Consider the following 113,327-nt stretch of genomic DNA (forward strand, 5'->3'; position numbering starts at 1 on the left):
CCGCCTTTCCCTCTTGGTGGCCTCCCCGGTAACCACCCCCGCGGGCCCGCGCGCCGGCCCGGCCCCCTAGGGCCCCGGGGGGGCCGGCCGGCCGGCGGGGCCCCCCCGCGCCGCGGCGGACCTCAGCGGGCCGCCGGGGGAGCCGGGTCGACCGGCACCTGTTCGGGCAGGTCGGGGGAGGAGGCGGGCGGCATCGGCAGCGGCACCCCCGGGCCGGTCCTGCCGTTGCGCGAGGAGGCGAAGCGCCGCATGATCGGCCGTTCCACCAGCGAGTACAGCGCCCACGACAGGCCCAGCGTGATGCCGGCCAGCACGGCCATCATCCCGAAGGCCGCCGGGGTGCTCCAGCCCTGCATGTTGCCGAACCACTGGCGGACGTAGATCAGCACCAGGAAGTGCCACATGTAGAAGGCGTAGGACACCTCGCCGAGCCACACCATGACCTTGCTGCCGAGCCAGTTCGTCCGCCGCTCGGCGTCGCCGACGGCGCCGGCCGCGATGATCAGGCCGAGCGGGACGACGGAGACGGCCACGACGTCGAAGCCGATCGGGAACTGCGGCGCGACGGCGTACAGGACGATGCCCAGGGCGAGCGCCCCGCCGAGGCCCACCGGCAGCCGCCTGCCGGTCATGACGATCCTCGCCAGGATCATGCCGAACACGAACTCCAGCATCCGGACCGGCGGGAACTGCATGACGAACCACATCTCCAGCTCGGTCATGCCGAAGCCGGGGATGGGAGGCTGGGCCGGAAGCAGCTTGGCCACCAGCGGGACGGCGAAGATGGCCAGCACGGCCAGGCCCGCGTACCCCCACAGCCGCTCGGGCCTGATGCGTCCGATGTAGCGGGCCAGCAGCGGGAAGCACAGGTAGAACAGCGCCTCACACGACAGCGACCACGCGGGGGAGTTGAACGCCGTCCTGACGCTCAGGTTGGGGACGTAGGACTGCAGCAGCAGCGCGTGCAGCAGCGCCGTCCCGCCGTCGATGGCCTGCTTGCCCACCCAGCTCACCAGCACCAGCGCGGCGGCCAGCGTGATGATGTAGTTGGGGTAGATCTTCAGGAAGCGGCGGCGCAGGAAGGTCGCCGTGGTGTCGGAGGACCGCGCGGCGTAGGTCAGGACGAAGCCGCTGAGGATGAAGAAGTAGGAGACCGCCGCCCAGCCGCCCTGGATGACCACCGACATGTACGTGCCGGCGAACGCCGCGGAGGCGAACAGGCTCGCGCCGATGGCGTGGGTGAGGAAGACCATCCCCGCGGATATGAACCGCATTCCCGTCAGCGACGGAAGCCGGGACGGCAGGGCTACAGGACGGGAACCGACGGATTGCGATAACTCCACCATTAGACGCACCTTCTCAAGTTCTGGCCGGCTCAGGCTCGATCAGCGGGCGGCCCGGCGTGCCCTTTCGCGCGGTCGATCGGGGAGCCACCGTTCATCGATCGGCAGGACTTGACCATTGCATCCCCGCGTACGGCGCCGCATTTTCCAAATTGCGGTCTTGGCGCGCGGCGGCGCGGTTCCCGGCGCGTACGGGAAACGGGTCCGCGCAGGTCAGTGGCCCCGTTCCCGTGCCGGCCCGGCGGGGAGGGGGCGCACACCGCATTCCAGGAGATGCCCGCGCGGCGGGCGGCGGTGAACGCTGGGCTGCACGGCACGATTCCCCGTCAGCCATTCGAGATGAAGGACTGCGCGCCAATGGCAGTGGCCACGAATGTTACCGAGCACGGAGTCGTCCTCCCGTCCGAGACCGCCCTCACGCCGGCCGAGATGGTCGCGCGAGCCGAGGCCATCGCGGCCACGCTCGTCGACCGCCAGGCCGAGACCGAGGAGCGCACCTTCTACGCGCAGGACACCCACGAGGAGTTCCTCCGGGCCGGCTTCTACCGCATCCTCGTCCCGCGGCGCTACGGCGGCCTGGAGTACGGCATCGACACCTTCATGCGGGTGACGATGGCCCTCACCAGGGGATGCCCGTCCACCGGCTGGATGTACTGCCTGGGCCACGCCCACGCCCTGGTCGTCGCCTCGCTGTTCGAGGAGCGCGCGCAGTCGGAGATCTTCGCGGGCGGCGACTTCATCTGCCCGGCCACGGTCGCGCCGAGCGGCACGGCCGAGCGCACCCCCGGCGGCGACTGGGTGCTCAACGGCACCTGGGGCTACAACTCGGGCGCGCCGTACGCGACGCACTTCATCGGCCACACCCTGGTGTCCCCCGGCGAGGGCCTGCCGCCGTCGCCCATGATGTTCATCGCCGAGCGCAGCCAGTGGCGCCGCCTGTCCGACTGGGGCAAGCAGCTCGGGCTCAAGGGGAGCGGCTCGCACAGCATCACCATGGAGAACGGCGTCGTCCCCGGCCACTTCACGCTGGACACCCACGTCAGCCAGGTGGACGTGTCCAAGGGCACCCCGGGGCGCACGCTGCACGGCAACCCCGAGTACGGCGGCGGCCAGCTCAGCTTCATGGTCATCGAGGACGCCATCCTCGCCGTCGGCATGGCGCTCGGCGCGCTCGACGCCTTCGAGGACCTGATGCGCAGCCGCGTCGCCCTGTTCCCGCCGAACCTGCCCCGCACCCAGGACCCCGACTACCAGTTCTGGTACGGCCAGGCCGCCGGGATGATCGCCACCGGCGAGGCGGCCGTGCTGAACGCCGTCCAGCAGTGGCGGGAGATCTGCGCGCTCGGCCCCGCGGCGGTCACCAAGGAGGTGGAGATGCGCATCGCCGCCATCTGCCACCAGGTGGTGGACCTGTGCTGGCACGCGGTCGAGAACTACCTGTTCCCGACCGCCGGTTCCAGCGCCGTGCGGCACGGTGAGCGCATCGAGCGGGTGTGGCGGGACATGTCCATGTTCCACAGCCACGCCGGCTTCGCCGTCTTCCTGTCCACCATCGCCAAGCGCGAGCTGGCCAAGGCCCGCTTCGGCGTGGAGGACCACGCCCACGCCTGACCCGCGCACGGGTCCCCGCGACCCTGCCGGCCGTGCCCACCGACGACGCTGCGCACGGCCGGCAGAGAACGTCCATCCGCCCCGCACCGCCGGCGGAGAACCTCCATCCGCCGCGCACCGCCGGCGGAGAACACCTCGAGAGCACGTCCAAGAGCGCACAGCGGCGAAGACCCGCGTCCCCCGGCCTGCCGGTGGGGGACGCGGGTCTTCGCCGTGGGAGGACCGCCCGCCGCAGGACGGGCGGCCGCCGTGCTAGCGGCTCGGCTTGCGGGCCGAGACGATGACGTACCCGATCTGGTCCTTGCGCGGGGCGAAGAAGCCCAGGTGGCGGCGGGAGAACTCGGCCAGGGCCTCCTCGCCGAACTTGGCGGCGATCGAGTCCCGGTGGTCCATGGCGGCCTTGATGTACTTGCTCTTCTTGCCGAACACGCGCGGGCCGCACTGGGTGTACTCCTCGACCTCGAAGCCGGCCCGGCGCGCGTGCTCGATCCACTGCGCCAGCGTGGGCAGTTCGCGCAGCTTCAGCGTGCTCATGAACCGGCGCACCCGCGCGGGCTCGGAGTCGGACTCCAGGCTGAAGTCGGAGAAGGAGATGCGGCCGCCGGGGCGCAGCACCCGGAACAGCTCCGACAGCACCCGCCCGAGGTCGGGGGCGTTCTGCAGCGACTCCAGCGCCAGGACGGCGTCGAAGGACCCGTCGGGGTAGGCCAGCTGGGTGTAGTCGCCGTACTCGAAGGTCACCCGGTCGGTCACCCCGTTGGTGACGGCGCGCTCGTTGGCCTTGTCGATCTCGAAGGAGCTGACGGTGATGCCGGTGACGCGGGCGCCGTAGTTCCTGGCCAGGAAGACCGCCGTCTCGCCCGGCCCGCACCCGGCGTCCAGGACGCGCTCGCCCGGGCGCAGCCCGAGGGTCTCGGCCACCTTGCGGCTGATGCGGTGGACGGCGTCCTTCAGCGGCGCGTCGTCGTCGTTGTCGTACCAGTACCACATGTGCAACTGGCCGTCGCGCAGCTCGTCGCCGATGGGGGAGCGCTCGTCGTAATGGGTGCCGATGGCGGCCGAGTCGATCAGTTCCCTGGTCATCAATCCCTCATTCCAGACGATGGGCGGCCGGTGGCGGGGCACGCAGAAGGGCCGGGGCGGCCGGCGGCCCGAAGGGATGCCGTCCCGCGGCCGAGGGCGAATGCGGACGCGTTTTCCCAAGGCTCATGGTGACCGCGCGGAGCCCTTTCACGCATCTCCGCGGTTGCTGCCTGCGGGCGGCATCAGGGCAGCTCGGAAGGGGGGTCGGCGGTAAGCACGCTCGGAGAAGACTCCCCGCCGGGCCGGTGCGAAGATTTTCGTGGACGCAATTCTCGCCGGACCGGTACCGAGCCGTCCTGGCCGTGGAAATCGGCCACCCGGCGGTGCGCATCGAAAAGTGCACATTGGGCGCGGCCGGCGTACGCCGGCGATTCCAGCCGTGCGGCCGCCCATTCTCCCTTCGTGAAAGGACGCGCACATGAGTGTTGCCACCACGGGGCCCGCTGTCGCCGAACTGCTGACCGATTTCACCACCGCGGAGCCGGCGAGCCTGGAGGCGGACTTCCACCGGCTGGTCTCGGCGCTGTGGCACCGTGGGGAGGCGGGTGACCGCGCCCTGACGGCCGTTCCCGCGCTCGTGGCCGCGCTGGACGAGGCCGGCGACGACCGCAAGGGCCACCTGGCCGTCCTTCTCGGGCTGCTCGCCGAGGCCGAGTACCCGGCCATCGACGGCCCGCTCAACGCGGCCGTCCGCGAGGGCCTGGACCGCTACCTGGACCTGCTGGCCCGCACGGGCAAGGACCGGCCGCTGACGCTCGCCCTGCTGTACCTGGTGTCGCACTTCCCCGGCGACCGCGAGCGCATCCTCGCCGCCGTCGCGCCTCTGGAGCTGAGCCCCCCCGACCAGAGCCGGCTCGTGCGCGGCCTGGCCTCGCTCGACTACGACGACCCCGACATCGGCCGCATGTGGCCCTCCCCGTCGGTGTGGGACCTCAGCGCGGAGGACCTGGAGTTCCACCGGCAGCAGCTTCGCGCGCTCACCACGGCGCAGATCACCACGAACTGGGAGAACGACACCCGGATGCTGTGGGCCTACTCGGGCGCCATGGCGTATTGGGCCGTCCGTCACGGCATGCCGGTCGACCTCCCGCCGGCTCCCGGGACCGGTGAGGCGCCGGCCCCCGCCGCCGAGCTCGGCATCGAGACCTTCACCCAGTACGCGGACGTGCTGCGCTGCACCGCCTGCTCCGGCTCCGTCGAGTTCGACGGCGAGGTCGTCCGCTGCCCGGCGTGCGCGGTCCGCTACCCGATCGCCCTGGGCATCCTGGACCTGTCCGACGGCATCAGCGAGGCCACGGCGGACCTGCCGCACGAGGCGACCGCCAACCTGCTGGCCAAGCTCGCCGAGATGCCGAGCCTCGGGGTGTACTACGAGAAGGTGCTGCGCCCGGCCTACCTGCGCATCGCGGGGGCCAACTGGGGCGGCGCGGTGACCCCGCAGGTCGAGGACGACTACATCACCCGGCAGATCCGCCCGGTGGACGGCCCGGTGCTGGACCTCGCCTGCGGCGCCGGGCGGTGGACCACCGTGGTCGCCGCGGCCGTCGGCCAGGAGCGCCTGGTCGGCGTCGACATGGGACTGCCGATGCTCACCGTGATGCGCGGCAAGCTTCCCCAGGTGCCCGCGGTGCGGGGAAGCGCGCTGAACATCCCGTTCGCGGACGCCACCTTCGGCGCGGTGAACTGCTGGAACGCCCTGCAGGCGTTCCCCGACGACGCGGCGGACGCCATCGCGGAGGTCGGACGGGTGCTCAGGCCGGGCGGCACGTTCACGCTGATGACCTTCCTGTTCGACACCGACCCGATCGCCCGCCACTTCCAGGAGTCGCACTACTTCCCCAGCCGCCCCGAGGGCCAGTTGCTGTTCACCATGGAGGAGCTGGAGCGGTGGCTGGCCGACGCCGGCATGTCCATCGCCGACTCCTCGGGCCCCGGCAGCTTCGCCTTCATCACGGCCGTCCGCGGCTGACCGTTCCCGCCGGCCGCCCGCGGCCGACTCTGCATCATGGCCGTCCGCGGCCGGCCCTTCCGGCGGCCGCCCGCGGCCGGCTCTTCCCACGACCGAGCTGGAGGCAGGCGGCGATGACCACGGTGAGCGAGCGGGACACGGGCGTCTCCCTGCCCGGCGAGGCGTCCTACGAGGCCGCGACCCGGGTGTTCAACCTGGTCGCCCCCGCGCGGCCCGCCGCGGCGGTGACCGTGCGCACCCTCCAGGACGTCCGGGCCGCGCTGCGCTTCGCGGCGTCGGAGCGGATGCCGGTGCGGGTGCACACCACCGGGCACGCCTCGGCCACGGCACGCCCGATGGACGGCGCCCTGCTCATCCGGACCCGGATGGAGGGCGCCGTCGAGATCGACGCCTCGCGCCGGGTGGCCCGCATCCCCGCGGGGACGCTCTGGGGCGCGGTCGTCGAGGCGGCCTCCGCGCACGGCCTCACCCCGCCGCACGGCTCCTCGCCCGACGTGGGCGTCGTCGGCTACCTGCTGCGCGGCGGCATGAGCTTCTACAGCCGCAAGGTCGGTCTGGCGGTCAACAGCGTCCGCGCCGTCGAGCTCGTCACCGCCGACGGCGAGCGGCGCCGCGTGGACGACACCACCGACCCGGAGCTGTTCTGGGCGCTGCGCGGCGCGGGCGGCGGCTTCGGCGTCGTGACCGCCGTCGAGGTGGACCTGTTCCCGGTCGCCAAGGTGATCACCGGCGCCGCGTTCTGGCCGGCCGCCCACGCCTCCGCCCTGCTGCGCGCCTGGCGCCGGTGGACCGAGGACGCGCCGTGGGAGGTCGCCACCTCGGCGCGGGTGATGAACCTGCCGGCCCTGCCCGACGTCCCGCCGGTCCTGGCCGCCGGGCCGGTGCTGTGCGTGGACGGCGTGGTGCTCGCCGAGTCGGACGGGGACCTGGCCGTGGCCCGCGAGCAGGCGGAGGACCTGCTGGGCCCGCTGCGCGCCGTGGCCGCCCCCGTGCTCGACACCTGGGAGCTCACCGACCCGGCCGGCGTGCTGCAGGCGCACATGGACCCCTCCGACCCGGTCCCGATCGTCGGGGACCACATGCTGCTCGGCGAGATCGGCGACGAGGGCGCGGAGGAGCTGCTGCGGGTGCTCGGCCCGGGCTCCGGGTCGCCGCTGGTCGTCGCGGGCCTGCGTCAGCTCGGCGGCGCGTACGCGGTGCCCCCCGCGGCGGGCGGGGCGCTCGGCCACTTCGACGCCCGGTACGCCTACTCGGGCGCGGGGGTGCCCGACGGCGGGCTCACCCGTGAGGCGATCCTGGAGCACTGCGCCACCGTGCGGGCCGCCCTCGCCCCCTGGGACACCGGCCGCACCGCGCCCACGTTCGTCGAGCGGCTCGACCAGCCGCAGGGCCACCTGAGCGGCGACCAGGTGGCCACCGCCGACCGGGTCCGCCTCCGCGTCGACCCCGAGGGCCTGTTCCGCCACGACGCCCTCCCGGCGACCACCGCCCTGATCTGACGGCCGCCCCTGATCGGACGGCCGTCCCGGTCCGATGGCCGTGCAGGTCGTGGCGTCGGACCGGCTGGGGCTCGCGTTCACCGACGCCGGCCGTGGGCGGCGGTGACCTGCCGGTATCGTCGGTAACAGGCTCACCTGCGAGTGTCTCCGTCCCGGCCCGGCCGTCCGCCGCGAGAGGCGGTCCCGGGCGTGTCACCGCGCCCCGCGGGAAATACGGTACAGGGGTATGGTGTTGTCGTAGAGGAGAGCGAATCGGCTCATCGACGACAGGAGTGATCACGTTGACCACCACCACCTACACCGTCAAGGGCATGACCTGCGGCCACTGCGTCAGCTCGGTGAAGGAAGAGGTCGGCGAGGTGCCGGGCGTCACCGGCGTCGAGGTCGACCTGCCCACCGGCCTGGTCACGGTGCGAAGTGAGGAGCCCCTGGACGACGCCGCGGTCGCCGCCGCCGTCGAGGAGGCCGGCTACGCGGTCGTCAGCGGCTGAGGGGTCGACACCGGGCCCCGCCCGGACGAGGGGGAGTGCGATGGCTTCGATCACCGACCACGACCGGCCGGACGCCGGCGGCTCGGTCGAGCTCTCGATCGGCGGCATGACGTGCGCGTCGTGCGCCAACCGCATCGAGCGCAAGCTGAACAAGCTGGACGGCGTGACCGCGACGGTCAACTACGCCACCGAGAAGGCCAAGGTCACCTTCCCCGAGGGGCTGGAGGCCGCGGCCCTGATCGCCGAGGTCGAGAAGGCCGGGTACACCGCCGCGCTGCCCGCCCCGCCCAAGGTAGCGCGGCAGGCCGCCGAGACCGAGGAGCAGGCGGAGGCCGCGGAGCCGGCGCCGTTGCGTCAGCGGCTGGTCACGGCCGTGGTGCTGTCGGTCCCGGTCGTGGCGATGGCGATGATCCCGCCGCTGCAGTTCACCTACTGGCAGTGGATCTCGCTGACCCTCGCCGCCCCGGTCGTGGTGTACGCCGGGTGGCCGTTCCACAAGGCGGCCTGGACGAACCTGCGCCACGGCGCGGCGACCATGGACACGCTGGTCTCGCTCGGGACCATCGCCGCCCTCGGCTGGTCGCTGTGGGCGCTGTTGTTCGGCACCGCCGGCATGCCGGGGATGCGGCACCCGTTCGAACTGACCATCCAGCGCACCGACGGCTCGGGGAACATCTACCTGGAGGCCGCGGCGGGGGTGACGGCTTTCATCCTGGCCGGGCGCTACTTCGAGGCGCGCTCCAAGCGGCGGGCGGGAGCCGCCCTGCGCGCGCTGATGGAGCTGGGGGCCAAGGACGTGGCCCTGCTGCGCGACGGCGCCGAGGTGCGGGTGCCCGCCGACCGGCTCACCCCCGGCGACCGGTTCGTGGTGCGGCCGGGAGAGAAGATCGCCACCGACGGCGTGGTGGAGGAGGGCTCCTCGGCGGTGGACGCCTCCATGCTGACCGGCGAGTCGGTGCCGGTGGAGGTGCGTCCAGGCGACGCCGTCACCGGGGCGACCGTCAACGCCGGAGGCCGCCTGGTGGTCAGGGCCACCCGGGTCGGCGCCGACACCCGGCTCGCGCGCATGGCGCAGCTCGTGGAGCAGGCCCAGACCGGCAAGGCCGAGGTCCAGCGGCTGGCCGACCGCATCTCGGGCGTCTTCGTGCCCATCGTGATCGTGCTGGCGCTGGGCACGCTGGGATTCTGGCTGGGCTCCGGGGCCGGCGCGGGCGCCGCGTTCACCGCCGCCGTCGCCGTGCTGATCATCGCCTGCCCGTGCGCCCTGGGGCTGGCCACTCCCACCGCGCTGCTGGTCGGCACCGGGCGCGGCGCCCAGCTCGGCATCCTGATCAAGGGTCCGGAGGTGCTGGAGTCCACCCGGGCCGTCGACACCGTGGTGCTGGACAAGACCGGCACCGTCACGGAGGGTCGGATGACCCTCACCGAGGTGCACGTCGCCGACGGCGAGGACGAGGCCGAGGTGCTGCGCCTGGCGGGGTCGCTGGAGCACGCCTCCGAGCACCCGATCGCCCAGGCCGTCGCCCGCGGCGCGGCCGAGCGGGCCGGCGGGCTCCTCACCCCGGAGGACTTCGCCAACGTCGAGGGGCTCGGCGTGCAGGGGCTCGTGGACGGGCACGCGGTGCTGGTCGGCCGTCCCCGGCTGCTGGCCGAGTGGTCCCAGCACCTGCCCGCGGACCTCGAACGGGCCGCGCGCGACGCCGAGGCCGCCGGACGCACCGCGGTCGCCGTCGGCTGGGACGGGCGGGCCCGCGCGGTGCTGGTGGTGGCCGACGTGGTCAAGCCGACCAGCAAGGAGGCGATCGAGCGGCTTCGCGGCCTCGGGCTGACCCCGGTGCTGCTGACCGGCGACAACCAGGCGGTGGCCCGCTCGGTCGCGGGCGAGGTGGGCATCGAGGAGGTCATCGCCGAGGTGCTGCCCGCCGACAAGATGGAGGTGGTCAAGCGCCTGCAGTCCGAGGGCCGCACGGTCGCCATGGTCGGCGACGGCGTCAACGACGCCGCCGCGCTCGCCCAGGCCGACCTGGGCCTCGCCATGGGCACCGGCACCGACGCCGCCATCGAGGCCTCCGACCTGACGCTGGTCCGCGGCGACCTGCGGGTGGCGGCCGACGCCATCCGGCTGTCGCGGCGCACCCTGCGCGTCATCAAGGGCAACCTGTTCTGGGCCTTCGCCTACAACGTGGCCGCCCTGCCCCTGGCCGCGGCCGGCCTGCTCAACCCGATGATCGCCGGAGGGGCCATGGCCTTCTCGTCGGTCTTCGTCGTCTCCAACAGCCTGCGCCTGCGCCGGTTCCGGTGACCCGTCCCTGACCGTCCGCCCGCCCCGAGACGGCGGCGGCCCGCTCGCCCTGTGGCACGTGCCCGCCGGATCGTCCCGCACACGCGCGAGAAGGCGTCCCCCTGGGCAGGGGGACGCCTTCCGGCCGCCGGAGGGGGTGCCCCTCGCGGAGCGCGAGGGGGGCGCCGGCGTCAGGAGAGGCCGAGCTCGCGGGCGATCAGCATGCGCTGGACCTCGCTCGTCCCCTCGCCGATCTCCAGGATCTTGGCGTCGCGGTAGAACCGCGCGACGGGGAAGTCGTTCATGAAGCCGTAGCCGCCGAAGATCTGCGTCGCCTCGCGGGAGTTGTCCATGGCGGCGTTGGAGGCCACCAGCTTGGCGATCGACGCCTCCTTCTTGAACGGCTCGCCGCGCAGCAGCTTGGAGGCGGCCTGGTAGTAGGCCAGCCGGGCGGTGTGCGTGCGCGCCTCCATGTCGGCGATCTTGAACTGGATCGCCTGGTACTCGCCGATCTTGCGCCCGAACGCCTCGCGCTCGCGGACGTACCGGACGCACTCGTCCACGCACCCCTGCGCGAGCCCGACGCTGACCGCCGACAGGGCCAGCCTGCTCTCGTCCAGGATCGACAGGAACTGCGCGTACCCGCGGCCGCGCTCGCCGAGCAGGTTGTCGGCCGGCACCCGGCAGTCGGCGAAGGCCAGCTCGTGGGTGTCGGAGGCGCACCAGCCGACCTTGGAGTACTTCGGCGCCACGGTGAAGCCGGGAGTCCCGGAGGGCACGATGATCGCCGAGATCTCCTTGCGGCCGCCCTCCCGGGTGCCGGTGACCGCCGTGACGGTGACCAGCCGGGTGATGGAGGTGCCGGAGTTGGTGATGAACGACTTGCTGCCGTCGATCACCCAGTGGTCGCCGTCCAGCGTGGCCCGCGTGCGCGTCGCGCCGGCGTCGGTGCCGCCGCCCGGCTCGGTCAGCCCGAACGCGGCCAGCGCCTCGCCCGCGCACAGGGAGGGCAGCCAGCGCTCCTTCTGCTCGCGCGTGCCGAAGCGGTACAGCGGCATCGCGCCCAGCGACACCCCGGCCGACAGGGCGACGGCCACCGAGGAGTCGACGCGCGCCAGTTCCTCCAGCGCCACGCACAGGGCGAGGTAGTCGCCGCCGCCTCCGCCGTACTCCTCGGAGAAGGGCAGGCCGAACAGCCCCATCCGCGCCATCGTGGCGACCAGCGGGTAGGGGAACTCCTCGCGCTCGTAGTACCCCCCGATGACCGGGGCGACCTCCTCGTGGGCGAACTCCTCGACCGTCTTGCGCAAAGCTTCGTACTCGTCGTCCAACCGGAAGTCGATCACTGGTCTCCTCGCATGGTGGCACGGCGGCCAGGGTGGCGAAGGGCCAGGAGAGGGCCGCCGGGGCGGGGGGAGCCGAGGCGGCCCTCTCCGGCCCGGTCAGAGGGGGACGGAGGTGGTCAGGCCGCCGTCGACGACGATCTCCTGACCGGTGATGTAGGAGGCGCGGTAGGACAGCAGGAAGACCGCGGCGTCGGCGACGTCGGCCGCGGAGCCGAGCCGGCCGAGCGCCACGTGGCTGCGGCACTCCTCCTGCGCCTCCGGGGTGGTGGAGATCGCCTCGAACATCTCCGTCACGATGTAGCCGGGGCTCACGGCGTTCACCCGGATGCCGCGCACGCCGAGGTCGGGCGCGAGCGTGCGGGCGAGGTTGATCACCGCCGCCTTGGTGGCCGCGTAGACCGAGGTGAAGGCCAGACCGCGGTGGGTCAGCCAGGACCCGTTGATCACGATGGAGCCGCCGTCCCGCAGCAGGGGCAGCGACTTCTGGATGGTGAAGTAGACGCCCTTGAAGTTGACGCCGACCAGGCCGTCGAAGTCCTCCTCGGTGACGTCGGCGCTGCGGGAGAACCCGGCGACGCCGGCGTTGGCGAACACGCCGTCCAGGCCGCCGAAGCGCTCGCCGATCCGCGCCGCCAGGCGGTCGAGGTCGGCGGTGCGCGAGACGTCGGCGGGGACGGCCAGGACGCGGTCGCCCGCGTCGAGGTCCTTGACCGCGGACTCCAGCCGGTCCTCGCTGCGTCCGGCGAGCACGACATCGGCGCCCGCGTCGAGGAGCCGCTGCGCGGTGGCGAGGCCCATGCCGCTGCCGCCGCCGGTGATCAATACCGTCTTACCTGTGAACTCGGCCATGCGGTCAGGGTCACATCCGCGCCTCTTCCGGCACATCTCCAGAAATGCTTTTCACCGATTTCCTGCGGTTATCCGGTACTTCCAGGAGGGGTTCCCGGCGGGCGCCGCGCGGCTTCCGGGCAATGGTGCGATGAATTGAGGGCGGTTACGGCCCGGCGCGCCGAATTACCGGTGACCCGCCTTTCCCATCAGGAACTCCGGCACCGGTGCGCGGCGCAGCACAGCATTTCGGGAGATGCGACGCCGCGCGATCGGGCGTGACGATGTAGCGGTGCTGACCGGCGGATGGACCGTTTCCCCGCCGCAGGGTCAAGGAAGGAGCCTGCCGTGCCTCGTACCCGTGGCTAGCATCGCCATCGGCATGCCGTCACGAGCCGGGCGGATTCCCCTCCGTCACGGGCCGGGCGGAATCAGCGCCGGGCCGTACGCCCATTCCCGGCCTGCGGATCGGCCCCGGAATCCCGCGGCCTGGGCGACACCATAACGTTCTTCGACTCCCATCTCCGGCCGTCGCCGGCCCCATCACGCGCCGTAAAGGCGCGGTGGATTTCGTGGCGTGAATTCCACGGCCACGGCCGGCGGTTCGAGCGGCCGGAATGCCGGGACCTCGCGCCACCGGCAGCTCCCGCGGCCGCAGGCCGTGCGGGCGGCCGGCGCGGAACGCGGTCGGCGTGGGTGGTCACCAGGCAGAAAAGGGCCGGTACATCACCGGCCGGCCGACAGCCGTAACGACGATGCCGGATCAAATACGGAAATTCGAGGAGATGACCACGATGGGCAACGACGCCAATACCCGCGCGGTGGTGCTCGGCGGCAGCCTTGGGGGACTGTTCGCGGCACGAGTGCTCGCCGACGCCTACGACGAGGTCGTCGTAGTCGACCGCGACCTGCTGGTCGATGTGAAGGAGCCCCGGCGCGGGTGCCCGCAAGGACGCCACATCAGCGGCCTGCTGACCCGCGGCCAGCGCGCGATCGAGAGCATGTACCCGGGCATCACCGAGGAGCTGTTCGCCGACGGCGTGCCCAAGGGCGACCTGGCCGGCACCGTGCGCTGGTACGTCCGCGGCAAGCGGCTCAAGCAGCAGGCCGCCGACATGCTCTGCGTGGGCGCGAGCCGTCCGATGCTGGAGTTCCACGTCCGCCGGCGGACGCAGGCGCTGGGCAACGTCACGTTCCTCGAGCGGCACGACATCCTCGGCCTGGAGGCCACCCCCGACCGTCGCAAGATCGTCGGCGTGCGGGTGCAGAACCTCGACGGCGGCACGGGCGTCGAGGTCGTCGAGTCCGACCTGGTCGTCGACGCCAGCGGCCGCGGCTCCCGCACTCCGATCTGGCTGGAGGACCTCGGGTACCCCCGGGTCAAGGAGGACCGCAAGAAGATCGGCCTCGGCTACGTCACCCAGCACTACAAGCTGAACAACGACCCCTACAAGGGCGACCTGTCCATCAACGGCGTGGCCTACCCCGCCTCCCCCCGCGGCATCCTGTTCGCCAAGACCGACGGTGACCGGGCCGAGATGACCACCTACGGCATCCTCGGCGACCACCCGCCCACCGACCAGGAAGGGCTGTTCGAGTTCATCCGCTCGCTCGGCATCCCGGAGATCTACGACGCGATCGTCCAGGCGGAGCCGCTCGAGGAGCCCGTGCGGTTCGGCTTCCCGACGACCCTGCGCCGCCGCTACGAGGACATGGACCGCTTCCCCGACGGCCTGCTCGTCGTCGGCGACGCCGTCACCACCTTCAACCCGGTGTACGCGGGCGGGATGACCGTCGCCGCGCTGTCGGCGCTCACCATCCGCGAGCACCTGCACAGCGGCGCCACCCCGCAGCCGCTGGACTACTTCCGCGACCTCGCCCGCAACGTCATCGACCCACCGTGGCAGATGACCCACAACGTCGACCTCGGCTTCCCCGGCGTGGAGGGCGAGCGCCCGCTGAGCCTGAAGCTGGAGCAGGCGTTCATGGCGCTGGTGCAGACCGCCGCCTCCCGCGACAGCCGGGTCACCGCCGGGTACATGCGGGTCGCCGGCCAGGTGGAGCACCCCAAGACGCTCATGAAGCCGAAGTTCCTGCTCCGCGTGGTGCTGGCCGCGCTCGGCCTGTCGAAGACGCCCGGGCCGCTGGTCACCACCCGGGAGATCGCGAAGGTTCCGGGAGCCGGCAAGCGCAAGGTCACGACCTCCTGAAAGCACGGCGTCCCGCCCCCGGGACGACGCGATGGGACCGGCCGCCGGCGATCCGCGTACGGCGGCCGAACCTCGAAGGGAACACGAGTGACTGAGGCATCTCCCGCCCGCGGCCCGGGCGCCCGGCGGGCGGTGACGTCCCGGGCGCAGGACGGGGCGTGGTTCCTCGACCGGCTGGTCCCCGGCTCGCCCGCGCACCACGTGCACCGGGCCTACCGGGTGACCGGCGACCTCGACCTCGTGGCGCTGGAGGCGGCCTGGCGCGAGGTGGCGGCCCGGCACGACATCCTCAGGACGACCCTGGTGGACGAGGCCGGACGCCCCGCGCAGCACATCGCCGCCCGGCCCGCACCGGCCCTCACCCTCACCACCGTCGACCTGACCGCCTCCCTCCTCGGCTCGACCGGCTCCATCCCGGCTCCGCGAAGTGCCGTTTCCGTCCTTACGGGGGGCGCGGTCGCGACCGGGAGGAGCGCCGTGCTTCCGGTCGCCGCCGAGGCGGCGGCGCTGCGGTGGTGCGCCGGGCAGGTCGCCGCTCCGTTCGACCTCGCCGCCGGGCCCCTGGCCCGGCTCGCGGCCGCCCGGCTGGCGCCGGGAGAGTACGCCCTGGTCATGGTGCTGCACCGGGCGGTGGCCGACGACCGTTCCCTGACCCTGCTGGCCGAGGAGGTCTCGGCCTGCTACGCCGGCGCGGCGGCCGGCCGCCCGCCGGGTGCGGCGCTGCCCCCGCCCGGCCTCCAGTACGCCGACTTCGCCCGCAGGCAGCGCGAGCGCGAGTCCACCCCCGAGTTCGCCCGCCTGCGCGACGCCTGGATCTCCGCCCTCCGCGCCCCGGAGTCGCCTCTGGCGGGCCCGCCGCTGCCGGTGGACCGGCCGCGTCCCGCCGGGCCGTCCCCCGAGGGCGACTCCATCCGCTTCGACTGGGGCCCCGAGCTCGCCCGCGACCTGGCCGCGCTCGCCCGCGCCGAGGGGACGACGCCGTTCGCCGTGCTGCTCGCGGCGTCGCAGTGCCTGTTCGGCCGGTACGGGCGCGAGGACCGGCCCGTGCTCGCCGTCACGGCCGACGCGCGCCCGCCCGGCTACGAGCGGGTCGCCGGTCCCTGCACCGATCTCCTGGTGCTGCGCGGCGACCTGTCCGGAGCCCCGTCCTTCCGCGAGGTGCTCCGCAGGGCGGCGCGGCTGGCCCTGAAGGCGCACGAGCACCGTGAGGTGCCCTTCGACGAACTGGTCCGGGCGCTCAACCCGGAGCGGGACCCCTACCGCGTCCCTCTGACCGACGTCATGCTCGTCTGGCGCGAGCTGCCGGAGCCGGAGCTCGCGCTGGCCGGAGCGGCCGTCCGGTCCGTCGCGGTCGGCGGCGGCGCGGCCCGTGGCGACCTGGCCCTGGTCGTGGACCGCGCCTCGCCCTCGGTCCGCGGCTGCCTTGAGTACCGCGAGAGCCTGTTCGACCGGGCGTCCGCTCGCATGCTGCTCGGCCAGCTCCGCACGTTGCTGACCGCCGCGCTGCGCGAGCCGGACCTGCCGGCCGGCGCGCTGCCGCTGGAGGACCCCGCGCGGCTGGCCGCCGCGGTGCGCGACGCCGACCGCATCGCCGACGTGCAGCCCGCCCGCCCGGTCAACGACCTGTTCCACCGGCGGGCGCGGAGCCGGCCGGAGGCGGCGGCGGTGGCCTGGGACGGCGCCGAGGTCTCCTACCGGGAGATCGAGGAGCTGGCCGCGCCGCTCACCGCCGCGCTCCGGGCGGGCGGCGGTGTGGACGGGCTGCCGGTGGCGGTGCGGGTCCCGCAGGGCCCCCGCCAGGTGGCGGCGCTGCTCGGCGTGCTGGACGCGGGCGCGTACCTGGTGTGCCTGGGAACCGGCGACACCGGCGAACGCGGCAAGGCGGTCCTCGCCGACCTCGCCCCGGCCCGCCTGGTGCTGGACGGCGAGGCGGCCGACGGCGAACTGGCGGGCTGGTACCGGCGGGAGCTGGGCGGGCAGGTCGTCGACCTGGCCGCCCTGCCGGCGACGGCCGCTCCTTCCACCGCCCACGAGACTTCGACCGCCCACGAGACTTCCACCGCCACTTCCACGGCCTACGAGGCTTCCACCGCCACTTCCACGGCCCACGAGCGGCGGGCCTACGTCGCCTACACCTCGGGCTCGACCGGCAGGCCGAAGGGCATCCCGCAGTCGCACGCGGCGCTGGCGCGGTTCGTCACCTGGTTCGCGGCGGAGTTCCGCATCGGCCCCGGCGCGCGCGTCGCGCAGTGGGCCGCGCCCGGGTACGACGCGAGCCTGGTCGAGATCTTCGCGACGCTCGCGGCCGGCGCGACGCTGTGCCCCGTCCCCGACCGCACCCGGGCCAATCCCGACCGGATGGCCGGCTGGCTCGCCGCCGAACGCCTCACCCACTTCCAGACCGTCCCGAGCTTCGCCCGCCAGCTCCTCACCGCGGTCGCCGACCAGGGCGTGCAGGGGCTCCTCGGCGGGCTCGGTCACCTGCTGCTGGCGGGAGAGCCGCTGGCGGGAGAGGTGGTCGACCAGGTGCGCGCCACGCTGCCGTGGGTGCGGACGGTCAACCTGTACGGTCCGACCGAGACGATCCTGGCGACCTGGCACGAGGTCACCGGCCCGGTGCGCGGCGTCGCGCCGATCGGCCGGTCGATCCCCGGACGGCAGGTCCTGGTGCTGGACGACCAGGACCGGCCGTGCCCCGCGGGCGTCACCGGCCAGATCGTGATCCGCGGCCCGCACATCACCCCGGGGTACGTCGGCGCCGCGGCCGGTGAGCGGGCGCCGTTCCGGCCGCTCACCGGCTTCGACCCGGCCTGCCGCGGCTACCGGACCGGCGACCTCGGCCGCCGCCGGTGGGACGGGTCCCTGGAGTTCGGCGGGCGCGGCGACTTCCAGGTGAAGTTCAACGGCGTCCGCATGGAGCTGACCGACATCGAGGCCGCGCTGGCCGCGCATCCGTCGGTCGCGGAGTGCGCGGTCGTCGCGGTCGCCGACCGCACCGGCCTGGTGACCCGCCTGATCGGCTACGTCGTCCCCCGCCCGCCCCCGCCGGACCTCGGCGGGCCCGCTTCGGAGCGGCGGGAGGCGCCGGACGCCGGCGGCCCCCCGCCGCAAGGGCGGTCCGGGCCGGAGGTCTGGCGGGCGGCGCTGCGGCTCCGGTTCGGCAAGGCGATGCCGCCGGTGTCGTTCAAGACCCTCGACGCGCTGCCGCGCAACGTCGGCGGCAAGGTGGACCGGAACGCGCTGCCGCGCCCGGCCCCCTCCGCCGCCCGCCCCGGCGGGCCGCCACGCGGCCCCGTCGAGGCCGAGGTGGCCGCCGTCTGGTCGGAGTTGCTCGGCGGCCGGCGCGTCGAGGCGGACACGACCTTCTTCGCGGCAGGCGGGCATTCCCTGCTGATCCCGCGGCTGCTCGATCGGATTCGCGGGCGTTTCGGAACGGCGATCTCGGTCGCGCGATTCCTCGCCGATCCGACACCTGCCGGTCTGGCCGCCCTCGTCGAGGCGCGAGCCGTACCGAAAGAAGCTGTTATCCAAACCATGATGGGGTGAGCAACGTGACTCTGGTGGAAACCGAAGTGTCCGTCGACTTCGACGGCGAGAGCCTGGAAATCGCCGACGTCCGCCGGGTGGCCGAGGACTGGGCGTCCGTCACCATCGCCCCCGCGGCGCTGGCCAGGGCCGCGACCAGCCGCCGGATGTTCGAGGACACCATCCGGCAGGGCATTCCGGTCTACGGCGTGACCACCGGTTACGGCGAGATGATCTACATGCTGGTCGACACCTCCAAGGAGGTGGAGCTGCAGACCAACCTGGTGCGCAGCCACAGCGCCGGCGTGGGGCCGCTGTTCGCCGAGGACGAGGCCAGGGCCATCCTGTCCGCCCGGCTGAACGCCCTGGCCCGCGGGTACTCGGCCGTGCGGCCGGAGCTGCTCGAGCGCCTGGCGCTGTACCTCAACCTCGGCATCACCCCGGCCATCCCGGAGATCGGCTCGCTCGGCGCGAGCGGCGACCTGGCGACCCTGGCGCACATCGCGACCACGCTGATCGGCGAGGGCTACGTGCTGCGCGAGGGCAAGCGGGTCGAGACCGGGACGGTGCTGCGCGAGCACGGCATCGAGCCGCTGCAGCTCCGCTTCAAAGAAGGCCTGTCGATGATCAACGGCACCTCCGGCATGACCGGGCTGGGGTCGCTGGTCGTCGGCCGCGCCATCGAGCAGGTGCGCCAGGCCGAGATCGTCACGGCGCTCGTGGTGGAGACGCTGCGCGGCTCGACCAGCCCCTTCCAGGCCGAGGGCCACGACCTCGCCCGTCCCCACCAGGGCCAGATGGACAACGCCGCCAACATGCGGGCGCTGATCAAGGGCAGCGGCCTCACCCTGGAGCACGCCGAGCTGCGCCGTCAGGCCCAGGAGCAGCGCGCGGGCAAGGGCGTGGACCGCACCGAGGTCTACATCCAGAAGGCGTACACGCTCCGGGCGATCCCGCAGGTCGTCGGCGCGGTCCGCGACAGCCTGTACTACGCCGCCGAGAAGCTGCGCATCGAGCTGAACTCCTCCAACGACAACCCCCTGTTCTTCGAGGGCGTGGAGGAGATCTTCCACGGCGCCAACTTCCACGGCCAGCCGATCGCGTTCGCGATGGACTACGTCACCATCGCGCTCACCCAGCTCGGCGTGTTCTCCGAGCGGCGCACCAACCGGATGCTGAACCGGTACCTCAGCGACGGCCTGCCGGAGTTCCTGGTCAAGGGCGACCCGGGACTGAACAGCGGCTTCGCCGGAGCGCAGTACCCGGCGACGGCGCTGGTGGCCGAGAACAGGACCATCGGCCCGGCCAGCACCCAGAGCGTCCCGTCCAACGGCGACAACCAGGACGTCGTCAGCATGGGCCTCATCGCGGCGCGCAACGCCCGCAGGGTGCTGTCCAACAACAACCGCATCCTGGCCGTGGAGTTCCTCGCCGCGGCGCAGGCCGTGGACGTGTCGGGCAGGTTCGAGCAGCTCAGCCCGGCGGGCAAGGCCACCTACGGGCTGGTGCGCTCGCTGGTGCCGACCCTGGACGCCGACCGGTTCATGTCCGACGACATCGAACTGATCGCCGCCGCGATCTCCCGCGGGGAGTTCCTGGCGGCCGCCTCCAGCGCCAACGTCGAACTGCGCTGAGCCGCGAGGAACACAGCAATACAGAAGAACAGTGACAGGGCCCGGGGTGGATAGAGTTCATGGATATGGCCGTGCGACCATTCTCCTCCCCGGGCCGGACCGCCCGATGAATTCCTCTGCGCATTTCCGGAATTCCACGCGGGCTCCCGGCGCCGGCGTCGGCCCGCGCAGACCCGAAGGAGGACCTGGAGCATCATGACGATTTCTGCGCCACCGCAGGCGCCGGCCGGCACGGCGGAACGAATTCCGCTCTCCTTCAACCAGGAATTCCTCTGCAATTTCGACGTGGGCGACGAGGAGGGGCCGTTCGGTCCCAAGTACAACATCGTCTGCGGCTGGCGCCTCACCGGCGCCGTCGACGTCGAGACGCTGCAGGACGCCCTGGACGACGTGGTGACGCGCCACGAGTCGCTGCGCACGATCATCGTCCGGTCGGCCGAGACCCGCTACCAGGAGGTCCTGCCGCCGACCCCGGCCGCGCTGCTGGTGCGCGACTTCACCGGCGTCGCCCCCGGCGACCGCGAGCTGCGCGCCGAACAGCTGCTCATCGAGCTGGAGGCGGGCGCGTACGGCATCGGCGAGCTGCCTCTGCTGCGCGCCGTCATCGGCCGGTTCGCCGACGACGACGCGGTGCTCGTGCTGATCGCCCACCACACCGCCGCCGACGAGTGGTCCATGCGCCTGATCATGCGCGACCTCGTCGGCTGCTACGCCTCGCGCTCCGGTTACCAGGTCGAGCTGCCCGAGGTGTGCCAGTACGGGGAGTACGCGCGCTGGGAGCAGGAGAGCGCCGCCGGGGCCGCGTCCGCGGACAAGCGCGCGTTCTGGCGCGAGCGGCTGCGCGGCGCCCGCATCCTGGCCACGCCCACCGACCACCCGCGCTCGGCCGGGCTGCCCAAGGCCACCGCCTGGCACCGCTTCTGGATCCCCGCCGAGCTGACCTCCGGGGTGTTCGAGATTGGCCGCGGCATGCGCAGCTCGCCGTTCATGGTCCTGCTCGCCGCCTACGCCACGCTGCTGCGCAAGGAGACGGGCGTCACCGACATCGTCGTGCCGACCTTCACCTCCGGCCGCGCCCAGCCGCGCTTCATGGACACCGTCGGGTCCTTCTTCAACTTCGTCCCGCTCCGAATCGATCTGGACGGGTGTGACACCTTCCGCCAGGTCGTCGAGCGCACCCGGGCCACCTGCATCTCCGCCTACACCCACGACATCCCGTTCGCGCAGGTGCTGGAGGAGGCGCCGGAGCTGATGCTCCCCTCGATCGCCGACGACCGCGCCGTGTGCGCCTTCCAGGTCTTCCGGTCGCCGCTGGCCGGCCAGGAGGAGTCGGCCGGAGGTCTCGCCTACTCCGAGATCCGCCGGCGGCTGCTGTCCCAGCCCGTGGGCGGGGACATCCCCGACGGCGCGATGTGGCACCTGGAGATCGACTCCACGGGCGACATCGTCGGAACCCTCGGGTTCAACAGCAACCTGTTCGACAAGAGCACCATCACGCGCATGGCGTCGGAGTTCCACCAGGTGGTCGCGGACGCGGTCACCGCCCCCGACGCCCCGCTGCGGTGGGGCCCGCCACCGGGGGCCGTGACCGCCTGAGATCCGACCAACCAGCAAGCAGAGCCCGTCGAGCGATCGAGAAGCCTTGCCAGGCAAGCAGCGAGAGGACATCCAATGAGCACTGAGGGCACGGGGAAGTACACCGTCGAGGAGATCGAGAAGAAGGTCGAGGACATCTGGAGGTCGGTTCTCCAGGTGCCCGAGGGCCACGAGCGGGAGACCTTCTTCGAGCTGAACGGCGAGTCCATGGCCGCCAACCGGCTCGTGTCGCGCGTCGAGGGGGAGCTCGGCATCTTCATCGAGGTCGGCGACATCTTCGAGGAGGACCCCGACCTGGCCGGTTTCGTCCGCAGCGTCGTCGCGAAGGCCGGCGACCCCTCGCGGGTGTGACGTCAGTGGGCCGGTCATCGGCGGCGCCCGCGCGCGACCCGCGCGCGGGCGCGAGGACAACTCTCATCATGAAAGGTGGTCTGCGATGGCGGGCCTGACCCGGGTGCGACCCGACGCCGACCTCGGTGAGGTCGTCGAGATCCTGGAGCGCGACGGCGCGGTCATCGTCGAGGACTTCGTCGACGACGGCACGCTCGCCGCGCTGTGGGACGATTTCGGACCGGCCCTCGACGCGTGCGAGTACAGCCAGGACTGGTACAACGGCAAGCGGACCCGCCGCGTGTCGTCGTTGTTCGCGCGCACCGCGCACCTCACCCCCGTGGTGACCCAGCCCCTGTACCTCGGGGCCGCGCGGGCGATCATGCAGAAGCCGGTGCCGATGTGGGTCGGCAAGTCGCGGGTCGAGATGACCCCGACGATCCAGATCAGCGGCACCCAGCTCATCCAGCTGCACGCCGGGCAGGGCAAGCAGCCCCTGCACCGGGACGACGCGCTGCACCTGCGCCGCCACCCCGGGCCGACCAGCCGGGTGCAGCTCATGCTGGCCATGAGCGAGTTCACCGCGGCCAACGGCGGCACCATGGTGATCCCCGGCAGCCACCACTGGGACGACGAGCGCGCCCCCGAGGCCTCCGAGGCGCTCCCCACCGAGATGCCGGCCGGCTCGGGCCTGATCTGGCTGGGCGGCGTCTACCACGGCGGCGGCCGCAACGACACCGAGACCCCGCGCACCGGCATGACGATCGCGCTGGACCTGGGCAACCTGCGCCAGGAGGAGAACCAGTACCTCGCCGTGCCCAAGGAGTCCGTGCTGGCCTACCCGGAGGAGGTCCGGCGCCTGCTCGGCTACGACCGCTGCCCGCCCGGCCTCGGCTGGTACGAGATGGATGACCCCTATCTCGCCTTGGAGAGCGACGCCCGCCCCGGCGTCCCCCTCACCCCCGGCGTCCGCGTCTGACCGCCCCCGGCGTCCAGCACCCCCGAGACCGGCGAAGGCCCCGCCTCCGCCGGTCTTCCCATGCCCACCGGCCCGCGCGTGCTCCTGAGGTGCCCTCCCTCAACGTGGGCCGGCCGCGAGCGTGTCGCGAATCGCGTAGCGGTGCATCGTGACGCCCCGCTCGAACGAGCGCTGCTCGAGCAGGTCGAGCTCGACCGGCACGTCGTACTCGTCGAACAGCGGCCTGCCGAAGCCGAGGATCGCGGGATGGGTGAACAGCAGCAGCTCGTCGAGCAGCCTGGCGCGGAGCAGCTGTGTGGCGAGCGTCGCGCCACCCACACCGATGGTGCCGTCGGTCTCGGCACGCAGGGCGGCGAGCTGCTCGATCGCGTCGTCTCCACCGAAGACCCGGGTGTTGTGGTCGGCGCCGCGTCGGGTGCGCGAGACGAGCACCTTGGGCATGTCCGTCCAGATCTCGCCGTACTCACGCATGTAGTCCGGCAGCGACGCGTCATGACGCGCCTGCGGCCATGATTGCTCCATCGTCTCGTAGATGACCCGGCCCTGCACCATCGACGCGAGCCCCCGCGCCCGCGCGTTGAACTCCCGGTGCAGCTCCTCGCCGATGTGCAGCCACTCGCCCGCGCCGTCGTCCCCCGGAACCTGCTCGATCCGCAGGTCGAGGGACACGTTCATCCAGTATGTGAAGCGACCCATCGTCTCCCCTTCCGTATAGTGGTTGCAATCTGCAACTACTATAGGGGGGCAAACCACCTGTCAAGGAGGAGTCGTGGAACCACGGTCCGAGTGCCCGATCAACGCCGCCGTCGAGGTGCTCGGAGATCGCTGGTCGTTGATCGTTCTGCGCGACGTCATCTTCGGCGACCGCCGGTACTTCCGCGCGCTGCTCACCGGGTCGATCGAGGGCATCGCCTCCAACATCCTCGCCGACCGCCTCAAGCGGCTCATCGACGCGGGGATCCTCACCCGCGGCACCGCGGTCCGCGGACAGCGCGCGCGCTTCAGCCTCACCGAGGCCGGCATCCAGACGCTGCCGATCATCTACGCCCTCGGCAACTGGGGCCTCGACTGGACCAGCGGCGGCGCCGAGCTCCGAAGCCGGCAGCAGCTCATGCGGGACGGAGGCCCGGCGTTCGTCGAGGAGCTCATGGACGAGCTCCGCGTCCGCCACCTCGGCGCCCCGCCGAAGCCGCACGACGGCCCGGGCGCGTTCGAACGACTCGGCGCCGCCCACGCCGCCGAGCAGCAACAAGCCGATTGAACAGCCGGCGACTTCGCTGCTTCCGGCCGTATCGATCAAGATGAACCACGCGGCGCCGACCGGTGGTTTCGTCGTGTCGTCCGCTCACCCGTCGCAGGGCTTGGCAGCCGAGGCGGAGTCTCCCGTCGGCCGGGAGGCGGGAGCGTCGACCAGTTCCATCTCGATCGCAAGCACGCCGAGAGCTTCCTTCTCCGGACCATAGATGCGGCGGATGTTGGCGAGCTGTTGTTCCCGGGGACTGGTGGGATTGACCTTCTCGGGACCTTCGGCATCCAGCATCTCCTCGAAGGAAATGTAGCGGGCGACGCGTCGCACTTTGGTGAGGACGTCATCGCGGCCGCACACGAACCGGATGTAGTCGCCGGTGGTCAGGGTACGCAGGCTGGGGTACTGGACGCGGACTTCTATCGTCTTGCGGCCATCGGCGACAAGGTCGAAGTACCGGCGGTAGAGGTTCATCTCCCGGGCACGCATGCCCGTCTTCGTGCGCGGGCGTGCGGTCATGATCCTGTCTACTTCAGCGGTCGTGTAGGAACGGTAGAAATGCTTGGGGTCGGCGAGCATCTTGCCGACCAGCCAGACCATGGCGTCGACATAGGAGTCGAGATCGCCGGGCCATTCGGTGGCGTCCAGCATCCATGGATGGGTGCCCGGTGGCGGCGCCACCTTGCCCTCACGGATGAGGGACTTGGAGAGTTTGGCGCCGGTGTCGGTGAGAATCATCGGCGTGAACACGCGCGGCGGCGGAGGTGGCCCTGGTAGCTGGGCGAAGGCCTCGTCCACCAGTTGGCAGCCGTAGGCCCAGTCGCCGCCCTTGACCATGACCGACAAGGTGACGTGGTCGCGGGCGGCCAAGCGCTCCTTCACCAGGTTGCGGTAGAGAGTGGCCAGATCGAGGTAAGCGCTGGTGTCGGCGGTCATCGAGATCTCGTAGTCGCCGTGGTCGGTGCACACTGCGGCGAAGTCCGCCCTCCTGAGCCGGTTCGCAGCAGTCGGGTGCGTTCGGCTCGCTTTTCTGCCCAGCCGCAGGCCGGGCAGGGCAGCCGGATGTGAACCTGGCCATGGGAGGGCGCCAGAGGCCAGCGGATTTGGTCCAGCCTCCCGAGGGTGGCGAGGAACTCATGCCGGAAAGCGGGGCCGCCCTGCTGAGCAGAGTAGGTCTCGATCTCGTAGTCAACGCCGGTGGCGTCGGCGAGCGAGTCGAACATCGCCCGGTAGTACTTGCCGATCAGGTCGCCGACCCCGTCCGGGCCGAGGGCATGGAAGTAGGTTTGCTGGTAGGCGTGGTGTGTCTCTGGATCGAGCCGGACGTCGTACGGTGCGTTGTCCAACGCTCCGAACCGGACTACGGCGTCGACGTTGAAGGTGCGCTTGGTGGCTTTGGCCAGCAGGAACGCCGCGGTCTGGACCAGAGAGGTGCCCAGGTGCGGGGCGCCGTTGATCTGGGTGCCGACGTAGAAGGCGACGCGGTCGGGGTTGGCGGCCTGGAGCCGGGGCCGGACCATATCGACGCTGCGCAGCATCGCGTTGGCCAGCACGTTGTTCGGGCTGATGATCTCCACACTGTCGGCACGGCTGTTCATCGTGGTACCTCTCGATCAGGTCGCCGGCACAGGGATCTGGGCGAGGATGAAGTCGACACGCCGGCCAGGTTCGTCGGCGGGGACGAAGATGGGCCGGTATGCGGCGTCGTAGTAACCTTGAATGATCAGTTCGTGGACGCGTCGAATCTCGCGTTCCTTGGCCCACACGAGGTCGTCTTCGGAGTCGAAATCATCCAGCGGATCCAGGACGAACACCGCGTCGTAGCGGTAGACGCGAGAGGCTTCCTCCAATTCGGGGTAGGGGCCGAGACCGAAGAAGGCGTCCCATCCGTACCCGTCCGGGATGCCGCGGTTGTAGAACCGCAGTCCGAACTTGTGGTCGCAGTACTCGGCGATGAACGCCTCGAGCACATCTCGGGAGTAGGCGCGCCGGTCGCCCACCTGTAGATGCCGGCCAAGCCGATCACGGTGCTTGCGGTAGATCTCTCGGGCTGGTTCACCCTCCGTCGCGGGGATGCCTCGTCCGTGCAGTTCGGCGATGACCGCTTCCTTGCCGGCGGATGGCCCGCCTGTTACGACGTATCGGCGAGGTGGAGTATTCGGATCAAGAAGCTGCTCTGCTCTCATGATGTGATGACCTCCATCTAGGAACCGCTTGCGTGGCCGCACAATGCTCGCCGCCATACGGCGGCGAGCGCGGCACCGCCGGCGGCTGCGCCCAACCTCGCGGTGAAGTCGGCAAGACCTCCCACGGGGTCGGCGATTTCGGTGAGAAGCAGCTCTTGGGCAGGAGTGATCGGGGGTACCCACCCCGCGAAGGCGGCGACCTCCTTAAGGCTCGAATCGGTCGCCGCGTGTAGCAGGACGTCGCCGTAGGCCGCCCGGTATCTGGCAGCCGCGGTCAGAACCAAACCGTGCCGCCACAGGGCCGTCACGGCCGCCGCTTCTGTCTCGGCCGCAGAGGCTTCCATGCTGACCAGACGGGCTACCGTGAGCAGCTCAGCCCGCAGCAGGTACATCGCCCCCCATAGCGCGGCGAGGGCGTGCTGATGCTCGGCCGCCTCCCACGCGAACACGTCCGCCGGAAGCACGGGCGGCCCCGAGGCGGCGTGCAACTCGGGAGGTGTGGCGTGCCGGGCGGTGAACTCCTCGCTGTCACGGCGCAGCTGCCAAGCCACCAGCCTCGCCACCTTTGGTTCGATCCGCTTGCGGAAGTGATGCACCTCGTACTGGGCGGCTGCCGCCGCCGCCTGGCGGCGGGCCGTCAACGTCGCCCCCGATGTTTTGGCCTCCGCCCCGAACAGAAGCCGGGCCGCGAGGGCCAGCTCCGCGTTCTCGAACCGGTCAAGCTGTTCCCGTAGCAGCCCGTCCAACGCCCGTACTCGGCTGGCGGAGTCCTCCGGACGCAGCGCCCGCGCCTTCACCCCCCGTAGACCTAGTAGGGCTGGGCCGCACAGATCCGGCCGGACCGGCAACCCGCCACGCAACAGGGTCCGGATCTCGTCCGGCAGCGCGTCTGTGGGCGAGCCGCCTGCTTCTCCGCTCACGGGATCAGTATGGCAGCCGTACCCAGTAAACGCCCAGTATCATGCCCTGAAAATGACCAGAGGCTTGACGGATCCATCCTGATCCGCCGGCCTGGAACTCCGGTGACCGCAGAGATGGGCGCTGCTTGGACGGTCGACGTGCTCGACCACGCTCTTCGTGAAGAGACGCCGCGCATCGGGCTCTGGCTGGACACGTCGGAGCACACGCCGGACCAGACGGTCTCAGCGATTCTCGACGGCCTCCTCGCCGCCCAGGTGGAAGCGAACTGACCTAGGTGAACGTGTGGTCCGGCGTCCACCGGCGCCCGACCACCGGGCCGTGACCGTATTCCCAACCGACGATCACCCCGGCTAGGCTGGGCGTCGCTGCTATCTGCACTCACCGGACTGGATGTTCAGGGCGGGATGGCCAACGGAGCGACATACGGCAGGCCGATCGGTCGCGACGCTGAGCTCGGCCTCCTCGAGAGCGCCGTGTCCGGAGCCGCCGACGGAGCGCTACGGGCCGTGGCGGTGCGTGGCGACCCGGGAATGGGCAAGACCCGGCTGCTCGCCGAACTGGCCGACATGGCCCGGGCCCGTGGGTTCGCCGTCCATCACGGCCAGGCGACCGAGTTCGAGCGTGACGTGCCATTCGGTGTCTACATCGCCGCGTTCGAACCCCAGCCGGGTGATCCGCGCCGGGACGCGCAGGGTGCGCTGACCGAGTTGCTGCTGGACGCCACCGGACCGTCCGAGGCGCGGCGCGCGGGGCTCGACCGCTACCGGCTCTTCCAGCGCGCGCGCCGGCTCATCGAGGACCAGGGGGCCGCCGGCCCGGTCGCCATCGTGCTCGACGACCTGCACTGGGCCGACCGGTCCTCCGTGGAGCTGACCGAGTATCTGCTGCGCCGCCCGCCGCGGGCGCCGTTGCTGCTGGCCACCGCCTACCGCACGGCGCAGGCGCCCGCGGGCATCGGGCGGGCCCTGGCCCAGCTCGGCGACGCGACCGTCCACATCAGCCTGGCCCCGCTGGGCGAGGCCGACGTGGCGGCCCTGTTACCGGGGGCCGACCGCGGCCGGCGGCGACTGCTGTACCGCACGACCCGCGGAAACCCGCTTTACCTCCAGGTGCTCGCCGACGCCGGGGTGGAGACGCTCACCGCGCTCGCGGAGGCCGGGGACGCGGCGACCGGCGCACCCGAGCGGGCACTGCTGGACGTGCTCAGCACCGAACTGACCGCCCTGACGCCCGATGTCCGGCAGGTGGCCTGCGCGGCGGCGGTGGCCGGTGAACCGATCTCCCTGGACCTGGTCGCCTCCATCACCGAACTGCCTGAGGCCGCCTTCGACCAGGCCATCGACCACCTGGTCGGCGTGGGCACGGTGGTGGAGGCCGACGCCTGTCTCCGCTTCCGCCACCCGCTGGTCCGGGCCGCGGCGTACTGGATGGCCGGCGCGGCCTGGCGCTCGCGCGCGCATGAGCGGGCGGCGGAGCATCTGCGCACCAACGGCGGCCCGCTGCAGCTGCTGGCCCACCACACCGCGCGATCGGCCAGACACGGCGACGTGCAGGCGGTGCGGACGCTGGAGGCGGCGGCCAGGGCGGCTCTGGACGCCGCTCCGTCCACCGCCGTCCGGCTGTTGCGCACGGCGATCCGGTTGCTGCCGGATGAGGCGGACCTGGCCTTGTGGCGGGTCCAGCTGCAATGGGCACTGGGCCGCGCCTTGGGGGTGACCGGCGAACTGGCGGCCAGCAGGCAGATCCTGCAGGAGGTGATACGGGCGCCGGGGCCGCTGCGTATCGCCGCGGTGAGCTTCTCCTCGATGGTCTATCGCCTGCTCGGCGACTTCGACGAGGCCAAGGCACTGCTCACCACCGAGCTGACCCGGCCGCACGCGCCCGACCGGTCGACCAGCCTGGCCCAGGTCGGGCTGGCCGCGGTCGAGTTGATGGGCCGTGAGCCGGCGAAGGCCCGGCGCACGGCCGCCGAGGCGATCCGGTCCCTGAAGGACGCGGACGACAAGGCGCTGGAAGCGGCCGCCGGCACCATCCAGGCGCTGGCCGGCCTGCGCGAGGGCCGCGTGGCACACAGCCGCGGCGAGACCGACCGGGCGGCGTGGCTGACCGACGCCATGACCGACGACGTGCTCGCCCCGCACCTGGAGTTCGTCGCGCCGCTGGCGTGGGTCGAGCTCCACCTGGGGCGCTACGACGACGCCTTGCGGCATCTGCGCCGCGGGCTGGACATCGCCTACCGTGCCGGGCGTAGCCACAGCGTGCCGTACCTGCTCATCGTCGTGTCCGCGCTGCACGAGCGGCAGGGCCGGCTGCCCGAGGCGGTGACCGCCGCCGAGGAGGCCCGCGAGGCGTCCCGGCTGATCCACAGCCGGGAGACCCTGGCCATGTCCAGCATCCTGCTCCTGCGTCCGCTGTTGTGGCGGGACGGACCGCGGGCCGCCCTGGAACACGCCGAACGGATCTCCGGGACCCGGCCCCGGTCGGGGTGGTGGTCAGGGCTGGCGACCCTCGACCTCGCCCTCGTCCACGCCGAGGCCGGGCGGCCCGACCGGGCCATGGCCGCGTTGACCGGGCAGGAGCCGGCCGACGAACCGACCACGACGTACTGCCTGGCTCTCCAGGCGGTGACCACGGCCGCCGCCGGCGGCGCCGGGTCCGAGGCCGACTCGCTCGCGGAAAGCGCCGTTCTCCGGGCGACGCGGTCCGGTCTGCCGCATCAGCTGGGGTTCGCGCACCGGGCACGGGCGAAGGTGCTCATGCTCGCCGGGCGGTCGAAGGAGGCGGCCGTGCACGCGGCACGGGGCGCCGACCAGTTCGCCGCCGCCGGAGCCCCGGTCGAGGAGGGGCTCACGCGGCAACTCGCCGCCGAGCTGTACGCCGCCCTGGGCGCGGCCGGGAAGGTCCAGCACGAGATAGGCCGGGCCAAATCCCTGTACGCCGCCGCCGGGGCGACCTGGCTGTCGGCCTCGCTGGCGCGCGACGAACGCAGGCTGGCCGCCCGGGCGCCCCGGGGGCGGCGCCGGCCGGCCGGTCCGCTGTCCACGCTCACCACCCGGGAGCGGCAGATCGCCGACCTCGCGGTGGACGGACTGACCAACCAGCAGATCGCGGAGCGGCTGTACCTGAGCCCCAAGACGGTGGAGGCCCACCTCTCGCGCACCTTCGCCAAGCTCGGCGTCCAGTCGCGCGTCACGCTCACCCAGCACCTGACGGCGGACGCCCGGTTCAGGGCCGAACGAGCCGCCGCCGGCCCGGACGCCGGGCCGATGTAGGGGGGTGCGGTAGGGAACCGCCCGATGCTAGCGACGGCCGCCGTGAAGCATGCTGCTGCGGCAAGCCACGCGATCATCGAGCGAGGTTCACATGTCACCCTCCCGTGTCCCGAGACGTACCCGGGTGTACGTCGTACTGGCGACGTTGTCCGCCGCCCTGGGGCTGCTCCTGCCGGCCACTGTGGCCAGCGCCGATCCGATACCGCTGCCGACCCGAGGTCCGTTGCCGACGCTCTCGCCGCTGCCGTCCGGCGTTCCGTTCCCGACGCGCCCGCCGCTGCCGGTCCCGCTGCCGTGCCCGCCGACCTGTGTCGATCTGGGGCCGGATCCGTACGACGCGGTCGTCTACGGCGACAGCTACACCAGCGGCGAGGGCGCGAGCCACGACCACACGTACGTGACGAAGTCCGACGGCAGCGAGGACTGGACCCACAAGTCCGGTCTCGCCCCCTTCGCCGTGGCCTGGACGGCCCTGGAGATGAACCGCTACCCCTTGTACAGGCCGACTCTCACCTCGGACACGATGCGAACGACGTTCGGGCGCGACCGGCTCTTCTTCAACGCCTCGTCCGGCGCGTGGATCAAACACCTCAACGAGCCGCAGATGGAGAAGGGCGGAACGGTCGTCCGTAATCCGCCACAGGCCCAGGACGTCCCGACCATGGCGAAGATCGCCTACTTCGGGCTGGGCGGCAACGACGCCGGTTTCGCCGACCTGGTCAGCACCGCGGCCGAGGCGTACCTGAACCCGGCCACCGGCCGTTTCGGAGTGTTCACCTGGCAGACCGACCAGGAGCAGGCGGTCGCCCTCGAGGTGAGCCGGCTGCAGTCGCGGATCACCCCCCTGCCGGACAAGATCGCCCAGGGACTGGAGACCGTCCGGGAGACCCACCCGGTGGCGGAGATCGTCGTGGCGCTCTACCCGCTTCCGGTCAAGGAGTCGGGCAACACCGGCATGGAGGAGATCACCGGCCACACCATGGACCTGATGTATCCCTTCGCGGCCAAGGTGAACCAGGCCATCCGGGACGGGGTGGCGCAGTTCCAGGCGAGCCATCCGAACACCCAGGTCCACATCTTCGACCCGAACACGGCAGGGCCGAACGGCACCAGCGTGGTCGCGGGACATGAGCTCGGCCGTCCCGACACCTACTTCCAGGGCCTCGTGCGCCGCCCGGACGTGCTGTGGAGCGGCAAGATCTTCAAGTCGTTCCAGGAGAGCTTCCACCCGAACGAGCTCGGTTCGGTGGCCATCGGCAAGGCGCTCGCGACCTTCCTGGCGGCCAGGATGCCGGCACTCTTCCCGCAGGGGCCGAACTTCGACCGCGTGACCATCAACCCGCAGCCGCTGGCCGACGCGACGCCGGATGAGATCCAGTCGGTCGGGCAATGGGCCTACACCAACTCCGCGCAGGTCTGCGAGGAGACCGACATCGACAGCGTGTGCCGCGCCATCACCCCGACCGGCATCGTCCTGTCGACCGACCTCTGGTTCGACCCCCGCAAGGTCCTCCCGTACCCCCTGCCCGGCGAGCCGGTTCCGGGCGGCTCTGACACCGGTTCCCCCGGCGGCGGTGGCGGCGGCGGGTCGACGTGGATCCCGGCCGAGTACATTCCCAAGGACCCGTGCGACATCTTCCGGCCGGTCCGCTATCAGTTCTACACGGGGGTGCAGGTCAGGGGCGGACCGGTGCAGACCGCGACGGCCATCGACACCCTCATCTTCGCTCCCAAGAAGCCCAAGTGCGTCCCAGGCGTGGGGCTGATCTTCGAGTAACCGCCGTCTCGTCACGGCCACGTGCCACCGCCCCGGCGGAAACCCGCCGGGGCGGTGGTCTCAGTGGCGAATGGGGTGGGCGGTCAGGGGTTGAGGGTGGTGCCGTTGCCTATGCGGCGGAGGTGGTCGAAGGAGGACAGGTCGGGGACCGTCCAGCCGTCCAGGTCGTACTCGCTGAGGCACTGGTCGACGAAGGCCTTGTAGCCGTCGACCTCGCCGCCCACCAGCTGGGCGTTCAGCAGCTCGACGCGGGTGTTCTCGTGGTTGCCGGCGTAGTTGCGCTCGTACAGTTCGTGCCGGCCGCCGAACTCGGTGCCGATGGCGTCCCAGAGCAGCTTCATGACCTTGATGCGCTCGACCGCGTCGCTGCCGTCCGACCCGCGGATGTACTTGTCCAGGTAGGGCCGGATGTCGGGGTTCTTGAAGTCCTCGGAGCTGGAGTTGATGTAGATCAGCCCGCTGGCGATGTCCTGCTGGATGATCTCCTTGATCCGCGGGTAGCCGGTCTGCATGAACCAGCGGTAGGCCAGCCCGTACGCCGGGTTGGGCAGCAGGGCGCCGTCCTTCCACTCCACCGGGTTGCGCGCCGCGGCGTCGGAGAAGGCCCAGAACAGGTTGCGCCACGCCAGGACCTCGCCGATGCGGGTCTGCACGCCGCGGAAGTCCTTGGTGCCGGTCATCTCGGTGGCCTTGATGAGCAGCCCGGCGATGAACTCCAGCTTCACGGCCAGCCGGGTGCAGCCGTGGAAGGTGAAGCGCTCGAAGAAGCCGGAGCGGCCGGTGAACAGCAGCGCCTTGCCCAGGTTGCCGTAGACGAAGACGTTCTCCCAGGGGATGAGCACCTTGTCCAGGACGAGGATGGTGTCGTTCTCGTCCAGCCGCGAGGAGAGCGGGTAGTCGAACGGCGTGCCCATCACCGTGGCGGCGGTGGAGTAGGACGGCCGGCAGATGAGCTTCATGCCCTTCGCGCCCATGGGAATGGTGGCGACGAGCGCGAACTTCTTGTCCTTGATGGGCAGCCCGTAGTGGGCGATGAAGTTGTAGTGGGTGAGCGCCGAGCCGGTGGCCACGACCTTGGCCCCGCTGACCACGAGCCCCGCGTCGGTCTCCTTCTCGACGTGCACGAAGACGTCGGCGACCTCGTCCGGCGGGCGGTTGCGGTCGACCGGCGGGTGGACGATCGCGTGGTTCCAGTACAGGACCTTCTCCTGCGACTCCTTGTACCAGCGCCGGGCGTTGTCGGAGAACGGCTCGTAGAAGTCGGCGTTGGCGCCGAGCGTGCCGAGGAAGGACGCCTTGTAGTCGGGGCTGCGCCCCATCCAGCCGTAGCTCATGCGCGCCCACTCGGCGATGGCCCGCTGGTCGGCGACCAGGTCCTCGACGCTGTGCGGCGTGGTGAAGAACCGGTGGGTGTAGCCGTCGCTGCCGGTGTCGGTCGGCTTGGTCAGGATGGCCTGTTTGTCGGGGTCGTGCAGCGCGTCGTACAACCGCGCCGTCATCCTGATGGGGTTGTGGAACGCCGGGTGCGCGGTGACGTCCTTCACCCGCTCGCCGTACAGGTAGATCTCCCGGTCGTCGCGCAGGCTCTCGATGTACTCCTCGCCGGTCAACGGGCGCGTCTTGGGCCGCTCCGCGGCCACGCCGGCCTCAGGGGCGGCCGTGTCGGCGGCTGCCGGACTTCTTTCCTCTACGTGCACCTCAACTCCTCGATGAATCGGTAGCCGTCGAGCCGGCCGTCCAGGGGAGGTGCCTGGAGGAAGCACGCCCCGAATGGACACGCCCGAAGAAAAGTCCGCTTGTCGCACGCGTGCCGGCGGTCGGGCCGGGGCCGTGCTCGCCGGTGAAACGTTCCGCTCGGCGCCGGTGACGGGCGGGCACACCGGAAGCCTGTCGCGGAGCTTAATATTCACATCCGCCATTCCCGCGGCACATCTCTCACATTGCGGTCTCCGGCCTGCGGAATAGGGCTTTCGCATTCCAGAAGATGCGTGGCAGGAAGGCCGGTGCGACCGTCGGATGGTGAGCATCGGCGGCCGGCGATCCGGCCACGTGCGAATTCCGGGCCTTCCGGCGCGCCTGCCGGCGCCGCCTTTTCTCGCCGGTCTTTTCTAGGAGGATATGGTGCTGACGACCGAGGTTCCGACGCGGGACCAGCTCGTCCAACGCGCGTCCGAACTCGTGCCGCTCCTTCGCGGGCACGCGGCCTGGAACGAGGACAACCGCCGCGTCCACGAGGAGTCCATCCAGGCCCTGGCGGACGCCGGCGTCTTCAAGATGCGGGTCCCCGTCCGCTACGGCGGCTACGAGTCCGACACCCGTACGCTGATCGACGTCGCCACCGAGCTCGGCAGGGCCGACGGCTCCACCTCCTGGGTCGCGTCGGTGTACTGGATCCCGACGTGGATGGCCAGCATGTTCCCCGAGCCCGTCCTGGACGAGGTGTTCTCCACCCCGGACGTGCGCATCTGCGGGACGCTGAGCCCGACCGGCATGGCGGCGAAGGTCGACGGCGGCGTCATCGTCAACGGCAAGTGGGGCTTCATCAGCGGCGCCCTGCACGCCCACTACCAGGTCATCGTCGCGATCCAGATCGGCGGGGAGGGCGAGCCCATGCCGGTCGCCATCGTCGTGCCGATGTCGGACCTGACGATCGTCGACGACTGGCACACCTCGGGCCTGAAGGGCACCGGCAGCGTCACCACGATCGCCCAGGACCTGTTCATCCCCGACGCCCGCGTGCTGCCGCTGCCGCTGGTGCTGCAGGGCCAGGCCGCCTCGCCGGCCGTCCAGGGCCGCCCGATCTACAGCTCGCCGCTGCTCCCGGTCGCCTCGGCGTCCTCGGTCGGCACCCTGATCGGGCTCGCCAAGGCGGCCAAGGACACCTTCCTCGAGCGGCTGCCCGGACGCAAGATCACCTACACCGGGTACGACAGCCAGGCCGAGGCGCCGCTGACCCACCTGCAGGTGGCCGAGGCCGTCAACAAGATCGACCAGGCGGAGTTCCACGCCCACCGGCTGTCGGGACTGGTCGACTCCAAGGGCGCCCAGGGCGCGGAGTGGACGATCGAGGAGCGGGCGCGGGCCCGCGGCGACATGGGCGCGGTGGTCAAGCTGGCCAAGGAGGCGGTGGACATCTTCGCCTCGGCGAGCGGCGGCTCGTCCATCTACAGCATCGTGCCGATCCAGCGCATCGCCCGCGACACCCACGCCGCGAACCTGCACGCCCTGATGCACCCGAACACCAACGCCGAGCTGTACGGGCGGATCCTCTGCGGTCTCGAGCCCAACACGCTCTACATCTGACGGCAGAGACGACCAAAGGATCTCGACATGGCCCCCACCAGCACCGCCACCGCCGCCCCCGCCGTGACCGACAAGGACAAGGCCGCCGTCGTCTCGGTCCCGAGCCGCATCGTCGCGGCGTGGGCGAGCCACAACGCCAAGGCCTTCGCCGAGGTGTTCACCCCCGACGGCACCATGATCCTTCCCGGGGCGTTCAGCAAGGGCACCGCGGACATCGAGGCGTACATGACCGCCGCCTTCGCCGGCCCGTACAAGGGCACCCAGGTCACCGGCCTTCCCATCGACATGCGGTTCCTGAACGCCGACACCGCCCTGGTGATCACCCAGGGCGGCGTGCTCGCCGCGGGTGAGAACAAGGTGCACCCCGACCGCGCCGTCCGCGCCACCTGGGTCGTCGCCCGGCACGAGGGGCAGTGGAAGCTCGCCGCCTACCAGAACAGCCCCCTCGAGTCCGCCTGAGGCGGACACGGGGAGCCGCCGGGCCGTGCCCGGCGCGCGCGGTGCGACCGCGGGCGCCGGCCGGCCCCTTCGGCGTTCCCCTCCGCCCACGGCGCGAGCCCGTGGTCTTCCCGGGCCCCCTTCTCCGACGGCCTCCCGGGCGGCTTTCCGCGCGGGCGCCGGGCGGCTCTTCTTCCACGTTGCTTGATACGCGGCAGCGCGTTGACGTGCGCTTCGCCGGCCATGTTCCATGGGAGTCGTGTCAGCACCTTGTGTGCGGTCCGCGGCACGAGCCGGGGTGCTTGATGCCGGGAAAGCCCGGCGTCGCGGCTCGGCCAGTGGCACGACCTCTCCGCCGGCGGCGTCCGGCCGTGGGCCGAGGGGCCCCAATGGGGTCTTCGGCGGTCCGCAGATCCGTCGCGAGGAGTTGACGATGGCGCCCACATCTGACAGTGCGCGATCGGCGATCTCGGCGTCACCGCCGGTGCGCGCTGAGGAGACCGCCGAGTGCCTGGGCGGGGAGGTGCACCTCGCCTACGCCCACCGTCCCGAGTCCGGCGTGCTGGCCGTCGCCGCGCACTTCTCGGCCGAGACCGCGCGCGGGAGGGCGCGGGTGCGGGCCGCGGCTTTGGACGCGCTGCACCGGCTGCCGGACGGCGTGGCCGTGCCCTGCCCGCCGGACGACCACAGGGAGCTGTGCCTGTCGGACTTCATGCCGGACCCGCCCTCCGGCCGCCACTCGCGCGTCGCGGGCATCGGCCTGCTCAGCCACGAACGGTACGTGCTCCCGGCCGAGGTCGTGTGGATGGGCGAGCGGGACTGCCGGGTGGAGCCCACGGCGGTGGGCGTCATCGGCGAGAAGGGCGTCTCCGGCGCGATCGCCGACCTGCTGGCGCACGACATGGTCACCCGCTGGTGGGCGAGCCCGCGCATGCCGCTGCTGCGCGTCTCCCAGCACCTGGCGACGATGATCCCCGGGGAGGCGGCCGAGGCCGCGGCCGCGCTGGGGCTGCGGGTGTCGGCGTTCGCGCTGCCCGGCCCGGACTTCCAGATCGCCGTCGTCGGCGTGAGCGGGGAGGGCACGACGATCGCCACGGCCGCCGCGCGCACGATCGGCGAGGCGGTCGCCGAGGCGTTCCTGCGGGCGCTTGCCGCGCGGGCCCAGCCGTGGGACAGCCTGTCCATCGCCGACTCGCTGCGCCGGCTGACCGTCTGGCACCGCGAGGTGGACTACCTGGCCTACCTGGAGTGGTCGGCGCTGGACGCCGACGGCTCGGTGATGGACCGGCCGATGCCGGGGGACGGGGAGTCGGGCTGGGCCGACATCGCCTGCCGCCGGTTCGGGCACGAGCCGATCGTGGTCACGCTCGGCGACACCGGCGAGGCGGTGAAGGTGGTGTGCCCCGGCGCGGCCTGCTATCGCACGGTGCCCCCGGGCACCACCTTGCCCTGCCCGGTGCCCTAGCCGCCGCCCATCACCCTGCCCATGCCTTGGCCGCGAGGCGCCACCTTGCCCTGCCCGGTGCCCTGGCCGTCGGACGCCGATTCGCTTCGCGTGCCGGGGGAGAGGCCGCCGCGGTCGTGGACCAGGCGCCACAGGAACCGGCCGAACCTCTCGCGCTCGTCGGGAGTGAACGGGGCCAGGAAGGTGTCAAGGGCGTTCAGCATGGCCGGGCCGAGCTTGTAGCGCAGCAGCGCCTGCCCCTCGCCGGTCAGGCCGATGGCGTACTTGCGCCGGTCGTCGGGGTTGCGCGCGCGCTGGACCAGGCCGAGGCGCTCCAGCCCGTCCACGACGCTGACCATGGTGGTGCGGTCGATGCCGTGGGTGCGGGCGAGCTGCTGCTGGGACTGCGGCCCCACGGAGTCGATGGCGGTGAGCACGATGACGTCCTTGGCGCGCAGCCCGAACGGCTCCACCGCGGCTTCCAGCAACTCGGCGAACAGCTCGCCGGCCTTGGCGAGCAGGATGCCGGTGTCCCCGGAGGAGAATTCCGGCAGGGGGACGTCGGAGTTCGGGGAATCAACGCTCACAGACGTGCCTTCCGTGGTCACCTGTCACGAAAAGTGCGGCATGCCGCATATTAAGCACGGCTCCGTCTGGCACGAGTGTCACACGCTGCGATGGGCAGCGCAACCGACGGTCAGAAATCCAATCGTCAGCAAAGCTGATTGACAGTGAAGCTGATTGTCTGCGACCATACTTGTTAGCGTGAAGGGCGCGGAAGGGCCACGACCAGGATTCCACCTCATTGGTTGCGAGGGAGGTCCTCATGTCCGGACGGCGACCCGTACCCGACGTCGGCACCACGTGGGATGCGATATGTGACATCTGGGACGAGGTCCGGGAAATCGTATTGACGTGGGAACACGTGAGGGCGGCCGAGGAGCCGGCTGGCTGATCGCCCGCCGCTGGAGGGTTGAGGCCATGGGCGGGAACGCGCACGAGTCCGCGCCGACGGCGCGGGTCCTGGCCGAGTCCACCGGCTGGCTGCTCAACGACGTGGCGCGCGAGGTCACGCTGCGGCTGGAGGAGGCCCTGAAGGGCGACGACCTCCGCTGGCGCGACTACGGGGTGCTCGTCGTGCTGGAGTCGGCCGGGCCCATGTCGCAGCAGGAGATCGGCCGGCGGCTCGCCGTCGACCGCTCGACGATGGTGCACATCATCGACCTGCTGGAGCAGCGCGGGCTGGTGGCGCGCGGGCGCGACCGGGTCGACCGGCGCGCCTACGCCATCGAGCTGACCGGCGCCGGCCGCGCGCTTCTGGTGGACGTCCTGCACCCGCTGACCGCCGAGGTCCACGAGCGGGTGCTGGGCCCCCTGACACCCGAGGAGCGGTCCGTCCTGACCCGTATTCTCGGCCGCGTCGCCCGAGGCGCCGATGAGAGCAATTTGCGAGAATAACGGACCATCTACACCTCTGATAGTTTGTAATTGCACATATCTGTGGAGCCGGGCAAGGGTCGTAGGTCCTGATCCCCCCTGGACGAGGTACATGGCCAGGAGGCGAGCCATGGACATTTCCGTCATCGGTGTTCCCGCGGAAGCATTGGAGATCTACCGGTACTTTCTGCGGCACCGTGGCGAGGGCATCGGTTCGATCAGGCAGGCCCTCGACCTCGATCCCGACACCATCGAGGCCGCCGTCGACACCCTTGACCGGCTGTCCCTGCTCGACCTGACCGACCACCACCGCGTCATGGCCACCGAGCCGCGCATCGGCATCGAGCGCCTTGTCGAGCAGCGCCTCAACGAGCTCAACTCCGAGATCCGCCGCGTACTCGGCGCGCGGGACGCCATCTCCTCCCTCGTGGAGGACCAGCAGCACGGCGAGAACGCCGGCTCCATGCTGGACATCGAACGCGTCGAGGGCCTGGACCGCGTGCGCCAGCGGCTCGACGACCTGGGGTTCTTCTCCTACAAGGAGACCCTGTGCCTGCACCCGGGCGGGCCGCTGTCCCGGGGCGCCATCGAGACGGCGCTGCCGCTGGACACCCGCTCGCTGCGCCGCGGGCTCGCGGTGAAGGCCGTCTACCACCCCAAGGCGCTGGACGACCAGGACATGGTGGCCTACCTGCGGGAGCTGGTGAGCCTGGGCGGCCAGGTCCACATCACCGAAGACCCCTTCGACCGCATGCTGATCTTCGACCGCAGCGTCGCCGTGGTGCCCATCCACCCCAAAGAGAGCGCCCGCGGCGCGCTGCTGGTGAAGGAACCCGGACTGGTGTCGCAGCTGGTGACCTATTTCGACGGCGTCTGGGACGCCGCCACCGACTTCCGGGAGTTCACCGAGCCGAGCACCGAGGGCCCTCGCCTTTCCGAGCTGGAACGGAAAGTCCTCACGGTCATGGCGACCGCCGACAAGGACGAGATCGCGGCGCGGGAAATCGACGTCTCCGTCCGCACATATCGCCGTTATGTCGCCGATCTCATGGCACGGCTCGGCGCGGTCAATCGTTTCCAGGCCGCATTGCGCGCCAAAGAAGAAGGCTGGATCTGACGGCGCCGGCGCCCCCGCACACTCGGAGATGACAGGGGGTACTTACACCCTTTTGACTGGTGTGGATCAGAGGAGATGGTCTGATGCTGGTTTGCGTTACCGGAGGCACGGGATTCGTCGGCGCCCATTCGGTCGCCGCGCTGGTCCGCGGCGGCCACCGCGTCCGCATGCTGGTCCGCGACCCCGCCAAGACCGCCCCCGCCCTGGCCCCCCTCGACCTCGGCCCGACCGACGTCGAGACCGTCACCGGCGACGTCACCGACGAGGACTCCGTGGCTCGGGCGGTGCGCGGCGCGGACGCCGTGCTGCACGCCGCGTCGGTGTACTCCTTCGACAGCAGGGACCACGCGCGGATGCGGCAGGTCAACGAGCGCGGCACGCATGTCGTGCTGGACGCCGCGCGACGTGCGGGCTCGGGCCTGACCGTCCACGTGTCCAGCGTCGTCGCGCTGTTCCCCGCTCCCGGCCGCGTCGTGGACGAGGCGTCTCCCGTCGGCCACCCCCGCGAGACCTACATGGCGGGCAAGGCGGCGGCCGAGAGGATCGCCCGCCGGCACCAGGCCGAGGGCGCGCCGGTCGTCATCACCTACCCGCCCGCGCTGCTCGGGCCGCACGACCCCAAGATGGGCGACCAGGTGTCGCGCCTGCGGGCGGTCCTGCGCGGGCTGACGCCCCTGTGGCCGCTCGGCGGGTTCCCGGTGGGCGACGTCCGCGACACCGCGGCGCTGCACGCCGCCCTGGTCACCGCCCCCGGCCGGGCGCTGACGGCGGCCCGGCACTTCGGCCCGGGGGAGTACCTGACCACGCGGCGGTACCTGGAGGTGCTGCGCGAGGTCACCGGGCGCGCGCTGCCGGCGGCGTTCCTGCCCGCCCGGGCGATGCTGCCGGTGGGCGCGCTCGCCGGCCTGCTCCAGCGGGTGTGGCCGTGGCACATCCCCGCCGAGTACGGGGCCATCTACACCTGCGCCTGCGCCACGAGGGTGGCCGACCACGCCGGCACGTTCGGCGTGCGCCCCCGGGCGATCGCCGAGACGGTCGGCGACACGGTGCGCTGGTTGCACGAGAACGGCCGCCTGTCGGCCCGCCAGGCGGGAATCCAACGGCCGAGCCTGACGTCCGCGGGCGCGCGATGATGGGAGAGGGCGCCATGACCGAGCAGATCGCGACGAGCCCGGACCTGCACCGTCCGGCACCGGAGCCGCTGACCGCCGTCGAGATCGACTTCGTCCCGGTGGCCGTGCCCCGGCGTCCCGGCCCGCAGGCCCGGCCCGGGGCGCAGGGCCGGCCGGCCGAGCAGCCGCAAGCGGCGCCGCCCGCGCCGGAGCGGTCGATGGAGGCGCTGCGCGAACGGCACCGCGGGCTGCGCTCGGACATCGTCGCGGGCCGCCGCGATGGCGTGGAGCGCCAGCACCGCCTGGGCAAGGGCACCGCCCGCGAGCGCATCGCGATGCTGCTGGACGAGGGCTCGTTCGTCGAGCTGGACATGTACCGCCGGCACCAGGCACACGGCCTGCGGATGGAGGAGAGCCGGCCCTACACCGACGGCGTGGTCACCGGATCCGGCACGATCGACGGCCGCCGGGTGTTCGTCTACGCCCAGGACTTCACGATCATGGGCGGGTCGCTCGGCGCCGCCCACGCGGCGAAGATCCACAAGGTGATGGACCTTGCCATCTCCACCGGCTCCCCGATCATCGGCCTGATCGACAGCGGCGGGGCGCGCATCCAGGAGGGCGTGGTCTCGCTCAGCGGGTACGGCGGCATCTTCCAGCGCAGCGTCCAGGCGTCCGGGGTGATCCCGCAGATCAGCGTGGTCCTCGGGCCGTGCGCGGGCGGGGCCGCCTACACCGTGGCGCTGGCCGACTTCGCCTTCATGGTGCGCGACACCGCGCAGCTGTACCTCACCGGGCCCGACGTGGTCGCGGCCGTGACCGGCAAGCGGTACACCCACGCCGAGCTCGGCGGGGCCGACGTGCACGGCAAGAAGTCCGGCGTGGCCACCTTCGTGCACGACGACGAGGAGAGCTGCCTGGACGAGGTGCGCTACCTGGTCTCGCTGCTGCCGGGCAACAACCTGGAGTTCCCGCCCAGCGCGCCCCCCTGCGACGCGACCACCGACACCCGCCCCCGCCTCGCCGAGATCGTCCCGGTCGAGCCGAACAAGCCCTACGACATGCGGCTGATCGTCTCCGAGCTGGTGGACGACGGCGAGTACCTGGAGATCCACGAAGGCTGGGCGCAGAACGTCATCTGCGTGCTGGCCCGCATCGACGGCGCGGTGGTCGGCATCGTCGGCAACCAGCCCATGGTGCTCGCCGGCGTGCTCGACGTCGCCGCCTCGCAGAAGGCCGCGCGCTTCGTCCGCTTCTGCGATGCCTTCGGCATCCCGCTGGTGTCCCTGATCGACGTGCCGGGCTTCCTGCCCGGGGCCGACCAGGAGTACGAGGGGATCATCCGGCACGGCGCCAAGCTGCTGTACGCCTACTGCGAGGCGACCGTGCCGCGCATCCACGTCGTCGTGCGCAAGGCCTACGGCGGTGCGTACATCGTGATGGACTCGCGCACCATCGGCACCGACCTGTCGCTGGCCTGGCCGACCAACGAGATCGCCGTCATGGGCGCCGAGGGCGCCGTCAACATCATCTTCCGCAAGGAGCTGGCCGCCGCCGCCGACCCCGCGAGCCTTCGGGCCGAGCTGGTCGCCGAGTACGCCGAACAGCTCATGCACCCGCACTACGCGGCCGAGCGCGGCCTGGTCGACGACGTCATCGACCCGGTGGAGACCCGCGCCGCGGTGGCCAGAGGCCTTGCGATGCTGCGCGACAAGCGCAAGCCCGCGCCGCAGCGCAAACACGGCAACGTGCCGTTGTGAAAGCACGCTGAAGCGGCTTTCGGCGGGCTTTCCGCCGAAGACAGCAAATACGAAGAAGAACCGCCCGGCATCCGCCCGGAACAATTGACTTCGGCGATTCCCGGTATTCGCGCCCCCGCGCGGCCGGGAAAGCGCCCGTACGCGCCGGATCCTCTTCCCGCCGCGCACGGGTAAACGGTCAACTTTCCGGGAACGAGGTTTGCGCATGGCGACCGAGGCAGTTTCCGCGGCACCCGTCAAGGTGTCGGCGCTGAACAGCCGCCACCACCGGCTCTGGCTCAACATCTTCATGTTCATCGTGGTGGCGCACTGGGCCGAGCACATCGCCCAGGCGATCCAGCTGTGGGTGCTCGGCTGGCCCCCCAAGCAGGCGCTCGGCGTCATCGGGTCGCTGTACCCCCCGGCCTTCACCTCCGAGTGGATGCACTACGGCTACGCGCTGGTCATGCTCATCGGCCTCATCGCGCTGCGGAAGGGCTTCACCGGCAGGGCTCGCACGTGGTGGAACATCTCGCTCGGCATCCAGGTGTGGCACCACTTCGAGCACCTGCTCCTGCTGGTCCAGGCGCAGACCGGATGGCACCTGGCGGGCCGGCCCGTGCCCACCAGCATCCTGCAGCTCTTCGCGCCCCGCGTTGAGCTCCACCTGTTCTACAACGCGATCGTCTTCATCCCCATGGTCGTGGCCATGGTCCGCCACCTGCGCCCGTCCCCGTCCGAGCGCGCCGAGATGGTGTGCACCTGCGCGGCGCGCGCATGACGGACGGTTCCGGCGCGAAGCAGGGACGCTCCCCGGTCTTCACCGTGGCGCTGACGCTCGTGGGGGCGTTCCTGCTGTACCTCGCCGTCCCCAACATCGGCCCGGTCGTCCGCGCGGCCCGGGCCGACGGCGTTCCCGGCGTGTTCACCGCCGAGACCCTGTCGTGCATCCAGCACCCCGGCCACGAGAGCTGCTCGTGGACCGGGGAGTTCCGCTCCGACGACGGCGCCGTCCAGCGCTCCGAGGTCGTCCTCTACGGCGCCGACCGGGAGTCCCTGCGGCCCGGGGAGCGCGCCCGCGCGGTCGACACCGGGCGGGCGGGCCGGGTCTACGGGCCGGGCGGGTCCCGCGAGTGGGTCTTCACCGCCCTGCTCCTGCTCGCCGGCCTGGCGATCGTCCTGTTCCCGTACGCCCGTCCGCTGCGGCGGCTGCTGCGGCCCCCGGCCCCGCGGGCGGTGCCCGTGGGCGGCGGCCCCGGCCGGTGACCCACCCGCCGGCGCCGCTGCCCCTCCCGCCGGCGTCCTCAGGGCTCTCACGGCCGTCCGCACCGATCGAGCTGGCGTCGTCGCCGGGCTCACCGGCGCCCTCACCTTCCGGTCCGGCGTCGTCATCGTCCGGGCCGGGGTCGTCATCGCCGCCGCTGCCGCTGCCGCCCCTGCCGGGACGGGAGCCGGCCGTCCCGCACGTGATGATCGTGGGCGACTCCATCAGCCAGGGTCGCGAGGGCGACCGCACCTGGCGCTACCGGCTGTGGCGGACCCTGGTCGACCAGGGGACCGCCGTGCGCTTCGTCGGGCCGTGGAAGGGCACCTGGGTGCCCTCCGCGGTCTGGCCGGCCGAAGCCCCCGCCCAGCCCGCCCGTCCGGACAGCGGCCGAGCCCATCCGGACGACGGCCCCGCCCGCCGGGGTGACGGGCCCGCCCGTCCGGGCGGCCCGGACGACCCGGCGTACGCGGGCTCCTACCGGCGGGGCGTCCATTTCCCGGCGTGCCGCCACTACGCGAGCTGGGGCCGGCTGCTGCACGAGGCCAAGGACAACATCGAGGACGCGGTCGCCGCCCACGGACCGGGCTGGCTGATGGTCGCGCTGGGCTTCAACGACCTGGCGTGGGGCGTCTCGGGCCCAGGCCGGCTGCTCGCCGACATGGAGACCTTCGTCCTGCGCGCCCGCGCGGCCGATCCCGCTGTTCAGTTCTTGATCGGAAATGTCGTGCACCGCACGCCGCTGAGCGGCCTGCCCGATCTGGCCCGCGACACCGACTCCTACAACCGGGAGCTGCCGGGGCTGCTCGCCGCGCTGTCGACGGACCGGTCGAGGGCGGTGCCGGTCGATCTGGCCGGCGTCTACGACCCCCACCGCGACTCCTACGACGGCGTCCATCCGAACGACTCGGGTGAGGCGAGGATAGCCGCGGCGTTCACCGCCGCCTTCGCCCCCGCGCTCGTGCATGCGGGGGGCGGCGTCTCCGGCCGGGTCCCCGCGCTCGGCTGAGGAGGCCGGGCCGGCCGTCGTGCCGCGCTGATCTGCTGGGCCGGCGCCTTGCGGCCGGGTTGTGCGGCCGGCTTACGCGGTCGCCTCGGGGGCCGGACGCGCCGGGCGGCGGTGGAGGTCACACGCGCTCGGCGGCGATGGAGGTCAGCAGCGAGACGAGCCGGTCAGGGGCCGACACCATCGGCCAGTGGCCGGTGTCGAGGGTGTGGAAGGTCCAGTTGGGCACAGCCCGCATGGCGGCGACGTCCTCGGAGACGCGCCCGTCGAAGTGCTCCTTGGAGCAGACGATGTAGCTCGCCCGCTGGTGCTCCAGCGGGCGGGTCAGGACGGCGGGCTCCGAGAGGGTGTGCCCGGGGTGGCCGACGAAGCGCTCGACCAGCCACTGCGCCTGGCGGGTGGACAGATCTTGCCCCTCGGCGACGATCGTGACGTCCGGGATCGGCCAGCGGCCGCTGTTCTCGGCGATCAGCCGCAGCTCCCCGGCGCGCACGCGCTCGGGGAAGGCGTGCAGCATCGACTTGCCGTCGTGCGGCAGGAATCCCTCGACGAACACCGTGCGGCTCACGCGCTCGGGCGCGCGGTCGGCCACCTGGCCGGCGACGATGCCCGAGTAGCTGTGCCCGACCACGACGACGTCGCGCAGATCGTGTTTCTCCATCAGGGTGAGCACGTCGTCGACGTGGGTGGCGAGGCCGACGGTGGAAACGTCGGCCTCGGGGTCGACCAATCCGGAAAGTGTGATCGCATGGACGTCATGGCCGAGCGCGCGCAGCCCGCGGGTCACCGGCTCCCAGATCCACGCGCCCGTCCACGGACCGGGAATCAGGATAATTGGATTTTTCACGGCAGGTCAGCTTCCTCTCCTTTACGGCTGGACTGCCTGAACGGTACGGAATTCGGACCTGGCGGGGCTTTTAGTATGCGGGCCGGGGCGACATGAATATCCGTAGTTATTGAACAGTCTCGTGCCGGATGGCGTCAACGGTGGTCAGGCGGCCACGGGGACCGCGGCGGACGGGCGAAGGGCGGCGGCGTCCCACTCGGACACCTTGATCGGCTGCGCGTCACCGAGGACGGCGACCACACCGGCGTAACCGTCACCGGGATAGATCGTGCGCATTTGCACCGTGTGCGGGGGAATGTCCAGCGGCCAGCTCAACAGCGCGGGCTCCTGCGACGGCGCGCTCACCTCGACCTTGTGCGGCGAGATCCGCAGGCCGTGGCCGGTGGCCTTGAGCACCGCCTCCTTGCACACCCACATACGGGCGAATCCGGCCTGCTGATGACGGTCGGGAAGGGTCTTCAGCACTTCCTGCTCGTCACGCGACAGCGCGCATCCCACCAGCTCGCTGACCGGGGCGGTCGGCACCTGCTCGACATCGACGCCCACGGGCCCGGCGGTGGTCAGGGCCACCGCGACGCGGTTGCCCGAGTGGGAGATCGAGGCGTGCAGCCCGTCGTCGGTCAGGATGTAGGGGCGGCCGTGCGGCTTGTCACAGCTCATGCAGCGCCGCTCGATGGGCACCCGCTCGGGCGCGATGTCGAGCTGGGCGCCGGCGGCGGTGCGCAGCAGCCAGGCGGCGGTCACGAACCTCTGGCGGTCCTGCTCGCGCCGGTAGGCGGCGGCCCGCTTCAGCTCGGTGCCGTTCAGCACGCCGACCATGGACTCGAGCGCGTAGTCCTGCGGGTCGGCCCACCAGATCTGGCAGTCGACGGTCCGGAGAGCGATGGCGTTCATAAGCGTGTCCTCCTCGGGTTAGGGGCGGCCGTTGGTCAGGGTCCGGCAGGTCACCAGTTCCCAGTCGCTTACTTCGGGGTTGGTCAGGATCTGCGTCACCTCGGCGCGGATCTGCGCGTCGGTGGTCTCCTCATCGGTCTGCACGCGGATGGCGATGTCGCCGGTGACGTTCTTGAGGTCCTTCCGCCATTTCCTCGGGAGCAGGGCCAGGATTCTGATTCCGTCGACCGGCGAGTTCGGAAGCGGATCGCCGGCGGTCCTGCGGATGGTCAATTCGACGAGCATGTGGTCACCTCAGTCCCAGGTCGTGCCCGGCGTGACCGGCGCATGGCCCGGCGCGGCCCGGGTGAACGACATTTCGAATTCGGCCCGGCCGTTGTTCTCGCTTCGCATTTCGATCCCTTTTCTGTCGGCTGTGTGTTTTCTTCTCGCACAACCAACTCTGCGGGATCGGCGTCCGCCGGAACAGAAGAAGCGAAGTCAGCAAGCTGCAGGGTGGTTGCAGCTTCCTGCCACCCTTCCCGCGGTCCCGCGGACGGTCCCTCGCGCGGCAGGGTGGGCGGCCCGGCGCGGGGAACGGCGAACGCCGGTGACCGCGCAGGTCACCGGCGTTCGGGAAGGAAGGGAGGCCGTGGAGTGATCAGCCGGAGTCGGCGTCGAAGTGGAGTTCGGAGGTGACGCGGTAGCGGTCGCCGCGGTAGATGGAGCGGACGAACTCCACGATGCGCCCGTTGACGTCCTTGGTGGTGCGTTCCACCCCGAGGGCCGGGAAATGCTGCGGGACGTGCAGCAGCTCCGCCTCGGTCTCGTCGGTGACCGTCGCCTCGATCGTCTGCACCGCGCTGCGCACGTCCACGGCGAACCGCTCGCGCAGCAGCCGGTAGAACGATCCCGACTCCATGTCGGCGGGCAGCAGGCCCTCCACCAGGGCGTGGGGGAGCTGGATGCGCTCGATGGCCATCGGCTCCTCGTCCACGATGCGCAGGCGCACGACGCGCAGGACGGGGGCGGCGGGGGAGAGCCGCAGGCGGGTGGCGAGCTGCGGGCCGGCGGGGATCAGGCCGAACTCCAGGATGCGGCTGAGCCAGTGCCCCTCGGCCGGCGGGGCGTAGAACGAGCCGCCGGGGGTCGACGACAGGGCCTGGGTGACGCGGTGCGGCCCGGTGAAGGTGCCCCTGCCGTGCTCGCGCACCAGGATGCCGGACCTCACCAGGTCGTCGATGGCCGCGCGCAGCGTGGGACGGGAGACCTCCAGCTCCTTGCACAGGTCGCGCTCGGAGGGGATCGCCTCGCCAGGCTGCTTGTCGGCGACGAAGTCCAGCAGGAAGTCGCGCACGCGATCGCGCTTCAGGCCGCCCCGCATGTTGAGACTCACGGCAGCGACCTTACCAGCGACTTACCAGTCTCAGCCATCGAACGGCGCAAGATTGCCACCAGGCTGGGTCTTGACGGGCCAACTGGTTAATACCACTCTATCCACATCGGGCGGATCGCTTACCAATAACTGACCAATGGAGATCCCCGTGAGGAATCGCCTCTTCGTCGTGACGGGAGCGCTGGCGCTGGCCGCCGGGCTTACCGCGTGCGGCTCCACCTCCCCGTCCACCGGCTCTCCGGGCTCCGCGAACTCCGCCGGAACGGCCGCCGCTCCCGTCCGGCTCACCGTCTGGGTGATGCGCGACAGCTTCTCCGACGCGGTGCTCGACCGCTTCACCTCCGACTTCGAGCGGACCAGCCCCGGCGTCACCCTGGACATCCAGATCCAGGAGTGGGACGGCATCGGGCAGAAGGTCACCAGCGGCCTGGCCAGCAACGACGCCCCGGACGTGATCGAGGTGGGCAACACCCAGGTCGCGGAGTACGCCGCGAGCGGCGGTGTGAAGGACCTGACCGGCAAGATCGCCGACCTCGGCGGCTCCGACTGGCTTCCCGGCCTCGCCGAGCCGGGGAAGATCGACGGGCATCAGTACGGCATTCCCTGGTACGCCGCGAACCGGGTGGTCATTTACAACAAGGACCTGTTCGCCAAGGCGGGCGTCACCGCGCCGCCCAAGACCCGCGAGGAGTGGCTGGAGGTCACCGCCAAGCTCGACAAGGGCGGCGACCAGGGCATCTACCTCGCCGGGCAGAACTGGTACACCTTGGCGGGGTTCATCTGGGACGAGGGAGGCGACCTCGCGGTCAAGGAGGGCGACGCCTGGAAGGGCGCCCTGGACACCCCGCAGGCCATGGCGGGCATGAATTTCTACAAGCGGCTCCAGGCCCTCGGCGAGGGGCCCAAGGACTCCGACGAGGCCAAGCCTCCGCAGATCGACGTGTTCGCCAAGGGCGACGTCGCCCAGCTCATCGCCACCCCCGGCGCGGCCGTCGCCATCGAGAAGGCCAACCCCGAGCTGGCGGGCAAGATGGGCTTCTTCCCGATCCCCGGCAAGACGCCCGACCGGCCGGGCGCGGTGTTCACCGGCGGCTCCGACCTGATCATCCCCGAGGCGTCGCAGCACGGTGACCTCGCCTACCAGGTGGTCAAGGCCCTGGCCGGCGAGCGGTTCCAGGTCGACATGGCCAAGGAGATGAAGTACGTGCCGAACCGGGTGTCGCTGGGCGGGGCCCTGGCCGGCGACGAGGCCACCGCCGCGATGGCCGCGGGCGCCGCGAACGGCCACGCGACGCCGAACTCGGCCAACTGGGCGGCGGTCGAGGCCAAGAACGTGATCAAGGAGTACATGACCAAGGCGCTCACCGGTGCCGACACCGCGGCCCCGGCCGCCGCCGCGTCCCAGACGATCACCACGATCCTCAACACCAAGTCGTGAACCTCGACGCCCCCCGCCCCGCGGCGGTCCCGTCCGCCGGCGCGCCCGGCCCGACTGCGCACCCCTCCGTTTCCCTGCCCTCAGACGCAGGTCGTCCCCGGACGGCGGACGCGCCCCCCGAGCGGCGAGCGGACGCGGTACCCGGGCGGGCAAGGTCCGGGGGCGGGTCGCGGGCGCTCGGCGAGAGCGGCCTCCGGTCGGACGCCGGCCGCTCGGAGATGGCCGCCCGGCACGGCTCGCGAACGGGGGCCGGGGGCCGGTGGCGAGCCGGGCGGGTGTCAGGTCGCGGCGGAGACGGGCGGGGGGCGCGGTCGCGACCTGGCCGCCGCCGGATCGCCGGACTGGTGCCCTACCTCCTGGTCGCCCCGACGGTCGGCGGAGCCGCCTTCCTGCTGCTCTACCCATTGCTGCGCAGTGTCGTCATCTCGCTTCAGCACTTCAGAACAGGCGAGTTGATCCGTGGCGGAGCGGCGTTCGTCGGGCTGGCGAACTACCAGGAAGTGCTCACCGGCGAGGAGTTCTGGGCGGTGGTGAGCCGCACCTTCGCCTGGACCGCGGTGAACGTGGTGCTCATCATGGTCATCTCGACGCTCACCGCCCTGATGACCGCCCGGCTCGGCCGGCGCATGCGGCTGGCCGTCATGGGGGGCCTGGTGCTCACCTGGGCCACCCCCGTCCTGGCCGCCACGACGGTCTTCCAGTGGCTGTTCCAGTCACGGCTGGGCGTGGTGAACTGGCTGCTGGTCAAGCTCGGCCTGACCGGCTTCCAGGACTACACCTGGTTCGCCGGCGGCGCCTCGAGCTTCGCCATCCTGGTCATGCTCGTCGTCTGGCAGTCGGTGCCGTTCGCCGCCCTCACCCTCTACGCGGGCCTGACGACGATCCCCGGCGAGCTGGAGGAGTCGGCCAGGATCGACGGGGCCACCGGCGCGCAGGTCTTCCGGCACGTCACCCTGCCCATCCTGCGTCCCCTGTTCGGGCTGATCACCTCCCTGGAGGTGATCTGGGTGTTCAAGTGCTTCGCCCAGATCTGGGCGATCAGCCGGGGCGGCCCGGACGGCGCCACCACGACCCTGCCGGTCTACGCCTTCCAGGTCGCCCAGTCGCTCCACAAGTACGACCTCGGCTCGGCGATATCCACCCTGACCGTGCTGATCCTGATCGCCGTCCTGATCCTCCACCTGCGGCGCATGCTGCGCCACGAAGGAGAGACCCCATGACCACCGTGAACAGCGCGCGGACGCGGGGGAGGGGGAGGCGGCTCGCGCGGCGGGTGCCGCTCAACCTGGCCGCCCTCGCCGTGATCGCCGTCTCGGTGTTCCCCGTGTACTGGATGGCGGTCACGGCGTTCACCCCGACCGCCGACATCCAGTCGGAGACGCCGAGCTTCTGGCCCGCCCACCCCACGCTCGACCACTTCGCGAGCGCCGTCAACGCGGACGGCTTCGCGCTGTTCTGGCGCAACAGCCTGGCCGTGACCGTCTCCTCCGTGCTGCTGTCCCTGGTCGTCGCGCTGCTGGCGGCCTTCGCGGTCGCCCGGATGCGCTGGCGCGGCAGGCGGGCGTTCATCCTCATGGTCTTCATCGCCCAGATGGCCCCATGGGAGGCGCTGCTGATCTCGATGTTCGTCATCGCCCGCGACACCGGCATGCTCGACCGGCTGTCCATGCTGTCCCTGATCTACTTCATGCTCACGCTGCCGTTCACGATCGTCACCCTGCGCGGCTTCCTCGCGGCGATCCCGCCGGAGCTGGAGGAGGCCGCCATGACCGACGGGGCCGGCCGCGCGGCCGCCTTCCGGCGGGTGGTGCTGCCGCTGCTCGCCCCGGGCCTGATGTCCACCTCGCTGTTCGGCTTCATCACCGCCTGGAACGAGTTCGCCTTCGCCAACGCCTTGATCATCAAGGACCAGGACGACCGGACGCTACCGGTGTGGCTGTCGTCCTTCAGCAACGTCTTCGGCACCGACTGGGGAGCCACGATGGCCGCCGCGGGGCTGTTCATGCTGCCCGTGCTGCTGGTCTTCCTCGTGCTCCAGCGCAGGGTCACCTCCGGCATCATCGCCGGCGCCGTCAAGGGCTGACCCACCCGCCCGGCGGCCCCCGCTGCGGTCACCCGCACCCACCCCGGCCGCGGGAAATCGTGCACACCACCCCGTGCGCCATCCGTCTTCCCCGTCCACCCGGTCCACCCCGTCCGCCAGCGCGCCCGCGCCTGCGAAAGGAACAGACAACGTGATCATTCCCCGGCCGCGGGAACTGGCCTTCCTGGGGGGCTCCGTCGCGTTCCACCCCGACCTCGTGCGGCACGCCCCGCCGGACGCGTCGCTCGGAGATGAGGGCTACCGGCTGGACGTGGGGCCGTCGGGCATCCGGGTCACCCCCGGCGGCAGGGCCGGCCGCTTCTACGGGTTGCAGACCCTGGCCCAGTTCGGCGCCGCAGTGCCGTACGGGACGATCGAGGACCGGCCGCTATTCGGCTGGCGCGGCGTCATGCTCGACGTGGCCCGGCACTTCATGCCCAAGACGTTCCTGCTGCGCCTGATCGACCTGCTCGCCGAGCACAAGCTGAACATCCTGCACCTGCACCTGACCGACGACCAGGGCTGGCGCCTGGAGATCGAGCGCTATCCGCGGCTGACCGAGGTCGGCGGCCGGCGCGGGGGCGGCCCGGCCCCGTCCGGGGACGAGCCGCGGTTCTACACGCGCGAGGACGTCCGCGAGATCGTCGCCTACGCCGCCGAGCGGTTCGTCACGATCGTCCCCGAGATCGAGATGCCCGGCCACGCGCAGGCCGCGATCGCCGCCTACCCCGAGCTGGGCAACCATCCGTCCCGGCGGCTGGAGGTCTGGTCCGGCTGGGGGATCAGCGAGCACGTGCTCAACCTGGAGGAGTCCACCGTCGCCTTCTGCCAGAACGTCCTGGACGAGGTCATGGACCTGTTCCCCGGCCCGTACGTCCACGTCGGCGGTGACGAGTGCCCGCCCGGCGAGTGGGAGCGCAGCCCCCGCGCGCTGCGACGCCTGTCCGAACTGGGGCTGGCCGGCCCGTCCGAGGCGTGCCGGTGGTTCGTCGGGCGGATGGCGGAGCACCTGGCGCGGCACGGGCGCAGGACGATCTGCTGGGACGAGCCGGACCGCGAGCCCACCCCGGGCACCACCGTCATGGTGTGGCGCGAGGAGGACGCGCTGCCGGACAGGAGCGACATCATCCTCGCCCCGCACACGCGCACCTATCTGGACTACTACTCCTCCGACGCCCCCGGCCAGCCTCCCGCGCAGCCCGGCGTCGTCACGCTGGCCGACGCCTACGGGTTCACCCCCGACCCCGGGGTGCGCGGGGTGCAGTGCCAACTGTGGACCGAGTACATGCCCACGCCCGAGCAGGTGGAGTACATGGCCTTTCCCCGGCTGTGCGCGTTCGCGGAGGTCGCGTGGGGGTCGCCCGGCGACTACCCCGACTTCCTGCGGCGCCTGGACCCCCACCTCGCCCGCCTGGCCGCCCGCGGCGTCCGCGTGGGACCCCTCATCCCCTGACGTCTCCGACCCCGTTCCCGCGACCCGACATCCCCTCTCCTCCCGTGAACCGTTCCTCCTCCACCCCCCACCCAGGAAAGGAACACCGATGTCCGTGACCTCAAGGCCGCCGGGGAAGTCACTCCTCGGCGGACTCGTGTCCGCCGTGCTCGCGGCCGCCATCGGAGTGAGCGCCGCCGCGCCGGCGGGCGCCGCACAGTCGCTGCGGCTGCAGTACAAGACCAGCGCCACAGGCGCCACCGCAGACCAGGTGGAACCGTGGTTCGATCTGGTCAACGACGGCTCCTCGGCCGTGCCGCTCTCCGGAGTGAAGATCCGCTACTACTTCAGGGCCGACTCGGCGTCCCAGCAGTACCGTTTCGCCTGCTCCTGGGCGACGGTGTCCTGCTCGACGGTCACCGGCGCCTTCGGCGCCATCAGCCCCGGCACGGCCACCGCCGACCGCTACCTGGAGGTCGGCTTCACCTCCGGCACCCTCGCGGCCGGGGCTCACACCGGTGACCTGCAGCTTCGCTTCTACCGGTCCGATTGGCAGCGCATCACCCAGAGCGACGACTACTCCTTCGGTCCCGCCCGCACCTCCTACGGCGACTGGACCAAGGTCACCGTGTACCAGAACGGCGCCCTGGTGTGGGGCACCGCCCCGGCCGGCGGCGGTCCCTCGCCCACGCCGACTCCCACCGTCACCCCGCCGCCCGGCGGCAACGCCGGCGTGGTGTTCGACGACTTCACCTACACCAACGCGGACGACCCCGCCATCACCGCCCACCACTGGACCGTCCGCACCAACTCCGGCGGCCCCGGAGTCCCGGGCGCGAGCTGGCCGAAGAGCAACGTGAGCTTCCCGTCCGTCGCCACCGGCAACCAGGCGATGCAGCTCAGAGCCGCCACCGACGGCACCGGCGCGGGCACCCAGCAGGCGGAGTTCCTGCACCAGCGCAAGTTCCTCGAAGGCACCTACGCCGCGCGGGTGAAGTTCTCCGACGCGCCCGTCAGCGGGCCGGACGGCGACAACATCGTGGAGACGTTCTTCACGATCACCCCGCTCGCCGCCGACCTCGATCCCGACTACAGCGAGCAGGACTTCGAGTACCTGCCCAACGGCGGCTGGGGCGAGTCCGGCAACATCATGTACACCACCTCGTGGGAGACCTACCGCAACGAGCCCTGGCTCGCGGTCAACGTCCACAACGAGGTGCGCGCCAGCTATGACGGATGGCACAACCTGGTCCTGCAGGTCTCCGGCGGGAAGATCAGGTACTACATCGATGGAGCGCTGTTCGCCGAGCACGGTGACATCTACTACCCCGAGACCGTGCAGTCGGTGAACTTCAACCTGTGGTTCATCAGCGGCGGCCTGGTAGGCAGCTCGACGCCGCGCTCCTACGTCCAGCAGGTCGACTGGTTCTACCACGCGAAGAACGAGGTCGTGGCCCCGGACGAGGTGGTGAACCGGGTCAACGGCTACCGGTCCGCCTCGACCCGCTGGGTGGACACCGTCCCGTCCCCGTGACCTGACCGGGTACGGCCCGCGCCCCACCGGCGCGGGCCGTACCCCCCGGAAGCGGTCCGCAACGCCCTTTGCCGGGCAGCCGCCCGCGACGTTCTCGGGTCGTCCGCGCCGGTGAGCGGCAGGCCCGCGCCTCTGGGGCGGCCGGCCATGCCTCCGGTGCGGCGGCCGTCCCAGGTGAGCGGAGGCCGTGGCAGGAGGGGCACCATGCCGGTGGAGGCGGCGGGCTGATAGAACGGAGACGCCCCGCACCGCCCGGCCCGGAGGAGGTGGACCCCTTGCGGCAGCTCAGCGCCCTCGACGCGCAGTTCCTCGCCTTCGAGACCGACACCAACGTCGCCAACGTGGCCGGCCTGTCGATCCTGGAAGGGCCGATCAGCCGGGAGGAACTGCTGGGCCTGGTCGAGGAGCGGTCGGAGCTGGTCCCGCCGCTGCGGCAGCGCATCATGCGGGTGCCGTTCAACCTCGACCACCCCTACTGGGTGCAGGACGACACGCTCGACCTGGACTACCACGTGCGCGAGCTGGCCCTGCCCGCCCCCGGCAGCGACCGGCAGCTCGCCGCGCAGGTGGCCCGGCTGCACGCCCGGCGCCTGGACCGGCGGCACCCGTTGTGGGAGATGTACCTCATCCACGGCCTCAAGGGCGGCCGCACCGCGCTGTACACCAAGCTGCACCACGCCGCGATCGACGGCATGGGCGGGGCGGACGTGCTGGCCGCCTTCATGGACCTGGAGCCCAACCCCAGGCCCCGCCCCCGCCCGGCCCCGGCCGAGCCCGAGCTCGCGCCCGAGACGGCGCAGATGCTGCTCAGGACCGCCGCCCGGCTGGCCGCCAACCCGGCCCACCTGCTGAGGTTCCTCGCCGAGGCGGCGCCCTACCTGGACGAGATCCCGCTCATCTCCCGGATCCCCGGCGCGGGCACCGTGTCGCGGGTCACCCGCCGGCTGGCCCGCGAGCTCGGCATCAGCGACGGGCAGGTGGTCCCCGAACTACCCAAGCTGGTCGTGCCGCGCACGCCGTTCAACGGCCCGGTCTCCGCGCACCGCCGCTTCGCCTTCGTGGAACTGCCCCTCGACGAGGTGAAGAAGGTCAAGAACGCCTTCGGCGTCACGGTCAACGACGTCGTGATGACGCTGGCCGCCACGGCGGTGCGGCGCTGGCTGATCGCCCATGACGCGCTGCCGGAGGACCCGCTGGTCGCCGGCGTGCCGTTCTCGCTGCGCGGCGTCGAGGGCACCGAGCCGGGCAACCAGGTCACCCTCATGATCACCTCGCTGGACACGCACATCGACGACCCGCGCGAGCGGCTGTTCGCCGTGCGCGACTCCATGCAGCGCATCAAGGACCGCTTCAGCCTGTCACCGGCGCGCTGGCTGCGCCATCTGAGCGAGAGCATGCCCGCCGCCCTCACCGGCCTGGCCGAACGCGCCGCCTTCGGCCTGGCCGCGCAGACCTCGCCGCCGGTCAACCTGCTGATCTCCAACGTCCCCGGCCCGCAGATCCCGCTGTACATATGCGGGCGGCGTCTGCTCGCCCAGTACCCGGTCTCCGTGGTGACCGACGCCAGCGGCGGCCTCAACATCACCGCCCTGTCCTACAACGGCCAGGTAGCCATCGGCATCATCGCCGACCGCACCATGGTCCCCGACATCTGGAAACTCCCCACCCACCTCCGAGAATCCCTCGACGAACTCATGTCCCTCACCTGAAATCCCGCTGCGGCGGGCCGGCTCAGTTCTGGGTCGTCGGGCGGATGACGATCTCGCCGATCTCCACCTCGCGCGGCTGTTCGATGGCGAAGGCGACGGCGCGGGCGACGGCTTCCGGCGCGATGGCGTACTGGTTCATGTTGCGGAGGATCTCCTCACGGACCTCGGGGTCGTCGATGGAGCCGGGGAGTTCCGTACGCACGTAGCCCGGCGAGACCGCCGTCGTCCGCAGCACACCATCGGTCGACTCCTGCCGCAGCCCTTCCAGGAGGGTACGCACGGCGTTCTTGGTCGCGGCGTAGACCGCCATCGTGGGCGTGATCTTAAGCCCGGCGGTCGACACCGTGGTCACCAGGTGGCCCTGCCCCTGCTCGCGGAAGATCGGCAGCGCGGCGGCGATGCCGTACAGCACGCCGCGCAGGTTGACATCGATCATCGCCGACCAACCGGCCACGTCGAGGTCGGCCACGGGGCCGATCTTGCTGATGCCGGCGTTGCCCACCAGCACGTCGAGCCGCCCGAACTCCGTCACGGCCAGTCCGACGAGCCGTTCGAGGTCCGCGCGGTCGGTGACGTCCACGGGGCAGGTGACGGCGAGGCCGCCGCGGTCGCGGATCTGCCGGGCGATCTCGTTGAGCCGTTCCGTCCGCCGCGCGCCGAGCACGACGGCGGCGCCCCGCTCGGCGAGCAGGCGCGCGGTGGCCTCGCCGATCCCGCTGCTCGCCCCGGTGATGGCCACGACCTTGCCCTCGATGGCTGACATGGGATCTCCTCCACAGTAAAATGGACACGTGTCCGCTTGGGTCTGCTCCCACCGTACCGGACATGTGTCCACTTAGTTCGACCCGCCCTGCAGAGGACCGATGAACGAACCCCGCCGCCGAGCCGACGCCACCGAGAACCGCGTACGGATCCTCCAGGCCGCACGAGAGGTCATCGCGAACGCGGACGAGGTGAGGCTCAACGAGATCGCCAAGCGGGCGGGCGTCGGCCAGGGCACCCTCTACCGCCATTTCCCGACCCGTGAGGCCCTGCTCGCCGAGGTCTACCGCAACGACGTGGACGCCCTCGTGTCCGACGCGCCCGCACTGCTCGCCGAGCATGCGCCGCTGCCCGCTCTGGCCCGCTGGCTGGACCGGGTGGCCGAGTACGCGAAGGTCAAGCGCGGGGTGTTCGCGGCCGTCGAGGTGGGGGTGTGGCGGGATCTGTCCGCGCACAGCCTCGGCCCTATCGGGGAGGCGCTGACCCTGCTTCTCGACGCGGGCAAAGCCGATGACGTCATCCGCCCCGACGTGGACGCCCGCGACGTGATCCTCCTCATCGGCTACCTGACCCGCCTGGAGCCCGAGGAGTGGGACGCCCGCGCCCACCACCTCCTGGAGGTCATCCTCAACGGCCTGCGCCCTCACACCTGAACGGCTTCACCGCAAAGGTCCTGTCCGATCGCGGTGCGAGCGACCTCGATGCGAAGCCACGTCACAGGCCGGGTATGCAGGGTTCGGCGTCTTGTTTGACCTAGAGAGTGATGCGGTCGACGCGTACGGCGCGGTCGCCGGGGAGGACGATGGGGTCGGCCACTTCGACCACGCGGCCGCTCGCGAGCATCTGGCGGGTGATGGCGAACACCGGTATGCCGGAGCCGATGCCGAGCACCTCGGCTTCCTCGGGGGTCGGCATGCGGACCGCCGTCTCTTCCACGATGTCGTCGACGTCGATCCCGAGCGTACGCAACTGCGCGATGTTGCCGCCCGGCCAAGGCTCGTTGTCCGGGTTGGCGACCGGCGTCGCCTCGACATCGGACGCCAGGAGGCAGGTCCGGGAAATCTGCGAGGGGACGTCGGCGGCGTAGAACACAAAGCGGCGTTCCAGGACTCGGGCGCCTACTTCGACATTGAACAGGGTGGCCAGGCGCTCGTCGGCCGAGATCCAGCGGAACGCCTTGTCGAGCCGATACTGGGTCCACGTGATGCCCTGGTCCTGGGTGAAGCTCGTCCGTGGCACGGTCTGCGCGCCGGCGTCGGCCAGGTAACGCTCCATGGAGACGCGCCGAACCGGCGGCCGCTCGCGCACGAAGGTGCCCGACCCGCGACGGGATTCGACCAGGCCCTCATTGCGCAGCAGGTCCAGCGCACGCCTGATGAGGATCTCTGAGACGTCGTGCTCTTCGGCCAAGACGCGATGCGCGGGTAGGCGGGCGCCCGGCGCGAGGTCGCCGTTGCGTATCCGTTGACGCAGGTGATCAGCGATTCGCAGGTAGGCGTGCTCGGTCACATGCCGTCCTAGTTTCGAGATTGGCTTGACAGGAGCGTACACGGGCGGGCAACTTCGTATACGAGCTGTGCTGTCATGTATACGTTCTGTAGTCGGCTGGAGTGTCGATGACCGTCCCCTGCGATCCGACGCATCACGTCCGACCTGCTCACGCCTTGGGTGATGAGCGTGGTGCGCGCCTCGAGCCGATTTCGGCGACGCGCGAGAACGCCTGGAGTCTGGAGGCGGGTCCAGGGTCCGTGGCCCAAGCGCGGGCCCTCGTCCGAGATGCCGTGGTCGGGTGGGGTCTGTCCGAGCTCGCGGACGAGGCGGTGCTCATCGTCAGCGAGCTGTGCACCAACGCGGTCCGGCACGGTCGCCCTCCGGTCACCCTTGTGCTGCGCGCCTCTGGCCGGTGCCTCGGGGGAGAGGTCGCCGACCGCGGAGAGAGCTTCGCCATTCCTCGACCTCGGGCGAGTGACGAAGACGAGGCTGGCCGGGGGTTGCAGATCGTTGAGCACCTGACCGACGAATGGGGAGTGGATTCCGGCGTGCATGGCGTCGGCAAAGCCGTGTGGTGGAGGAAGTGTCGCTGATCGCGAACGGCCTGCACGCCGCGTTGCCCAAAGCGCCATGGTCTCCGATGGTGGGGGAGTCCCGCCGGCCCGCGAGAGGCCCTCGGTGAACTCGTGGCAACGGTCGTGCGGCTGACCTCCGCGAGACTGCCGGTTTGCTAAGAGGAACATGGTTCCGTATGTTGGGTAGCGGAACGTGGATCCGTTTGTTGGCGATGCCAGGACGGGTGCCCCGTGGTCTGGCCGTTTGTGGCCTTTCGTGTCGCCTTTTCAGGAGAAACACCCATGAACCAGCTCGATGGAGTCGTCATCTCGGTGCGTCCGGTGGTGCTGCCCGCCCCCGGCCGTGGGGAGGATCTGCAGGTGCGGGTGTCGGCCCCGGTGGCCGGCGGTGACCTGCCCGTCATCGTGTTCTCGCACGGGTTCGGCCAGTCGATGGACGGCTATGCTCCGCTGGTCGACTTCTGGGCCGCTCGCGGGTTCGTGGTCGTCCAGCCCACCCACCTCGACTCGCGGACGCTGGACCTCACGCCGGACGACCCTCGCCACCCGGAGATCTGGCGGTTCCGGGTGCGGGACCTGACGTGCGTCCTTGATCACCTGGACCTCGTCGAGGCCTCGGTCCCCGGCCTCGCGGGGCGGATCGACCGCGGCCGCATCGCGGTCGCCGGGCACTCCTGGGGCGCGCAGACGGCGAGCATGCTGCTGGGCGCGCGGGTCCTGGACGCCGAGGGCGTGCCCGGCGAGGACATGTCCGACCCCCGGATCAGGGCCGGTGTGCTGCTCGCCGTGCCGGGGACGGGCGGCGCCGACCTGACGCCGTTCGCCGCCGAGCACTTCTCCTTCATGAACCCGGACTTCACCCGGATGACACCGCCGGCCCTGGTGGTCGCGGGGGACAAGGACCAGTCCGCCCTGAGCGTCCGGGGCCCGGAGTGGTTCACCGACGCCTACTACCTGAGCCCGGGCGCCAAGAGCCTGCTCACCCTGTACGGGGCGGAGCACTCGCTGGGCGGAGTCGCCGGCCACGCCGTCACGGAGACGACGGACGAGAGCCCCGAACGGGTCGCGCTGATCCGGCGGCTCACGTCGGCCTTCCTGCGCAGCGCGCTCTACCCGGCGGACGACGGCTGGTCCGTGGCGAGCGCCGAGCCGGCGCGGAGCACCGATTCCGTGGGCCGTGTCGAATCCAAGTGACGTTCCGGGAAGCTCGCCGCCGTCGTCGGACGACGGGCAGCAGGCCTCCTGCCATCAGAGAGGATCCACGGCACCATGCCCAGTTTCGGGATCATGACCGCCCCCATGCAGGTCGGCTACCACGACGTCCTTCGGGTCTGGCGGGAGGCGGACGCCATTCCCGAGATCGAGCACGCGTGGTTGTTCGACCACCTCCTGCCGATCGCCGGCGAGCTGAACGGACCGGCGTACGAGGGCTGGACGCTGCTGTCGGCGCTCGCCGCCCAGACCCGGCGGCTGCGTCTCGGACTGCTCGTCACCAGCAACCGGTTCCGGCCGCCCGCGATGCTGGCCAAGATCGCCGCGACGGTCGACGTCGTCTCCGGCGGGCGGCTCGACTTCGGCATCGGCGCGGGCTCACGTCCGGACCACCCGCTGGCCCGCCGGGAGTACGAGGCGCACGGCCTGCCCTTCCACGACTTCGCCCACTCTGTGGGCAGCCTCGCCGAGGCGTGCACCGTCATCCGGCGGATGTGGACCGCGACCGAGCCGTTCGACTTCGACGGCGCCTATGTCCGGCTCACCGGCGCCTTCTGCAACCCCAAGCCGGTCCAGCGGCCCGGTCCGCCGATCGTGATCGGCGGACGCTCGTCCGCGACGCTGCGCGTGGCCGCCGAGCACGCCGACGTGTGGAACATCCCCGGCGGAGACGCCAGAGACATCGACGAGGTCGCCGGCCGCAGCGCCCTGCTGGACCGCTACTGCGCCGAGATCGGCCGCGACCCCGCCTCCATCACCCGGTCGATCCACCTGCCGGTCTCCTACGACCGGCCCGCGACGACTCGGGAGGCGATCGGCGAGGCGGTCGCCGCCGGCTTCCAGCACGTCGTCCTCGGCCTGTCCGCCCCTTACCCCGCCGGCGTCGCACGGTGGGTCGCCGACGAGCTCGTCAGAGCACGGTGAGCCGGAGGGACCGGTGAGCCGCCCATGGGGAGCGGGTCACTGCCCATCCTGGCCATTCCCGCGCCGCAGAGGCATCGGCGCGGGAACCGCCGGTGTGGTCAGGTCGTCCGGGGGGAGGACAGCAGTGCCATGCGGGCGGCGCCTATGAGGCCGGCGTCCCGGGCGAGGGCGGCGGGGGTGACGCGGAGGCGGCGGACGAAGTCGAGGCTGGTGCGTTCGGCGACGGCGCGGCTGAGCGGGGCGAACAGGACCTCGCCGGCCGCGGCGACGCCGCCGCCCACGACGACCTGGTCCAGGTCGCAGACCGTGGCGACCGCGACGATGGCGGTGGCCAGCGCCCCGGCCGCCCGGTCGAAGGCGGCCAGGGGTACGGCCTCACCCTGGCCCGCCGCCTGCGCCAGCTCGCGGGCGTCGGCGCCGCGCCAGCCGTTCTCGCGGGCCCAGCGCACCATCGACGGGCCGCTCGCGATCGTCTCGACGCAGCCGGTCCCGCCGCACGGGCAGGGCGCGCCGGCGGGGTCCACCACGATGTGCCCGATGTGTCCGGCGTTCCCGGTCGGCCCGGTGTAGGGGCGTCCGTCCAGCACCAGGCCGCCGCCGATGCCGGTGGAGACGACGATGCCGAGCATGGCCCTGGATTCGCGCCCCGCGCCGCGCCAGTGCTCGCCGGCGGCCGCCGCGACGGCGTCGCCGAACAGGTGGCACGGCGCCCCGGGCACGGCGTCGGAGACCCGGGCCAGCAGCGGGAAGTGCCGCCAGGCGGGGATGTTCACCGGGCTCACCGTGCCCGCCTGCGGGTCAAGCGGGCCGGCGGAGGCCACGCCCACGGCCACGGGCGGCACCTCGCCGGCGACCTCGCGCAGCAGCCCGATCAGGGCGTCGCTCACCACTCCGGGGTGGCCGGGCGGCGCGGCCGGGGTCGGCACCTCGCGGCCGCGCAGCACCGTCCCGTCCTTGCCGACCAGGGCCGCGGCCAGCTTGGTGCCGCCGATGTCGGCGGCCAGCACGTACGAAGTCATGGGCTCCTCGTCGTTCAGCAGGTCGGGCGAAGGGCGCCTGGCACGGGCCCGGAAGGCGAAGGACGGCACCGCCGGCCCGGCGCGACCGGCGCGGTGACGTCAAGCGATGAGTGTGTCACGGGGTCAGGAGCGCGCCCAGGCGGGGGGCGTAGGTGGCGTGGAAGACCAGGGAGGCGGCGCCGATCGCCGCGGCGTCGGCGGCGATGGGGGAGGTGACCACCTGTACCTGGTGCAGCCGCCGGGCCAGCGGCCGGGTGGCCACGGCGGCCGCGATGGCCTGGTGGTAGATGTGGCCGATGTCGTGCATGGCGGGTCCGCCGAGCACGAGCAGGTCGATGTCCAGCACGTTGACCAGGCTCACCGCGGCGGCGGCGAGCCGCTCGCCCACCTCGCGGATGACGCTCAGCGCGAGCGCATCGCCCGCCGCGGCGGCGGCGCAGATGGCGGCGTGGTCGGGGGCAGGGAGGACCGGAGACCCTTCACGATCCGCGACGGCCGGGGCGTGGGCGTTCTCACGAGCTGGGGCGGAGGCGTCGCCATGGGGCGGGGCAAGGCCGTTCTCAGGGGCGGCGCTCTCAGTGACCTCGGCAAGGATGCTCTGTTCGCCTTGGGCGAGGCGGGTGCGGACGGTGGCCTCGATGGCGCCGGGGCAGCATAAGGCCTCGATGCAGCCGCGGTTGCCGCAGTAGCAGTCGGGCCCGTCGGGCATCACCGTGATGTGGCCGAACTCGGCGGCGTTCAGCGAGCTGCCGCGGTAGATCTGGTTGTCCAGGAACAGGCCGCCGCCGATGCCGGTGCCGAGGTACAGGTAGGCGAAGCTCGGGGTCGAGCGGGCCGAGCCGGCCCACCGCTCGCCGATGGCGGCCGCCGCGGCGTCGTTGTCGAAGGTCACCGGGAAGCCGGTGTGCTCTTCCAGCAGCCGCCTGATGGGCACGTGGTCCCAGCCGGTCAGACGGGGCGGGAAGTTCATCACGCCGTCGGCGTCCAGCGGGCCCGGGCAGGCCAGGCCGATGCCGAGCACCTTGTCGTCGGGCACCCCCGCGCGGCTCAGCATGTCGCGGGCCGTGCGGGCCATCTGACGGATCACCGTGTCGGGCGCGAGGCCGGGGGGCACGGCCTCGCGCCGCATGGTGACCGGCTGACCGGCCAGGTCGGCGAGGACGTAGGACAGCTCGCCGGGGTCGAAGTGGATGCCGACGGCGTACCCGGCGCCCGGGTCCACCCGCAGGATGGTGCGCGGTTTGCCGCCGCTGGAGGGCAGCGAGCCGTCCTCGACGACCAGCCCGTCCTCCAGCAGCCTGCGCACGATGACCGAGACGGTCTGCGCGGTCAGCCCGCTGCGCTCGGCGATCTGGACGCGGCTGATGCCGTCGGAGACCTGGATCGCCTCCAGGACGACGGCGCGGTTGTAGCTGCCCACCCTCGGCAGGTTGGTGCCCATCTGCATGCGCTGCTCCTGGCGTCCTGGATCTCTTCCGGGCAATATCGCACAGACCGTTGACTTAGTAAATCAAAAAGATTTAACTACTCGTCACCCAGGGAAACACGGCCGAAACACGTGTCGACCGGACGCTCCTGGCGCGGGGATCGGGGTCCCGCGCCCGCGACCTCATGGTCGGCCGCCAGGCCGGAGAAGGAGTCCGATGAGACGAGCGATGGTTGCCTCGACACTGGCGGTCGTGGTCGCCGCCACGGCCGGTGCGTGCGGCGGCGGTGACAAGGCCGGCGGCCAGGGCGCGAACGGGGCCAAGGAGATCGAGGTCCTGTACAAGATGGAACCCACCTGGCCCTACATGGACAAGGTGCTCAAGCAGGCCAAGGCCGACTACGAGGCCGCGCACAAGGGCGTGACGATCAAGCTGACCGCGGTGCAGGGCAACAACGAGGTGTACTACACCAAGCTCGCCCTGCTGAACCGCTCGGCCGACTCCGCGCCCGACGTCTACCTGCACGACACCTTCCAGGTCAACGCCGACGTCGCCGCAGGGAAGCTGGCCCCGCTCGACGACTACCTGAAGTCGTGGCCCGACTGGAGCACCCAGTACTCCGAGGCGGTCCAGCAGGCCGCCAAGGGCCCCGACGGCAAGATCTACGGGGTGCCGATCAGCACCGACACCCGCGGCCTGTGGTACAGCAAGGACGTGTTCGCCAAGGCGGGCCTGCCGGTGCCGTGGGAGCCCAAGACCTGGGCGGACGTGCTGAGCGCGGCCCGCGCCATCAAGCAGAAGGCGCCGGAGGCGATCCCGTTCAGCATGTACTCGACCAAGCCGCACGGCGAGGCCGCCACGATGCAGGGCTTCGAGATGCTGCTCTACGGCACCCCCGGCGGCACCCTGTACGACGACACGCAGAAGAAGTGGGTGGCCACCGGCAAGGGCATCACCGACTCGCTCGGCTTCATCAACACGATCTACCGGGAGAACCTCGGCCCGAAGCAGGCCGACGCGTTCAGCACCAAGCTGTACGACAAGGTCACCATGGAGTGGTTCCCGAACGCCAAGCTCGGCATCGACCTGGACGGCGCGTGGGTGTCCTCGGCGTGGAAGCCGACCGGCAGCAAGCCGTGGCCGCAGTGGACCGAGAAGATCGGCTGGACGCCCATGCCGACGCAGAACGGCGAGGCCCCCGGCGCGGTGAGCATGTCCGGCGGCTGGGTCATGGCGATGAGCTCCTACGCCAAGGAGAAGAAGGACGCCTTCGACTTCATCAGCGTGGTGACCGACAAGAAGAACACGCTGACCTACTCGGTGGGCTCCGGTGACCTCGCCCCCCGCAAGGACGTCGCCGCCGACCCCTCCTACACGGCCGGCAACCCCGCGGTGAAGTTCTGGACCGATCTCGCCTCCGTCACCCACTACCGCCCGGCGTACGAGGTGTACCCGAAGGTCTCGGCCGAGGTTCAGAAGGCCATGGAGGCCATGACCACCGGCTCCAAGACCCCGGAGGCCGCGGCCAAGGAGTACGCCGACGCGCTGCCCGCCGTCGTCGGCGGACCCGACAAGGTGCTCGCCGGCTCATGACCGCCGCCACCGTGACCTCGTCACGGCCGCCCGGCTCCCTCGAACGGAGGGAGCCGGACCGGCCGGCCGGCGGGAACCTTCGCCGGCTGCTCCCGCTGCTGCCCGCGCTGCTGCTGCTGGTGGTCTTCATGGCCGGGCCCATCCTGTGGAGCGTCTACATCGCCTTCACCAACGAGACGCTGACCGGCGCCGCGTCGGTGAACTCGCGGTTCGTCGGCTTCGCCAACTTCGTGAAGATGTTCGGCGACGAGGACTTCCGCAACTCCTTCCTGCTCACCTTCATCTTCGTGATCGGCTCGGCCGTCGTCGGGCAGAACACCCTCGGCCTGATCATCGCGCTGCTCCAGCGGGGGCGCGGCCGGGCCGTGCGCAGCGTGGTGAACGGCGTGGTGATCGCGGCCTGGGTGGTGCCCGAGGTGGTCGCCGCGGCGTGCTGGTACTCCTTCCTGTCGGAGGAGGGCACGCTGAACGAGCTGCTCGGCGTCCTCGGGCTCTCGCAGGACTGGCTGTTCACGGCGCCGATGATCGCGATCATCCTGGCCAACATCTGGCGGGGCACGGCGTTCTCGATGCTGGTGTACTCCGCGGCGCTGTCGGACGTCCCCGCCGACCTGCTGGAGGCCGCCGCGGTGGACGGGGCGAGCAACTGGAGCAGGCTGGTGCACATCACCCTGCCGCTGATCCGCCGCTCGATCATGTCCAACCTCATGCTCATCACGCTGCAGACGCTGGCGAGCTTCGGCCTGATCTACGCCCTCACGGGCGGCGGACCGGGGACGGCCAGCCAGACGACGCCGCTGTACATGTACGAGCAGGCCTTCCGCTACTTCGAGATCGGGTACGGCAGCGCGATGGCCCTGGTCATGCTCGTCATCGGCGCGGTGTTCTCCCTGGTGTACCTGCGCCTGATCAAGGCGGACGCGTGATGGCGCCCCGCGTGTTCGATCAGGACCCTAGGGTGATCGTCGGCAGCGCCCACGAGCGGGACCGCCGGATGCCGGCCGCCCGCGCGTTGCCCGTCGCCGGCACGCGAGCCGGGGAGGCGCGCCCATGACCCGCGTGGCCGCCCGCACCGCGGCGCTGCTGTCGCTCCTGGTGATCACCCTCGCCTTCGTCGGCCCGTTCCTGTGGGTGCTGCTCGCCTCGGTGCAGCCGGAGGCGAACCTCACCGCCGAGCCGAGCCTGGAGTTCTCGCTGCGGAACTTCTCCGAGGTGCTGACCTGGGAGACCATCTACCTGCCGGTGCTCAACTCGATCGTCATCTCCGGCGCCACCGCGCTGCTGACCGTGCTGGTCTCGGGCCTGGCGGCCTATCCGCTCTCGCGGTACAAGCTGCGCTTCAAGCGGCACTTCATGCTGACGCTGCTGTTCACCACCGGCCTGCCGGTCACGGCGATCATGGTCCCGGTGTACAGCATGTTCTTCCGGTTCAACCTGTACGGGTCGGTCCCCGCCATGGTGCTGTTCCTGACGGCCAGCGCGCTGCCGTTCGCCATCTGGATGATGAAGAACTTCATGGACAGCGTGCCGATCAGCCTGGAGGAGGCCGCCTGGGTCGACGGGGCCGGGTGGGTGCAGTCGCTCGCCCGCGTCGTCGGGCCTCTCATGGCCCCCGGCGTCGCGGTCGTGGCGATCTTCGTGTTCGTCGGCCAGTGGGGGAACTTCTTCGTTCCCTTCGTCCTGCTGGACACCCCGGAGAAGCAGCCGGCGGCCGTGACGATCTACACCTTCTTCTCGCAGTACGGCCAGGTCGCCTACGGGCAGCTCGCCGCGTTCTCGATCATCTACACCGCTCCGGCCGTCGTCCTCTACGTCGCCGTGAACAAGTATCTCGCCGGTTCGTTCAGCTTCGCCGGATCAGTGAAGGGTTGACCCTTGCGTATCACCAGCGTCGAATCCACCGAGCTCTTCGTCGAGGCCGGACAGGTCGTCCGCGTCCACGTCGACGGACCACCGGGTGAGATCGAGGTCCGCGTCACCGGGCCCGGCGTCGCCGGCGGCGCCCGCACGGCGGGCCGTCCGGCCGAGGTGGCGGTGTCCGCGGACGCCGCGCCCGGCACGCGCGTCCCGATCGAGGTCACGGTCTCCGGCGCGGCCGGCGATGTCGCGGCCGGTGATTTTGCGGACGGTGACGTCCTCGCCGGGGACGGGCCCGGCGGGGGCGCCGTCGCGACGGGCGAGCTGGTGGTGGCCGAGTCCGGCTGGACGGTGTGGATGGTGCCGCACTTCCACTATGACCCGGTCTGGTGGAACACCCAGGCCGCCTACACCACCTCCTGGGACCAGGCGGGCCCGGTCTCCCAGGAGTTCCGGTGGGACGGGCAGAAGGCCGGGTTCGACCTGATGCGCGAGTACCTGGACACCGCGCGCCGCGACCCGGACTTCAAGTTCGTGCTGGCCGAGGTCGACTACCTCAAGCCCTACTGGGACGCCCACCCCGAGGACCGCGGGCACCTGCGCCGGCTGCTCGCCGAGGGCCGCGTCGAGCTGATGGGCGGAACCTACAACGAGCCCAACACCAACCTCACCTCGGCCGAGTCGACGATCCGCAACATCGTCTACGGCGTGGGCTTCCAGCGCGACGTCGTCGGAGGTGACCCGGCCACGGCCTGGCAGCTCGACGTGTTCGGCCACGACCCGCAGTTCCCCGGCCTGATCGCCGAGGCCGGGCTCACCTCCAGCTCCTGGGCGCGCGGGCCGTACCACCAGTGGGGGCCGATGCTCACCGGCCGCGACCGCGAGCGCGACGGCTGGGGTGACCCGGACACCATGCAGTTCCCCGCCGAGTTCGAGTGGGTGTCGCCGTCCGGCAAGGGCGTGCTCACCCATTACATGCCCGCGCACTACAGCGCCGGGTGGTGGATGGACTCGGCCGCCGACCTCGCCGCCGCCGAGGAGGCGGTGTACGAGCTGTTCGTCCGGTTGAGGAAGGTCGCGGCCACGCGGAACCTGCTGCTGCCCATCGGCAGCGACTACACCCCGCCCAACAAGTGGGTGACCGCGATCCACCGCGACTGGAACGCCCGATATGTCTCGCCGAGGTTCGTCGTCGGGCTGCCCAAGGAGTTCTTCGCCGCCGTCCGCGACTCGCTGACCGAGGTCTCGCCGCAGACCCGGGACATGAACCCGGTCTACACCGGCAAGGACGTCTCCTTCATCGACACCAAGCAGGCCCAGCGCGCGGCCGAGTCGCTGGTCGGCGACGCCGAGAAGTTCGCCACGCTCGCCGCCGCGACCACCGGGGCCCGCTACCCGCACGCCGCCCTGGACAAGGCGTGGCGGCAGCTCGTCTACGGCGCCCACCATGACGCGATCACCGGCTCGGAGTCCGACCAGGTGTACCTGGACCTGCTCACCGGCTGGCGCGAGGCCCACGACCTGGGCCGCGACGTGCTCGCCGCCTCGCTCGGCGAGCTGACCGCCCGCGTGGACACCCGCGGCGAGGGCACGGCCGTGGTCGTGTGGAATCCCTCGTCCTGGCCGCGCACCGACCTGGTCCGCGTACGGCTCGCGCTGCCCGCGCCGGGCGCGCACGGCGTCCGCGTCACCGACCCCGAGACCGGTGAGCTGCCGGTCCTGCTGGAGAACCCCGAGCGGCACGAGGACGGCAGCCTGCTGGCCGTCGACGTCGTCGTGCTCGTCCGCGACGTGCCCTCACTCGGCTGCCGTACCCTGCGGGCAGAGCCTGTCGCCGAGGCCGCCCCGGCCGGCTGGGCCGCCCGCGAGGGCGCCGCCATCGCCAACGGCTTCCACCTGGTCGAGGTGGACCCGGCTCGCGGCGGCTGCGTGTCGCGGCTCTACGACGTCGCCCGCGACCGCGAGCTGCTCCAGCCCGGCAGGGTCGGCAACGAGCTGGTCGTCCACGACGAGTACTCCGCGCATCCCGAGTTCCACGAGGGCCCCTGGCACCTGGTGCCCAAGGGCACCGCCACCGGCTCGGCCGAAAGTCCGGCGACGTCGGTCCTCGTCGAGACGTGCGCCCTGGCCGAGCGCGTCACCGTCACCGGCCGCGTGGGCCCCGCCGCCTACACCCAGGTGATCACCCTGTGGCACGGCCTGGACCGCGTCGACTGCGTCACCCACCTGGACGAGTGGGAGGGCGCCGACCAGCTCGTCCGGCTGCGCTGGCCCGCCCGCGTGCCCGGCGCGCTGCCGGTCAGCGAGGTCGGCGACGCCGTGGTCGGCCGCGGCTTCGGCCTCATCGACGTCGACTCCGGCGAGCACCCCTGGACGCTGGACAACCCCGCGGGCGGCTGGTTCGCGCTGTCCTCCACCGCCCGGGTCGCGCTGCGCGGCGAGGACGGCGCCATGGTCGGCGAGCGGGCCATCGGCATCGCCGAGATCATCGGCGGTGAGCCGCGCGAGGTGGCCGTGGCGCTGGTCCGCAAGGGCGTCACCGCCACCTGCTCCCGTGCCACCGGCCCCCGCTACGGCGACCTCGGCGTCGATTCCAACCTTCCCGACGTCCGCGTCGCGCTCGGCACACCGGAGGAGAACCCGTTCGTCGCGCGGGTTCTGGAGGCCGCCGCCCCCGGGTACGCCGAGTTGCTGCGCCGGCGGCTGGCCGCCGGCGGGCGGGCGCGCGTCTGGGTCCCCGCGGCCGAGCCGCTGGAGAAGGTCTGGGTGCCGAGCGCCGACCTCACCGGCCCGCGCGCGCTCCCGGTGCTCATCGTCGCCGGCGACGGCGCGGCCGAGGAGCTCGCCGCCGACCTGGACGACGCGGTCATCGAGGTCACCCAGCCCGCCGAGCTGACCGTCCTCACCGAGCCGGCGCTGGACGACTACACCATCGGCGTGGTCAACCGCGGCATCCCCGGCTTCGCCGTCGACGCGAGCGGCGCGCTGCACCTGTCGCTGCTGCGCTCGTGCACCGGCTGGCCGTCCGGGGTGTGGATCGACCCGCCGCGGCGCACCGCCCCCGACGGGACGAACTTCCAGCTCCAGCACTGGACGCACTCCTTCGAGTACTCGCTGGTCACCGGGGCGGGCGACTGGCGCAGGGCAGGGCTGGTCGGCCGGGGCCACGACGTCAACCATCCGCTGGCCGCCCTCCCCGCCCCCGCGCACGACGGCGAACTGCCCGCGACGACGTCGCTGCTGTCGGTCGAGCCGGCCGGCAAGGTCGTGCTCGCGGCCCTGAAGGCGGCCGGCAACCCGCTGGCCTCCGGACGCCCGGCGGGCGGGCGGCCCGAGGGCGTCACCCTGCGCCTGTACGAGGCGGAGGGCGACCACGTCACCGCGCGCGTGACCACCGCCCTGCCCCTGGCGGACGTCCACCGCGCCGACCTGCTCGAACGTCCTTCGGCCGAGCTGGACCCGGCCGCCTTCCCTCTGGCGCCGATGGAGATCGCCACCCTCACCGCCCCGCTCGCCGCGGGAGACGCCGCCGGGAAGGCCGCCGGGGGGCCGGGCGTCGCGCTCGGGCCGGAGGCGGAGCCGTACCAGCCCGTCTACACCCGCTACTGGCTCGACAACACCGGCCCCGCGCCGGTCGGCAACGTGCCCGTGGCGGTCCACCTCGCCGCGGCCGGGGCGGCGGTCGCGGGGCCGGTCGAGCTGGAGGTGTCGGTCGCCTCGGGGCTGACCGAGGGCGAGGCGTCCGGCGTCGTCACCCTCGTCGCCCCCGAAGGGTGGGCCTGCGAGCCGGCCGAGCGGCCGTACGCGCTGCCGCCCGGCGGGCACGCCGCCTTCACCGTGCGGGTGTCGCCTCCGGGCGACGCCGAGCCGGGCGAGTACTGGCTGCGCGCCCGCGTCGCCCACGGCGGGCAGGAGTACCAGGACGTGGCCCGGCTGCGCGTCGGCGAGGCCGAGGACGCCGCGCTCGAGGTGACGCTGGAGACGCCGGTCGTGCGGCTGGTCCCCGGCGGCGCCGGCGCGGCCGAGGTGGTCGTGCGCTCCGCGGCCCGGACGGAGGTGTCGGCGCGGGCCCAGCTCATCAGCCCCTGGCACACCTTCGAGCTGGTCCCCGAGTGGAACACCGGCGTGGTCGTCCCCGCCCGCGGCGAGGCGCGGGTCCGCTTCGACCTCCAAGCCCCGCCCGGCGCGCGCCCCGGCCACTGGTGGGCCGTCGTCAAGATCGCCTGCGCCGGCCGGCTCCACTACACCGAGGCCGTGCGCGTCGAGGTCGAGGCGTAGTGGGCGGCGCCGGCACGGCCCACGCGGCGACGGTCGCCGCGCGGGTGGGGGAGCGGGTCGTCCCGGTCGCGCACGTCGACGCGCGCGAGGCCGAACTGCGCGCGGGGCCGCTGGCCTCGCGCCTGCCGCGCCCGCACGGCGCCGAGGGACGCAACCTGCGCCGCTGGCTGGTCCAGGTGCTGGTCACCGAGGCGCTGATCGAGCAGGAGGCCGCCGCGCTCGGCGTTGCCGAGGCCGGCGACGGCCCGGGGACCCGGTCCGCGCCCGCGCCCGCGCTGACGCTGTCGGCCGCGCTGCGCACCGGGGGCGTGGTCGCGGCCGTGACGGTCGCGATGCCGCTCGCGCGGGCGCTGCGCGACGCGGTCACCGCCGGGGTACGGGCGCCGGAGGAGGAGGTCCGCGGCTACTACGAGCGCAACCTCGACCGCTTCACCGTCCCCGAGACGCGCCACGTCAGCCGGGTGGAGGGCGGGCGCGTGTCGCCGTTCGGCCCGGTGCGGCGCGGCGAGCTGGCGGGGCCGCTGGAGCTCGCGATCTTCTCCGCGCGGGAGGGCGAGACCGTCGGCCCGGTCGACGGTCCCGGCGGGCCGTGGACGCTGCGGGTGGACCGCGTCGAGCCGGGCGGGCGGCGGCCGTACGGGGCGGTCAGGCGGGCCCTCGCGGCCGAGCTGACCGCGGTCGCGGCCGAGCGGTTCTTCGCCGAATGGCTGGAGCGCCGTTACGCGGAGAAGGTCCGCCTGCACCCCGGCTACGAGCACCCCGCAGACCCCCGCCACCCCGACGCCACCCACCACCACTGACGGTGGGTCGGTCAGGACGGTGGGTCGGTCAGGACGGTGGGTCGGTCAGGGCGATGGGTCGGTCAGGACGGTGGGTCGGTCAGGGCGATGGGTCGGTCAGGACGGTGGCGCGGAAGTCCTCGCGGGCGTTCGAACGCGGGAACGGCCGATCGGGCACCGGGACGCCGAGGAACGCGCACAGCGGCTCCCAGCCCTGCTCCACGCGGAAGTCCAGCAGGCGTCCGGCGGGCACCGTGCGCCGGACGTCCTCGTTGTGCCGCTCGTAACACCCGATGACGTGGTCGCGGTCGTCGATGCGCCCCTCGAAGGAGCGGCCGATCAGGCCGGCCTCCCGGAAGTCGGCGAGCTGGTCGGCCGCCTCGAACGCGCGGAACCGCTCGGCCGTCTCGGGGAAGGCCCCGTTGATGGCCGCGAACACGGTGGTGCGCATCGACTCGTACCAGTCGCCGGCGTCCCTGGTGGTGAGAATCACCTTGGCCCGCGGGTACGCCTCGGCCAGCTCGCGCCAGAACGTCACGCCCGGCCAGTCGGCGGTGGCCGCGTACCCCTCCAGCGGCACGCGCCAGGCCCCGGGCCGGCCGTGCGCCGCCGCGGCCCAGTGACGCAGGTGCTCAGGGTGGGCGAACACCTCGGTGAAGTGGTAGCACGGCCCGAAGCCGAGCGCGCACAGCGCCGTTCTCAGCGTCATTGTGCCCGTCCGGCCGAAACCGGCGCCGATGACTCGCAACATGGAAACCCCCCGATCACGACAGCAGAGCCCGGAGCCTTCCGGCAAGCCGAGCGCGCCGGTCATAGCGTGTCTTGGAGGGATAGCGAATGATGTGACCGTTTCTTGGGGGGGCGGCGGGCTGGATCATGGATTCGAGGGGTCGTACAGTTCCGGCATGATGTCTACCCGCTTTGCGGTGTCTGGGATGGTATGCACCATCGATCACCTGGCGTCCGGGGCGGGGCTGGCCGCGCTCGACCGGGGCGGCTCGGCGGCGGACGCCGCGATCGCGGCCAACGCCGTGCTCGCCGTCACGGCCCCGCACGCCTGCGGGCTCGGCGGCGACCTGTTCGCCCTCGTCCACGACGGCGACGGCGCGCCCGAGGCGCTGAACGCCTCCGGCCGCGCCGGGTCGGGCGCCGACCCCGTGCGGCTGCGCGCCGAGGGGCATGACCGGATGCCGTTCCAGCACGACATCCGATCGGTCCCGGTGCCCGGCTGCGCCGACGGCTGGCTCGCCCTGCACGCCCGCTACGGGCGGCTGCCGTTCGCCGACCTGCTCGCTCCCGCCGCCCGGTACGCCGAGGAGGGCTTCCCCGCATCGCCGGCGCTCGCCCCGGCGGCGGGCGTGCTGCCGGGCGTCGGCGGCCCGCTGGAGCCGGGCGACCTGGTCCGGCGGCCCGGCGTCGCCCGGGCGCTGCGGGCGCTGGCCGACGGCGGGCGGGACGGCTTCTACCTCGGCGAGTTCGGCCGGGGTCTGCTCGCCCTCGGCCGCGACGGCGCGGTGGGCGGGTCGGCCGCGGGGGAGTACACCGAGGACGATCTGGCCCGGGTGAACGCCGGCTGGGTGGAGCCGCTGCGCGCCCGGGCCTACGGGCACGACGTGTGGACCGTCCCGCCGAACTCCCAGGGCTATCTGGTGCTGCTGGCGCTGGCCATCGCCGACGGGCTCGACCTGCCCGCCGACCCGGCCGACCCCCTGTGGGCCCACCTGCTCGCCGAGGCGGCCAGGGCCGCCGGGCACGACCGTCCCGACGTGCTGTTCGAGGGCGCGCCGATGGAGGAGGTGCTGGCCTCGGCGGACGCGCGGCGCGCGGGCATCGACTCCGGCCGCCGGGCGCGGCTGCGCGACCTGGTCGCGCCGGGCGACACCACCTATCTGTGCGCCGTGGACGCCGACGGCATGGGCGTCTCGCTCATCCAGTCGAACGCCGCGGGCTTCGGCAGCATGCTCTTCGAGCCGGCGACCGGGATCAACCTGCACAACCGGGGCCTCGGCTTCTCCCTGGTCCCCGGCCACCCGGCCGAGTACGGTCCCGGGCGCCGCCCGCCGCACACCCTCGCCCCCGTCCTGGTCACCCGGCCGGACGGCTCGTTGCGCACCGTCGCGGGGACGATGGGAGGCGACTCTCAGCCGCAGATCCTGCTGCAGGTGCTCACCCGCCTGCTGGCCGCCGGGCAGGCGCCCGGAGAGGCCGTCGCCGCCCCTCGGTGGCGGCTCGGGCCCGGCCTCACCGGCTTCGACGCCTGGAGCGCGCCGGACGAGGCGTCCCTGGACGTCGAGGAGGGCGGGCCCTGGTCGCGGGGGCTGCGCGAGCGCGGTCACGAGGTGCGGCCGCTGCCCTACGGCGGGTCCTTCGGGCACGCGCACCTGATCGACGTGCGCCCGGACGGTGTGCTCGCCGGCGCCGCCGACCCTCGCGCCCTCATCTCCAGCGTCGCCGCCCGCTGAAGGCATGCCGGTCACCGCCGTCCGCTGAGCGCGGCGCGATCGCCGCCGCCCGCTGACGGCATCGCAGTGCCCGGCGTCGGCTGACCGGCATCGGGGTCGCCCGCCGGGCCCCGGGACGGCGCGGAGGGCGGCCACGCCGCGCCGCCCCCGGCGGCGGAGGCTCGCGGAAGCGTCCGAGAATTTCTCGGCCGGCGGGGAATGACCGATGGCGGATCGCGGTTACATGAATCGTGACCGGTGTGTCCGGTGTCCCCGGGCCTCACCTATTGCCTTCGCGGATTACCGTTCGGCTGGAGCCGCGTTGAGCCTTTCGCCGAGAGGCGACCCGCACACCGGTTCGCATTCGTGAGAAGACCCCGCCGGGCGACCGGCGGGGTCTTCTTCGTCTCGCCGGTCCTCCCGAAGGCCCCGGGTCAGCCCAGCGACACCAGGCGGGCGCCGCCGTCGGCCTCGATCACGGTGCCGGTGATGTTGCGGTTGGTGGCCGCCAGCACGACGGCCTCGGCCACGTCGTCGGCCGTGGCGATCCGTCCGGTCGGCAGCGCCCGCGCGGACTGCGCGAAGTAGGCCTCCCGCGCGTCGTCGGGCAGGGCGCTCCACCAGGGGGTGTCGACCAGTCCGGGCGAGACCGCGTTGACCCGGATCGGCGCCAGCTCCACGGCCAGCGGCTTGACCAGGGCCTCGACGGCCCCGTTGACGGCGGCGAGGCCCGCGGTGCCCGGGATGGCGGCGCGGGCCGAGATCGCGCCGATCAGGGTGATCGACCCGGTGGGCGCCAGGCGGGGCAGGACGGCCTGCACCGTGGTGAGGTGCCCGAAGAGCTTGGCGTCGAAGGCCCGGCGCAGCGCCGGCAGGTCCAGCTCGGCGATCGGCCCGGCCCCCTCGCCGCCGCTGAGGCTCACGACCAGCCAGTCGATGGCGCCGACGGCCTCGGCCACGGCGCCGATCTCGCCCGCGTCGCCGCCGTCGGCGCGGTGGCGGACCAGCTCGGGATCGCTCGCCGCGACCGCGTCCAGCCTCGCCTTGTCGCGCCCGGCGACGTGCACCCGGGCGCCCATGGCGCGCAGCCGCCGGGCGGTGGCCAGGCCGATGCCCGACGTGCCGCCGACGACCAGCGCGGTGTGCTCGCTCATGATGACCCCTTATTTCGAACCGTTGCGTCTCGTTATCTACGCTAACATCGGTTCACGATGAACGACAATCCCGGTCCCGACCACGCCGCAGGCCGCGCCAGGCCGGGTCGCAAGCGCAGCGAGGACAGCCGGCGCGCGATCCTGGCGGCCGCGTTCCAGATCTTCACTGAGGCCGGGTACGCCGGCCTGACCGTCGAGGGCATCGCCGCGCGGGCCGGCTGCGGCAAGCAGACGATCTACCGCTGGTGGAAGACCAAGGCCGACGTGCTGTTCGACGCCCTCGCCCAGAAAAGCGAACTGCACATCCCGCTCACCGACACCGGCACCTACGAGGGCGACCTGCGGGCCTTTCTCGCCGCGACCTTCGCCCTGGGCGACACGCCGCAGGTCAGGGACATGCTGTGCGCTCTGATGGCCGAGGCGCAGATCGACCCGGAGTTCGGCGAGCGGTTCCGCACCGCGTTCCTCCAGCGCCGCCGCGACGCGCTCGGCGTCGTGCTCGGCCGCGCCCGCGCCCGCGGCGAGCCCGGCCCGGTGCCGGGGCTGTCGACGAGCACGATCATGGACATCGTCTTCGGGACGCTCTGGTACCGCGTTTTGGCCACCCGCGAGCCGCTCGACCAGGCGCTCGTCGAGGAACTGCTCGCCGTACTCGCGCCTTCACGCGACTGAGAGACGCACGTCGAGGCGTGCGGCGCGGAGGATGCCGGCCTCGGATCGATGCGGGTCGGGACTCGTCCGGTGGTGGTGACCGGTGTCCGCGCCGCGTTTGGCCTGGCCGGTGGTGCTGGGTAGCGTGGAGGCCGACGCCGCACCAGCGGCGTCCCGGACGAGGGCGTGTCGTACCCGGACTGCGAAGACGACCGTGTCGAAGGGCTCGGTCATCATGTCGTGGTTGGTGCTGGTCGTCTCAGGTGTGCTGGAAGCGGTGTGGGCCGTGGCGCTCGGCAGGTCCGCCGGCTTCACCCGTCCGCTCCCCTCGTCGGTCTTCGCCGTCGCCCTGGTGCTCAGCATGATCGGCTTGGGCTACGCGCTGCGCACCGTTCCGGTCGGCACCGGCTACGCGATCTGGGTGGGCATCGGCGCCGCGGGTACGGCGATCTTCGGGATGCTCTTCCTCGGTGAGCCGGCGAACGGGATGCGGGTGCTGTCCTTGCTGCTCGTGCTCGCCGGGGTCGTCGGTCTCAAGCTCTTCCACTGACGAGCCGGGGTGTGCGCCCGATGATCTCCACCGGCGCCGCGAACGGCGCCGGGACCGCTCAGGGCCGGAAGCCGTCGATCGCCAGTTCGAGGAGGCGGCCGGCCCGGGCGGCCCCATCCGGGGTGTCGGGGGTGCGCCACAGGCAGCTCAGGAGCAGGAGAACGTCGTCGGGATCGAGGCCCGGGCGGACCTCGCCGGCGCGTTCGCACGCGACGAGCAGGCGCCCGATGGCGGCGGCGACGGGGGCGTGCGTCTCGCCGATGGCCTTCTGCGCGGCGTCGCTGTGCAGCGCGTCGCCGAGGCCGTGCTTGACGCGGACGTAGGTGGTCAGGGTGGTGAACCAGTGCCGCAACGCGTCCAGCGGCGCGCGGGTCGCCAGGATCTCCGGCACGGACCGGATGAGGCGGTCCACGTCGTGCTGGTAGACCGCGAGGATCAGCGCCTCACGGGTCGGGAAGTGCCGGTAGAGCGTGCCCGGGCCGATGCCCGCCCGCTTGGCGATCGAGTTGAGCGAGGCGTCGGGGGACTCGGTGAGCGCGTCGTGGGCGACCTTGAGGATCACCTCCCGGTTCTTCAACGCGTCGGAGCGCTGTGGCGCGGCGTCGGGCATGGGTTCTCCTGGCGTGCGGGGGCCGGCGGATTGCAATACGGAGAGTTCTCCGTTAACGTCGCCGGAGTCAGGCGGAGAGTTCTCCGTTTGTTCTCGTTCCCTATTGTAGGAGCTCCCCCGTGCGTTACATCAAGCTCGGCCGCACCGGCCTGGACGTCTCCCCGGTCGCCATCGGCGCCATGACCTACGGCCAGCCCGACCGCGGTCACCCCGTCTGGTCGCTCGACGAGGAGGCCGCCCGCCCTCTGATCCGGCACGCGCTGGAGGCGGGCGTCAACTTCTTCGACACCGCCAACATGTACTCCTACGGCTCGAGCGAGGAGATCCTCGGCCGCGCCCTGAAGGACTACGCCGACCGCGACGACGTCGTCATCACCACCAAGGTCCGCCACGTCATGCGCCCCGGCCGCCCCAACGGCGGCGGCCTGTCCCGCAAGGCGATCATGACCGAGATCGAGAACAGCCTGCGCCGCCTGGGCACCGATCACGTCGACGTCTACATGATCCACCGCCTCGACGGCGAAACACCCCTGGAAGAGACCCTGGAGGCCCTGCACGACGTCGTGAAGTCCGGCAAGGCCCGCTACCTCGGCGCCTCCTCCATGCACGCCTGGCAGTTCGCCAAGGCCCTCCACCTCCAGGAGCGCCACGGCTGGGCCCGGTTCGTCACCATGCAGAACCACTACAACCTCCTCGCCCGGGAGGAGGAACGGGAAATGCTCCCGCTGTGCGCCGACGAGGGGGTCGCCACCATGGTGTGGAGCCCTCTGGCCCGCGGCCGGCTCGCGCGCCCCGCCGACCAGGCGCACACCACCGACCGCGCCGCCACCGACGGCTCCTACGCCGACATGCTCTACACCAAGGCCAACGCCGACAGCGACCGGCGGATCCTCGACGAGGTCGGCGTCATCGCCGATGCCCGCGGCGTCACCCGTGCCCAGGTCGCCCTCGCCTGGCTGCGCCGCAACCCCGTCGTCGCGGCCCCCGTCGTCGGCGCCCGTACCATCGGGCAGATCGACGACGCCGTCGCCTCCCTCGACCTGGACCTCACCGACGAGGAGGCCCGCCGTCTGGAATCCCCCTACACCCCCCGCTCCGACCTCCAGGGCGTCTCCGACGCGCGCGAACTCGAACGCATCAAGGCCCGCACCCCCGGCTTCGCCAACCTCTGAAGTACGCCGAGGCCCGTGAAACGGGGCGCTTCTGACGGTTCGAAGGTGGCGGAGCCGGAGCGTGGCGGGACGCGGCCGATGGTGTTGCCGCGGCGTGGCGGCTCTCAGGCGGAAGCCCGGGCCGGTCGTCTCCGAGAGGACGATCAGGACCCGTTGCCCGGGGCCTCGCTGTCGAGGTGGCTCATCTGGGCCGTGGCGTACCGGTCGCCGGCGGCGGCTCCGGCGGGGACGGCCCGCTCGATGTCCGCGAGATCCTGCGGGGTCAGCGCCAGGTCGGAGGCGGCCAGCGACTCCGCCAGCCGGTCGCGGCGGCGGGCGCCGACGAGCGGGATGATGTCCTCGCCCTGGGCGGCGACCCAGGCCAGGGCGAGCTGCGCGACGCTGGCCCCCTTGGCCTCGGCGACGCGGCGCAGCGCCTCCACCAGGTCGAGGTTGCGCTGGAGGTTCTCCTGCTGGAAGCGCGGGCTCATGCCGCGGAAGTCGCCCGCGCCGAGCGCCCGGCCGGGGCTCCAGTGCCCGCTCAGCAGCCCCCTGGACAGCACGCCGTAGGCGGTGACGCCGATGCCGAGCTCGCGCGCGGCCGGCAGGATGTCCCGTTCGATGCCCCGCGACAGCAGGGAGTACTCGATCTGCAGGTCGGAGATCGGGTGTACGGCATGGGCGCGCCGCAGGGTCTCGGCGCCCACCTCCGACAGGCCGATGTGCCGCACATGACCCGCCTTCACCATCTCGGCGATGGCTCCGACCGTCTCCTCGACGGGGACGCTCGGGTCGAGCCGGGCGGGACGGTAGACGTCGACGTGGTCGGTGCCGAGGCGGCGCAGGGTGTAGGCCAGGAAGTTCTTCACGGCCTGCGGGCGGCCGTCGTTGCCGCCCCAGCCGCCGTCGGGGTCGCGCAGGGCGCCGAACTTGACGCTGATGACGACCTGCTCGCGGGCCCGCCCCTTGAGCGCGTCGCGGAGCAGCATCTCGTTGTGCCCCATGCCGTAGAAGTCGCCGGTGTCCATCAGGGTGATGCCGGCGTCGAGCGCGGCGTGGATGGTGGCGATCGACTCGGCCTCGTCGGCCGGCCCGTACAGGTCGGACATGCCCATCAGTCCGAGGCCCAGCTCGGAGACGGCCGGTCCGGTGGTGCCGAGAGTGCGCGTACGCATTGCGGTGTCCAATCGTCCGCTTCTTTCCGTTGCTAACGGAGTAAAGGTATCACTGCTAACTTAGCGGCGCTACCGGTGGTCTGTTAACTTTGTTTTATGTCCGTCGAGACGCCGAGCACCCGAGAGCGCATCCTGCGCGCCGCCGCCGACCTGCTGACCCAAGGGGGCAGGGAGGCGGTCTCCACCCGCGCGGTCGGCGCCGCCGCCGGCGTCCAGGCGCCCACGCTGTACCGCCTGTTCGGCGACAAGGACGGGCTGCTGGCGGCCGTCGCCTCCTACGGCTTCGAGGAGTACCTTTCGGCCAAGCGGGCCCAGGGACGCTCCGGCGACCCCGTCGCCGACCTGCGCCGTGGCTGGGACCTGCATGTGGACTTCGGGCTCTCCCGGCCCGCCTTCTACGTGCTGATGTACGGCGACGCGCGGCCGGGGGCCGGCTCCCCGGCCGCGCGCGAGTCCGAGAGGATCCTCGCCGGGCTGATCGGGCGCATCGCCGCCGCCGGGCGGCTGCGGCTCCCGGTGGACCGGGCGGCGCGGATGGTCCACGCGGCCAGCGTCGGCGTCACGCTCGCCCTGATCGCCACCGACCCCGGCGCGCGCGACCCCGAGCTGTCCATCCTCACCAGGGAGGCCGTCCTGGGCGCGATCACCACCGACCCGCCGGGCGACGGCGGCGGGGCCGGAGTCGCCGGCCGGGCCGTGGCGCTGCAGGCGGCCCTCGCCCCGGACGACCCCCGGCTCACTCCCGGCGAGCGGACCCTGCTCGCCGAATGGCTCGACCGCCTGTCACGCTGACCCGGCCCGCCGTCACCGCGCGCTGGTCAGCCGATGAGAGCCGATGAGAGCCGATGAGAGAAGTGAGATGACCGAGGACACGAGTATCAAGGCGCGACTGAAGGGGGATCTCCGTCATCGGTTGCGTCCGATGTCCGGTCGAGATCCACGGGAGCGCGGGCGTGCCTCGACTCCGTTGGAACTGTTGTACGACCTGACGTACGTCATCGCGTTCGCCGCGGCGGCCGAGCAGGTCGCCCACCACGTGGCCGACGGCCACATCGGTCCGTCGATCGGCGCCTACCTGTTCGCGATCTTCTCGGTGAGCTGGGCCTGGATGAACTTCACGTGGTTCGCCTCCGCGTACGGCAACGACGACGCGCTGTTCAGGGTCGCGACCATCGTGCAGATGGTCGGGGTCGTCATCCTGATCTTCGGGTTGCCGCCGAGCTTCTCGGCAGCCGTGGAGGGGCACAGCCCGAACAACGCGCTGATGGTGATCGGTTACATCGTGATGCGGGTGCCGCTCATCGCGATGTGGCTCAGGGCCGCGAGGCAGGACCCGGATCATCGTCGGGTGGCGATCGGCTACGCGGTGATGATCGTGATCGCGCAGACGGGGTGGGTGCTGACGGCGGTCGTCGCCCTGCCCCTGAGCGTGACGATCGCGGCGCTCATCGTGCTCGCGATCGCCGAGATGGCGGCCCCCGTCGTCGTCGAGGGCAAGCTGGGCAGGGCGCCCTGGAACGCCGGCCACATCGCCGAGCGGTTCAGCCTGCTGACCATCATCACCGTCGGTGAGGTCGTGGCCGCCACCACCGCGGCGGTCGAAGCCCTGGTCGACGAGAGGGGGTGGTCCCTCGCCGCCGTGGTGATCGCGTCGTCCGGGCTCGTCATGGCGGCGACGCTGTGGTGGGCCTACTTCCTCATCCCCTCCAGAACGATCCTGGAGAAGTGGCCGGAGCGTACCTTCGCCTGGCGGTACGCCCATCTGCCGATCTTCGGTGGCATCGCGGCGATCGGGGCGGGGCTCCGCGTGGCGGCCGGAGCGGTGCGAGAAGAGAACCTGTCGGTGTCGCAGATCGCCCTCGCGCTCGCCGTTCCGGTGGGAGCGGTGATTTTGATGGTCTTCGTGATGTGGAGCGTCTTGATGCGCTCCTTGGACCTGTCCCACGTTCCGCTGCTGCTGACCGCCTTGGCTCCCGTGGTGGCGGCGGTCGCCGTCGGTCTGAGAGCGGGTTCGGGTGGAACCATCGACGTGACGCGGGCGCCGGACCTGACGGCCCTGGTCTCGGTGGTCGCGCTCGTCGCACTCGGTCTGGTCGTCGAGGTGGTCGGTCACGAGATGGTCGGCTACAGGCACACCGTGCGCGTCGTGGAACAAGCGAGCGCGACAGGGGACGCCCAGAGGGTCGGTTGACCCGCGGAGCCGGTGGTGGCTTTTGCCGAAGGCGCACCGCCCGCTCGTGCCGGCTCCGCGGAGCTTCCCCGCCGCCCTCTCCGATCTCGGCGTGAGGCGGCGACCCGGCCCTCCGCTGCCGCGGAGGGCCGTCCGAAGTGACCCGTCCGCTAACGCGCCGATCCGTCCGACGCGCGTTCCGCCGCGGTGACGGCGTTGCGGAAGAGCATCGCGACGGTGGTGGGGCCCACGCCGCCCACCCGGGGCGTGATCGCGCCCGCGACGCGCTCGCAGGACTCGTCCACGTCGGGCAGCAGCCGGCGCCCGGCGTACCGGACGCCGCCGCCGATCACCACCGAACCTGGCCTGACGTGCTCGGGGGTGATGATGCCCGGCACGCCCGCCGCCGCGATCAGGATGTCGGCGCGCAGGGTGTAGCGCGGCCAGTCGGGCACCCCGGTGTGCACGACGGTGACGGCGGCGTTCGCGGTCGGGCGCTTCTGGGCGAGCAGCATGGCGAGGGGCCGGCCGAGGGTGGCGCCGCGGCCGAGGATGACGACCTCCTTGCCGGCGACCGGGACGCCGTAGTGGGCCAGCAGCGCCTCGATGCCGGCGGGAGTGCAGGGAAGCGGCCCCGGAATGCCGAGCGCCAGGCGCCCCATGTTGAGCGGGTGCATGCCGTCGACGTCCTTGTCGGGGTCCATCGACTGCAGGGCGCGGTCGTAGTCGAGGTGCCCCGGCACGGGGTGCTGCACCAGGAGCCCGTGGACGGCCGGGTCGGCGCTGAAGGCGGCGATGGCGGCGTGCAGGTCGGCCTGGGTCGCGGTCGCCGGCAGGTGCTCGTGCGGCGAGGTGAAGCCGAGCTCGGCGGCCTGCCGCTGCTTGATGCGGATGTACCCGGCACTGGCGTCGTCGTCGCCGACCAGGATCGTGGCCAGCGCCGGGGTCACGCCCCGGTCTCTCAGCGCGGACACCCGCCCGGCGACGTCGGCGAGGATCGCCTCCGCCACCGGTCCGCCCGCCAGGATGCGCGCTGACCCCTCCGGCGACGCGGAAACTGCGGCGGAGCCGGCGGGCACGGAGGACGCCGACGCGGAAGAAGCGGAAGCAGCGGACGCGGAAGAAGAGGGAACGGATGAACCGGAGGGCGGGGGGCGGTGGCCAGGGGTGGCGTGGTCATGGGCGGACGGGGACATGGTCGCTCCTCGCCGTGGGCGCCCAGGCGGTCGACTCCCACGAGCAGGCTCCCCGATGGTCGTTGCCATCCCCTTGCCGCCAGTCGCGCGGCTTACAGCATGCCCGATCCGCGCGCCGCCATGCCAGCCGTCCCCGCCGGGCCGCCGCGAAACGCGGGCTCACCCGCCGCTCAGGAACGGCCGGGGCGGACGGAGTCGTCGCCGCGCGTGCTCTTCCACCACTCGCCCTGCACCAGGGCGTACGACACCGAGACCATGGTGAGCAGGATGCCGCAGAGGAACAGCCACCAGAGCTGGGCGATCCCCGCGTAGAGACTGAGGGCCAGGAAGGCTATGAACGCGCACACGGCGACGATCAGCCTGATGTTCAGTCGTCGGTCCATGTCCGCCCCCTACCCCCTGACCGCGGCTCAACCAGGGTCCGCCGCCCACCGGCGCCCACCGGCCACGGCCGGTCATCCACGACAGGATGCGCGAGACCTCCGGGGCCGACGACGCGCACAGGCGGGTTTGGCCCTGGAGGAGCCCCGGGTAGGGGCCCACGCGTAATCGTCGTCACGCCGGCACAGGGCGCGGGTGAGCCGCGCGCCGTTCCCGCCCCCACCCGCGCCGGCGTTCGCTTGACTTCAAGCGCTTGAGGTATCCGAGGCTTCTTCCATGGCAGTCACCGCGCGCTCCGGGAACCGTTCGTGGTTCACGATCCAGGACGTCTCCCGACGCAGCGGGCTGAGCGAGCCCACGCTGCGGTACTACGAGAAGATCGGCCTGATCGGCCCGGTTCCCCGTGACCCGAGCAGCGGCCACCGGCGCTACGACGCCGGCAGCCTCGAGACGATCGAGGCCCTGTCCTGCCTGCGCTCGACGGGCGTCGGCGTCGAGGACATGCGCGCCTACCTCTCCCATCTCGCCCGCGAGGACGAGGCGGCCACCGAGATGCGTGATCTGTTCCTGCGGCACGCCGAGCGCGTCGCGGACGAGATCGAGCGCATGCGGGTGCGCCTGCGGTACCTGCGGCACAAAGCCGAGTTGTGGGACGCGCGGAGCCGTGGTGACGCCGAAGCGGAGTCCCGGGCGATCGCCGAGATCGTGCGGGCCATCGGAGAATTCTGAGCACCGAGGAGCACCACAATGAACACCGCCCCCTCCGGCGGCGCCGTCCTGGTCACCGGCGGTTCCGGGTACCTCGGCGCGCACGTCGTCGTCCGTCTGCTCCAAGACGGCCACCACGTGCGGGCCACCGTCCGCGGCCCCGGCCGGGCCGCCGAGGTCCTGGAAGCCGTGCGGAACGCCGGCGCCGACCCCGGCGGCCGTCTGGAGGTCGTCGCCGCGGACCTGGCCTGCGACGACGGCTGGGCCGAGGCGGTCGCCGGCCGCGACCACGTCGTCCACGTCGCCTCGCCGTTCCCCCTGGAGGCCCCGCGGCACGAGGACGAGCTGATCGTCCCGGCCCGTGACGGCGCCCTGCGCGTGCTGCGCGCCGCGCGTGACGCCGGCGTGAAGCGGGTCGTGATGACCTCCTCCTTCGCCGCGGTCGGGTACAGCCCCAAGCCCGGCGCCGACTACACCGAGGACGACTGGACCGATCCGGCCGCCGGCATCCCGGCCTACCACCGGTCCAAGACGCTCGCGGAGCGGGCCGCCTGGGACTTCGCGCGCACCGAGGGCGGCGGCCTGGAGCTGACCGTGATCAACCCGACCGGCATCTTCGGCCCCACGCTCAGCCCGCGCCTGTCCACCTCCACCAAGCTCGTCAAGGCCATGCTGGACGGGCACATGCGAGCCGTCCCGCGCCTGTACTTCGGCGTGGTCGACGTCCGTGACGCGGCCGACGCCCACGTCCTGGCCATGACCGGTTCCGCCGCCGCCGGGCAGCGCTTCCTCGCCGTCGGTGACGGCCCGGCGGTCACCTTCCCGCAGGTCGCGCGGATCATCGCCCGCCGGTTCCCCTCGCTCGCCGCGCGGATGGCCGTCACGGAGATCCCCGACGACCGGGTGCGGGAGGGGGCGCGGATCGATCCGGCGCTGGAGGAGGCGGCCGGCCGGCTCGGCCACGTGCCCGTCATGCACAACGACAAGGCCCGCGATCTGCTCGGCTGGCGGCCGCGGGACCTGGAGACCACCCTCGTCGACACCGTCGAGAGCCTGAGGCGGCACGGTCTGCTGGAAGGGTGACCGGACGCGGTCACCCCGCCGGGCGCCGGGACGCGGGCCCCTCGGACCGGCCCGCGTGGTCGGTGGCCGGCGCGTGGTCAGTGGCCGGCGGTGTCGAGCCTGGAGCGCTGTTCCGGGGTCAGTTCGAGGTCCGCGGCGGCGAGGGTCTCGTCGAGCTGGGCCACCGAGGAGGCGCCCACCAGCGGGATCATCGGGATCTCGCCGCCGATCAGCCAGGCGAGCACGACCTGGTTCGGGGTGGCGCCGGTCTGCTTCGCCACCTCGCGCAGGGCGGTCAGGCGGGCCGGCGTGCCCGCGTGGTCGTGGCCGGCGCCGAGGGGCCGGTCGTCACGGACGTAGGCGCCCTTCAGCAGAGGGGAGTAGGCGACCATGGCCAGATCCGGCTCGGCCCGCAGATAACTGAGCAGGTCGGGACCGGTCACGCCTTGGTTTCCGTCCGGGGAGCGCAGGCTGGGCAGGTCGGTGCGGTGCCGCAGGTAGCTGTGGTGGTACTGCAGCACCTCGTAGCCGGGCAGGCCGGACGCCGCAGCAAGGGCCCGGGCGCGCTCCACCCGCCAGGCCCAGTGGTTGCTCACCCCGAGCAGGCCGACGGCGCCCTCGGCGACCAGTTCGGCGAACCCCTCGACGGTCTCCCGCAGGGAGACCCGCGGGTCCTCGATGTGCGCGTACAGCAGGTCCAGGCGGTCCACCCCGAGCCGTTCCCCGCTGCGCTCCGCGGACTCCCTGATCACCTTGGCGGACAGCCCTTCGACGTCCGGGCCGAAGGTGGTGCCGGGGGCCAGGGGCCGCGCGCCGAGCTTGGTGGCGATGACGATCTCGTCTCCCACGCCCCGGTCGCGGCGCCAGCGGCCGAGCAGTTCCTCGCTCTCGCCGCCCTGGGTGCCGTTCACCCAGAACGCGTAGTTGTCGGAGGTGTCGATGAAGGTGCCGCCGGCCTCCAGATACCGGTCGAGGATGGCGAAGGACGTCGCCTCGTCGGTGACCGTGCCGAACAGCATCGCGCCGAGGCTGATCACGCTGACCTCGCGGCGCGTGCGCGGGTCGGTGCCGATCGCGCGGTACTTCACGGGCTCTCCTCTCGGCGGGCCGGCCGTGCGCCGGCGCGTCGTGCAGGAGTCTGGACGCTGGAGCGCGCTCCAGGTCAACCCCCGTGCTCCGCCGGCGTGGCGGAGTGGCCGGGAACGGGACGCGAGCACGTTCCATCCCTGGCCACTCCGGTGACGCGACGGCCTGTCCGCGGCGGCTAGTACCGGTCCCTGTCCCTGTCCCGGTCCCTGCTGCTGCTCCGGTCCCGGTCGCGGTCGCGCTCTCTGGTTCTCTTCTCGCTGCCGCGGTCCCTGTCGCGGTCCCGGCTGCCGCGGTCGCGCTCCCGCTCCCGCTCTCTGCTTCTCTTCTCGCTGCCGCGGTCCCTGTCGCGGTCCCGGTCGCGCTCTCGCATCCTTCTCTCGCTGCCTCGGTCGCGATCTCTGTCGCGGTCCCTGCTGCTCCTGTCGCGGTCGCGCTCGCGCTCTCTGGTCCTCTTCTCGCTGCCGCGGTCGCGGTCGCGGTCCCTGCGGCTGCTTCTGCCCCGGTCCCCGTTGTCGGTGCGCAGGTCGTTCAGGGAGCTGACCGACTGCGCCGTCCGGTTCGTGGTCGGGGCCCCGGCCGCGCTCGCCGCCGTCTGGAGCGTCGCGGTCAGGCAACAGGTGCCCAGTGCGCCGACGAACGCCTTCCGGATGGTTCTGTTCATGTCGCCGTCCCCTTTCGTGGCCGCTGCTTCGACCCCTCCGCGGATGAGTCGACGTGGCTTCACCATGAGGCACGGGACGTCATGGCGGCGTGACGCCGGCGTGACGGCGCCACCTCGCGGAGCCTTCCCGCGAGGTGGCGCCGAGCCGGTCAGACGGAGAAGGGGCCTCTGCGGGGGCCGCCGCCGCGCGACAGCGCCACACCCAGGCCGATCATGACGATGCCGAGCAGGAAGTGCAGCCAGTTGTCCGCGGTGTTGAACGGCACGAAGTTGGCCGTGCTCCCGTGGCCGACCAGCAGTCCGTAGATCCACAGCAGCAGGTAGATGACGCCGCCCCAGACCAGGAAGTTGCGCGCTCCGGTCCAACCGCGGGCCAGCGCCAGCCCCACGACGCCGTAGACCAGGTGCACGATGTTGTGCAGGACGGATGTCTGGAACAGCCCCAGCAGGTAGGCCCCCGAGTTGTGCCCGGCGAACCTCATGGCGCCGTAGTCGGTGGTGATGCCGGGAATGAAACCGAGGATGCCGACCGCGAGGAAGATGATCCCCATGACGAGCGCGGCGGTCTGCAGCGGTGTCCGGGTCATCTGACGCGTGTGCGCGCTCATGACGCCTCCTGCGTAGATCTTGCTGATGTGATGGGTCGTGGCCGGGTGGAAGCCGCCGCCGGACCGCTGATCGCGCCGGCCGCCGGACGGGCGGGCCGGCGCGATCGCCGGAAGCGGCGTCAGTGGTGGGTGCGGACGGTGTGCATCCGGACCGTGGCGGGCAGGCGGTCGGTCTCCAGCGAGCGCCGCAGCCGGGCCACGGCGTTCTGGATGCCCTGGCGGGCCGCGGCCGGGTCGGACTCGTCGGGCAGGACGACGGCCAGCGCCAGGCTGGGCGCGCTGGGCGCGCCCCCGAGGCGGGCCCGCACCCGTTCGGCGGGCGCGCGGCGCCCGCGTCCGGCGCCGTGCCCGCGTCCGGTGCCCTGCGTGCCCGCCGGGCCGTGCCCGGGCTCGGTACCGGTCGCGGCCGGTCGCTCCGAGATGGCCGGGACCTCGCGCATGGCCAGGACGAGGTCGTCCTCGACCGCCTCGGCGGCGGCCCTGGCCGACAGGTGGGTGGCGCCGTGCCCGGGGTCCTCCTCCAGATCCAGGTGGCGGATGGCGTTCCTGCGCGCCTGCATGAGCAGCCAGCGCAGGGCCAGCAGCTCCACCACCAGCCCGGCGACGGCCACCGCGGGCCAGAACCAGCCGGTGCGGGAAGCGAACGCGGCGACCTGGCCGGAGATCACCGGCTGGCCGCGCGCGCCGAGCAGCCCGAGACCCTTGGCCAGCGCCGCGGCGCCCGCCAGAAGCAGGATCAGTCCGACGATCGCCAGCCCGGTGCGGTTGACGCCGGCGTGGCGGCTGTGAAGGTGGCTCACCGCTCATCCCCCCTTCCGGCGTACGGCGACCCGTACGCGCATCGGCCGCAGTGGCCGCAGCTCGGCCAGGCGGTCCTCGACGGCCTGGCCGACCTCGCCCGGCAGCTCGCCGGGGTCGCGCAGCGGCGTCGCGACCGTCACCTCCGCGGCGCGCCGCCGCAGGCGTACCCGGGCGCGGGAGACGCCGTCCGCCGCCGCCGCGACGGCGGCCAGGTGGCGGCGCAGGCCGGACCGGGTGATGCCGGTGACCGTCTGCGGGTCCTCCGACGCCAGGGCGACCAGCCGGGGCCGTCCGGGCTTGAACGCGGCGATCAGCAGCACGATGCCGAGCAGGCCGGCCACGGCCGCGGTCGTGAGCGCCATCGGGTCGTCCCAGCGCGCCCGGCCGAGCGGGGCCAGCCAGGTCAGCGTAGGCAGCCCCGCGCGGGCGCGGGCCGCCGCCGTCACCGCGCCGACCATGGTGACGATGCCGGCCGCCGCCAGCAGGAGCGCGACCAGGGTCGCGGGAAGCGTCCGGTGCGACCGGAACGCCCGCGCCGCCGCCCTGCGCCGGGCCCGGTCGGCGGGCGCCGGCTCACGGTCGCGCGCCACCCCACCGGTCATCGCCGGCGGGCCCGCGTGCTCGTGCGGCGGGGCGTTTTCGGCCTGGTCCTGCGGCGGCATGCCCTCCGTGGTGGCCTCGTGGGTCTCCCGTGGCATGCCTTCGGCGGCCGCCTCGTGGGGCGGTCCGCCGGTGGCGGGCTCGTGGACCGGCCCTTCTCCGGAGGGCCGGGAGGCGGGGTCGCCCGGGCCCGGTGTGGTGGTCATCGCACCCGCCTCCCCGGTTCGTCCGGGTGGATCAGGCGGGTGACGTCGATGTCCACCTGCCGTGCCTCCAGGCCGGTCAGCTCCCTGACCCGGCTGACGACGTGCTCGCGCACGCGGTGGACGACCTGGCGTATCGGCGCGGGGTAGGCCACCGACAGGGTGACCCGCACGATGGCCATCCGGCCCTCCACATGCCCGCTGACCCGGGGGTTCGCCCGCCCTGCGTCCCGCCCGAGCGGCACGCCGAGCATCCGGGGCGCGGCCCCGCCGACCTGCTCCACCTCGCGCACCGCGCATGCGGCGACGCGTTCGAGCACGCGGTCGGTGATGCCGGTGTGCCCGCGGCCCTCCGGGGACGCGACGGCGCCCGCGGACGCGGGTCCGGTGCTCGCGCCTGCGGCGCCGCGCCCCTCGGCGGGAGGCGTGGCCGTCCCGGCGCCGCCGGGCGCCACCGGGTCCTGAGCCGGCGACGGCCGGCCCGGCCCGGTGTTCATGTGCGTCTCCGGCCGCCCAGCAGGCCGCTCATGTCCAGCTCGCCGGTCAGCGCCCGGCCCACCAGGAACCCCAGCACGCCGAGCACGAGTACGACGAGGAACGCCGTGAGGCCGCCGACCACCACGGCGAACCCGAGCGCGGCCCCGAACAGCAGGCCGACCGCGGGCCACAGACGGTTGTCATCCATCTCGCTCACCTTCTCCTGTCTCTGAGCGATCGCTGCGCGGCGGCGCCCGCCGCCGGCCGCCACCCGCCCCTGCGGCATGGTCCGCCTCGCCCTGGGCGGAACGGCCCCCCTCGTCTCCCGCGGGGCCGTCCGCCTTGCCGGCGGGCCGGTGCGCCTCGCCCTTGGCGGGGCGGGCGGTCTCCTCCGGGGCGGCATCGGCCCGCGCGGCCGGCGGGGCGGCGGATTCCTCGCCGGTCAGGGCCTCCTGGCCGGGCAGGGTGATGTCGTCTATGCGGACGTGGACCGGCAGACCGGGCACCAGCGGTTCGACCGCGGAGCGCACCTCGGCGGCGACCTCGGTGAGCGGCCGGCCGTACCGGACGACCACGGCCACCTCCACCTCGGCGTCCCGCACGGCGATCCCGGCGACCGTCCGCCCGGCCAGGTAGGTCGCCACCGGGCCTCCCGCGAGGGAGGCGACGTCCGGGCAGCCTTCCACCGCTTGGGCGATGCGGTCCGCCAGCCGCTCCACCTCGGGCCTCTCGCGGACGCCCGTGGGCGGTGTCATCGGACCCGCGCCTCCTGGGGCTCGCCGGTCTCCTCGCCGGGCAGGTGGAGGTCGTCCACGGTGATGTTGACCTCGGTGACCTCCAGGCCGCACATGTTCTCCACGGCGTCGATCACGTTGCGGCGCACGCCGGCCGCGAGGTCGGGAATGGACACCCCGTACTCGACGATCACGTCCAGATCGGCCGCGGCCTGGCGCTCGCCGACCTCGACCGCGACACCCTGCGTGCTGGCCGTGCCGCCGCCCCCGGTGAGGGCCTCGCGTACCGCGCCCAGCGCCCGGGACATGCCCGCACCCATGGCGTACACGCCGGACACCTGGCGGGCCGCCATGCCCGCGATCTTGGCCACCACGGTGTCGGCGATGGTCGTCCTGCCGTGTTCGCTGACGAGTTCGGCGTTGCCCCGATGCGTCATCGGCCGCGCGGTCGTGACGTCGGGCGCCTGGGTCTTGGTCTGGTTCATCTGTGTGCTCACCTCGTTGCCTCCGTTCCAGCAGGACTGGCCTGCGTCGCCGAATAGGAAGGCACAACCGGCGTAAGTGAGCACGTACCCGTAAATAGGGAGATATATGGTTATTTATGGCAAATGTCTGATTATCGGCGTGTCAGTGCCGGGCGTGCGCGCCCACCGGAGCCGACCACCGGCCCATCAGGTCCCGGTAGAGCTCCGAGGCGGCGACCATCTCCTCGTGCGTCCCGGCCCGCGCCCGCGCGCCGTCCATGACCAGCACCCGCTTCGCGCGCAGGGCCGAGGTGAGCCGGTGGGCGATCACGATGAGCGTCCCGCCGCGCGCGGCGAACGCCTCCTCGGCCCGCGCCTCGGCCGCCGGGTCGAGGTGGCAGGTCGCCTCGTCGAGCAGGACCAGCCGCGCGGGCGACAGGTAGGCGCGGGTGAGCGCGATGAGCTGGCGCTCTCCCGACGACAGCTCGCCCGGGTCCACCTCGGCGTCGTAGCCGCCGAGCCTCCGGGCCAGCTCGGTCATGCCGACCGCCTCCACCGCCCGGTCGAGCTCCGCGAGCTCCGCGAGCTCCGCCGGTTCCGCGCGCTCCCCCCGGGATCGGCCGTCCGCCAGGTAGGTCAGGTTGTCGCGCAGCGTGCCGCGGAACACGTACGCCTCCTGCGGGATCAGGACCCGTGCCCGGCACATGGCGGCGCGGTCCATCTCCCGGACCGCCACCCCGCCGATGAGCACCCGCCCGGCGTCCGGGCGCAGGACGCCGGCCACCAGTGCCGCCACCGTCGACTTGCCGATGCCGCTCGGCCCCACGACGGCCAGGTGGTCGCCCTCGGCCACCGTCAGGTCCAGGTCGGCGACCACCGGGTCGGCGCCCGGGCCGTAGGAGAACCTCACCCCCTGAAGACGCAGCTCCACGCCCTCCGGCCCGCCCGTGCGGCGGGTCGCCGCCGCCGGGGGCCGGTCGCTGGTCGCCGCGATGCGCTGGAGCGCCGTCACCAGGCGCACGCCGTTGACCCCCGCCCCCTGCACCAGGCTGCCCAGGGCGGGGGTGAGCGACTGCGCGACGTAGGTCAGCGTGCCCAGGATCACCCCGGCGGTCGCGCCCTGCCGCACCAGCGACGGCGTGGCGAGCAGCACCAGCAGGACGGGCAGCCACCCGCCCACCGCGAGCGAGACGGTGCGCACGGCCGTGAGCCCGGCCAGCGTGCGGGCGACCCGGGCCTGGCGCTCGACGTCCACCCCGACCCGGTCCGCCACGCGGTCCTCGGCCCCGCACGCGGTGACGTCCCGCAGCCCGTCCACCATGGCCGCCAGCGACGAGGCGGTCCGCTCCTCGGCCAGGATGAGCTCGCGCTGCGCCCGGGCCATCGCGGGCAGCGAGAGCGCGAACAGCACGAGCCCCGCGGCCAGCGGCAGCAGCACCAGCGGCAGCACCGCGCCCATCAGCGTCAGCACGCCGAGCGCCACGCCGGCCACCGAGAACAGGAACGACCTGACCACGGCGATCACGGCGCCGAACGCGTCGCGGGCCAGCTCCACCTGGCGGTTCAGCCGGGCCACCGCGGCGCTGTCGGGTCGCAGGCCCGAGGCCGCGGCCCGGTGCAGGGTGCCGTCGACGACGCGGCGCAGCAGGTCGTCCCGGAACGGCTCGACGATCCCCCCGATCGCCAGGAGCACCTGCCGCGCGCCGAGCGCCGCGGCCAGCCAGGCGGCGGCCAGCACGGCCAGCCAGCCGAGACCGGTCACCGGATGCCCGGCGGCGAACCCGTCGTCCAGGGCGCGCGCGACCGCCTGGCCCGAGACGAACGACGGCGCGGCCTCGGCGAACGACCAGCCGAGCAGCCGCGCCAGGTGGCGCGGGCGCGCGCGCACCGCCCGCCACAGCGGCTCCCGGACGCTCATGCCCGCTCCGCCACCGGAACGCCCTCCGCGCCCCGCGAGGCGGAGGATGGACCGGCGCCCGACGGCCGTCCTGGCATGCCATGACGGCCCGAAGCGGCGGCGGTCGCGGCGGGATGGGGGGCGTCGTCCGCAGCGCGGGCGACCGTGGCGTGAGAGGGGATGCCCCCAGGGGAGGCCGGAGTCGGGGCGGGCCGGGGGATGTCCTCGGGGGAGGCCGGGGTGGCGGCGGGGCGGGTGGCCTCGTCCCGGGGGGAGGCGGCGGGGTCGGGGGTCTGGAAGACGGCGCGGTAGGCGGGGTCGCGCCACAACGTCTCGTGGCTGCCGCGTCCCCGGATCCGCCCGTCCTCCAGCCAGACGACCAGGTCGGCGCGCGCCGCCGTCGTGGCCCGGTGCGCGACGATCACTCTGGTGCGGTCGCGCAGCTTCTCGGTGAGCGCCCGCGCCACCTGGTACTCGGTGACGGTGTCCAGGCTGGAGGTGGCGTCGTCCAGGATCAGCAGCCGGCCGCCGTGCGCGAAGGCCCTGGCCAGCCCGACGCGCTGGCGCTCGCCGCCCGACATGGGGGCCTCGTCGACCGGGGTGGCGTAGGAGCGGGGGAGCTTGCGGATGAAGGGGTCGGCCGCGGCGTCCCGGGCGGCGTCCCTTGCCAGGCCCTCCGGGCGGCCCACGGCGATCGCCTCGGCCAGCGTGGCGCCGAAGAGCACCGGCCGCTCGAAGGCGTAGCCGACGGCCCCGCGCAGGGCGGCGCGCTGCAGCCGCCGCAGCGGCACCCCGTCGAGCAGCACCTCGCCCTCGTCGGGGTCCACCAGCCGCCCGGCGACGGCGGCGAACAGCGACTTGCCGCTGCCCGACCTGCCGACCACGGCGAGCGTGGCGCCGCCCGGCACGGTCAGGCCGATGTCGCGCAGCGCGGGACGCCCGTCCACGCGCACGCTCACGCCGCGCAGCTCCAGCCGGCCGCGCTCGTCCGGCGCGCCGTCCCCCGCCAGGGCGTCGGTGTCCTCGTCCTCGAAGAGCCCGGCGCAGGGGCCGGCCGGGAGGCGCAGGCGGGCCTCGCCGTAGGCCGTCGCCGGCCGGTCGAGGACCTCGCTGACGCGCCGGGCCGCCGAACGGGCGCGGGCGAGGCGGTTCAGGTACCCGAGCGCCGAGCCGATGCCGGCGCCCAGCACGGCGTAACGGGCCGCGGCGAACAGGTCTCCGACGCTCATCGCGCCGGCGGCCAGCCGGAAGCCGCTCACCCCGATGACGGCGATCTCCAGCAGCGGCACGACGATGGCCGCCTGCACCCCGGCGCGGGCGTTGACCCGCCACAGGGCCATGCCGCTGGCGCGCAGGCGCGGCAGCGGCTGGAGCACGCGGCGCACCTCCAGGTCCTCGGTGCCGGCCGCGGCGATGGTGCGCGCCCCCGACAGCGCGTCGATCAGCCGGGAGGCGATGTCGCTCTGCGCCTGCTGGTATCCGCCGGCGACGGCGGTGGTCTCGCGGAGGAAGGCGCGAAGGACGAGCCCGATCAGGGCGAGGCCCGCCACGAAGGCCACCGCGGGCCAGGGGTCGATGAGCGCGAGCGCGACCAGCGAGCCGGCCGCGGGAACGAGCAGCGCCACGGCGGTGATGAGGGCCTCGGGGGCCGCGCCGACCTCCTCGGCGTTGCCGCCCGCCCGGGTGACCAGGTCGCCCGCGGAGAAGCGCCGGGAGATGGCCGGGCCGACGCCGAGCATGTGCCGCACGACTCGCAGGCGCAGCCCGCGCGCGGCTTGGGCTCCACCGGCGCCGGCCGCGAACACGGCCACGGCGTCGCAGGCCACCAGCGCGGCGACGAGCAGGACGCAGTGCAGCAGGGGGCCGCCGGTCAGGGCGAGAACCCCCGAAGAAGAGGGGCCGGTGGCATCGGGGGAGCCGCCGGGGGCGACCAGGACGTCCACCGCGCCACCCAGTGCGGCCGGGAGCAGCAGCTCCACGACGGCGCCGGACAGCGCGGTGACGGCGTACACGGCGGGCCACCGGCCGCTGCGGCGGAGCACCTCGAAGAGAAGCCCGTCCGACCCCGTCCGGCGTGGCAAAGGTTTCCCCTCCGTGTTGTGCGGGAATGGTCAGGCCTGGAGCGGCCGGATGAGGGCCGCCCCAGGCACTGGCTCAGATATCAGCCGATATCAGCCGCAGAGGATGCTGAGGCTGCTGTTCTCGTGGGGCGTGCAGCCCACGAGGCTCAGGTTGCTGCCGCCGCCGCCGTGGCCGCCGGGGATCTCCATGTCCTGCAGGTCGAGAAGCGCCATGCGAGTCACGCCCTTTCGTGGTGCTTGGAGGGTTTGGGGGATCAGCCGCAGAGGATGCTGAGGCTGCTGTTCTCGTGGGGCGTGCAGCCCACGAGGCTCAGGTTGCTGCCGCCGCCGCCACCGCCACCGCCGGTGGGGATCTCCATGTCCTGCAGGTCGAGAAGCGCCATGCGAGTCACGCCCTTTCGTGGTGCTTGGAGGGTTTGGGGGATCAGCCGCAGAGGATGCTGAGGCTGCTGTTCTCGTGGGGGGTGCACCCGACGAGGCTCAGGTTGCTGCCGCCGCCGCCGTGGCCGCCGGCGAGCTCCATCTCCTGGAGGTCGAGGAGAGCCATTACCGATCACCTCCTTCCGTGGTCGTCGCAGGGAGCCCCGCTCCGGCCGGAGCGCCGGACGGGGAGATCAGAGGCACGGTCACCGGCCGGTCGTGCAGCACGGTGCCCAGTGCGAGCAGGACGCCGGCGGTGCCGGTCGCCAGGTCCATCGACAGCCGCAGGAGCTGGTTGCCGGGGAAGGCGAGGCCGCCGCCGTAGGGCATGGCGTGCCAGCCGAGCCGCGCGATCTGGCCGCTCACCTCGGGCGAGGTGCGCCCGACGCCGGGCCGCAGCCCGAGGGCGAGCGCCGCGATCATGCCGGCCCGCCCGGCGAACAGCCCCGACTGCACGTAGTAGTCCAGGGTCGCCACCGGGCCGATGTCGGTCAGCGCCTGCCGCAGGTCGTCGTCCTCGCGGTGGGCCAGGTACCGGGCCAGCACCACGCCGATGCCGGCCGAGCCCTCGTCCAGGTAGGGGTTGGTCCGCCAGCCCTGCTGCACCTGGAGCTGCCCGTCGGAGCGGTGGGTGCAGCGCCGCAGGTCCTGCCGCAGCGCGACGTTCGCGTGGTCCAGCAGCCCGGCGTCGCCGGTGGTCTCGTACGCCCGCAGGAACAGCAGGGCCGGGCCCGACGAGCCGCGCATCAGCCCGGCGTGCGGGTTGCCGCTGCCGCTGACCTCCGGCACGCTGTCGACCGCGCCGAGGCGGCCGGCCACCATGTCGGCGATCCGCAGGGCGGCGCCGGTCAGCTCGCGGTCGCCGGTCGCCTCGCCCAGGTGCAGCAGGTTGAGCCCCATGCCGGACAGGCCGGCGTACAGGCTCTGGCCGAGCTGCTCCCACTTCTCGCGCAGGCACAGGGTGACCAGCTCCAGGGCGTCATCCCTGCGGCCGAGCGCCTCGAAGGCGTAGGCCACGCCGTGCAGGCCGTCGTAGAAGCCGAGTCCGGTGCCCGGCCGCGGCGTCATGGCGCGCTCGCGCAGCCAGGTCTCGTACTCGGAGAACCGGCCGGCGCCGGTCTGGGCGAGCGCGTACAGCACGCCGGCGGCGCCGTTGGCCAGGTTGAGCCCGCCGCCCGGCTGGAACTGCGCGGCGTCGCCGGGGAACAGCCGGTCGGCGCGGCCGGGGGTCGCCGAGGCCAGGATGGCGCGGTGGGCCGCCTGCCGCACCGCGGACCACGAGGCGCGGCCCGGCAGGGGCAGCTCGCGCATCGCGCCCAGGTCGTGGGCCGGGGAGGACGTGCGCGCGGGAGCGGTCCCCGCGGGCGACGCGGCGGCCCCGTTCGCGGGCGCGGGCGCCTCCGGTGCGGCGGACGCGCGGTCCGCGACCTGGCCCGGGTCGCCGCCGAGGATCGTGCGCACGGCCTCCTCGACGAAGGCGCGCGGCACCGGGAAGGTGTCGCCGACCAGCTCGGCCAGGTGGATGACCTTGGCGCGCTGCAGCGGGATCAGCACCGTGGACATCGGGGCGAACAGGTTCAGCCGCATGCACGCCAGCGCGTACTGGTCGGCCGCGATGCCGAGCCGGTCCGGGGGCGGGCAGAAGCCCGGGTGGGCGAGGGTCGGCCGGCTGTTGTTCTCGGCCAGCCCGGCCACCTCGAAGTCGATCAGCACGACCCGGTCGTCCTCGACCAGCACGTTGAACGGGTGCAGGTCGCCGAAGACGACCCCGCGCTCGTGCAGCGCGGTCACCGCCCGTTCGACCCGGGCCAGCATGTCCAGCGCCCATTCGGTGTACTCGGCGGCGTCCTCGGGGGTGAGCGTGGCGCGGGTCAGGGGGTGCCGGTGCACCGACTCCTGGCTGAGCGTCGTCCCGTCGATGAACTCCTGGACCAGGAAGTGGTGCTCGCCCAGGGTGAAGTAGTCGAGCAGCGCGGGCACGACGCCGAGCCCTTCCAGGCGCCGCAGGATGTCGGCCTCGTGGCGCAGGCGGGCGACCGCGTCGCGGCCGGCGGCGTCGAGCCCGGCGTGCGGCCTGGCCTCCTTCAGGACGACCGGGCGGTCGGTGCGCGTGTCGCGCGCCTTGTACACCCCGCCGCCGTTGGAGAAGTGCAGCACCTTCTCGATCTCGTAGGGCAGCCCGGCGAGTGTCACCGAGTTGCGGGCTTCGAGGTGCGGCCGGAGGAAGTCCGGCAGGGTCACCCACGACGGCGGCGAGAAGGAAGGGCCCCGGCGGTCGGGCACCAGGGTGCCGTCCGCGTCGGCGATCGCCAGGACGCGGTCCCGGTTGGGGGTCAGGCAGTAGCGTTCGGCGAAGCCGCCGTAGCGCACGTACAGGGGACCCTCGCCGTAGCGCAGGTCGCTGAGGATGTACGGGCCGCGCACGCCGTGCAGCAGCTCGCCCAGCTCCTTGAGCACGATCTCCAGCTCGGCCTCGTCGGCCGGGTAGAGGGTGGCGAGCTTGCCGCTGCTGCCCCGTTCGGCGTACTTGGAGTTGAGCATCATGACCACGCGGGGGCCGCGCAGGAACTTGAAGCTGAGCCGGCGGCCCACGCAGTAGTCCCAGATCGCGGCGAGCGTCTTCTCGGCGTCGTCCAGACAGGCGGACACGTGGATCTTCCATCCCTGCAGGGGGAGGGACCGGTCCTCGGGCCCGTAGTGCAGCCAGGTGTCGGTGGCGCGGTGCTCCCAGCCGACCGGCACCTCTCTGCCCGATATGGGAAAGTCGGGATACTTTGTACGCTGAGTGTCAAGGGTGTCGTAAAACAGTGGATCGGCGAGGCAATAGATCTCGTACCTGTCGATCACGTCCCGCACCCCTCTCTTCGCTCGGTTCTGCTCGGCGCTAAGAGGAGAGTTACGGATAGCCCCAGCCGTGCCTAGTGACCGGACCCATAGTCGTCATATGCCAGTGTCACTATTGTTTTCGTGATAACTGTCATAGTTATCTACCTTGACCAGTGGATCTTTACCGAGGCTGCAATGTCGATGACATTGCGAAAAATCGAGGGTTGACACACTTTGCCGGGGTGTGGCACCCCTCGGCCCGGCCTCTGCCTGGGCCTCCGCCCGCTCGGCCCTACTGGCGAGTAGGGGTTCGCGGCGATTCCGGCGACGTCGGGGGCTGGATGTTTACGGCACCTGAACGGTTTCTGGGCGCTATATAGGGTCATTTCGGACAGATGGTATCAAGCGTCCTCCGTGGCCGCCGGGACAATGCTGAATGCGATTCGGTTTCGACGGCAAAGATTCGGGCAGTCTCGCTTGCCGACGTGGAATGTCGGGTTTCTCTATCTCCGTGACGGACAGGAACTACCTCGCGACAAAGGAGGAAGCATGACGCAGGTGGACTTCATCCACGTTCAGAAATTCCTGTCCGGCGTTGACTACCCGGCCAGCAAGGAACAGCTCGTCGAGCACGCCAAGTCGAAGGGCGCGGACGAGCAGGCGATGGACGCGTTGCGCCGGCTTCCCGACAAGGAGTACGAAGGACCGAGCGGGATCAGCAAGGAACTGGCCAGGTCCTGACGAGGTCAGTCAAACGCCTGGCCGCCGTCGAGGTCCTGAGCGGACCGCTCCCGCGGCCTGCCGCACCCCTGAGATCAGGTGATCTGGTACAGCAGCTCGGGCCGCCCCAGGCCGCCGTACTGGGGCACCCGGCGCGCGACGCCGTTGCCGACGAGGTGCTCCAGGTAGCGGCGGGCCGTCACCCGCGAGACCCCGATCGCGGTGCCCATCGCCTGCGCCGACATCCCCCCGGGGGTCCTGCGCAGCTCGCCCGCCACCGCCTCCAGCGTCGCCTCGGCCATTCCCTTGGGCAGGCCGGTGCGCGCCGTCCCGCGCAGCGCCGACAGCGCCCTGTCCACCTCGCTCTGGCCGCTGACCTCGCCCGCCCCGTCCATGGACGAGCGGAAGGCGGCGTAGTGCCGCAGCTTCTCGCTCAGCGTGGCGAAGGTGAACGGCTTGAGCAGGTACTGCACGACCCCGACCGACACCGCCGAGCGCACCACCGACAGGTCCCGCGCCGAGGTGACGGCGATGACGTCGCAGAACACCCCCGCCGCCCGCAGCGTCCTGCACACGTCCAGCCCGTGCATGTCGGGCAGGAACAGGTCCAGCAGCACCAGGTCGGCCGGGCGGCGCCGCAGGAACCGCAGCGCCTCGCCGCCCGAGCGGGCCACGCCCACGACCGTGAACCCGGGCACCCGCTCGACGTAGAGGCGGTTGGCCTCGGCGGTGAGCTCCTCGTCCTCGACGATCAGCACCGAGATCACGACGCGCCGCCCGGAACCGCGGGGAGCGGCAGGCGGACGGTGAACACGGCGCCCTCGCCCGGGTCCCCGTCCGCGCCGCCCCTGCCGATCTCGATCGTGCCGCCGAGGCGGCGCACCGCCTGGCCGGTCATGGCCAGCCCCAGGCCGCGGCCGTCGCCCTTGGTGGTCCAGCCCCGCCGGAAGACGTCCTCGACGGCCGCCGCGTCCACGCCCGGCCCGCTGTCGCTCACCTGGACCAGGAAGGCGCCGTCCCCGGCGCGCAGGTGAACGCGCACGCGGGCCGGGGTGGCGCCGGTCATGGCGGCCTCCACGGCGTTGTCCACCAGGTTGCCGAGGATGGTCACCAGGTCGCGGCCGTCGAGCGCGACGTCGTCCAGCTCGCTGTCCGGGCTGATCGCCAGCTCCACGCCGCGCTCGGCGGCCTCGGCGGTCTTGCCCAGCAGCAGCGCCGCCAGCACCGGCTCGCGCACGGCTCCGACGACGCGGTCGGTGAGCTGCTGGGCGGTCTTGAGCTCGGCGGTGGCGAACGCGACGGCCTGCTCGGCGCGTCCGAGCTCCACCAGGGTGACCACGGTGTGCAGCCGGTTGGCGGCCTCGTGCGCGGCCGAGCGCAGCGACTCGGCGAAGCCGCGCTCGGCGTCGAGCTGGCCGGTGAGCGCCTGCAGCTCGGTGTGGTCGCGAAGCGTCACCACCGTGCCCAGCGACCGCGCGCCCGAGCGCACCTGCGCGGAGCTGACCACAAGGACGCGGTCGCCGGTCAGGTGGATGTCGTCCGCGCGGTCCTCGCCGGAGGCCAGCGACCCGGCCAGCGACGGCGGCAGCCCGAGCTCGGCGATCGGCCGCCCCTCGGCGTCGGCGGGCAGCCCGAGCAGCTCGCGCGCCCCGTCGTTGGCCAGCGTCAGGCGGCGCTCGCCGTCGATGAGCAGCAGCCCCTCGCGCACCGCGTGCAAGATCGCGTTGTGGTGCTCGTACATGCGGTTCAGCTCCGAGGAGCGCAGGCCGTGCGTGTGACGGCGCAGGCGCGCCCCCACCAGGTAGGTGCCCGCGGTGCCGGCGGACAGGCCGACCACCCCGGTCAGCAGCGCCGCCGCGATCTGCTCGCGAAGCTGGGCGCTGATCTTGTCGACGAAGATGCCGGCGCTCACCAGCGCGCGGACGCGGCCGGAGGCGTCGCGCACCGGCGTGACGGCCCGCACCGAGGGGCCGAGCGTGCCGGTGTAGGTCTCGGTGAAGGTGCGCCCGGCCAGCGCGGGCGCGATCGTGCCGAGGAACCGCCCGCCGATCCGCCGCGGGTTCGGATGGCTGTACCTGCGGCCCTCGGTGCTCATGATCGTGATGAAGTCCATGCCGGCCTCGCGGCGGACCCGCTCGGCGTAGGGCTGCAGGACGGCCGAGGGGTCGGGGTCGTCCAGGGCGGCGAGCACGGTGGGGGAGTCGGCCATGCTGATCGCCATCCGCCTGGAGGTGGAGGCGGCCTGCTCGTCGATCAGCCGGCCGGTGTGCAGCAGGGCCAGGGCGGTGCCGCCCGCCACGGTGACCCCGACGACGACGATCTGGAGCACGAGCATCTGCCGCGCCAGGCTCCAGCCCCGCAGCCGGGAGCCGATCGCGGTCACGGCCTCACCTCCGCCGGGTCCCGAGGTGGCCCGCGCACGCCGCCGGGCCGTCGCCGTACGACAGCGGCAACGTACGAAATGTACGCAATAGTGACCCAGGTCACTGACTCGGCGCATAGTCACTCGATCGAACCCCCCATCCACCCGTACGAACGTACGCGCACGAACAGACAAGGAGCGTCGAGTGACCATCACGGCCTCACCCCCGGCGCGCCGGGACCCCACCCGCTATCTCTACCTCGCCGTCATCGTGGCGGTGGTCGCCGGCGTCCTGATCGGACTTCTCGCGCCCGAGACGGGCGTGGCGCTCAAGCCGCTCGGCACGGCCTTCGTGGCGCTGATCAAAATGATGATCAGCCCGATCATCTTCTGCACCATCGTCCTCGGCGTCGGCTCGGTCGCCCAGGCGGCCAAGGTCGGCAAGGTGGGCGGCCTGGCCATCGGCTACTTCCTGGTCATGTCGACCGTCGCCCTGGTGATCGGCCTGGTCGTCGGCAACATGCTGCACCCCGGCGAGGGGCTCCAGCTCACCGACGCCCTGCGCAAGGCGGGCGAGGAGCAGGCGGCCAAGGGCGGTGAGAGCGGCGACAGCGTCTCGTTCCTGATCGGCATCATCCCGACCACGTTCGTCTCGGCGTTCACCGGCGGCCAGGTGCTGCAGACCCTGCTGGTCGCGCTGCTCACCGGCTTCGCCCTCCAGCGCATGGGCCCGCGCGGCACGCCGATCCTGCGCGGCCTTGAGCACGTCCAGCGGCTCGTCTTCCGTGTCCTGGCCATGATCATGTGGGCGGCGCCCGTCGGCGCGTTCGGCGCGATGGCCGCCGTGGCCGGCGCGGGAGGGTGGGAGGCCCTGCGCAGCCTCGCCATCCTCATGGGCGGCTTCTACCTCACCTGCCTGCTGTTCGTCGGCATCGTCCTCGGGGCGATCCTCTGGCTGGTCGCCAGGATCAACCTGCTGACCCTGCTGCGCTACCTCGGCCGCGAGTTCCTGCTGATCCTCTCGACCTCCTCCTCGGAGTCGGCGCTGCCGCGCCTGATCGCCAAGATGGAGCACCTCGGCGTGAGCCGCGCCGTCGTCGGCATCACCGTGCCGACCGGCTACTCCTTCAACCTCGACGGCACCGCCATCTACCTCACGATGGCCACGCTGTTCGTCGCCAGCGCCACCGGCGCTCCGCTGTCGGTCGGCGAGCAGATCTCCCTGCTCGTCTTCATGATCATCGCCTCGAAGGGCGCGGCGGGCGTCACCGGGGCCGGTCTGGCCACGCTCGCCGGCGGGCTGCAGTCCCACCGGCCCGAACTGGTCGACGGCGTCGGCCTGATCGTGGGCATCGACCGGTTCATGTCCGAGGCCCGCGCGCTGACCAACTTCGCCGGCAACGCGGTGGCCACCGTGGTGATCGGCACGTGGGTGCAGGACTTCGACCGTGAGCGCGCCACGGAGGTGCTGGCCGGACGCGACCCGTTCGACGAGGCCACCTTCGTGGACGACCACGGCCCCGGCGAGGCGCACGGCCCGGGGGACGGCGACGGCCCAGGCGACGGGAACGGCCCCGCGGAGCCCCGCGGGGACGCCCCGGACGCCGTCGCCCCGGAGCGCCCGGCGCGGGCCGAGGGCGAGACCGTCGCCCGCTGATCGGCGAATCGGTGATCGGCCGCCTCGATGATCGGCGGAACCGGTGATCGCCGGGCCGCGTCGAACCCGTGATTCGGCGGGCTGCGCCGAACCCGTGGCCCGCCGGGCCGCGTGGCCCCGCCGACGGCGAGGCCGCGCGGGAATGGGGATGAACCCGTGACCTCCCGGCCGCGTACCTCGGGATGTCGTGCCCGCGGACGCCCGTCGTCACGCCGTCATGGAGGAGACCCCTGTTGGCCGGTTCCACCGATCTCAGCCCGCTGCGCGCGGAGGCGAACGGCCCGTCGTCCTTCTCGCACCAGCGCGGGACCACCGGGGCCCAGGGCGCCCCGGTGGACTTCCGCCATCCCCGCAACCCGCACTTCCCCACGCCCGAGATGTGCGAGCGGCTGGAACGCGACGCCGCCGCCGTCCTGCGCCGCCACCCGGCCGACGCCGACGCCGTCGCCGCCGAGCTCTGCGCGGTGCTCGGGCTCAAGCCGCAGACGGTCGTGATGGGCAACGGGACCAGCGAGCTGATCACCTGGATCGACCACCTGCTGGTCCAGGAGAGCCTGGCCGTGCCCATCCCGGCCCCCGGCCGGTGGACCGAGCAGCCGCTCGGCACCGGCAAGCGCGTCGACATGTTCCCCCTCCAGGAGGACCAGGGCTTCGCGCTCGACCCCGAGGCCTACACCCGCTTCGTCCGCAGGCGCGGGTCGCGGGTCGCGGTCATCTGCACCCCCAACGACCCCGACGGCGGTCACCTGTCCCGCACGCGGGTCGTCGAGCTTCTGGACGGCCTGTCCGACCTCGACCTGATCGTCGTGGACGAGTCCCTGGCCGACTTCGTCGATGCCGAGGCCGCCCCCGGCGTCGCCGGCGAGGCCGCCATCAGGCCCAACGTGATCGTGCTGCGGAGCCTGGACCGGGCGCTCGGACTGCCCGGCGCCCGCCTCGGCTACCTGGTCGCCAACCCGGCGCTCGCGGGGAAGATCCGGTCCGTGCTGCCCCGGTGGAACCTCAACTCCTGCGCCGAGTCGCTGGTGTTCCTGCTCAGGGAGCACCTGCGCGACCATCGGGAGAGCCTGCGCGCGCTCGCCGAGGACCGCCGGTCGATGTCCCAGCGGCTCGCGACGCTCCCCGGCGTGACGGTGTACCCCTCGCAGGCGGACTTCGTGATGGTGCGCCTGCCCGAGGGCAAGGACGGCCGCGCGATCAGCGAGCACCTGCTGTCGGCCCACAATGTGCTGGTCCGCGAGTGCGGCGACAAGCTCGGCTCCAGCAGCGACTTCCTGCGGCTCGCGGTGCGGCCCCGCGAGGACGTGCAGCGCCTGATCGACGGGCTGCACGCGTGCCTGTTCTCGGTGGGCAACGGCCGGGCCGCCGCCGCCATCGGCGCGGGGTCCTCCTACCAGCAGGCCTACGCCGCCCCGGCGTCCGCGGCCAAGGACCCGCTGACCTACTCGTCCTACTCCTCCGAGCCGGCCGTGACGCCGTCCGCGATCGCCCCGGCCGCCTACCTCTCCGAGACCACGGCCCCCTACCCGCGGGACACCGCGTCGACCGCGTACACCCGGGAGGCCGCTTCGACCGCGTACTCGCGGGACACCGCCTCGGCCTCGTACTCGCGGGACCCGGCCCCGGCCTCCTACACCCGGGAGTCCGCCTCGTCCTCGTACGGCCGGGAGGCCGCTTCGACCGCGTACTCGCGGGACTCCGCCTCGGCCTCGTACTCGCGGGACCCGGCCCCGGCCTCGTACACCCGGGAGTCCGCCTCGTCCTCGTACGGCCGGGAGGCCGCGTCGACCTCGTATTCCCGGGACTCCGCTTCGGACGCGTACTCGCGGGACTCCGCCCCGGCCTCGTACTCGCGGGACCCCGCTCCGATCTCGTACACCCGGGAGGCCGCCTCGTCCTCGTACACCCGCGAGGCCGCTTCGGCCTCGTACTCGCGGGACCCCGCCGCGTCGTCCTCGTCGAGGGACGCGGGATCGTCCGGGTACGCGCGGACCCCGGCCCCGGCCCCGTCCTCGTATCCGGCGGACGCCGGCTCGCCCTCGTACACATGGCCGGCCGCTCCGTCCTCCTACACGCTGGAGCCGGGCCCGTCCTCCTACTCGCGCGACCCGTCCCCGTCGTCCTACCGGCCGGAGGCGGCCTCCTCCTACCAGGCCGAGCCGGCGTCCTCCCACCAGTGGGAGGGGTCCTCCTCCTACCGGCGCGAGGCCCCGTCGGGCGCCTCCCGCCGGCCGGACGACGCCTACGCCGCGCCCGCCCAGACCGACCCCTTCGTGGTCGGCAGGGACGACCCCCGGCACGGGCGCCTGGACCCGCTGGACACCTCGGCGCGGTGGAGGTTCGACGAGAACACCGAGCCCTTCGACGCCGTGCTCGGCACCTGGACCGACGGCCCTCAGCGCGGGCGGCCGGCCAGGTAGACCTGCCTGGCCAGGGTGGTCAGCCGCGCGGCCGAGCCGCTGTAGGAGGCGCCGGCCGGCTGGAGGGTGAGCACCACGATGATCAGGCGGTCGCCCGCGCCGACCAGCCCGGTGGTGTGCAGCACCGGCCGGAGGAGGTTCACCGGCGGACGCGCGGGCGCGACCGCCGTGGCGCCGGCCGCCGTGGAAGCGGCCACCGAGGCGGCCCCGGACGCCGTGTCGGGGACGGCGTTCCCGGGCGCCGCGACGGGGGAGGCGCTGCCGGACGCGGCGGCGGGAAGGGCATCCCCGGACGCGGTGGCGGAGGCGGTGGAGCAGCGCACGGCCGGGGTGGCGCCGTAGCCGGACCAGCCCTGCTTGACGGCCCATGGCCGCGGCACGGCGCGCGGGATGCCGAAGTACTGGTCGAAGTCGTCGCTCGCGCACCGCGTGGCGTGCCGCAGATGGCCGAGGATGAGATCGCGGATCTTCGGGTCGGCCCGGTCGAGCAGGTAGCGGTAGGTCAGCACGACGTCGGAGGCGCTGAGCGCGGTGTAGCCCCAGAAGCCCGGCCGGGAGGCGGGCGGCGCTTCGGTGTCCCGCAGGCCCAGCCGGCGCACCATGCGGTCGATGATCGCCCGCCGGCCGCCGCGCCGCCAGAACTCCGAGGCCGCGTCGTCGTCGCTGGAGCGCAACATGTCCCGGAGCAGCCGCTGGTCGGCGGCGGGAATCGCCTGGCCCGGCCTGCGCGACTGCAGGTGGTCCAGCGCGATGAGGATCTTGACCACGGAGGCCGACCGGAAGCGGCCGTGGATGTTGTGGGCGAGCGTCGTCGCGCGCGTCGTGCGGTCGAAGACCATGTAGCCCGCGGTCGTGCCGGCCGGGACACGGGGGACGGGGCGCGCCTCAGGGGCGCCCGCGGACGCCCGCGCGGGCGGGGCCGGCAGGCAGGTCATGGCGAGCGCGGCGAACAGCAGCAGCGTCAGCGGTCTGAGCAAGTACGGCATCATGCGCACGATAGCGGTAATAAGACGGTGACGGCTCGACGAGGAGTGGACATGGACGTGCTGGGAATCGACATCGGCGGATCGGGCATCAAGGGCGCCCCCGTCGACACGGCGGCCGGGAGGCTGTCGCGCGAGCGCCTGCGGGTGCCGACGCCGAGCCCCTCGGCGCCGAAGGAGGTCGCCGGCGTCGTCCGGCAGATCGTGGAGCACTTCGCCTGGACCGGTCCGGTCGGGGTGACCTTCCCCGGGGTCGTGCTGGACGGGGTGACCAGGACGGCGGCCAACGTCGACCGCTCCTGGATCGGCCTTGACGCGCGCGGGCTGTTCGCCGACGCGACCGGCCTGGACGTCACCGTGCTCAACGACGCCGACGCGGCGGGCCTGGCCGAGGCCAGGTTCGGGGCCGGGCACGGCCGGGCGGGGCTGGTGGCGATGTTCACCTTCGGCACCGGCATCGGCAGCGCGCTGATCGTGGACGGGCTGCTGGTCCCCAACACCGAGTTCGGGCACCTGGAGATCGACGGCCACGAGGCCGAGCGCCGCGCCTCCGACCACGCCAGGGAGAAGCACGACCTGAGCTGGGAGCACTGGGCCGAACGGGTGCAGAGGTACCTGGAGCACATCCAGATGCTGCTGTCCCCGTCGCTGATCATCGTCGGTGGCGGCGTCAGCAAGAAGGCCGACAAGTGGCTGCCCCAGATCGAGCTGCCGGGGACGCCCATCGTGCCGGCGGCGCTGCTCAACGAGGCGGGCATCATCGGGGCGGCGCTCGCCGCCGAGACCGCCGCGCACGCGCACCGCTGACCCACCCTGCGCGCAGCCGCGGCCCCGGGGGGAGCCGCGGCCCCGCACAGCCGCGCACGCGCGTCCCCGGCCGCGCGGACCTCTTCTCGGTCCCCGCGCGGGCCGGTCCCGGCGATCGTTCTGACCGGCTCTGGGGAGATTGTTCGCGGGGCAGGGATGACCGGACGCCGACCGCGGCGCGGACCTCATCACCTTCCGTTTCCGCGTTTGTCCCCTGTCCTGGGGGCACCTTTAGTGACGTGGGCGGAAAGGAGAAATCATGGAGGTGACCATCGCATTGCGCTTGCCGCGCGATGCGGCGAGCGTGTCGGTGACCCGGCAGATCCTCGGGGCCGAGCTCGAGGTGCTCGGCGTCGAGCAGCAGATCAGGGACGACATCCTGCTGATGCTCACCGAGGCCTGCTCCAACGTCATCAAGCACGCCACGGACGGCGACGAGTACACCGTCAGCGCGCAGCTCGTGTCGGAGAAGTTCGTGATCACCGTGCTGGACACCGGAGGTGGTTTCGACCCGGACAAGATCGGGGAGCGTCCGCCGATGGCCGAGGGCGGACGAGGGCTGCAGATCATGCGCGCGCTGGCCGACGACGTGCGCTTCATCAACCGTCCCCGGCAGGGCGCGATCGTGTGCCTGGAGAAGGCGCTCAAGTACACCCACGACTCACCCGGCGAGCTGTTGCGCTCCGCCCGCTGACCCCGGCGTCCCGCCGGCAGGTGGTCGCCGCCGGCGGGGCCGGGGATTCGCGGAAGGCGCGCCGAGGGGAAGCCGAGGGGTAAGAGCGCAGGTCAGGGGGGCGGGGACGAAATCGGGGTACGGGGCGCCGGTAAACCGTTGGCGGAGAGCCGGGGAAGGTTGCTTATCCTTGCCGGTGGCGGTCGTTCGACGAGACGGCCGGGAAAGCGACCATGGGAACGTCTTCGTTGAAATCGCCTCTGACCGATCTGCGCGAGCGGCTGCCCGCGCTCATGCTGCGCGATGAGCTCCGGCTGCGCCGCCGCATCGACGGCGCGCGCCGTGTGCGCGACGGCAAGGCCCTGCGTTCCATCGCCGACCAGGTGGCCACCGAGATCGACGCGGCCGAGGCCCGGGTCGCGGCCCGCCGGGCGCTGGTGCCCGCCCTCACCTATCCCGAGAACCTGCCGGTCAGCGGGCGCAAGGACGACATCCTGGAGGCGCTCCGCGACCACCAGGTGGTGATCGTCGCGGGGGAGACCGGCTCCGGCAAGACCACCCAGATCCCCAAGATCTGCCTGGAACTCGGGCGGGGTGTCAAGGGGCAGATCGGTCACACCCAGCCGCGCCGCATCGCGGCGCGCACCGTGGCCGAGCGCATCGCCGAGGAACTCGACGTCCCGCTCGGCGACGCCGTCGGCTACAAGGTGCGCTTCACCGACCACTCCGGCGACGACACGCTGGTCAAGCTGATGACCGACGGCATCCTGCTCGCCGAGATGCAGCGCGACCGGCTCCTGTCCCGGTACGACACGCTGATCATCGACGAGGCGCACGAGCGCAGCCTCAACATCGACTTCATCCTCGGCTACCTCAAGCAGCTTCTGCCCAAGCGGCCCGACCTCAAGGTCATCATCACCTCGGCGACCATCGACCCCGAGCGCTTCTCCCGCCACTTCGGCGACGCGCCGATCGTCGAGGTCTCCGGCCGCACCTATCCCGTCGAGGTGCGCTACCGCCCGATCCGCGAGGACCAGGAGGACCAGGCGCAGGCCATCGTCGAGGCGGTGGACGAGCTGTGCCGGGAGGGGCCGGGCGACATCCTGGTCTTCCTCAGCGGCGAGCGCGAGATCAGGGACACCGCCGAGGCGCTCAAGGGCCGCCCCGAGGAGGTCCTCCCGCTGTACGCGCGGCTGTCGGCCGGCGAGCAGCACCGGGTCTTCCAGGCCCACCGGGGCCGGCGCGTCGTCCTGGCGACCAACGTGGCCGAGACCTCGCTCACTGTGCCGGGCATCAAGTACGTGGTCGACCCGGGCTTCGCCCGCGTCTCGCGCTACAGTCACCGGCTGAAGGTCCAGCGGCTGCCGATCGAGCCGATCTCGCAGGCGTCGGCCAACCAGCGCAAGGGCCGTTGCGGCCGCACCTCCGACGGCGTGTGCATCCGGCTCTACGACGAGGAGGACTTCCTCGGCCGGCCGGAGTTCACCGACCCCGAGATCCTGCGCACCAACCTCGCCTCGGTCATCCTGCAGATGACCTCGCTCGGCCTCGGCGACATCGCGGCGTTCCCGTTCGTCGAGCCGCCCGACCAGCGGCAGGTGAAGGACGGCGTCAACCTGCTGCAGGAGCTGGGCGCCTTCGACGAGCACCGCAAGCTCACGGCGATCGGCGGCAAGCTCGCCCAGCTTCCCATCGACCCGAGGCTCGCGCGCATGGTGCTGGCGGCGGACGGCAACGGCTGCGCCACCGAGGTCATGGTCATCGCCGCGGCGCTGTCCATCCAGGACCCGCGCGAGCGCCCGGCCGACAAGCAGGCCCAGGCCGACCAGAAGCACGCCAGGTTCGCCGACAAGGAGTCGGACTTCCTGAGCTATCTCACCCTCTGGGACCACCTGCGCGAGCAGCAGCGCGAGCTGTCATCCAGCCAGTTCCGGCGCATGTGCAAGGCCGACTACCTCAACTATCTGCGCGTACGCGAGTGGCAGGACATCTACAGCCAGCTCAAGCAGGTCGCCAAGGGGCTCGGCGTCACGCTGAACACCACGCGCCCCGACCCCTACCAGATCCACGTGTCGCTGCTGGCCGGCATGCTGTCCCACATCGGCGTGCTGGACGTCGAGAAGTCCGACAAGAACGAGGCGGGGCCGCGGCGGCGCCCGGTGCGCGAGTACATCGGCGCCCGCAACGCCCGGTTCGCGATCTTCCCGGGGTCGGCGCTGTTCCGCAAGCAGCCCCGGTGGGTGATGGCGGGCGAGCTGGTGGAGACCTCCCGGCTGTGGGCGCGGGTGGTCGCCAAGATCGAGCCCGAGTGGGTCGAGCCGCTGGCGCAGCACCTGGTCAAGCGCACCTACAGCGAGCCGCACTGGGAGAAGAACCAGGGCGCGGTCATGGCCTACGAGAAGGTCACGCTGTACGGCGTGCCGATCGTGGTCGACCGGAAGATCAACTATGGCCGGGTGGACCCCGAGCTGTCGCGCGAGTTGTTCATCCGCCACGCCCTGGTCGAGGGCGACTGGGAGACCCACCACCGCTTCCTGAAGGAGAACCGCCGGCTGCTGTCGGAGGTCGAGGAGCTGGAGAACCGCGCCCGCCGCCGCGACATCATGGTGGACGACGAGACGCTGTTCGACTTCTACGACAAGCGGGTGCCCGAGACGGTCGTGTCGGCCGCCCACTTCGACAGCTGGTGGAAGCGGAAGAAGCAGGACGAGCCCGACCTGCTGACCTTCTCAGCAGAGATGCTGATCAACCAGGGCGCGGACGCCGGCGACCTCCAGCAGGCCTATCCCGACGCCTGGCGGCAGGGCGGCCAGCGCATGCGGCTCACCTACCAGTTCGAGCCCGGCGCCGACGCCGACGGCGTCACCGTCCACGTCCCGCTCCAGGTGCTCAACCAGGTCGAGGACGACGGGTTCGACTGGCAGATCCCGGGCCTTCGCGAGGAGCTCGTCACCGAGCTGATCCGATCGCTGCCCAAGGTCGTCCGGCGCAACTTCGTGCCCGCCCCCAACTACGCCAAGGCCGTGCTCGAGCGGGTGACGCCGGGCGGCGAGCCGCTGGCGGAGGCCGTGGCCCGCGAGCTGTTCGCCCTCACCGGGGTGCGGGTGCAGCCGGACGCCTTCGACCCGAGCCGGCTGCCCGACCACCTGCGGGTCACCTACCGGGTCGTGGACGAGCGCAAGCGCACGGTCGCCGAGGACAAGGACCTTCCGGCGCTGAAGCGGCGGCTGGCGCCCAAGCTGCGCGCCACGCTGTCACGCGCGGGCGAGAGCCTCGAACGCACGGGCCTGCGCTCCTGGACCTTCGGCGAGCTGCCCAAGCTGTTCGAGCAAGGGCGCATCAAGGCCTACCCGGCGCTGGTCGACGAGGGGAGCAGCGTCGCGGTCCGCGTCTTCGAGACCGAGGAAGAGCAGCGCGCGGCGATGTGGGCGGGCATGCGGCGGCTGGTCCTGCTGAACGTCACCTCGCCGGCCAAGGCCATCCTGCGCGGGCTCACCACCCAGCAGAAGCTCGCGCTGAGCCACAGCCCGCACCGCGACGCCGCCGAGCTGTTCGAGGACTGCGTCACCTGCGCGGCCGACAAGCTCATCGCCGAGGCCGGCGGCCCGGCGTGGGACGCGGCCGCCTTCACGCGCGTGCACGACCACGTGCGGGCCGAGCTTCACGACACGACGGCCGAGGCGGTGGCGAGGGTCGAGCGCATCCTGGCCGTCTGGCAGAAGGCCCGCGCGACGCTCTCGCCCATGAAGGACCCGCAGGACATCCTGGAGGAGATCGAGGAGCACCTGTCGTCGCTGGTCTTCCCCGGCTTCGTCACCGCCACCGGCTACACGCGCCTGCCCGACCTGCAGCGGTACCTGCGGGCGGTCGAGCGGCGGCTGGAGAAGCTGCCCGACGACCCCTACCGCGACCGCGAGCGCATGCTGAGGCTCGACGAGATCCGCATGGCCTACGAGGAGACCGTCGACCGCCTGCCCCCGGCGCGGCGCTCGGAGCGGGCGGTGACCGACATCCGCTGGATGCTGGAGGAGCTGAGGGTCAGCTACTTCGCCCAGACCCTCGGCACTCCTTACCCCGTCTCCGACAAGCGCATCCAGAAGGCGATGGCCCAGCTCATCGCCTGACCGCGATCCAGGGTGACGGGGCGCCGAAACGTTTCGAGAATTTCATCGGCGTTTCATGAGGTCATGTCCTCCTTAAGCGGTTAAGCCGCTTGAAATGTTTCTTCATCTCATTGACATGTTTCGAGGCGGTCCGCAGAATGGCGCGCAGGCCGGCCGCCGTACGCACATGCCATGTCGACGATCAGCGTTCCAGTGGAGGAACAGACATGATCGACAGTGCCGCCCCCCTCGGCGGAACTCGCGGGCGCCTGTCCGGTGTCCGCAAACTGCTCATCGCCGTCGCCGCCTGCGTCCTGGGCGCGAGCTTCGCCGTGGGCCTGTCGTCCTCGGCCAGCGCCGCCGACTGCAGCGCTGGCTATGTCGGCCTCACCTACGGACCCAACCCCAACAACACCAACAATCTGCTGAACACCCTGAAGTCCAACGGCCTGCGCGCCACGTTCTTCAACATCGGGCAGAACGCCCAGAACAACCAGGGACTGGTCCGGGCCCAGCGGGACGCCGGAATGTGGATCGGCAACCACAGCTACACCCACCCGCACCTGACCCAGATGAGCAGCTCGCAGATCCAGTCGGAGCTGCAGCGGACCCAGCAGGCCATCCAGCAGGCCACCGGCACCGCGCCCCGGCTGTTCCGCCCGCCCTACGGAGAGACCAACGGCACCCTGAAGTCGGTGGAGCAGCAGCTCGGCCTCACCGAGATCATCTGGGACGTCGACTCGCAGGACTGGAACGGCGCCAGCACCGCGCAGATCGTCCAGGCCGCCGGCCGGTTGCAGAACGGCCAGATCATCCTCATGCACGACCAGTACGCCACGACGGTCCAGGCGATCTCGCAGATCGCCGCGAACCTGCGCAGCCGCAACCTGTGCGCCGGCATGATCTCCCCCTCCACCGGCCGGGCCGTCGCGCCCGACGGAGGCGGCACCCCCTCCAGCCCTCCGCCCTCCAGCCCTCCGCCCAGCGGCGGCGGCAGCTGCACCGCCACCCTCTCGGCGGGCCAGTCGTGGAGCGACCGCTACAACCTCAACGTCGCGGTCTCCGGCTCCAGCAACTGGACCGTCACGCTGAACATCCCCTCGCCCGCCAAGGTCATCGCCACCTGGAACACCAGCGCGAGCTTCCCCAGCGCCCAGGTGATGACCGCTAGGCCCAACGGCAGCGGCAACAACTTCGGCCTCACCATCCAGCACAACGGCAACTGGAACTGGCCCTCGGTCTCCTGTCAGGCCGGGTGAACGTCGCCCGGCGGCCC

At 72.2% G+C, this 113,327-nt stretch carries 98 protein-coding genes and 2 riboswitches; of the genes, 55 read left to right on the forward strand and 43 right to left on the reverse strand.

Features of this window, described 5'->3' with window-relative positions:
- Positions 1–122 precede the first annotated feature (122 nt).
- A complete protein-coding gene (locus tag ABZU32_RS27525) occupies positions 123–1,274 on the reverse strand; it encodes an acyltransferase (protein ID WP_354851109.1) in 1,152 nt (383 codons plus the stop codon).
- Between the two features lie 426 nt (positions 1,275–1,700).
- On the opposite strand from ABZU32_RS27525, the gene ABZU32_RS27530 reads away from it, so the two are divergent.
- Positions 1,701–2,954: an acyl-CoA dehydrogenase family protein gene (locus ABZU32_RS27530; protein WP_354926453.1), complete on the forward strand. Its 1,254-nt coding sequence runs from the start codon at positions 1,701–1,703 to the stop codon at positions 2,952–2,954.
- 252 nt (positions 2,955–3,206) lie between these two features.
- Here the strand turns inward: ABZU32_RS27530 and ABZU32_RS27535 are convergent, their stop codons facing one another.
- The gene (locus tag ABZU32_RS27535; protein WP_354926455.1) at positions 3,207–4,037 is read right to left on the reverse strand and encodes a methyltransferase domain-containing protein; all 831 of its coding nucleotides are present in this window, start codon (positions 4,035–4,037) and stop codon (positions 3,207–3,209) included.
- Positions 4,038–4,455: 418 nt separating this feature from the next.
- Between ABZU32_RS27535 and ABZU32_RS27540 the strand changes: the two genes are divergently transcribed.
- From ABZU32_RS27540 to ABZU32_RS27555, 4 genes are all read left to right on the forward strand, one after another.
- On the forward strand, positions 4,456–6,006 hold the full coding sequence (locus ABZU32_RS27540) for a class I SAM-dependent methyltransferase (protein WP_354926457.1): 1,551 nt from the start codon (positions 4,456–4,458) through the stop codon (positions 6,004–6,006).
- 113 nt (positions 6,007–6,119) lie between these two features.
- Positions 6,120–7,505, forward strand: a complete 1,386-nt coding sequence (locus ABZU32_RS27545; protein WP_354926459.1) for an FAD-binding oxidoreductase — start codon at positions 6,120–6,122, stop codon at positions 7,503–7,505.
- Between the two features lie 281 nt (positions 7,506–7,786).
- Positions 7,787–7,996, forward strand: coding sequence for a heavy-metal-associated domain-containing protein (locus ABZU32_RS27550; RefSeq protein ID WP_354851123.1), 210 nt, complete (start codon positions 7,787–7,789; stop codon positions 7,994–7,996).
- 40 nt (positions 7,997–8,036) lie between these two features.
- Positions 8,037–10,298: a heavy metal translocating P-type ATPase gene (locus ABZU32_RS27555; protein WP_354926461.1), complete on the forward strand. Its 2,262-nt coding sequence runs from the start codon at positions 8,037–8,039 to the stop codon at positions 10,296–10,298.
- 170 nt (positions 10,299–10,468) lie between these two features.
- Here ABZU32_RS27555 and ABZU32_RS27560 read toward each other — a convergent pair whose 3' ends face one another.
- Positions 10,469–11,623: an acyl-CoA dehydrogenase family protein gene (locus tag ABZU32_RS27560; RefSeq protein ID WP_354851130.1), complete on the reverse strand. Its 1,155-nt coding sequence runs from the start codon at positions 11,621–11,623 to the stop codon at positions 10,469–10,471.
- A 96-nt stretch (positions 11,624–11,719) separates the two neighbouring features.
- Positions 11,720–12,472 (reverse strand): glucose 1-dehydrogenase, encoded by a 753-nt coding sequence (locus tag ABZU32_RS27565; protein WP_354926463.1) that lies wholly within the window; start codon positions 12,470–12,472, stop codon positions 11,720–11,722.
- A 764-nt stretch (positions 12,473–13,236) separates the two neighbouring features.
- Here ABZU32_RS27565 and ABZU32_RS27570 point away from each other — a divergent pair.
- From ABZU32_RS27570 to ABZU32_RS27595, 6 genes are all read left to right on the forward strand, one after another.
- Entirely contained in the window at positions 13,237–14,661 is a 1,425-nt protein-coding gene (locus ABZU32_RS27570; protein WP_354926465.1) for an FAD-dependent monooxygenase, read from the forward strand.
- An 87-nt stretch (positions 14,662–14,748) separates the two neighbouring features.
- Complete coding sequence (locus tag ABZU32_RS27575; RefSeq protein WP_354926467.1) at positions 14,749–18,207, forward strand: AMP-binding protein; 3,459 nt, start codon at positions 14,749–14,751, stop codon at positions 18,205–18,207.
- Positions 18,204–19,820 carry a tyrosine 2,3-aminomutase gene (gene cmdF, locus ABZU32_RS27580; RefSeq protein WP_354926469.1) on the forward strand — a complete coding sequence of 539 codons (1,617 nt, stop codon included), beginning with the start codon at positions 18,204–18,206 and terminating at the stop codon, positions 19,818–19,820. Before ABZU32_RS27575 ends, cmdF begins: the two co-directional genes overlap by 4 nt.
- A 195-nt stretch (positions 19,821–20,015) precedes the next feature.
- Entirely contained in the window at positions 20,016–21,416 is a 1,401-nt protein-coding gene (locus ABZU32_RS27585; protein ID WP_354926471.1) for a condensation domain-containing protein, read from the forward strand.
- A gap of 75 nt (positions 21,417–21,491) precedes the next feature.
- Positions 21,492–21,767 carry a phosphopantetheine-binding protein gene (locus ABZU32_RS27590; protein ID WP_354926473.1) on the forward strand — a complete coding sequence of 92 codons (276 nt, stop codon included), beginning with the start codon at positions 21,492–21,494 and terminating at the stop codon, positions 21,765–21,767.
- Positions 21,768–21,852: 85 nt separating this feature from the next.
- Entirely contained in the window at positions 21,853–22,725 is an 873-nt protein-coding gene (locus ABZU32_RS27595; RefSeq protein WP_354851151.1) for a phytanoyl-CoA dioxygenase family protein, read from the forward strand.
- A gap of 99 nt (positions 22,726–22,824) precedes the next feature.
- On the opposite strand, the gene ABZU32_RS27600 is transcribed toward ABZU32_RS27595, so the two are convergent.
- Positions 22,825–23,421 carry a dihydrofolate reductase family protein gene (locus tag ABZU32_RS27600; RefSeq protein WP_354926475.1) on the reverse strand — a complete coding sequence of 199 codons (597 nt, stop codon included), beginning with the start codon at positions 23,419–23,421 and terminating at the stop codon, positions 22,825–22,827.
- A 73-nt stretch (positions 23,422–23,494) separates the two neighbouring features.
- On the opposite strand from ABZU32_RS27600, the gene ABZU32_RS27605 reads away from it, so the two are divergent.
- Complete coding sequence (locus ABZU32_RS27605; RefSeq protein ID WP_354851157.1) at positions 23,495–23,986, forward strand: helix-turn-helix domain-containing protein; 492 nt, start codon at positions 23,495–23,497, stop codon at positions 23,984–23,986.
- 84 nt (positions 23,987–24,070) lie between these two features.
- On the opposite strand, the gene ABZU32_RS27610 is transcribed toward ABZU32_RS27605, so the two are convergent.
- The 4 genes from ABZU32_RS27610 to ABZU32_RS27625 are packed head-to-tail and all read right to left on the reverse strand — an operon-like array spanning position 24,071 to position 26,903.
- Positions 24,071–24,907, reverse strand: coding sequence for an ASCH domain-containing protein (locus ABZU32_RS27610; protein ID WP_354926477.1), 837 nt, complete (start codon positions 24,905–24,907; stop codon positions 24,071–24,073).
- Positions 24,904–25,569: a hypothetical protein gene (locus ABZU32_RS27615; RefSeq protein ID WP_354926479.1), complete on the reverse strand. Its 666-nt coding sequence runs from the start codon at positions 25,567–25,569 to the stop codon at positions 24,904–24,906. The genes ABZU32_RS27610 and ABZU32_RS27615 overlap by 4 nt, the downstream gene beginning before the upstream one ends.
- 15 nt (positions 25,570–25,584) lie before the next feature.
- Positions 25,585–26,157 carry an ATP-binding protein gene (locus ABZU32_RS27620; RefSeq protein ID WP_354926481.1) on the reverse strand — a complete coding sequence of 191 codons (573 nt, stop codon included), beginning with the start codon at positions 26,155–26,157 and terminating at the stop codon, positions 25,585–25,587.
- Between the two features lie 17 nt (positions 26,158–26,174).
- Positions 26,175–26,903, reverse strand: coding sequence for a hypothetical protein (locus tag ABZU32_RS27625; RefSeq protein ID WP_354926483.1), 729 nt, complete (start codon positions 26,901–26,903; stop codon positions 26,175–26,177).
- 276 nt (positions 26,904–27,179) lie between these two features.
- Here ABZU32_RS27625 and ABZU32_RS27630 point away from each other — a divergent pair, with 276 nt between their 5' ends.
- The 3 genes from ABZU32_RS27630 to ABZU32_RS27640 all read left to right on the forward strand — a co-directional run bounded on the left by ABZU32_RS27630 (position 27,180) and on the right by ABZU32_RS27640 (position 32,127).
- Positions 27,180–27,347 carry a hypothetical protein gene (locus ABZU32_RS27630; RefSeq protein ID WP_354926485.1) on the forward strand — a complete coding sequence of 56 codons (168 nt, stop codon included), beginning with the start codon at positions 27,180–27,182 and terminating at the stop codon, positions 27,345–27,347.
- A gap of 135 nt (positions 27,348–27,482) precedes the next feature.
- Complete coding sequence (locus tag ABZU32_RS27635) at positions 27,483–30,350, forward strand: AAA family ATPase (protein WP_354926487.1); 2,868 nt, start codon at positions 27,483–27,485, stop codon at positions 30,348–30,350.
- Positions 30,351–30,474: 124 nt separating this feature from the next.
- Complete coding sequence (locus tag ABZU32_RS27640) at positions 30,475–32,127, forward strand: hypothetical protein (RefSeq protein ID WP_354926489.1); 1,653 nt, start codon at positions 30,475–30,477, stop codon at positions 32,125–32,127.
- An 83-nt stretch (positions 32,128–32,210) separates the two neighbouring features.
- Here the strand turns inward: ABZU32_RS27640 and ABZU32_RS27645 are convergent, their stop codons facing one another.
- Positions 32,211–33,824 carry a 4-hydroxyphenylacetate 3-hydroxylase N-terminal domain-containing protein gene (locus ABZU32_RS27645; RefSeq protein ID WP_354926491.1) on the reverse strand — a complete coding sequence of 538 codons (1,614 nt, stop codon included), beginning with the start codon at positions 33,822–33,824 and terminating at the stop codon, positions 32,211–32,213.
- A gap of 421 nt (positions 33,825–34,245) precedes the next feature.
- On the opposite strand from ABZU32_RS27645, the gene ABZU32_RS27650 reads away from it, so the two are divergent.
- The 3 genes from ABZU32_RS27650 to ABZU32_RS27660 all read left to right on the forward strand — a co-directional run bounded on the left by ABZU32_RS27650 (position 34,246) and on the right by ABZU32_RS27660 (position 37,333).
- Entirely contained in the window at positions 34,246–35,430 is a 1,185-nt protein-coding gene (locus tag ABZU32_RS27650) for an acyl-CoA dehydrogenase family protein (protein ID WP_354926493.1), read from the forward strand.
- Positions 35,431–35,457: 27 nt separating this feature from the next.
- Positions 35,458–35,889: an SgcJ/EcaC family oxidoreductase gene (locus ABZU32_RS27655; RefSeq protein ID WP_354851172.1), complete on the forward strand. Its 432-nt coding sequence runs from the start codon at positions 35,458–35,460 to the stop codon at positions 35,887–35,889.
- A 412-nt stretch (positions 35,890–36,301) separates the two neighbouring features.
- Positions 36,302–37,333, forward strand: coding sequence for a hypothetical protein (locus ABZU32_RS27660; RefSeq protein WP_354926495.1), 1,032 nt, complete (start codon positions 36,302–36,304; stop codon positions 37,331–37,333).
- On the opposite strand, the gene ABZU32_RS27665 is transcribed toward ABZU32_RS27660, so the two are convergent.
- Positions 37,330–37,899, reverse strand: coding sequence for a MarR family transcriptional regulator (locus ABZU32_RS27665; protein ID WP_354926496.1), 570 nt, complete (start codon positions 37,897–37,899; stop codon positions 37,330–37,332). The genes ABZU32_RS27660 and ABZU32_RS27665 overlap by 4 nt on opposite strands.
- Before the next feature lie 328 nt (positions 37,900–38,227).
- Between ABZU32_RS27665 and ABZU32_RS27670 the strand changes: the two genes are divergently transcribed.
- The 7 genes from ABZU32_RS27670 to ABZU32_RS27700 all read left to right on the forward strand — a co-directional run bounded on the left by ABZU32_RS27670 (position 38,228) and on the right by ABZU32_RS27700 (position 44,990).
- The gene (locus ABZU32_RS27670; RefSeq protein WP_354851181.1) at positions 38,228–38,770 is read left to right on the forward strand and encodes a MarR family transcriptional regulator; all 543 of its coding nucleotides are present in this window, start codon (positions 38,228–38,230) and stop codon (positions 38,768–38,770) included.
- A gap of 109 nt (positions 38,771–38,879) precedes the next feature.
- On the forward strand, positions 38,880–39,866 hold the full coding sequence (locus tag ABZU32_RS27675; protein ID WP_354926498.1) for a hypothetical protein: 987 nt from the start codon (positions 38,880–38,882) through the stop codon (positions 39,864–39,866).
- Positions 39,867–39,949: 83 nt separating this feature from the next.
- Positions 39,950–40,999 carry an SDR family NAD(P)-dependent oxidoreductase gene (locus tag ABZU32_RS27680; RefSeq protein WP_354926499.1) on the forward strand — a complete coding sequence of 350 codons (1,050 nt, stop codon included), beginning with the start codon at positions 39,950–39,952 and terminating at the stop codon, positions 40,997–40,999.
- A 14-nt stretch (positions 41,000–41,013) separates the two neighbouring features.
- Positions 41,014–42,738 carry an acyl-CoA carboxylase subunit beta gene (locus tag ABZU32_RS27685; protein WP_354926501.1) on the forward strand — a complete coding sequence of 575 codons (1,725 nt, stop codon included), beginning with the start codon at positions 41,014–41,016 and terminating at the stop codon, positions 42,736–42,738.
- 205 nt (positions 42,739–42,943) lie between these two features.
- Positions 42,944–43,498, forward strand: a complete 555-nt coding sequence (locus ABZU32_RS27690; protein WP_354926502.1) for a hypothetical protein — start codon at positions 42,944–42,946, stop codon at positions 43,496–43,498.
- Positions 43,495–43,983 carry a hypothetical protein gene (locus tag ABZU32_RS27695; protein WP_354926504.1) on the forward strand — a complete coding sequence of 163 codons (489 nt, stop codon included), beginning with the start codon at positions 43,495–43,497 and terminating at the stop codon, positions 43,981–43,983. Before ABZU32_RS27690 ends, ABZU32_RS27695 begins: the two co-directional genes overlap by 4 nt.
- A gap of 209 nt (positions 43,984–44,192) precedes the next feature.
- Complete coding sequence (locus tag ABZU32_RS27700; protein WP_354926506.1) at positions 44,193–44,990, forward strand: GDSL-type esterase/lipase family protein; 798 nt, start codon at positions 44,193–44,195, stop codon at positions 44,988–44,990.
- A gap of 118 nt (positions 44,991–45,108) precedes the next feature.
- Here the strand turns inward: ABZU32_RS27700 and ABZU32_RS27705 are convergent, their stop codons facing one another.
- The 4 genes from ABZU32_RS27705 to ABZU32_RS27720 form a co-directional block, all read right to left on the reverse strand.
- Positions 45,109–45,834 carry an alpha/beta hydrolase gene (locus tag ABZU32_RS27705; protein WP_354926508.1) on the reverse strand — a complete coding sequence of 242 codons (726 nt, stop codon included), beginning with the start codon at positions 45,832–45,834 and terminating at the stop codon, positions 45,109–45,111.
- Positions 45,835–45,978: 144 nt separating this feature from the next.
- Positions 45,979–46,728, reverse strand: a complete 750-nt coding sequence (locus tag ABZU32_RS27710; RefSeq protein ID WP_354851204.1) for a 4'-phosphopantetheinyl transferase superfamily protein — start codon at positions 46,726–46,728, stop codon at positions 45,979–45,981.
- Positions 46,729–46,746: 18 nt separating this feature from the next.
- The gene (locus ABZU32_RS27715) at positions 46,747–47,013 is read right to left on the reverse strand and encodes a hypothetical protein (protein WP_354851207.1); all 267 of its coding nucleotides are present in this window, start codon (positions 47,011–47,013) and stop codon (positions 46,747–46,749) included.
- Positions 47,014–47,368: 355 nt separating this feature from the next.
- On the reverse strand, positions 47,369–48,103 hold the full coding sequence (locus ABZU32_RS27720; RefSeq protein ID WP_354926510.1) for a GntR family transcriptional regulator: 735 nt from the start codon (positions 48,101–48,103) through the stop codon (positions 47,369–47,371).
- A 148-nt stretch (positions 48,104–48,251) separates the two neighbouring features.
- Between ABZU32_RS27720 and ABZU32_RS27725 the strand changes: the two genes are divergently transcribed.
- The 6 genes from ABZU32_RS27725 (at position 48,252) to ABZU32_RS27750 (ending at position 56,299) form a co-directional block, all read left to right on the forward strand.
- Positions 48,252–49,541, forward strand: coding sequence for an extracellular solute-binding protein (locus tag ABZU32_RS27725; RefSeq protein ID WP_354926512.1), 1,290 nt, complete (start codon positions 48,252–48,254; stop codon positions 49,539–49,541).
- A 344-nt stretch (positions 49,542–49,885) separates the two neighbouring features.
- Positions 49,886–50,761, forward strand: a complete 876-nt coding sequence (locus ABZU32_RS27730) for a sugar ABC transporter permease (RefSeq protein WP_354926514.1) — start codon at positions 49,886–49,888, stop codon at positions 50,759–50,761.
- Complete coding sequence (locus ABZU32_RS27735) at positions 50,758–51,624, forward strand: carbohydrate ABC transporter permease (protein WP_354926516.1); 867 nt, start codon at positions 50,758–50,760, stop codon at positions 51,622–51,624. The genes ABZU32_RS27730 and ABZU32_RS27735 overlap by 4 nt, the downstream gene beginning before the upstream one ends.
- A gap of 151 nt (positions 51,625–51,775) precedes the next feature.
- Complete coding sequence (locus ABZU32_RS27740; RefSeq protein WP_354926518.1) at positions 51,776–53,077, forward strand: beta-N-acetylhexosaminidase; 1,302 nt, start codon at positions 51,776–51,778, stop codon at positions 53,075–53,077.
- An 88-nt stretch (positions 53,078–53,165) separates the two neighbouring features.
- Positions 53,166–54,590, forward strand: coding sequence for a cellulose binding domain-containing protein (locus ABZU32_RS27745; RefSeq protein ID WP_354926520.1), 1,425 nt, complete (start codon positions 53,166–53,168; stop codon positions 54,588–54,590).
- Positions 54,591–54,856: 266 nt separating this feature from the next.
- Positions 54,857–56,299: a wax ester/triacylglycerol synthase family O-acyltransferase gene (locus ABZU32_RS27750; RefSeq protein WP_354926522.1), complete on the forward strand. Its 1,443-nt coding sequence runs from the start codon at positions 54,857–54,859 to the stop codon at positions 56,297–56,299.
- Between the two features lie 22 nt (positions 56,300–56,321).
- Here ABZU32_RS27750 and ABZU32_RS27755 read toward each other — a convergent pair whose 3' ends face one another.
- Positions 56,322–57,062, reverse strand: a complete 741-nt coding sequence (locus ABZU32_RS27755; protein ID WP_354926524.1) for an SDR family oxidoreductase — start codon at positions 57,060–57,062, stop codon at positions 56,322–56,324.
- Positions 57,063–57,162: 100 nt separating this feature from the next.
- Between ABZU32_RS27755 and ABZU32_RS27760 the strand changes: the two genes are divergently transcribed.
- Positions 57,163–57,714, forward strand: a complete 552-nt coding sequence (locus tag ABZU32_RS27760; RefSeq protein WP_354926526.1) for a helix-turn-helix domain-containing protein — start codon at positions 57,163–57,165, stop codon at positions 57,712–57,714.
- 100 nt (positions 57,715–57,814) lie between these two features.
- Here ABZU32_RS27760 and ABZU32_RS27765 read toward each other — a convergent pair whose 3' ends face one another.
- Positions 57,815–58,570: a GntR family transcriptional regulator gene (locus ABZU32_RS27765; RefSeq protein ID WP_354926528.1), complete on the reverse strand. Its 756-nt coding sequence runs from the start codon at positions 58,568–58,570 to the stop codon at positions 57,815–57,817.
- Positions 58,571–58,677: 107 nt separating this feature from the next.
- On the opposite strand from ABZU32_RS27765, the gene ABZU32_RS27770 reads away from it, so the two are divergent.
- The 3 genes from ABZU32_RS27770 to ABZU32_RS27780 all read left to right on the forward strand — a co-directional run bounded on the left by ABZU32_RS27770 (position 58,678) and on the right by ABZU32_RS27780 (position 61,263).
- Complete coding sequence (locus ABZU32_RS27770; RefSeq protein ID WP_354926602.1) at positions 58,678–59,145, forward strand: ATP-binding protein; 468 nt, start codon at positions 58,678–58,680, stop codon at positions 59,143–59,145.
- Between the two features lie 264 nt (positions 59,146–59,409).
- Positions 59,410–60,321 carry an alpha/beta fold hydrolase gene (locus tag ABZU32_RS27775; RefSeq protein ID WP_354926530.1) on the forward strand — a complete coding sequence of 304 codons (912 nt, stop codon included), beginning with the start codon at positions 59,410–59,412 and terminating at the stop codon, positions 60,319–60,321.
- A 75-nt stretch (positions 60,322–60,396) separates the two neighbouring features.
- Entirely contained in the window at positions 60,397–61,263 is an 867-nt protein-coding gene (locus ABZU32_RS27780) for an LLM class flavin-dependent oxidoreductase (RefSeq protein WP_354926532.1), read from the forward strand.
- 98 nt (positions 61,264–61,361) lie between these two features.
- Here ABZU32_RS27780 and ABZU32_RS27785 read toward each other — a convergent pair whose 3' ends face one another.
- Positions 61,362–62,282 carry an ROK family protein gene (locus ABZU32_RS27785; RefSeq protein WP_354851231.1) on the reverse strand — a complete coding sequence of 307 codons (921 nt, stop codon included), beginning with the start codon at positions 62,280–62,282 and terminating at the stop codon, positions 61,362–61,364.
- 115 nt (positions 62,283–62,397) lie between these two features.
- Positions 62,398–63,729 (reverse strand): ROK family transcriptional regulator, encoded by a 1,332-nt coding sequence (locus ABZU32_RS27790; RefSeq protein ID WP_354926534.1) that lies wholly within the window; start codon positions 63,727–63,729, stop codon positions 62,398–62,400.
- A 208-nt stretch (positions 63,730–63,937) separates the two neighbouring features.
- Here ABZU32_RS27790 and ABZU32_RS27795 point away from each other — a divergent pair, with 208 nt between their 5' ends.
- The 5 genes from ABZU32_RS27795 (at position 63,938) to ABZU32_RS27815 (ending at position 72,237) form a co-directional block, all read left to right on the forward strand.
- Entirely contained in the window at positions 63,938–65,302 is a 1,365-nt protein-coding gene (locus ABZU32_RS27795) for an extracellular solute-binding protein (protein WP_354926536.1), read from the forward strand.
- Positions 65,299–66,228, forward strand: a complete 930-nt coding sequence (locus tag ABZU32_RS27800; protein WP_354851240.1) for a sugar ABC transporter permease — start codon at positions 65,299–65,301, stop codon at positions 66,226–66,228. Before ABZU32_RS27795 ends, ABZU32_RS27800 begins: the two co-directional genes overlap by 4 nt.
- Positions 66,229–66,352: 124 nt before the next feature.
- Positions 66,353–67,174 carry a carbohydrate ABC transporter permease gene (locus ABZU32_RS27805; protein WP_354926538.1) on the forward strand — a complete coding sequence of 274 codons (822 nt, stop codon included), beginning with the start codon at positions 66,353–66,355 and terminating at the stop codon, positions 67,172–67,174.
- A gap of 3 nt (positions 67,175–67,177) precedes the next feature.
- Positions 67,178–71,437, forward strand: coding sequence for an NEW3 domain-containing protein (locus tag ABZU32_RS27810; RefSeq protein ID WP_354926540.1), 4,260 nt, complete (start codon positions 67,178–67,180; stop codon positions 71,435–71,437).
- Complete coding sequence (locus ABZU32_RS27815; RefSeq protein WP_354926542.1) at positions 71,437–72,237, forward strand: peptidylprolyl isomerase; 801 nt, start codon at positions 71,437–71,439, stop codon at positions 72,235–72,237. Before ABZU32_RS27810 ends, ABZU32_RS27815 begins: the two co-directional genes overlap by 1 nt.
- A gap of 79 nt (positions 72,238–72,316) precedes the next feature.
- On the opposite strand, the gene ABZU32_RS27820 is transcribed toward ABZU32_RS27815, so the two are convergent.
- On the reverse strand, positions 72,317–73,030 hold the full coding sequence (locus ABZU32_RS27820; protein ID WP_354926544.1) for a sulfotransferase family protein: 714 nt from the start codon (positions 73,028–73,030) through the stop codon (positions 72,317–72,319).
- Between the two features lie 121 nt (positions 73,031–73,151).
- On the opposite strand from ABZU32_RS27820, the gene ABZU32_RS27825 reads away from it, so the two are divergent.
- Positions 73,152–74,678, forward strand: coding sequence for a gamma-glutamyltransferase (locus ABZU32_RS27825; protein WP_354926604.1), 1,527 nt, complete (start codon positions 73,152–73,154; stop codon positions 74,676–74,678).
- Between the two features lie 413 nt (positions 74,679–75,091).
- Here ABZU32_RS27825 and ABZU32_RS27830 read toward each other — a convergent pair whose 3' ends face one another.
- Entirely contained in the window at positions 75,092–75,811 is a 720-nt protein-coding gene (locus ABZU32_RS27830; RefSeq protein WP_354926546.1) for an SDR family oxidoreductase, read from the reverse strand.
- 57 nt (positions 75,812–75,868) lie between these two features.
- Here ABZU32_RS27830 and ABZU32_RS27835 point away from each other — a divergent pair, with 57 nt between their 5' ends.
- Positions 75,869–76,483 (forward strand): TetR/AcrR family transcriptional regulator, encoded by a 615-nt coding sequence (locus tag ABZU32_RS27835; RefSeq protein WP_354926548.1) that lies wholly within the window; start codon positions 75,869–75,871, stop codon positions 76,481–76,483.
- A 130-nt stretch (positions 76,484–76,613) separates the two neighbouring features.
- A riboswitch (guanidine-III (ykkC-III) riboswitch) is annotated at positions 76,614–76,680 on the forward strand.
- A gap of 17 nt (positions 76,681–76,697) precedes the next feature.
- Positions 76,698–77,012 carry an SMR family transporter gene (locus tag ABZU32_RS27840; RefSeq protein WP_354851260.1) on the forward strand — a complete coding sequence of 105 codons (315 nt, stop codon included), beginning with the start codon at positions 76,698–76,700 and terminating at the stop codon, positions 77,010–77,012.
- A 58-nt stretch (positions 77,013–77,070) separates the two neighbouring features.
- On the opposite strand, the gene ABZU32_RS27845 is transcribed toward ABZU32_RS27840, so the two are convergent.
- Positions 77,071–77,622, reverse strand: a complete 552-nt coding sequence (locus tag ABZU32_RS27845; protein WP_354926550.1) for a TetR/AcrR family transcriptional regulator — start codon at positions 77,620–77,622, stop codon at positions 77,071–77,073.
- A gap of 119 nt (positions 77,623–77,741) precedes the next feature.
- Here ABZU32_RS27845 and ABZU32_RS27850 point away from each other — a divergent pair, with 119 nt between their 5' ends.
- On the forward strand, positions 77,742–78,794 hold the full coding sequence (locus ABZU32_RS27850) for an aldo/keto reductase (RefSeq protein WP_354926552.1): 1,053 nt from the start codon (positions 77,742–77,744) through the stop codon (positions 78,792–78,794).
- 143 nt (positions 78,795–78,937) lie between these two features.
- On the opposite strand, the gene ABZU32_RS27855 is transcribed toward ABZU32_RS27850, so the two are convergent.
- Entirely contained in the window at positions 78,938–79,948 is a 1,011-nt protein-coding gene (locus ABZU32_RS27855; protein ID WP_354926554.1) for an aldo/keto reductase, read from the reverse strand.
- Between the two features lie 96 nt (positions 79,949–80,044).
- Between ABZU32_RS27855 and ABZU32_RS27860 the strand changes: the two genes are divergently transcribed.
- Together ABZU32_RS27860 and ABZU32_RS27865 are read left to right on the forward strand one after the other, a co-directional pair.
- Positions 80,045–80,740: a TetR/AcrR family transcriptional regulator gene (locus ABZU32_RS27860; RefSeq protein WP_354926556.1), complete on the forward strand. Its 696-nt coding sequence runs from the start codon at positions 80,045–80,047 to the stop codon at positions 80,738–80,740.
- A gap of 130 nt (positions 80,741–80,870) precedes the next feature.
- Complete coding sequence (locus ABZU32_RS27865; RefSeq protein WP_354926558.1) at positions 80,871–82,139, forward strand: low temperature requirement protein A; 1,269 nt, start codon at positions 80,871–80,873, stop codon at positions 82,137–82,139.
- Between the two features lie 149 nt (positions 82,140–82,288).
- On the opposite strand, the gene ABZU32_RS27870 is transcribed toward ABZU32_RS27865, so the two are convergent.
- Both ABZU32_RS27870 and ABZU32_RS27875 read right to left on the reverse strand, forming a co-directional pair.
- Entirely contained in the window at positions 82,289–83,128 is an 840-nt protein-coding gene (locus ABZU32_RS27870) for a tetrahydrofolate dehydrogenase/cyclohydrolase catalytic domain-containing protein (protein WP_354926560.1), read from the reverse strand.
- 199 nt (positions 83,129–83,327) lie between these two features.
- A riboswitch (ZMP/ZTP riboswitch) is annotated at positions 83,328–83,411 on the reverse strand.
- Positions 83,412–83,484: 73 nt separating this feature from the next.
- Positions 83,485–83,697 carry a hypothetical protein gene (locus ABZU32_RS27875; RefSeq protein WP_354926562.1) on the reverse strand — a complete coding sequence of 71 codons (213 nt, stop codon included), beginning with the start codon at positions 83,695–83,697 and terminating at the stop codon, positions 83,485–83,487.
- A 274-nt stretch (positions 83,698–83,971) separates the two neighbouring features.
- Between ABZU32_RS27875 and ABZU32_RS27880 the strand changes: the two genes are divergently transcribed.
- Together ABZU32_RS27880 and ABZU32_RS27885 are read left to right on the forward strand one after the other, a co-directional pair.
- The gene (locus ABZU32_RS27880; protein ID WP_354926564.1) at positions 83,972–84,424 is read left to right on the forward strand and encodes a MerR family transcriptional regulator; all 453 of its coding nucleotides are present in this window, start codon (positions 83,972–83,974) and stop codon (positions 84,422–84,424) included.
- A gap of 18 nt (positions 84,425–84,442) precedes the next feature.
- On the forward strand, positions 84,443–85,486 hold the full coding sequence (locus ABZU32_RS27885; RefSeq protein WP_354926566.1) for an aldehyde reductase: 1,044 nt from the start codon (positions 84,443–84,445) through the stop codon (positions 85,484–85,486).
- 77 nt (positions 85,487–85,563) lie between these two features.
- On the opposite strand, the gene ABZU32_RS27890 is transcribed toward ABZU32_RS27885, so the two are convergent.
- From ABZU32_RS27890 to lanKC, 15 genes are all read right to left on the reverse strand, one after another.
- A complete protein-coding gene (locus tag ABZU32_RS27890; protein WP_354926568.1) occupies positions 85,564–86,553 on the reverse strand; it encodes an aldo/keto reductase in 990 nt (329 codons plus the stop codon).
- A 176-nt stretch (positions 86,554–86,729) separates the two neighbouring features.
- Positions 86,730–87,215 (reverse strand): hypothetical protein, encoded by a 486-nt coding sequence (locus ABZU32_RS27895; protein WP_354926570.1) that lies wholly within the window; start codon positions 87,213–87,215, stop codon positions 86,730–86,732.
- Positions 87,216–87,364: 149 nt separating this feature from the next.
- Complete coding sequence (locus ABZU32_RS27900; protein WP_354851293.1) at positions 87,365–87,823, reverse strand: DUF4383 domain-containing protein; 459 nt, start codon at positions 87,821–87,823, stop codon at positions 87,365–87,367.
- A 119-nt stretch (positions 87,824–87,942) separates the two neighbouring features.
- Positions 87,943–88,623: a hypothetical protein gene (locus ABZU32_RS27905; RefSeq protein WP_354926572.1), complete on the reverse strand. Its 681-nt coding sequence runs from the start codon at positions 88,621–88,623 to the stop codon at positions 87,943–87,945.
- A 3-nt stretch (positions 88,624–88,626) separates the two neighbouring features.
- Positions 88,627–89,430: a DUF6286 domain-containing protein gene (locus ABZU32_RS27910; RefSeq protein ID WP_354926574.1), complete on the reverse strand. Its 804-nt coding sequence runs from the start codon at positions 89,428–89,430 to the stop codon at positions 88,627–88,629.
- A complete protein-coding gene (locus ABZU32_RS27915; protein WP_354926576.1) occupies positions 89,427–89,924 on the reverse strand; it encodes an Asp23/Gls24 family envelope stress response protein in 498 nt (165 codons plus the stop codon). Before ABZU32_RS27915 ends, ABZU32_RS27910 begins: the two co-directional genes overlap by 4 nt.
- Positions 89,921–90,112 (reverse strand): hypothetical protein, encoded by a 192-nt coding sequence (locus ABZU32_RS27920; protein ID WP_354851397.1) that lies wholly within the window; start codon positions 90,110–90,112, stop codon positions 89,921–89,923. Before ABZU32_RS27920 ends, ABZU32_RS27915 begins: the two co-directional genes overlap by 4 nt.
- Complete coding sequence (locus ABZU32_RS27925) at positions 90,105–90,659, reverse strand: hypothetical protein (RefSeq protein ID WP_354926578.1); 555 nt, start codon at positions 90,657–90,659, stop codon at positions 90,105–90,107. The genes ABZU32_RS27920 and ABZU32_RS27925 overlap by 8 nt, the downstream gene beginning before the upstream one ends.
- Complete coding sequence (locus ABZU32_RS27930) at positions 90,656–91,123, reverse strand: Asp23/Gls24 family envelope stress response protein (protein ID WP_354851391.1); 468 nt, start codon at positions 91,121–91,123, stop codon at positions 90,656–90,658. The genes ABZU32_RS27925 and ABZU32_RS27930 overlap by 4 nt, the downstream gene beginning before the upstream one ends.
- Positions 91,124–91,265: 142 nt before the next feature.
- A complete protein-coding gene (locus tag ABZU32_RS27935) occupies positions 91,266–93,020 on the reverse strand; it encodes an ABC transporter ATP-binding protein (protein WP_354926580.1) in 1,755 nt (584 codons plus the stop codon).
- The gene (locus ABZU32_RS27940; RefSeq protein WP_354926582.1) at positions 93,017–95,080 is read right to left on the reverse strand and encodes an ABC transporter ATP-binding protein; all 2,064 of its coding nucleotides are present in this window, start codon (positions 95,078–95,080) and stop codon (positions 93,017–93,019) included. Before ABZU32_RS27940 ends, ABZU32_RS27935 begins: the two co-directional genes overlap by 4 nt.
- A gap of 90 nt (positions 95,081–95,170) precedes the next feature.
- Entirely contained in the window at positions 95,171–95,293 is a 123-nt protein-coding gene (locus tag ABZU32_RS27945; protein ID WP_354851312.1) for a SapB/AmfS family lanthipeptide, read from the reverse strand.
- A gap of 41 nt (positions 95,294–95,334) precedes the next feature.
- Positions 95,335–95,463: a SapB/AmfS family lanthipeptide gene (locus tag ABZU32_RS27950; RefSeq protein WP_354851315.1), complete on the reverse strand. Its 129-nt coding sequence runs from the start codon at positions 95,461–95,463 to the stop codon at positions 95,335–95,337.
- Between the two features lie 41 nt (positions 95,464–95,504).
- Entirely contained in the window at positions 95,505–95,627 is a 123-nt protein-coding gene (locus ABZU32_RS27955; RefSeq protein WP_354851318.1) for a SapB/AmfS family lanthipeptide, read from the reverse strand.
- Positions 95,627–98,356, reverse strand: a complete 2,730-nt coding sequence (gene lanKC / locus ABZU32_RS27960; protein ID WP_354926584.1) for a class III lanthionine synthetase LanKC — start codon at positions 98,354–98,356, stop codon at positions 95,627–95,629. The genes ABZU32_RS27955 and lanKC overlap by 1 nt, the downstream gene beginning before the upstream one ends.
- 519 nt (positions 98,357–98,875) lie before the next feature.
- Between lanKC and ABZU32_RS27965 the strand changes: the two genes are divergently transcribed.
- Positions 98,876–99,067, forward strand: coding sequence for a DUF2795 domain-containing protein (locus ABZU32_RS27965; protein ID WP_354851325.1), 192 nt, complete (start codon positions 98,876–98,878; stop codon positions 99,065–99,067).
- 74 nt (positions 99,068–99,141) lie between these two features.
- Here the strand turns inward: ABZU32_RS27965 and ABZU32_RS27970 are convergent, their stop codons facing one another.
- Together ABZU32_RS27970 and ABZU32_RS27975 are read right to left on the reverse strand one after the other, a co-directional pair.
- The gene (locus tag ABZU32_RS27970; RefSeq protein WP_354851328.1) at positions 99,142–99,813 is read right to left on the reverse strand and encodes a response regulator; all 672 of its coding nucleotides are present in this window, start codon (positions 99,811–99,813) and stop codon (positions 99,142–99,144) included.
- Positions 99,810–101,429, reverse strand: coding sequence for a sensor histidine kinase (locus ABZU32_RS27975; RefSeq protein ID WP_354926586.1), 1,620 nt, complete (start codon positions 101,427–101,429; stop codon positions 99,810–99,812). Before ABZU32_RS27975 ends, ABZU32_RS27970 begins: the two co-directional genes overlap by 4 nt.
- Before the next feature lie 184 nt (positions 101,430–101,613).
- Between ABZU32_RS27975 and ABZU32_RS27980 the strand changes: the two genes are divergently transcribed.
- Together ABZU32_RS27980 and ABZU32_RS27985 are read left to right on the forward strand one after the other, a co-directional pair.
- Complete coding sequence (locus ABZU32_RS27980) at positions 101,614–103,065, forward strand: cation:dicarboxylase symporter family transporter (protein WP_354926588.1); 1,452 nt, start codon at positions 101,614–101,616, stop codon at positions 103,063–103,065.
- 233 nt (positions 103,066–103,298) lie between these two features.
- Positions 103,299–105,485 (forward strand): aminotransferase class I/II-fold pyridoxal phosphate-dependent enzyme, encoded by a 2,187-nt coding sequence (locus ABZU32_RS27985; protein WP_354926590.1) that lies wholly within the window; start codon positions 103,299–103,301, stop codon positions 105,483–105,485.
- On the opposite strand, the gene ABZU32_RS27990 is transcribed toward ABZU32_RS27985, so the two are convergent.
- Positions 105,461–106,462 carry a hypothetical protein gene (locus tag ABZU32_RS27990; protein ID WP_354926592.1) on the reverse strand — a complete coding sequence of 334 codons (1,002 nt, stop codon included), beginning with the start codon at positions 106,460–106,462 and terminating at the stop codon, positions 105,461–105,463. The two genes, ABZU32_RS27985 and ABZU32_RS27990, sit on opposite strands and share 25 nt — an antisense overlap.
- 60 nt (positions 106,463–106,522) lie before the next feature.
- Between ABZU32_RS27990 and ppgK the strand changes: the two genes are divergently transcribed.
- From ppgK to ABZU32_RS28010, 4 genes are all read left to right on the forward strand, one after another.
- A complete protein-coding gene (gene ppgK / locus ABZU32_RS27995) occupies positions 106,523–107,275 on the forward strand; it encodes a polyphosphate--glucose phosphotransferase (protein WP_354926594.1) in 753 nt (250 codons plus the stop codon).
- Between the two features lie 259 nt (positions 107,276–107,534).
- A complete protein-coding gene (locus tag ABZU32_RS28000) occupies positions 107,535–107,969 on the forward strand; it encodes an ATP-binding protein (RefSeq protein ID WP_354926596.1) in 435 nt (144 codons plus the stop codon).
- Positions 107,970–108,181: 212 nt separating this feature from the next.
- Positions 108,182–112,072: an ATP-dependent RNA helicase HrpA gene (gene hrpA / locus ABZU32_RS28005; protein WP_354926598.1), complete on the forward strand. Its 3,891-nt coding sequence runs from the start codon at positions 108,182–108,184 to the stop codon at positions 112,070–112,072.
- Positions 112,073–112,278: 206 nt separating this feature from the next.
- Positions 112,279–113,310, forward strand: coding sequence for a polysaccharide deacetylase family protein (locus ABZU32_RS28010; protein WP_354926600.1), 1,032 nt, complete (start codon positions 112,279–112,281; stop codon positions 113,308–113,310).
- Positions 113,311–113,327: the final 17 nt, after the last annotated feature.

This window comes from Sphaerisporangium sp. NPDC005288 (assembly GCF_040607475.1).
Lineage (GTDB): Bacteria > Actinomycetota > Actinomycetes > Streptosporangiales > Streptosporangiaceae > Sphaerisporangium > Sphaerisporangium rhizosphaerae.

Coding starts and splice junctions, on each gene's coding strand:
- ABZU32_RS27555 (WP_354926461.1), top strand. CDS start 8,037: ATGGCTTCGATCACCGACCACGACCGGCCGGACGCCGGCGGCTCGGTC.
- ABZU32_RS27760 (WP_354926526.1), top strand. CDS start 57,163: ATGAACGAACCCCGCCGCCGAGCCGACGCCACCGAGAACCGCGTACGG.
- ABZU32_RS27735 (WP_354926516.1), top strand. CDS start 50,758: ATGACCACCGTGAACAGCGCGCGGACGCGGGGGAGGGGGAGGCGGCTC.
- ABZU32_RS27910 (WP_354926574.1), bottom strand. CDS start 89,430: ATGACCACCACACCGGGCCCGGGCGACCCCGCCTCCCGGCCCTCCGGA.
- ABZU32_RS27865 (WP_354926558.1), top strand. CDS start 80,871: ATGTCCGGTCGAGATCCACGGGAGCGCGGGCGTGCCTCGACTCCGTTG.
- ABZU32_RS27525 (WP_354851109.1), bottom strand. CDS start 1,274: ATGCGGTTCATATCCGCGGGGATGGTCTTCCTCACCCACGCCATCGGC.
- ABZU32_RS27945 (WP_354851312.1), bottom strand. CDS start 95,293: ATGGCGCTTCTCGACCTGCAGGACATGGAGATCCCCGGCGGCCACGGC.
- ABZU32_RS27855 (WP_354926554.1), bottom strand. CDS start 79,948: ATGCGTACGCGCACTCTCGGCACCACCGGACCGGCCGTCTCCGAGCTG.
- ABZU32_RS27895 (WP_354926570.1), bottom strand. CDS start 87,215: ATGAACAGAACCATCCGGAAGGCGTTCGTCGGCGCACTGGGCACCTGT.
- ABZU32_RS27685 (WP_354926501.1), top strand. CDS start 41,014: ATGACCGAGCAGATCGCGACGAGCCCGGACCTGCACCGTCCGGCACCG.
- ABZU32_RS27545 (WP_354926459.1), top strand. CDS start 6,120: ATGACCACGGTGAGCGAGCGGGACACGGGCGTCTCCCTGCCCGGCGAG.
- ABZU32_RS28000 (WP_354926596.1), top strand. CDS start 107,535: ATGGAGGTGACCATCGCATTGCGCTTGCCGCGCGATGCGGCGAGCGTG.
- ABZU32_RS27620 (WP_354926481.1), bottom strand. CDS start 26,157: ATGAGAGCAGAGCAGCTTCTTGATCCGAATACTCCACCTCGCCGATAC.
- ABZU32_RS27965 (WP_354851325.1), top strand. CDS start 98,876: ATGACGCAGGTGGACTTCATCCACGTTCAGAAATTCCTGTCCGGCGTT.
- ABZU32_RS27860 (WP_354926556.1), top strand. CDS start 80,045: ATGTCCGTCGAGACGCCGAGCACCCGAGAGCGCATCCTGCGCGCCGCC.
- ABZU32_RS27660 (WP_354926495.1), top strand. CDS start 36,302: ATGGCGCCCACATCTGACAGTGCGCGATCGGCGATCTCGGCGTCACCG.
- ABZU32_RS27950 (WP_354851315.1), bottom strand. CDS start 95,463: ATGGCGCTTCTCGACCTGCAGGACATGGAGATCCCCACCGGCGGTGGC.
- ABZU32_RS27925 (WP_354926578.1), bottom strand. CDS start 90,659: ATGACACCGCCCACGGGCGTCCGCGAGAGGCCCGAGGTGGAGCGGCTG.
- ppgK (WP_354926594.1), top strand. CDS start 106,523: ATGGACGTGCTGGGAATCGACATCGGCGGATCGGGCATCAAGGGCGCC.
- ABZU32_RS27800 (WP_354851240.1), top strand. CDS start 65,299: ATGACCGCCGCCACCGTGACCTCGTCACGGCCGCCCGGCTCCCTCGAA.
- ABZU32_RS27745 (WP_354926520.1), top strand. CDS start 53,166: ATGTCCGTGACCTCAAGGCCGCCGGGGAAGTCACTCCTCGGCGGACTC.
- ABZU32_RS27530 (WP_354926453.1), top strand. CDS start 1,701: ATGGCAGTGGCCACGAATGTTACCGAGCACGGAGTCGTCCTCCCGTCC.
- ABZU32_RS27840 (WP_354851260.1), top strand. CDS start 76,698: ATGTCGTGGTTGGTGCTGGTCGTCTCAGGTGTGCTGGAAGCGGTGTGG.
- ABZU32_RS27795 (WP_354926536.1), top strand. CDS start 63,938: ATGGTTGCCTCGACACTGGCGGTCGTGGTCGCCGCCACGGCCGGTGCG.
- ABZU32_RS27830 (WP_354926546.1), bottom strand. CDS start 75,811: ATGAGCGAGCACACCGCGCTGGTCGTCGGCGGCACGTCGGGCATCGGC.
- ABZU32_RS27650 (WP_354926493.1), top strand. CDS start 34,246: ATGGTGCTGACGACCGAGGTTCCGACGCGGGACCAGCTCGTCCAACGC.
- ABZU32_RS28010 (WP_354926600.1), top strand. CDS start 112,279: ATGATCGACAGTGCCGCCCCCCTCGGCGGAACTCGCGGGCGCCTGTCC.
- ABZU32_RS27675 (WP_354926498.1), top strand. CDS start 38,880: ATGGACATTTCCGTCATCGGTGTTCCCGCGGAAGCATTGGAGATCTAC.
- ABZU32_RS27885 (WP_354926566.1), top strand. CDS start 84,443: ATGAACACCGCCCCCTCCGGCGGCGCCGTCCTGGTCACCGGCGGTTCC.
- ABZU32_RS27715 (WP_354851207.1), bottom strand. CDS start 47,013: ATGCTCGTCGAATTGACCATCCGCAGGACCGCCGGCGATCCGCTTCCG.
- ABZU32_RS27775 (WP_354926530.1), top strand. CDS start 59,410: ATGAACCAGCTCGATGGAGTCGTCATCTCGGTGCGTCCGGTGGTGCTG.
- ABZU32_RS27690 (WP_354926502.1), top strand. CDS start 42,944: ATGGCGACCGAGGCAGTTTCCGCGGCACCCGTCAAGGTGTCGGCGCTG.
- ABZU32_RS27930 (WP_354851391.1), bottom strand. CDS start 91,123: ATGAACCAGACCAAGACCCAGGCGCCCGACGTCACGACCGCGCGGCCG.
- ABZU32_RS27770 (WP_354926602.1), top strand. CDS start 58,678: ATGACCGTCCCCTGCGATCCGACGCATCACGTCCGACCTGCTCACGCC.
- ABZU32_RS27565 (WP_354926463.1), bottom strand. CDS start 12,472: ATGGCCGAGTTCACAGGTAAGACGGTATTGATCACCGGCGGCGGCAGC.
- ABZU32_RS27755 (WP_354926524.1), bottom strand. CDS start 57,062: ATGTCAGCCATCGAGGGCAAGGTCGTGGCCATCACCGGGGCGAGCAGC.
- ABZU32_RS27635 (WP_354926487.1), top strand. CDS start 27,483: ATGGCCAACGGAGCGACATACGGCAGGCCGATCGGTCGCGACGCTGAG.
- ABZU32_RS27780 (WP_354926532.1), top strand. CDS start 60,397: ATGCCCAGTTTCGGGATCATGACCGCCCCCATGCAGGTCGGCTACCAC.
- ABZU32_RS27875 (WP_354926562.1), bottom strand. CDS start 83,697: ATGGACCGACGACTGAACATCAGGCTGATCGTCGCCGTGTGCGCGTTC.
- ABZU32_RS27680 (WP_354926499.1), top strand. CDS start 39,950: ATGCTGGTTTGCGTTACCGGAGGCACGGGATTCGTCGGCGCCCATTCG.
- ABZU32_RS27610 (WP_354926477.1), bottom strand. CDS start 24,907: ATGACCGCCGACACCAGCGCTTACCTCGATCTGGCCACTCTCTACCGC.
- ABZU32_RS27585 (WP_354926471.1), top strand. CDS start 20,016: ATGACGATTTCTGCGCCACCGCAGGCGCCGGCCGGCACGGCGGAACGA.
- ABZU32_RS27655 (WP_354851172.1), top strand. CDS start 35,458: ATGGCCCCCACCAGCACCGCCACCGCCGCCCCCGCCGTGACCGACAAG.
- ABZU32_RS27540 (WP_354926457.1), top strand. CDS start 4,456: ATGAGTGTTGCCACCACGGGGCCCGCTGTCGCCGAACTGCTGACCGAT.
- ABZU32_RS27785 (WP_354851231.1), bottom strand. CDS start 62,282: ATGACTTCGTACGTGCTGGCCGCCGACATCGGCGGCACCAAGCTGGCC.
- hrpA (WP_354926598.1), top strand. CDS start 108,182: ATGGGAACGTCTTCGTTGAAATCGCCTCTGACCGATCTGCGCGAGCGG.
- ABZU32_RS27595 (WP_354851151.1), top strand. CDS start 21,853: ATGGCGGGCCTGACCCGGGTGCGACCCGACGCCGACCTCGGTGAGGTC.
- ABZU32_RS27570 (WP_354926465.1), top strand. CDS start 13,237: ATGACCACGATGGGCAACGACGCCAATACCCGCGCGGTGGTGCTCGGC.
- ABZU32_RS27955 (WP_354851318.1), bottom strand. CDS start 95,627: ATGGCTCTCCTCGACCTCCAGGAGATGGAGCTCGCCGGCGGCCACGGC.
- ABZU32_RS27920 (WP_354851397.1), bottom strand. CDS start 90,112: ATGGATGACAACCGTCTGTGGCCCGCGGTCGGCCTGCTGTTCGGGGCC.
- ABZU32_RS27880 (WP_354926564.1), top strand. CDS start 83,972: ATGGCAGTCACCGCGCGCTCCGGGAACCGTTCGTGGTTCACGATCCAG.
- ABZU32_RS27600 (WP_354926475.1), bottom strand. CDS start 23,421: ATGGGTCGCTTCACATACTGGATGAACGTGTCCCTCGACCTGCGGATC.
- ABZU32_RS27590 (WP_354926473.1), top strand. CDS start 21,492: ATGAGCACTGAGGGCACGGGGAAGTACACCGTCGAGGAGATCGAGAAG.
- ABZU32_RS27825 (WP_354926604.1), top strand. CDS start 73,152: ATGGTATGCACCATCGATCACCTGGCGTCCGGGGCGGGGCTGGCCGCG.
- ABZU32_RS27935 (WP_354926580.1), bottom strand. CDS start 93,020: ATGAGCGTCCGGGAGCCGCTGTGGCGGGCGGTGCGCGCGCGCCCGCGC.
- ABZU32_RS27915 (WP_354926576.1), bottom strand. CDS start 89,924: ATGAACACCGGGCCGGGCCGGCCGTCGCCGGCTCAGGACCCGGTGGCG.
- ABZU32_RS27835 (WP_354926548.1), top strand. CDS start 75,869: ATGAACGACAATCCCGGTCCCGACCACGCCGCAGGCCGCGCCAGGCCG.
- ABZU32_RS27820 (WP_354926544.1), bottom strand. CDS start 73,030: ATGACCGGCGCGCTCGGCTTGCCGGAAGGCTCCGGGCTCTGCTGTCGT.
- ABZU32_RS27900 (WP_354851293.1), bottom strand. CDS start 87,823: ATGAGCGCGCACACGCGTCAGATGACCCGGACACCGCTGCAGACCGCC.
- ABZU32_RS27710 (WP_354851204.1), bottom strand. CDS start 46,728: ATGAACGCCATCGCTCTCCGGACCGTCGACTGCCAGATCTGGTGGGCC.
- ABZU32_RS27615 (WP_354926479.1), bottom strand. CDS start 25,569: ATGAACAGCCGTGCCGACAGTGTGGAGATCATCAGCCCGAACAACGTG.
- ABZU32_RS27790 (WP_354926534.1), bottom strand. CDS start 63,729: ATGCAGATGGGCACCAACCTGCCGAGGGTGGGCAGCTACAACCGCGCC.
- ABZU32_RS27695 (WP_354926504.1), top strand. CDS start 43,495: ATGACGGACGGTTCCGGCGCGAAGCAGGGACGCTCCCCGGTCTTCACC.
- ABZU32_RS27845 (WP_354926550.1), bottom strand. CDS start 77,622: ATGCCCGACGCCGCGCCACAGCGCTCCGACGCGTTGAAGAACCGGGAG.
- ABZU32_RS27535 (WP_354926455.1), bottom strand. CDS start 4,037: ATGACCAGGGAACTGATCGACTCGGCCGCCATCGGCACCCATTACGAC.
- ABZU32_RS27805 (WP_354926538.1), top strand. CDS start 66,353: ATGACCCGCGTGGCCGCCCGCACCGCGGCGCTGCTGTCGCTCCTGGTG.